General features: G+C 49.0%; 99 protein-coding genes and 4 tRNA genes (1 of these 103 running past the window's edge). 51 read left to right on the top strand and 52 right to left on the bottom strand.

Annotated features, from left to right (window positions below; genetic code table 11):
* Positions 1–181: 181 nt before the first annotated feature.
* Entirely contained in the window at positions 182–766 is a 585-nt protein-coding gene (locus KDM87_RS13435) for an acyl-CoA thioesterase (protein ID WP_230407787.1), read from the top strand.
* Positions 767–1,123: 357 nt separating this feature from the next.
* The gene (locus KDM87_RS13440; RefSeq protein WP_212679569.1) at positions 1,124–3,208 is read left to right on the top strand and encodes a sensor domain-containing diguanylate cyclase; all 2,085 of its coding nucleotides are present in this window, start codon (positions 1,124–1,126) and stop codon (positions 3,206–3,208) included.
* A 230-nt stretch (positions 3,209–3,438) separates the two neighbouring features.
* Here the strand turns inward: KDM87_RS13440 and KDM87_RS13445 are convergent, their stop codons facing one another.
* From KDM87_RS13445 to KDM87_RS13470, 6 genes are all read right to left on the bottom strand, one after another.
* A complete protein-coding gene (locus tag KDM87_RS13445; protein WP_212679570.1) occupies positions 3,439–6,384 on the bottom strand; it encodes a hybrid sensor histidine kinase/response regulator in 2,946 nt (981 codons plus the stop codon).
* Between the two features lie 239 nt (positions 6,385–6,623).
* Positions 6,624–8,189: a hypothetical protein gene (locus KDM87_RS13450; RefSeq protein WP_212679571.1), complete on the bottom strand. Its 1,566-nt coding sequence runs from the start codon at positions 8,187–8,189 to the stop codon at positions 6,624–6,626.
* Positions 8,186–9,442 (bottom strand): ATP-grasp domain-containing protein, encoded by a 1,257-nt coding sequence (locus KDM87_RS13455; RefSeq protein ID WP_212679572.1) that lies wholly within the window; start codon positions 9,440–9,442, stop codon positions 8,186–8,188. The genes KDM87_RS13450 and KDM87_RS13455 overlap by 4 nt, the downstream gene beginning before the upstream one ends.
* A gap of 14 nt (positions 9,443–9,456) precedes the next feature.
* On the bottom strand, positions 9,457–10,914 hold the full coding sequence (locus KDM87_RS13460) for a pyridoxal phosphate-dependent decarboxylase family protein (RefSeq protein ID WP_230407788.1): 1,458 nt from the start codon (positions 10,912–10,914) through the stop codon (positions 9,457–9,459).
* Between the two features lie 384 nt (positions 10,915–11,298).
* Positions 11,299–12,813 (bottom strand): KAP family P-loop NTPase fold protein, encoded by a 1,515-nt coding sequence (locus KDM87_RS13465; RefSeq protein ID WP_212679573.1) that lies wholly within the window; start codon positions 12,811–12,813, stop codon positions 11,299–11,301.
* A 266-nt stretch (positions 12,814–13,079) separates the two neighbouring features.
* Positions 13,080–13,169, bottom strand: a tRNA-Ser gene (locus tag KDM87_RS13470).
* A 346-nt stretch (positions 13,170–13,515) separates the two neighbouring features.
* Between KDM87_RS13470 and KDM87_RS13475 the strand changes: the two genes are divergently transcribed.
* Positions 13,516–15,276 (top strand): GGDEF domain-containing protein, encoded by a 1,761-nt coding sequence (locus KDM87_RS13475; RefSeq protein ID WP_230407803.1) that lies wholly within the window; start codon positions 13,516–13,518, stop codon positions 15,274–15,276.
* Between the two features lie 71 nt (positions 15,277–15,347).
* Here the strand turns inward: KDM87_RS13475 and serS are convergent, their stop codons facing one another.
* The 4 genes from serS to KDM87_RS17970 form a co-directional block, all read right to left on the bottom strand.
* A complete protein-coding gene (serS, locus tag KDM87_RS13480; protein ID WP_212679574.1) occupies positions 15,348–16,643 on the bottom strand; it encodes a serine--tRNA ligase in 1,296 nt (431 codons plus the stop codon).
* 327 nt (positions 16,644–16,970) lie between these two features.
* A complete protein-coding gene (locus tag KDM87_RS13485) occupies positions 16,971–18,275 on the bottom strand; it encodes a replication-associated recombination protein A (RefSeq protein WP_212679575.1) in 1,305 nt (434 codons plus the stop codon).
* Positions 18,276–18,303: 28 nt separating this feature from the next.
* Positions 18,304–18,987: an outer membrane lipoprotein chaperone LolA gene (lolA, locus tag KDM87_RS13490; RefSeq protein ID WP_212679576.1), complete on the bottom strand. Its 684-nt coding sequence runs from the start codon at positions 18,985–18,987 to the stop codon at positions 18,304–18,306.
* A 53-nt stretch (positions 18,988–19,040) separates the two neighbouring features.
* A complete protein-coding gene (locus KDM87_RS17970; protein WP_212679577.1) occupies positions 19,041–21,386 on the bottom strand; it encodes a DNA translocase FtsK in 2,346 nt (781 codons plus the stop codon).
* A 246-nt stretch (positions 21,387–21,632) separates the two neighbouring features.
* Here KDM87_RS17970 and trxB point away from each other — a divergent pair, with 246 nt between their 5' ends.
* Positions 21,633–22,580: a thioredoxin-disulfide reductase gene (gene trxB / locus KDM87_RS13500; protein WP_212679578.1), complete on the top strand. Its 948-nt coding sequence runs from the start codon at positions 21,633–21,635 to the stop codon at positions 22,578–22,580.
* Positions 22,581–22,594: 14 nt separating this feature from the next.
* Complete coding sequence (locus KDM87_RS13505; protein WP_212679579.1) at positions 22,595–23,230, top strand: Smr/MutS family protein; 636 nt, start codon at positions 22,595–22,597, stop codon at positions 23,228–23,230.
* A gap of 21 nt (positions 23,231–23,251) precedes the next feature.
* Here the strand turns inward: KDM87_RS13505 and KDM87_RS13510 are convergent, their stop codons facing one another.
* Genes KDM87_RS13510 through KDM87_RS13520 form a run of 3 tightly spaced genes read right to left on the bottom strand, consistent with a single transcriptional unit; the run spans position 23,252 to position 26,387 of the window.
* Entirely contained in the window at positions 23,252–24,391 is a 1,140-nt protein-coding gene (locus tag KDM87_RS13510; protein WP_230407789.1) for an ABC transporter substrate-binding protein, read from the bottom strand.
* Positions 24,392–24,419: 28 nt separating this feature from the next.
* Complete coding sequence (locus KDM87_RS13515) at positions 24,420–24,758, bottom strand: P-II family nitrogen regulator (RefSeq protein ID WP_186885856.1); 339 nt, start codon at positions 24,756–24,758, stop codon at positions 24,420–24,422.
* Between the two features lie 15 nt (positions 24,759–24,773).
* Positions 24,774–26,387: an NAD+ synthase gene (locus KDM87_RS13520; protein WP_212679580.1), complete on the bottom strand. Its 1,614-nt coding sequence runs from the start codon at positions 26,385–26,387 to the stop codon at positions 24,774–24,776.
* Between the two features lie 27 nt (positions 26,388–26,414).
* Here KDM87_RS13520 and KDM87_RS13525 point away from each other — a divergent pair, with 27 nt between their 5' ends.
* Together KDM87_RS13525 and KDM87_RS13530 are read left to right on the top strand one after the other, a co-directional pair.
* Positions 26,415–27,575, top strand: a complete 1,161-nt coding sequence (locus KDM87_RS13525) for a GNAT family N-acetyltransferase (protein WP_212679581.1) — start codon at positions 26,415–26,417, stop codon at positions 27,573–27,575.
* A gap of 31 nt (positions 27,576–27,606) precedes the next feature.
* Positions 27,607–28,644, top strand: coding sequence for a serine/threonine protein kinase (locus KDM87_RS13530; RefSeq protein WP_230407790.1), 1,038 nt, complete (start codon positions 27,607–27,609; stop codon positions 28,642–28,644).
* A gap of 108 nt (positions 28,645–28,752) precedes the next feature.
* Here KDM87_RS13530 and ppa read toward each other — a convergent pair whose 3' ends face one another.
* The 5 genes from ppa to hemC form a co-directional block, all read right to left on the bottom strand.
* Positions 28,753–29,283, bottom strand: coding sequence for an inorganic diphosphatase (gene ppa / locus KDM87_RS13535; RefSeq protein ID WP_212679582.1), 531 nt, complete (start codon positions 29,281–29,283; stop codon positions 28,753–28,755).
* A gap of 101 nt (positions 29,284–29,384) precedes the next feature.
* A complete protein-coding gene (locus tag KDM87_RS13540; protein WP_212679583.1) occupies positions 29,385–30,581 on the bottom strand; it encodes a heme biosynthesis protein HemY in 1,197 nt (398 codons plus the stop codon).
* 3 nt (positions 30,582–30,584) lie between these two features.
* Positions 30,585–31,748: a uroporphyrinogen-III C-methyltransferase gene (locus KDM87_RS13545; RefSeq protein ID WP_212679584.1), complete on the bottom strand. Its 1,164-nt coding sequence runs from the start codon at positions 31,746–31,748 to the stop codon at positions 30,585–30,587.
* Positions 31,749–31,750: 2 nt separating this feature from the next.
* Positions 31,751–32,503, bottom strand: coding sequence for a uroporphyrinogen-III synthase (locus KDM87_RS13550; RefSeq protein WP_329604941.1), 753 nt, complete (start codon positions 32,501–32,503; stop codon positions 31,751–31,753).
* A 22-nt stretch (positions 32,504–32,525) separates the two neighbouring features.
* The gene (gene hemC, locus KDM87_RS13555) at positions 32,526–33,473 is read right to left on the bottom strand and encodes a hydroxymethylbilane synthase (RefSeq protein ID WP_212679586.1); all 948 of its coding nucleotides are present in this window, start codon (positions 33,471–33,473) and stop codon (positions 32,526–32,528) included.
* 250 nt (positions 33,474–33,723) lie between these two features.
* On the opposite strand from hemC, the gene trpS reads away from it, so the two are divergent.
* The 8 genes from trpS (at position 33,724) to KDM87_RS13595 (ending at position 41,009) form a co-directional block, all read left to right on the top strand.
* Positions 33,724–34,746, top strand: coding sequence for a tryptophan--tRNA ligase (gene trpS, locus KDM87_RS13560; RefSeq protein WP_212679587.1), 1,023 nt, complete (start codon positions 33,724–33,726; stop codon positions 34,744–34,746).
* A 166-nt stretch (positions 34,747–34,912) separates the two neighbouring features.
* Positions 34,913–35,371, top strand: a complete 459-nt coding sequence (locus KDM87_RS13565; protein ID WP_329604942.1) for a universal stress protein — start codon at positions 34,913–34,915, stop codon at positions 35,369–35,371.
* Positions 35,372–35,477: 106 nt separating this feature from the next.
* The gene (locus KDM87_RS13570; RefSeq protein WP_212679588.1) at positions 35,478–36,119 is read left to right on the top strand and encodes a response regulator; all 642 of its coding nucleotides are present in this window, start codon (positions 35,478–35,480) and stop codon (positions 36,117–36,119) included.
* Between the two features lie 134 nt (positions 36,120–36,253).
* On the top strand, positions 36,254–36,658 hold the full coding sequence (locus KDM87_RS13575) for a response regulator (RefSeq protein ID WP_212679589.1): 405 nt from the start codon (positions 36,254–36,256) through the stop codon (positions 36,656–36,658).
* Between the two features lie 96 nt (positions 36,659–36,754).
* Positions 36,755–37,567 carry a helix-turn-helix domain-containing protein gene (locus KDM87_RS13580; RefSeq protein WP_408058746.1) on the top strand — a complete coding sequence of 271 codons (813 nt, stop codon included), beginning with the start codon at positions 36,755–36,757 and terminating at the stop codon, positions 37,565–37,567.
* 125 nt (positions 37,568–37,692) lie between these two features.
* The gene (locus tag KDM87_RS13585) at positions 37,693–38,532 is read left to right on the top strand and encodes a universal stress protein (protein WP_212679590.1); all 840 of its coding nucleotides are present in this window, start codon (positions 37,693–37,695) and stop codon (positions 38,530–38,532) included.
* Positions 38,533–38,669: 137 nt separating this feature from the next.
* The gene (locus KDM87_RS13590) at positions 38,670–40,610 is read left to right on the top strand and encodes an MASE3 domain-containing protein (RefSeq protein ID WP_212679591.1); all 1,941 of its coding nucleotides are present in this window, start codon (positions 38,670–38,672) and stop codon (positions 40,608–40,610) included.
* 75 nt (positions 40,611–40,685) lie between these two features.
* The gene (locus KDM87_RS13595; RefSeq protein ID WP_230407792.1) at positions 40,686–41,009 is read left to right on the top strand and encodes a flagellar basal body rod C-terminal domain-containing protein; all 324 of its coding nucleotides are present in this window, start codon (positions 40,686–40,688) and stop codon (positions 41,007–41,009) included.
* A 25-nt stretch (positions 41,010–41,034) separates the two neighbouring features.
* On the opposite strand, the gene KDM87_RS13600 is transcribed toward KDM87_RS13595, so the two are convergent.
* The 11 genes from KDM87_RS13600 to KDM87_RS13650 all read right to left on the bottom strand — a co-directional run bounded on the left by KDM87_RS13600 (position 41,035) and on the right by KDM87_RS13650 (position 50,240).
* Positions 41,035–41,796 (bottom strand): sulfite exporter TauE/SafE family protein, encoded by a 762-nt coding sequence (locus KDM87_RS13600; RefSeq protein WP_212679592.1) that lies wholly within the window; start codon positions 41,794–41,796, stop codon positions 41,035–41,037.
* Between the two features lie 458 nt (positions 41,797–42,254).
* Positions 42,255–42,794, bottom strand: coding sequence for a FixH family protein (locus KDM87_RS13605; RefSeq protein WP_212679593.1), 540 nt, complete (start codon positions 42,792–42,794; stop codon positions 42,255–42,257).
* A gap of 9 nt (positions 42,795–42,803) precedes the next feature.
* Complete coding sequence (gene ccoG / locus KDM87_RS13610; RefSeq protein ID WP_212679594.1) at positions 42,804–44,216, bottom strand: cytochrome c oxidase accessory protein CcoG; 1,413 nt, start codon at positions 44,214–44,216, stop codon at positions 42,804–42,806.
* 42 nt (positions 44,217–44,258) lie between these two features.
* Positions 44,259–45,266: a cytochrome-c oxidase, cbb3-type subunit III gene (gene ccoP / locus KDM87_RS13615; protein ID WP_212679595.1), complete on the bottom strand. Its 1,008-nt coding sequence runs from the start codon at positions 45,264–45,266 to the stop codon at positions 44,259–44,261.
* Positions 45,267–45,268: 2 nt separating this feature from the next.
* Positions 45,269–45,415 carry a cbb3-type cytochrome oxidase subunit 3 gene (locus KDM87_RS13620; RefSeq protein WP_186885838.1) on the bottom strand — a complete coding sequence of 49 codons (147 nt, stop codon included), beginning with the start codon at positions 45,413–45,415 and terminating at the stop codon, positions 45,269–45,271.
* A gap of 41 nt (positions 45,416–45,456) precedes the next feature.
* Positions 45,457–46,074 (bottom strand): cytochrome-c oxidase, cbb3-type subunit II, encoded by a 618-nt coding sequence (gene ccoO, locus KDM87_RS13625; RefSeq protein ID WP_186898113.1) that lies wholly within the window; start codon positions 46,072–46,074, stop codon positions 45,457–45,459.
* An 18-nt stretch (positions 46,075–46,092) separates the two neighbouring features.
* Positions 46,093–47,532: a cytochrome-c oxidase, cbb3-type subunit I gene (gene ccoN / locus KDM87_RS13630; RefSeq protein ID WP_186885836.1), complete on the bottom strand. Its 1,440-nt coding sequence runs from the start codon at positions 47,530–47,532 to the stop codon at positions 46,093–46,095.
* Positions 47,533–47,727: 195 nt separating this feature from the next.
* Positions 47,728–49,650: a SurA N-terminal domain-containing protein gene (locus KDM87_RS13635; RefSeq protein ID WP_212679596.1), complete on the bottom strand. Its 1,923-nt coding sequence runs from the start codon at positions 49,648–49,650 to the stop codon at positions 47,728–47,730.
* Positions 49,651–49,736: 86 nt separating this feature from the next.
* Positions 49,737–49,813: transfer RNA gene (locus KDM87_RS13640), tRNA-Asp, on the bottom strand.
* A 26-nt stretch (positions 49,814–49,839) separates the two neighbouring features.
* Positions 49,840–49,915: transfer RNA gene (locus KDM87_RS13645), tRNA-Val, on the bottom strand.
* Positions 49,916–49,967: 52 nt separating this feature from the next.
* Positions 49,968–50,240, bottom strand: coding sequence for an HU family DNA-binding protein (locus KDM87_RS13650; protein WP_186885834.1), 273 nt, complete (start codon positions 50,238–50,240; stop codon positions 49,968–49,970).
* A 313-nt stretch (positions 50,241–50,553) separates the two neighbouring features.
* Between KDM87_RS13650 and purT the strand changes: the two genes are divergently transcribed.
* The gene (gene purT, locus KDM87_RS13655; protein WP_212679597.1) at positions 50,554–51,765 is read left to right on the top strand and encodes a formate-dependent phosphoribosylglycinamide formyltransferase; all 1,212 of its coding nucleotides are present in this window, start codon (positions 50,554–50,556) and stop codon (positions 51,763–51,765) included.
* Positions 51,766–51,886: 121 nt separating this feature from the next.
* A complete protein-coding gene (nadB, locus tag KDM87_RS13660) occupies positions 51,887–53,494 on the top strand; it encodes an L-aspartate oxidase (RefSeq protein ID WP_212679598.1) in 1,608 nt (535 codons plus the stop codon).
* Between the two features lie 129 nt (positions 53,495–53,623).
* On the opposite strand, the gene nadC is transcribed toward nadB, so the two are convergent.
* The 4 genes from nadC to KDM87_RS13680 all read right to left on the bottom strand — a co-directional run bounded on the left by nadC (position 53,624) and on the right by KDM87_RS13680 (position 59,910).
* Positions 53,624–54,490 carry a carboxylating nicotinate-nucleotide diphosphorylase gene (nadC, locus tag KDM87_RS13665; protein WP_212679599.1) on the bottom strand — a complete coding sequence of 289 codons (867 nt, stop codon included), beginning with the start codon at positions 54,488–54,490 and terminating at the stop codon, positions 53,624–53,626.
* Between the two features lie 27 nt (positions 54,491–54,517).
* On the bottom strand, positions 54,518–55,654 hold the full coding sequence (nadA, locus tag KDM87_RS13670; RefSeq protein ID WP_408058737.1) for a quinolinate synthase NadA: 1,137 nt from the start codon (positions 55,652–55,654) through the stop codon (positions 54,518–54,520).
* 210 nt (positions 55,655–55,864) lie between these two features.
* Complete coding sequence (locus tag KDM87_RS13675) at positions 55,865–57,916, bottom strand: M13 family metallopeptidase (RefSeq protein ID WP_212679600.1); 2,052 nt, start codon at positions 57,914–57,916, stop codon at positions 55,865–55,867.
* 44 nt (positions 57,917–57,960) lie between these two features.
* On the bottom strand, positions 57,961–59,910 hold the full coding sequence (locus KDM87_RS13680) for a CocE/NonD family hydrolase (RefSeq protein ID WP_212679601.1): 1,950 nt from the start codon (positions 59,908–59,910) through the stop codon (positions 57,961–57,963).
* Between the two features lie 491 nt (positions 59,911–60,401).
* Here KDM87_RS13680 and KDM87_RS13685 point away from each other — a divergent pair, with 491 nt between their 5' ends.
* A complete protein-coding gene (locus KDM87_RS13685; RefSeq protein WP_212679602.1) occupies positions 60,402–60,662 on the top strand; it encodes a hypothetical protein in 261 nt (86 codons plus the stop codon).
* Between the two features lie 131 nt (positions 60,663–60,793).
* Here KDM87_RS13685 and KDM87_RS13690 read toward each other — a convergent pair whose 3' ends face one another.
* The gene (locus tag KDM87_RS13690; protein WP_212679603.1) at positions 60,794–61,750 is read right to left on the bottom strand and encodes a chemotaxis protein; all 957 of its coding nucleotides are present in this window, start codon (positions 61,748–61,750) and stop codon (positions 60,794–60,796) included.
* 160 nt (positions 61,751–61,910) lie between these two features.
* Entirely contained in the window at positions 61,911–63,305 is a 1,395-nt protein-coding gene (gene ppnN, locus KDM87_RS13695; protein WP_230407808.1) for a nucleotide 5'-monophosphate nucleosidase PpnN, read from the bottom strand.
* A gap of 237 nt (positions 63,306–63,542) precedes the next feature.
* On the opposite strand from ppnN, the gene KDM87_RS13700 reads away from it, so the two are divergent.
* Positions 63,543–63,619 (top strand) — tRNA-Met (locus tag KDM87_RS13700).
* Positions 63,620–63,851: 232 nt separating this feature from the next.
* Positions 63,852–64,079, top strand: coding sequence for a hypothetical protein (locus KDM87_RS13705; protein ID WP_212679604.1), 228 nt, complete (start codon positions 63,852–63,854; stop codon positions 64,077–64,079).
* Positions 64,080–64,085: 6 nt separating this feature from the next.
* Here KDM87_RS13705 and KDM87_RS13710 read toward each other — a convergent pair whose 3' ends face one another.
* A complete protein-coding gene (locus tag KDM87_RS13710) occupies positions 64,086–64,883 on the bottom strand; it encodes a LytR/AlgR family response regulator transcription factor (protein WP_329604943.1) in 798 nt (265 codons plus the stop codon).
* On the bottom strand, positions 64,880–65,917 hold the full coding sequence (locus tag KDM87_RS13715) for a sensor histidine kinase (RefSeq protein WP_212679605.1): 1,038 nt from the start codon (positions 65,915–65,917) through the stop codon (positions 64,880–64,882). The genes KDM87_RS13710 and KDM87_RS13715 overlap by 4 nt, the downstream gene beginning before the upstream one ends.
* An 89-nt stretch (positions 65,918–66,006) precedes the next feature.
* Between KDM87_RS13715 and argH the strand changes: the two genes are divergently transcribed.
* From argH to KDM87_RS13745, 6 genes are all read left to right on the top strand, one after another.
* A complete protein-coding gene (argH, locus tag KDM87_RS13720) occupies positions 66,007–67,401 on the top strand; it encodes an argininosuccinate lyase (protein ID WP_212679606.1) in 1,395 nt (464 codons plus the stop codon).
* Between the two features lie 332 nt (positions 67,402–67,733).
* Complete coding sequence (locus KDM87_RS13725) at positions 67,734–68,861, top strand: ABC transporter substrate-binding protein (protein WP_230407809.1); 1,128 nt, start codon at positions 67,734–67,736, stop codon at positions 68,859–68,861.
* Positions 68,862–69,082: 221 nt separating this feature from the next.
* Positions 69,083–69,964: a branched-chain amino acid ABC transporter permease gene (locus KDM87_RS13730; RefSeq protein ID WP_212679608.1), complete on the top strand. Its 882-nt coding sequence runs from the start codon at positions 69,083–69,085 to the stop codon at positions 69,962–69,964.
* A 4-nt stretch (positions 69,965–69,968) separates the two neighbouring features.
* Positions 69,969–70,847 carry a branched-chain amino acid ABC transporter permease gene (locus KDM87_RS13735; RefSeq protein WP_212679609.1) on the top strand — a complete coding sequence of 293 codons (879 nt, stop codon included), beginning with the start codon at positions 69,969–69,971 and terminating at the stop codon, positions 70,845–70,847.
* Positions 70,848–71,609, top strand: coding sequence for an ABC transporter ATP-binding protein (locus tag KDM87_RS13740; protein ID WP_212679610.1), 762 nt, complete (start codon positions 70,848–70,850; stop codon positions 71,607–71,609). It abuts the gene before it with no gap.
* Positions 71,606–72,319: an ABC transporter ATP-binding protein gene (locus tag KDM87_RS13745; protein WP_212679611.1), complete on the top strand. Its 714-nt coding sequence runs from the start codon at positions 71,606–71,608 to the stop codon at positions 72,317–72,319. Before KDM87_RS13740 ends, KDM87_RS13745 begins: the two co-directional genes overlap by 4 nt.
* Positions 72,320–72,420: 101 nt before the next feature.
* On the opposite strand, the gene pmbA is transcribed toward KDM87_RS13745, so the two are convergent.
* On the bottom strand, positions 72,421–73,773 hold the full coding sequence (pmbA, locus tag KDM87_RS13750; RefSeq protein WP_212679612.1) for a metalloprotease PmbA: 1,353 nt from the start codon (positions 73,771–73,773) through the stop codon (positions 72,421–72,423).
* Between the two features lie 81 nt (positions 73,774–73,854).
* Here pmbA and yjgA point away from each other — a divergent pair, with 81 nt between their 5' ends.
* The 4 genes from yjgA (at position 73,855) to cysK (ending at position 77,379) form a co-directional block, all read left to right on the top strand.
* The gene (gene yjgA / locus KDM87_RS13755; RefSeq protein WP_212679613.1) at positions 73,855–74,466 is read left to right on the top strand and encodes a ribosome biogenesis factor YjgA; all 612 of its coding nucleotides are present in this window, start codon (positions 73,855–73,857) and stop codon (positions 74,464–74,466) included.
* Positions 74,453–75,070, top strand: coding sequence for a molybdopterin adenylyltransferase (gene mog / locus KDM87_RS13760; RefSeq protein ID WP_212679614.1), 618 nt, complete (start codon positions 74,453–74,455; stop codon positions 75,068–75,070). The genes yjgA and mog overlap by 14 nt, the downstream gene beginning before the upstream one ends.
* 255 nt (positions 75,071–75,325) lie before the next feature.
* Positions 75,326–76,003, top strand: a complete 678-nt coding sequence (locus tag KDM87_RS13765) for an alpha/beta hydrolase (RefSeq protein WP_212679841.1) — start codon at positions 75,326–75,328, stop codon at positions 76,001–76,003.
* A gap of 401 nt (positions 76,004–76,404) precedes the next feature.
* Positions 76,405–77,379, top strand: a complete 975-nt coding sequence (gene cysK / locus KDM87_RS13770) for a cysteine synthase A (RefSeq protein WP_212679615.1) — start codon at positions 76,405–76,407, stop codon at positions 77,377–77,379.
* A gap of 98 nt (positions 77,380–77,477) precedes the next feature.
* Here cysK and KDM87_RS13775 read toward each other — a convergent pair whose 3' ends face one another.
* Together KDM87_RS13775 and purU are read right to left on the bottom strand one after the other, a co-directional pair.
* Positions 77,478–78,020, bottom strand: a complete 543-nt coding sequence (locus KDM87_RS13775) for a YaeQ family protein (protein ID WP_212679616.1) — start codon at positions 78,018–78,020, stop codon at positions 77,478–77,480.
* Positions 78,020–78,895: a formyltetrahydrofolate deformylase gene (purU, locus tag KDM87_RS13780; protein ID WP_408058738.1), complete on the bottom strand. Its 876-nt coding sequence runs from the start codon at positions 78,893–78,895 to the stop codon at positions 78,020–78,022. Before purU ends, KDM87_RS13775 begins: the two co-directional genes overlap by 1 nt.
* 294 nt (positions 78,896–79,189) lie before the next feature.
* Between purU and KDM87_RS13785 the strand changes: the two genes are divergently transcribed.
* On the top strand, positions 79,190–80,215 hold the full coding sequence (locus tag KDM87_RS13785; RefSeq protein WP_212679617.1) for an NADP-dependent oxidoreductase: 1,026 nt from the start codon (positions 79,190–79,192) through the stop codon (positions 80,213–80,215).
* A gap of 160 nt (positions 80,216–80,375) precedes the next feature.
* Here KDM87_RS13785 and otnI read toward each other — a convergent pair whose 3' ends face one another.
* Both otnI and KDM87_RS13795 read right to left on the bottom strand, forming a co-directional pair.
* Positions 80,376–81,173 (bottom strand): 2-oxo-tetronate isomerase, encoded by a 798-nt coding sequence (gene otnI, locus KDM87_RS13790; RefSeq protein ID WP_212679618.1) that lies wholly within the window; start codon positions 81,171–81,173, stop codon positions 80,376–80,378.
* Between the two features lie 64 nt (positions 81,174–81,237).
* Entirely contained in the window at positions 81,238–82,203 is a 966-nt protein-coding gene (locus tag KDM87_RS13795) for a bile acid:sodium symporter family protein (protein WP_212679619.1), read from the bottom strand.
* A 386-nt stretch (positions 82,204–82,589) separates the two neighbouring features.
* Between KDM87_RS13795 and pepF the strand changes: the two genes are divergently transcribed.
* Together pepF and KDM87_RS13805 are read left to right on the top strand one after the other, a co-directional pair.
* Entirely contained in the window at positions 82,590–84,452 is a 1,863-nt protein-coding gene (pepF, locus tag KDM87_RS13800; protein ID WP_212679620.1) for an oligoendopeptidase F, read from the top strand.
* Positions 84,453–84,717: 265 nt separating this feature from the next.
* A complete protein-coding gene (locus tag KDM87_RS13805) occupies positions 84,718–85,317 on the top strand; it encodes a hemerythrin domain-containing protein (RefSeq protein ID WP_212679621.1) in 600 nt (199 codons plus the stop codon).
* Positions 85,318–85,342: 25 nt separating this feature from the next.
* On the opposite strand, the gene KDM87_RS13810 is transcribed toward KDM87_RS13805, so the two are convergent.
* Positions 85,343–86,239: a DMT family transporter gene (locus tag KDM87_RS13810; RefSeq protein ID WP_212679622.1), complete on the bottom strand. Its 897-nt coding sequence runs from the start codon at positions 86,237–86,239 to the stop codon at positions 85,343–85,345.
* Here KDM87_RS13810 and KDM87_RS13815 point away from each other — a divergent pair.
* On the top strand, positions 86,231–87,022 hold the full coding sequence (locus KDM87_RS13815; protein WP_212679623.1) for an NAD(P)H-binding protein: 792 nt from the start codon (positions 86,231–86,233) through the stop codon (positions 87,020–87,022). The genes KDM87_RS13810 and KDM87_RS13815 overlap by 9 nt on opposite strands.
* Before the next feature lie 120 nt (positions 87,023–87,142).
* Here the strand turns inward: KDM87_RS13815 and hrpA are convergent, their stop codons facing one another.
* Positions 87,143–91,300, bottom strand: a complete 4,158-nt coding sequence (gene hrpA / locus KDM87_RS13820; RefSeq protein ID WP_212679624.1) for an ATP-dependent RNA helicase HrpA — start codon at positions 91,298–91,300, stop codon at positions 87,143–87,145.
* 24 nt (positions 91,301–91,324) lie between these two features.
* Between hrpA and argA the strand changes: the two genes are divergently transcribed.
* From argA to KDM87_RS13840, 4 genes are all read left to right on the top strand, one after another.
* Complete coding sequence (argA, locus tag KDM87_RS13825) at positions 91,325–92,635, top strand: amino-acid N-acetyltransferase (protein ID WP_212679625.1); 1,311 nt, start codon at positions 91,325–91,327, stop codon at positions 92,633–92,635.
* Positions 92,636–92,714: 79 nt separating this feature from the next.
* Positions 92,715–92,987 carry an oxidative damage protection protein gene (locus KDM87_RS13830; protein ID WP_186885801.1) on the top strand — a complete coding sequence of 91 codons (273 nt, stop codon included), beginning with the start codon at positions 92,715–92,717 and terminating at the stop codon, positions 92,985–92,987.
* Between the two features lie 265 nt (positions 92,988–93,252).
* On the top strand, positions 93,253–94,518 hold the full coding sequence (locus KDM87_RS13835) for an HD-GYP domain-containing protein (protein WP_212679626.1): 1,266 nt from the start codon (positions 93,253–93,255) through the stop codon (positions 94,516–94,518).
* Positions 94,519–94,723: 205 nt separating this feature from the next.
* Positions 94,724–96,529 (top strand): hypothetical protein, encoded by a 1,806-nt coding sequence (locus KDM87_RS13840; protein WP_212679627.1) that lies wholly within the window; start codon positions 94,724–94,726, stop codon positions 96,527–96,529.
* Positions 96,530–96,736: 207 nt separating this feature from the next.
* On the opposite strand, the gene rpiA is transcribed toward KDM87_RS13840, so the two are convergent.
* Both rpiA and KDM87_RS13850 read right to left on the bottom strand, forming a co-directional pair.
* Entirely contained in the window at positions 96,737–97,408 is a 672-nt protein-coding gene (gene rpiA / locus KDM87_RS13845) for a ribose-5-phosphate isomerase RpiA (RefSeq protein ID WP_212679628.1), read from the bottom strand.
* A gap of 98 nt (positions 97,409–97,506) precedes the next feature.
* Positions 97,507–98,526, bottom strand: a complete 1,020-nt coding sequence (locus KDM87_RS13850; protein ID WP_212679629.1) for a serine/threonine protein kinase — start codon at positions 98,524–98,526, stop codon at positions 97,507–97,509.
* 151 nt (positions 98,527–98,677) lie between these two features.
* Between KDM87_RS13850 and KDM87_RS13855 the strand changes: the two genes are divergently transcribed.
* From KDM87_RS13855 to KDM87_RS13865, 3 genes are all read left to right on the top strand, one after another.
* Positions 98,678–99,379 (top strand): UPF0149 family protein, encoded by a 702-nt coding sequence (locus KDM87_RS13855; protein ID WP_212679630.1) that lies wholly within the window; start codon positions 98,678–98,680, stop codon positions 99,377–99,379.
* Positions 99,380–99,531: 152 nt separating this feature from the next.
* Positions 99,532–99,810, top strand: coding sequence for a hypothetical protein (locus KDM87_RS13860; RefSeq protein WP_212679631.1), 279 nt, complete (start codon positions 99,532–99,534; stop codon positions 99,808–99,810).
* 161 nt (positions 99,811–99,971) lie between these two features.
* Positions 99,972–100,223, top strand: coding sequence for an acyl-CoA-binding protein (locus KDM87_RS13865; protein ID WP_212679632.1), 252 nt, complete (start codon positions 99,972–99,974; stop codon positions 100,221–100,223).
* A gap of 67 nt (positions 100,224–100,290) precedes the next feature.
* On the opposite strand, the gene KDM87_RS13870 is transcribed toward KDM87_RS13865, so the two are convergent.
* Positions 100,291–101,256, bottom strand: coding sequence for a 2-hydroxyacid dehydrogenase (locus tag KDM87_RS13870; RefSeq protein ID WP_212679633.1), 966 nt, complete (start codon positions 101,254–101,256; stop codon positions 100,291–100,293).
* A gap of 389 nt (positions 101,257–101,645) precedes the next feature.
* On the opposite strand from KDM87_RS13870, the gene fdxA reads away from it, so the two are divergent.
* The 5 genes from fdxA to nth all read left to right on the top strand — a co-directional run bounded on the left by fdxA (position 101,646) and on the right by nth (position 106,114).
* On the top strand, positions 101,646–101,969 hold the full coding sequence (fdxA, locus tag KDM87_RS13875; RefSeq protein WP_186885792.1) for a ferredoxin FdxA: 324 nt from the start codon (positions 101,646–101,648) through the stop codon (positions 101,967–101,969).
* 68 nt (positions 101,970–102,037) lie between these two features.
* Entirely contained in the window at positions 102,038–103,108 is a 1,071-nt protein-coding gene (locus tag KDM87_RS13880) for an NAD(P)/FAD-dependent oxidoreductase (protein ID WP_212679634.1), read from the top strand.
* A gap of 295 nt (positions 103,109–103,403) precedes the next feature.
* Complete coding sequence (locus tag KDM87_RS13885; RefSeq protein WP_212679635.1) at positions 103,404–104,639, top strand: polyhydroxyalkanoate depolymerase; 1,236 nt, start codon at positions 103,404–103,406, stop codon at positions 104,637–104,639.
* Positions 104,640–104,759: 120 nt separating this feature from the next.
* Positions 104,760–105,470 (top strand): electron transport complex subunit RsxB, encoded by a 711-nt coding sequence (gene rsxB, locus KDM87_RS13890; protein ID WP_408058747.1) that lies wholly within the window; start codon positions 104,760–104,762, stop codon positions 105,468–105,470.
* On the top strand, positions 105,467–106,114 hold the full coding sequence (gene nth, locus KDM87_RS13895; protein ID WP_212679636.1) for an endonuclease III: 648 nt from the start codon (positions 105,467–105,469) through the stop codon (positions 106,112–106,114). The genes rsxB and nth overlap by 4 nt, the downstream gene beginning before the upstream one ends.
* 36 nt (positions 106,115–106,150) lie before the next feature.
* Here nth and KDM87_RS13900 read toward each other — a convergent pair whose 3' ends face one another.
* Entirely contained in the window at positions 106,151–106,759 is a 609-nt protein-coding gene (locus KDM87_RS13900) for a malonic semialdehyde reductase (RefSeq protein WP_268977596.1), read from the bottom strand.
* Positions 106,760–106,856: 97 nt separating this feature from the next.
* On the opposite strand from KDM87_RS13900, the gene KDM87_RS13905 reads away from it, so the two are divergent.
* Positions 106,857–107,285 (top strand): DUF1841 family protein, encoded by a 429-nt coding sequence (locus tag KDM87_RS13905; RefSeq protein ID WP_212679638.1) that lies wholly within the window; start codon positions 106,857–106,859, stop codon positions 107,283–107,285.
* Positions 107,286–107,355: 70 nt separating this feature from the next.
* Here KDM87_RS13905 and KDM87_RS13910 read toward each other — a convergent pair whose 3' ends face one another.
* Entirely contained in the window at positions 107,356–107,703 is a 348-nt protein-coding gene (locus KDM87_RS13910; protein ID WP_212679639.1) for a c-type cytochrome, read from the bottom strand.
* A 15-nt stretch (positions 107,704–107,718) separates the two neighbouring features.
* Positions 107,719–108,042 carry a c-type cytochrome gene (locus KDM87_RS13915; protein WP_186885785.1) on the bottom strand — a complete coding sequence of 108 codons (324 nt, stop codon included), beginning with the start codon at positions 108,040–108,042 and terminating at the stop codon, positions 107,719–107,721.
* A 291-nt stretch (positions 108,043–108,333) separates the two neighbouring features.
* On the opposite strand from KDM87_RS13915, the gene KDM87_RS13920 reads away from it, so the two are divergent.
* On the top strand, positions 108,334–109,197 hold the full coding sequence (locus KDM87_RS13920; RefSeq protein ID WP_212679640.1) for an AAA family ATPase: 864 nt from the start codon (positions 108,334–108,336) through the stop codon (positions 109,195–109,197).
* Positions 109,198–109,433: 236 nt separating this feature from the next.
* On the opposite strand, the gene acs is transcribed toward KDM87_RS13920, so the two are convergent.
* A complete protein-coding gene (gene acs / locus KDM87_RS13925; RefSeq protein ID WP_212679641.1) occupies positions 109,434–111,437 on the bottom strand; it encodes an acetate--CoA ligase in 2,004 nt (667 codons plus the stop codon).
* 319 nt (positions 111,438–111,756) lie between these two features.
* On the opposite strand from acs, the gene KDM87_RS13930 reads away from it, so the two are divergent.
* The 3 genes from KDM87_RS13930 to murI all read left to right on the top strand — a co-directional run bounded on the left by KDM87_RS13930 (position 111,757) and on the right by murI (position 115,043).
* The gene (locus KDM87_RS13930) at positions 111,757–112,356 is read left to right on the top strand and encodes a TIGR00645 family protein (protein WP_212679642.1); all 600 of its coding nucleotides are present in this window, start codon (positions 111,757–111,759) and stop codon (positions 112,354–112,356) included.
* A gap of 214 nt (positions 112,357–112,570) precedes the next feature.
* Complete coding sequence (locus KDM87_RS13935) at positions 112,571–114,088, top strand: fumarate hydratase (protein WP_212679643.1); 1,518 nt, start codon at positions 112,571–112,573, stop codon at positions 114,086–114,088.
* A 103-nt stretch (positions 114,089–114,191) separates the two neighbouring features.
* Positions 114,192–115,043, top strand: a complete 852-nt coding sequence (gene murI / locus KDM87_RS13940; RefSeq protein WP_212679644.1) for a glutamate racemase — start codon at positions 114,192–114,194, stop codon at positions 115,041–115,043.
* A gap of 94 nt (positions 115,044–115,137) precedes the next feature.
* On the opposite strand, the gene KDM87_RS13945 is transcribed toward murI, so the two are convergent.
* Positions 115,138–115,343, bottom strand: the final stretch of a protein-coding gene (locus KDM87_RS13945; protein ID WP_212679645.1) for an amino acid aminotransferase. The gene runs 988 nt beyond the window's last position; the window shows 206 of its 1,194 coding nt (coding positions 989–1,194); its start codon lies beyond the right edge, outside the window; the stop codon is at positions 115,138–115,140.

Raw genomic sequence — 115,343 nt, forward strand, 5'->3', positions numbered from 1 at the left:
AATTGTTAAAGAACCGCGAATCCTAAAATTCTTTTCCGCTTCACTCTTCCGAGTTTCGCTTCGCATCGTTGTGTGCGTCAGCAGCAGAGAAACGAGATTATGAAGCACTTCGCATTCACTGTCAACTACCTTCATCCTTTCGCTTCGCTTTTCTTGCTTTCGCTAAAATAGCTGCCCAACTATGGGTAATTGGCTTGATATGGCAATTCCAGTTCTGGATAAGGCTTGCATGTTTGCCGCTTACAACTCAAAAATCTCGAGGCGGTCATTAATATTGAGAGTTCACACAGATGCAGTAAACTATTCAGCCTCTCCAAGCAAGACGGAAAACATGATGATTTGGGATTACCCGCAGCCTTTCACGCTCAAGCTCACGCCAACAAGCAGCGACATCGATGGCCTCCAACACACAAACAACGCCGTATATGTTCAATGGTGTGAAGTGATCGGTTGGGCGCACTCAGAACAACTGGGTCTCAGTCTCAACAACTATCAAGCACTGAATCGTGCGATGGCGATACGCCATGCCGCATACGATTATCTATTACCTTCAGTTATGGGCGACGAACTCATACTCGGCACCTGGATTGTTGCCAGCGACGGAAAGCTGAATATGGAAAGGCGTTTTCAATTGATCCGGGAAGCTGATGAGGCCGTAATTATGCGCGGTCAATGGAATCTGGTTTGCATAGAAATCAGTACTGGTAAAGCCAAAAGAATGCCCGCGGAATTTTGCGATATCTATCTGCCAGCAATTGCGAAATAATGCATTGAGCAGAGCAACGAGCACTAACCGAAAACTTATCAAGTTCACATAAATTTACTTTTTACAAAAGTATTCTATGTAATCCTAACAGGCAATTATTAATAAAAATCACTATTCACGTTTGCTTTTGATCAAAACAAATTCTGAGCGCAGTTGTTAGATTCAGTCGAGAGACGCCGAGATAACGACCAGGTGAAATAGTGATTAATTTAAATATGTTCGCCGAGTGATATCTTCGCCATCGCAACAAAAACAATAATAAATAATAGGGCTACTGAAAAACACAGATGTAAATCAGAAACAGAGAAGTAACTGAATCGGCGTACATACAGCAACAAACATTTTTTAAGGTTCTTTATGTTGATTCACACACCGACAATGTTTTTGGTGATCGTAACGACGAGCTTTACGCTGGCATTAGCAATTGCCTGGATTTCGTATCGTAAAAATAATTCGCTGTTTAATCCGCTTTTCATGTGGTCGCTGGCTCTGGCTCTTCATGGTGCAGCCTATTTGCTATTCAGCTTGCGAGGCAACATCAATGATGTAGTTTCGATCGTCGTCGGCAATTCATTTCTTTCCGCTGGCTTTGCCGTGTTTGGTGAAGCCATTTATCGATTTCATGATGAAAAACCAAACCGCTTAACTTTGTGGGTGCCAGTTGTATTTATCGCCCTCAGTTTTAGCATGCTGCTGGATAACCAACAAACTCGCCTGGTTATCAGCGCCCTGGTCTTTACTTTACAAAGTGCGGCCTTACTGGCATTTGCCATAAAGATGCGAAATAACACGATTGGACGCGGTCAATATATTATTGAAACAGGGCTGGTCTCAGTCATTGCAGCCATGGTCTTAAGAGTCGTCAGTTTTCTTATGGGGTCGATCAAATTAACATCGATCGCCGAATCCAATTCTATCCAGAGCTATACATTTATAACGGTGCTGATCAGCCTGCTGTTACTCTCGATTGGGTTTGTTCTCATGACGCACGAGCGGGCAGAAAAACGCGCATTGGATAATCAGGCATTCACAAAATTCAGCAATAAAATCCTTGATCTTCTTTCGCTTAACCGACCTCTCGAGGAAATTTTGAATGCCATCGTCAATGGCATTGAACGGCTTCATCCGGAAATGTTATGCAGTATCCTGTTACTTGATAAGCGCGGCAAATTCCTGAGCCGCATCTTTGCTCCCAGTCTGCCAGAGTTTTACAACAGCGCTATTCAAGGGGTTGAAATAGGTTTGGGCGTTGGCTCTTGTGGCACCGCTGCATATACAAAACAGCGGGTGATTGCAGAAAAAATTGCAACCCATCCTTACTGGGTCGCTTATAAAGAACTGGCACTACAAGCGGGGTTGGCATCATGCTGGTCACAGCCAGTGCTATCCTCCAACCAGAAAGTGCTTGGCACATTTGCCATTTATCACCACGATGAACACGCCCCCGAGAGTAACGATATTGAGCTTATCGAAGCAGTTGCAAAACTAGCCAGCGTTGCCATTGAACGCAGTTCTTCCGTAGAACAACTCAGAGAAAGTGAGAAACATTATCGCTTGCTGATCGAAACGGCGAACGAAGGTATTTGTGTCGTCAATGACGGTATTTTGCGTTACGCCAACCCGAAACTCTGTGAGTTGACCGGGTATGACGCAAATATACTGACCAACAAATCCATCATCGACCTCATCTATCACGAAGATCAGGCGATGGTGATAGAGAATCAGAAGAAATTACTCCAGACAACAGTCGACGATCTGAAATATGCTATCCGCATTTCGACCAGACACCGCGGCGTCCGCTGGTTTGAACTGAGCGGTGTCGCGTTCGAGTGGCACGGCGACAATGCCAGCCTGAATTTCCTGACAGACATACATGACCGCAAGCTGATGGACGAAAAAATCCAGCAACTCGCTTATCTCGATGCATTAACACAACTACCTAACCGGCGCTTACTGATAGAACATCTGAAGCAAGCATTAGCGCGGAATATACGCAATGCGAGTTATAGCGCACTGCTGTTTTTAGATCTGGATAATTTCAAGCCGCTGAACGACAAGCACGGTCACAACGTTGGCGATATGTTGCTGATTGAGGTCGCACGTCGTCTGCAATTGTGCGTGCGTCAAACCGATACCGTCGCCCGCTTTGGCGGTGATGAATTTGTGATACTGATTACCGACATGGATGCAGATGAATCAAGCGCGCACACACAGGCAGAAAATATCGCAAAAAAAATTCTATCTGCTGTGGCTGATCCTTATTTGCTACAGACTGACAACAACGGAACAACAATCACTGTCGAGCACCGATGCACAGCCAGTATCGGCGTCATCACCTTTAATAATGGCGATAGCAGCGGTGAGAAATTATTAGATCGGGCAGATGCCGCAATGTATCGGGCAAAACAGGAAGGTCGCAACACCATCCGTTTTTATGAATAAGCTGTGAGTGCGCTTGTCTGATTCAGAATTTCAGCTGGGGAAACGCCTAACTGCATGAGTCCGGGTTGAAATAAGCGTTCAGGCACAGGTCTTCTGATGCAGACACAATAAAATTTGTGCCAATTCAGCACCTGTGCAGCAATCACGATAGCCGCCTTTTTTCTGCATTTATTACCTCGGTAATTACATCAATACACGCAACAGATTAAAACCCTGCAAGTTCCCATCTTTCATCTGGAAAGCGTTTCGTTTTCAACAGAGTATGCCTTGTATTTATTCAGCACTTCAGCAATAACACTCATCAACTTTTCACCTCTCACCGGCTTGGATATGTACCCATCCATACCCGCATTCAGACATAATTCCTTATCCTCGCTCATGGCATTCGCCGTCATAGCAATAATCGGAATATGGCCGCCACTGACACGTTCCTTGTTTCGTATATTCACGGTCGCCTCAACCCCACCCATGACAGGCATTTGCATGTCCATCAAGATCAGATCAAATATCCGCTGATCAAGCAATTCCAGCGCGAGCGCACCGTTGCCACACACCTGTATCTGATGTCCGGCCTTTTCCAGAATAACGGTTGCAATGCGCTGATTTATTTCGTTATCTTCAACCAACAAAATGCTCAGGTGGCTTTGTTGTTGCAACTGATCTTCCGCGGAATTTTCAGCAGAAGATAAGGCTCGTACATCACGATCAATCAATAACTGACCGATAGCCGCTTTTAACTCCATCATTGAAAACGGCTTATTCAGATAAGCTAAATTCATCGACTGGCAAATATCAATGTCCTGAGGCGTCAACGCCGACGTCAGCAGCAATATTTTCGGCATTTTTTTCGGCTGCGCCTTATCGCCAACCGCGTTGCATGTCTTGATCAGCTCAAAGCTGTTCCTATCGGACATGTGTGCATCCAACACCAGTAAATCAATTTCTCGCCCGGCATCAGCGAGTTTGACAAACGCATCCAAAAACGTCTGACCATTGCAAGCCTGTGTGACTTGCATCCCAGATTGACGCAAAGCATCTGCCATCAGATTCAAGTGGGTTTGATTGTCATCCGCAACCAGTACCTGCAAATCTTGGAACAAGGTTTGGGGTAGTAAGCGGCTGGCGTCGGGCGCGGATTGGAATGGCAAAGTAAAACTAAATTTACTACCAATGCCAACTTTACTTTCAACAGACAAGGTTCCGCCCATCAGCTCGACCAGACGGGAAGAAATAGACAGTCCCAAACCTGTTCCACCATATTTACGGGTGATCGAATTATCCGCCTGGGAAAATAAATCAAAGATACTTCTGATTTTGTCTTCAGCAATACCTATGCCGGTGTCGATAATATTGAAATACAAATCAGCCTGTCGCCGCTCATGCTGCGTATATCGCACCTGAACGATGATCTCACCTTTCGTGGTGAATTTAATCGCATTGCCAAGGATATTGAGTAAGATTTGTTTCAGTCTGCCAGCATCACCGATCACAAACCGGCAGATATCTGGCTGAATATCCAGAATCAATTCAACGCCTTTTTTTTCTGCCTGCAAACCAAGCGGCTTAATCACCTCATCCAGTACCCGGAATAAATCGAAATTCAGGCTTTCAAGATCAATCTTACCTGCATCAATTTTCGATGAATCGAGAATATCGTTGATCAGCACCAGCAAAGAATCTGCCGATGCTTTGATCATATTCACATATTCTCTTTGCTGCGGATTTAATTCCGTCTCCAGAACCAGCTCTGTCATTCCAATCACGCCATTCATCGGGGTGCGGATCTCATGCGACATTGAGGCAAGGAACAAGCTTTTAGCAACATTGGCTGCCTCAGCCAATTCCTTCGCTTTCATTAATTCTGCTTCATGTTGCTTTTGCTCTGTAATATCCTGAACGATCCCCATCACTCTCATGGGCTGTTGTTCATCCGGCTTGTTCATTTTTCCGATTGCCAGTATCCATCTTTCTGCACCGTCTGTCGGTCTGATGATTCTGTATTCCCTTCGGAAAGTACCACTATTGAGCCGGACTTCGCGCATCGTCTTACGTTCATCTTCAAGGTCAGATGGATGAAGCAGCTTCAACCAGGCATCATAGGTTTTATCCGTATCGGGAGTAAGGCCAAATATCTCATCCATATTTGGCGAACTCTCAAAACGAAAAGTATTCAGATCAAAAGAGTAACTGCCAATACGCCCGACTTCTTGCGATTGCCGCAAAATTTCTTCCCGCTCTTCCAGCTTCAACTGTGCAGTATTTTTTTCGTTAAACGCCCGAAATAACATGAAAAACAGCAAAGCGCTGATCAGGCTGAAGACGCTCGCAATAACCAGAACATTTCTCTTTGTGACCTGATACGGTACCAAGATGCCAGCGACAGATTCTCCGGTGATAAAGATCATCTGATATTCAGGCAAGCGCTGGTAACCGTAGATACGCTCTACGCCGTCTATTCTGGAGATAAGCTGAAAATTTCCCTGAGAAGGAATCCGGTCGTCTACAAACCGACTGACATCAATCATTATTCCTTTGCTCAGATCAATATCCGGTGAGCGAGCCACTACAAAGCCATTTTCTCTCGCCACAGTAATAGTAGCGTTGGAATTAATTTTTTCTGCAAATTTAGTGAACATATCGGGGCTGACAGAAATCACCAGAACACCGTTGAACTGTCCATCTTTGAAGATAGGCCGCGTAAACTGTATCGACCATTTTCCCGAAATTTTCCCCTTCAATGGCTTGCTGATAAAAAAATTGTCTTTATCCGGTGCAAGTTGATGAACACGAAAATGTTCACGCTCGCTCAGATCGACACGCTCAGTTGGTTTGGCCAGATTCGAAAACTGCATAATGCCATCTTTATCAATGACGGCGACCTGAAAAGAAATGTCGTGAATAATGTCCTGCCGATGCTGAACCAATTCGGCGAACTCCTTCCAATCGCCCCGCCACGCTCTGCGAAGATCCAGCAGCGCCTCATTGAGACGCTTGATATTGGATGAAGAGTATTCCGCAAAAATCTGTGCTTCCTCGGTGTTACGTATCTTTGCCTCGTTGAATACTGATTGATAACTGCGATTCATCTCATAAAAAGCAACAACCCACACCAATATCAACATCAGAACGAATAACAAAAAAAGTTGTAGCCGCAAACGCTTTTTTGCCGTTTTCATGATGAGTGATAACCGTATGATATTGAGGTAAGAGTGGTTGAAATGACGTCAGAAGGCGATGCTCAATGCAGATGAAATTCTGTATAACTAAGCGATCCAACAAAACTAAAAGAGAACTCAAAAGAGAATAATGAGCGCCTGATTACTGCCGCAGGTTAGCATGAAATTTCGACCTGAAAATGGTGCTTAATCATTATTTACATTCCTGATAGCAACACATTCAGTATGCAGATACAAGCTTAAGAATCAAGCTGCAAGCTGATCTGGCGCGCTGCATCCAATACCGCTATCGCTTTGGCAATAATTTCGTCTGCTTTATTGCCGCCACCATTAATTTCATTCACATCGCTCAATGCCGCCGTGATGAGGCGTGCACTCAGGCACAGGCGCAAGGCACTGACAGGAATCTGCTGCTGGACGCCACAAGTCACGGGTTGCCCCACTTGCATTTGCTTTTCATTTTGTAAGCGACGGTACACCGACATGGTCTGCTCACGACTTAATGGCACACCGGATGCGTGATGTAATACAAACGGAAAAATCGTCGGCCATTGATCCCAGCCAGGCGTTGCCGCTAACACTTGTCTGTCGGGCATAGGAACCGGTAACAACGTCAGACCGGGATGCGCATCAAAATACGTCAATACCGCATGGCGGAAGGCTTGCACAAACTGATTGATCGCGTCGTCAGACAAACTGCGGAATGCCCGCAATTCTGCCATCGCGGCCACCCAGCGTACCAGTAATCCGACATTCGCCTTCTTTTGCAAATCTTCCATCCCAGTCCAGGATGCAGGCCAGTCGGCACGACTGGAATACGCATACAAACCTGCCGGCGCGGTTTGTTGCCGGTATCTGATTACCGCATCCGAAGGGAAAAATAAGGCACCTGAAAAACTGGGGCCAGAGATAAATTTTGATCCGGTCACCGCAACTAAAAACTGCTGTTCCAGATAAGCGTTCAGCGTCGCATTGGTCAGCCTGAACTGGCAGGCATCAACCAGCACCTCAAGCTGATCGGGAAATTGATTCCGTAAGGTCAATGCACATTGCACAGACGGCCCTATCATGCCGGTTTTGGTCACGTCAGCCAACACCAGCAACACGCGCTTATTCTGACCACACGCGGTGGTGATCAGCAACTCGATTTCTTTGTCAATCTCATCGGCAGTGCGCGGCTCTCCATCTGCGTCGCGCAACGCGACGTTGACCAATTCAGAGGCTACAGCCTGTCCCACTTGCTGCCCGGGATTCACGGGCTCACCCAGCGCTGCACAATCGCTGAAATGCAAACCCTGCAACGCCGCTGGCACCGAACTTCCGGTCTCACCCGGCTCCACCATCACTATCAGCGAAGGGGTGGACGATGCACCAGCAAATAACTGTGAAGCGATTAAATGCAAATCGGTGCCGGAGGCGGCAAATACGACATCCACCGCATCGCCGGTCTGACACAACTGCTTTAATTCCTGACGCAGGTTCTGCATTTCTTGTTCATACACGGAATACAGCGAAGACTGCGAGGACTCCATTTCGTCGCGATACGCTTGCACGATCTTCTGATAGACATCATCTGCCGCAGCAAAACCGTGTTGAGAAATCGTTGATGCAGTTGCCGAGCCAAATGCAAACAAGCTCTCTTCGGCACTTTGCGGCGCGACGCTACAGCCGTACTTATTTACACCATGCGTATCCAGCGCGATGCGCGAATCACCGCCATTCACCAGCAATTGCGCCAGCGACGGAATCTTCGTGCCAGACGCGCATGCAGGTCTCACAGCAGATGACATAGCATCGTTGCTCATGCGTCGTCTGAAGACTGCAGACCCAATGCCGCGGTGGATGCACGCTTGATTAACAAATCTCTGAATGCCGCAAACAGTTTTTTCATCGTCGCCTGTTTATAGGGAAACATCTCCACCGGATCCATTGCATGCACTATCATGTCGCTATCCACTTCAAATATCAGCAGCTTACCGTCCGGCGTTTCGCCACAATCAATGCCGACATAATCCAAGCCCAATTTATCGTAAATTTCTTGCAGCGCCAGTGTATGACGCGGCACAAATTCCGTATCAAAACTTGCCATAAAGCGCTGTTCTTCCGCGCGCTTTTCAGCACTTTCTGCCATACCGGCATTCAGATAATGAATCATCCAATGCTGAGAAATACCCATGTGCGCAATATACGGTTTGCCGTCAATCAGCATGACACGGTATTTTCTGAACTGGCCATCGGCGCTGCGATAGTCAACAAAGCGGGCGATGTAGAATTCGTCACTCTGTATTTCCTGCAGATACGCTGCGATTTCTGCTGGTGACACCAGCTTCTCAAGACCATGACCCGCATGTGAATCGAGTGGCCGCACGATGATGGGAAAATCATCACCGGGCAATAAATCGCTGACAGATAATTCACCACGCCCGATTTGCTCCAGCATCTGACGGCTGATCCGGCGTGACATCGGCATTTCAACACCACGCGCCGCTTGCAATTGCAGATACGCGCGGTCACGTCCCAGATGGGCAATACGTTCCGGCTGATTGATCACAGGGCGCGGCCATTGTGAGATGATTTCCTGCAAATCGAGCAGCAGAGCATGCTTGGCGTCGGCCTCGCCAATCGCCACAAACATCACATCATGTTCAGGCAATTGCTCCAGCGCAGGAATGCCCTGCCCCACGTACAACAAATCCAGATCGATATCCGAATCCTCCACCAGAAAATCGACTGGCGTATTCGCCATCAGATCACCGTCAGTCAACAGCGCCAGCAATTTGATTTTTGCCGGATGCGCCGCGGGTACCGAATACAAAGGCTGCTTTTTTAACGCTTCCATTTGTGTGGTTGCTGCCAACTCAGCGTGGCCGAGCAAGAGCAGCACCGTCGATAAATCCAGCATCGCGTTCGCATCGTCTGGATACTGCTGCGCCCGCGCAATCAAACTGTTTGCCAGCGGTTTTAAATCTTCCCCGGCAAATGCCCGCCGCATCAAAGGTGCGAGGCCGGTGTACGAACTATGTTGAGAACTTTGCTGCGCTTCGTTAAGAGTCGTCATATCTGAAACCAGGTTTATTGAGCGGTTTGCGCCAGCAGGTCGCCCTGCGCAATGGCGGCATTAATCAGAGCATCGATATCTTCGACCCGGGTGCGGTGATTTACGATCGCCGCGCGAATTGCCAGTTGCCCGCGAATGTATGTCGTTGATGGCGCGCAGATGCCGCCCTCATGCAAGGCGACAACGATATCGCCGTTCAGTGCATCCAGATCTGCGCTACGCTCGCTGAGGTAACGGAAGCAAACGATATTGAGATTCACCGGTGCAAGTAATTCCAGCTTGGGATGTGCCTCCACCTGTTGCTTCAGGTATTGTGCCAGTTCGCAGGTGTGCGCAATCATTTTCCCCAGACGTTCTGTGCCATAGACCTGCAAAGTGAACCATGTTTTCAGTGCGCGGAAACCACGCGACAAATCCGGCCCGAAATCGCAAGGCCACGGCGAGCCGCCAGCCAGCCCTCTGGTTTCCCGCCGCAAATAGCCGACCGGCGTGGCAAACGTCGCCAAATGCGCCTCGCGATCCCTGATCAGAATAAAGCCGGCATCGTAAGGCACCTGCATCCATTTATGAAAATCAAACGCGACTGAATCTGCGCGTTCCATGCCCGCCAGCCGCGGTGCCAGCACTGGCGACAACATTGCCAGCGCACCGAAAGCGCCATCAATATGGAACCAGATTTTTTCTTCCGCAGCGATATCAGCAAGCGTAGTCAGATCATCTATCGCGCCGACATCGACCGACCCTGCAGTGCCTGCGATGAAAAATGGTGTCAGCCCGGCTGCCCGATCTGCCGCCATCGTCTCGCGCAAAACAGCGGTATCCATTTCAAATGCGCTGGTCATGGGAATCATGCGCAAAGCATCTCTGCCTATGCCGGAAATATCCATCGCCTGCGCGATACAGCCATGCGCACCCGCCGAAGCGTAGGCAACCAGACGCTGCTCGCACGAAGCCAAGCCTGTTTTCCGCACCGCTGTTCCCAGTGCCACCGAACGCGCCACCAGCACGGCGATGAAATTCGCCATCGATGTGCCCGTTACAAATAAGCCACTCGCGCTTTCTGGAAAACCCAGCAAGGTACTGACCCAGCGACAGACCTGACGCTCGACTTCAATCGGAATATGATTGCGCCCACCCAGATTCGCATTCAAGCCAGCTGCCAGCATCTCCGCCAGCGTGCCGACAGGATTACCGCCGCCCTGCACCCAGCCCATGAAACCGGGATGACTGTTTCCCACCGAGTACGGCAAAATATCCTGCATAAACTGCTGATGCACCGCCGCCAGATCGCCCTCGCCCTGCGGCAAGTCCTGCTGAAATTTCGCCCGCACCTCATCCGGAATCGGCTGCCATACTGGCCGCTCGCGAATATGCTCTGCGTAATCAAGAATATCGTCCAGCATGCGATGCCCCTGGGCGCGCAGCGCGCTCCAGTCAGCCGGGTCCAGCGTAGTTGAAGTTGGTGTTGCCATTATCTGTTCATCATAGATTGTTCTGATGAACGCATTATCTCTGAGACTCGGCGAATTTAAGCCAGAAACAAGCGATCTTTTGCGGTCTTTATTCAAATTACGGCCAATTCCCGCCGAATCCCGTCGCTACACGCAAGCAACTTGCGCCGCAACATCAGACAGGCACCAACGTCAGACACATCGCGCACCGCTTCAGAATGCCTGTTTTTGCCTGTCAATAATGAAAATATACTAGGGGGGAGTATTTTTAAACGCCCTTATTTTCTGCTGAGAATAAGGCATTTTTGACGCATACTCCCCGATTTTTGCAGAAAATGACGTTTTTGGATGTGCTCAAAGGTGAAAAGTAGTCGAGAGATGCTGGGATGCCCAATCATTTTTCGCTTAATTAAATCCCCCTGAAAATCTTACGATGTCTACGTACTTGTCAATGTTTTGCTTCCATATGCTCTCACTACCAGCAGTAGCGCCGTGGAATAAGCATCGTATTAAATTTTTGGGGAAATCATCGCTTCTTATATTATTCAGACCCAAGGCCTCTTCGGTCGTTTCATCTTTAACTCCTAAAAAAATAGTCGCAATTTCAGGAATAGAAACATATTTTTTTGCTGGGGAAAATCCCCTGCCTAAGTGAGAGTCATACATCTCAATGCTAAAACTACCGATTGCGGGGTTAAGTTTTAGCGTCTGAAAACCTGTTCTATCGGATAGATTTCCGTACTCAGTAACCGAGTTAAAAATTGTTGATGACCTGTGATACAGCATTGCAAAAAATAACAATAAATGAATGTTTATCTGGTTGTGCTGTAAATAGATAAATGCTGATTCAATAATTTTTATTATTTGAATTTGATCCCTCAGTCCGCATTCGAAATAGTCAGAATAGTGCTTAAACAACATAGGGAGAATATCATTGCTATCGACTGATAAACTTTGTGAGTTTAATCCTGTATACAACAAGCTACTTTCCGGGCATTGAATACCGCTAAAGAGATGCTTTGCAAAGGCAAAACGATCTGGCTCTGGCAAAGTATATTCAAGATCAAAAAACCGCTTCAAATATCTCGCGCCATCAAACCCCGCACCGTAGACAGCTTTGACCGATTCTGAAAGTTGATCAATATTAGTAGCAACTACAAAATATATGCCTTTGACACCAAATAGATGTTTTATACCCTCCAGTAACTCTATGGCGTAATCTGGACGACATCTATCTAATTCATCCACCAAGATAAATATTGGCAGTTCAACCCCAGTACTCTTCTCAAGTGCGTCAATCAGCAGTGTGAGTTTTCCTTTGAATTCCTCAATAGCTGCTTTTGTCGTCTTATGTTCTTTCAGTGACTCGGCAACCATTTTTTCTAACGCTTTCGTGGTGCTCTCTAACGAAGCGTGTTTGGTGCTACTGTCTGTTTCTATATCGACCTCATCAGCGTCACCATCTGAAAATAAGTCGTGTATTTTCTCAGCGCTTAAACCGGCAATTTGTTTAAGTAATGCCATTCCAATGATTTGGATCGAAGGTTTAATTAATTTTTTTACTTTCCCCATCGCACCGTTGAGAGCTCTTTTTGCTGCGGGAATTTTAGTAAATGAGGGCTTTAATCCATTGTCAATTTCGGAAATAAACGCAATAAGAGGCTCTGGAGTGAAATCATTTTTCCAAGCATCAAAATATACTACTGGATAATTTTTTGACTCTAATTCGTCCCTCCAACACTGAAGCATGAAGGTTTTACCGAAGCCCCACTCTGCATTAACAGCAAGAACAAATCCGCTTTCCGTAGGCTTGGCGTGATATCGATTAGTGAGATACTTCTCAAGATTTGCAGCAACCTGCTTTCTACCTAGTTGATCACCTTCCCAGTGTTCAGACAATTTTTTGACTTGCGTTTGCATAGGTCAACTCAACAGAGTTATTTTCAATGTTTTATTTTAAGTAATTATTAAACATTCGGGAATGTATCTTTTATCAATACGACCATGAATTAATAAAACACTAAAGATAACTTTCTCACCATACCAATTTGGATGCACTGCCGTCTGAGTAAAGTAACAAAAGTTATTTATAAAATCAGATGACGAATGACAAATTTCGACCACCACAAAAGAAAAAAGACCGCATTTAGCGGTCTTTTCAAATCTGCGGAAACCCGCGTGAATGCTGGCGGAGAGGGGGGGATTCGAACCCCCGATACCTGTTACAGTACGCCTGATTTCGAGTCAGGTACATTCAACCACTCTGCCACCTCTCCGGCTTTGGTTGTTCGTTATAAAACGAAGCCGCTGATTATAGCAAAGAAATCTATGCTTTCCTAGCAAAGTGCGATTCGATCACGCATCCATTCGATGGTGCGGATGTTAATTTATTCCCATAAAGCAATAATGACACGCGCTTGTCATATCAACTATTTATATTGTTGCTATTGATTGTTTTTGCGTCTGCAGCCTGAAAAGCCAGCGGCGCGTTTTTGGGAAAGCCGCCGAATGAACAGCGCAGCGTCTGAGGAAAGAATGGCCATCGTGCATCAGCACCTGGCAAACGCCAATATTCCGGCCAATATTGCAGCCGGTGTGGCGGCGGCGGATGATGCCGATGCGATGACGCTGGCGCATCTACAGCGCATCATCGAACAACGCTCGCTGACGGCGCGTTTTCAACCTATCGTTGAAATGCAGAATGGCGATATTCTGGGCTATGAGGGATTGATACGCGGCCCTTCTGACAGCCCGCTGCATTCGCCGATTAATTTATTTAAAGCCGCATCGGCGCACAATTTAACGGTCGTGGTTGAACATCTGTGCCGCAAAATCGTGCTGGAAGAATTTTTCGTACAAAATCTGCCGGGCAAGCTGTTTCTGAATGTCAGCCCTGAATGCCTGATCCAGCGCGATGTGCGCTATGGTGAAACGCTGGATTACATTCATCAGTTGGGCGTAAATCCAGACCGCGTCATCATCGAGCTGACCGAATATCAGCCGACGCATGATTACGCTTTGCTGTCGGAGGCGGTGATTCATTATCGCAGCATGGGTTTTGAAATTGCGATTGATGATCTGGGCGAGGGATTTTCGAGTCTGCGCTTATGGTCAGAATTAAAGCCGGATTACGTAAAAATCGACATGCACTTTATCCAGGGCATCGATCATGATCCGGTGAAGGCGCAGTTTGTCCGCTCGATACAAAGCATTGCAGAGAAATCAGCAACGCGGGTCATTGCCGAGGGCATAGAAACGCATGCAGAATTGCTGATGGTGCGCGATATCGGCGTGGCTTGCGGTCAGGGCTATCATATCGCCCGCCCCCACCCGACGCCGAGCAAGGCGATTCCGGCGGAGGTGGCAAAGGCGCTGGTATCGCATCATCAGCATCCGTCACGCCGGGCCTCGGGTTTCTTTGAGCAAACCGCAGCCGTTGAAAAAATTCTGAAAGAAGCGCCATCAATACCATCAAGTATGCTGAATAATCAGGTCGATGATATTTTTCTGCAGAACCCGAAATTGCAAATGATACCGGTGGTCGATCACGGCACGCCTATCGGCATCATCAACCGCTATCACATGATTGATCGCTTCGCGCGCCCATATCAGCGCGAGTTGTACGGCAAAAAATCCTGCAAGGTGTTTATGGACCCGCATCCGGTGGTGGTCGATAAAAATACCAGCATGCAGGATGTCAGCCACATCATTGTGGAAGCAAATCCTGAGCATCTGATCAACGGCATTATCATTACCGATCAGGGACAATATCTGGGTATTTGCACCGGGCCTGATCTGATGCGCGAAATCACACAAATGCAGATCACTGCCGCGCGCTATGCGAATCCGCTGACGCAGTTACCGGGCAATGTGCCGATCAACGAACACATTGATCAGTTACTGCAAAAGCAGCAGAGGTTCAGCGCCTGTTATTGCGATCTCGATCATTTCAAGCCGTTTAATGACGTATATGGTTACCGGCGCGGCGACGATATTATTCAGATGACGGGCGATGTGCTGAAACGGCATTGTGATTCGCAGATGGATTTTATCGGTCACATCGGCGGCGATGATTTTATTATTCTGTTTCGCAGCGATGACTGGGAGCAGCGTTGCAGCGATATTCTGGAAAGCTTTGCAACCGAGATTCAGGATTTTTATAACAATGAAGATCGCGAACGCGGCGGTTATCTGAGTGAAGACCGGCAAGGTAAAAAAGTGTTTTATCCGTTGGTGAGTCTGTCGCTGGGTGTGGTGAAATCGAGCCCGAATCAGTTTTATTCGCACCATCAGATTTCGATTGCGGCCTCCGAAGCAAAAAAACAGGCGAAGAAAATTCACGGCAACAGCTTGTTTGTGGATCGCCGCGCCGAAGTGAAATAGAGATAAAAAAATCCCGCGTCGTTAAATATGACGCGGGATTTTTTTTGATCAGGTCAGCGCTACAAACTTAATTACGCTGCTGGCACTAACTTTTCCATGCCGCCCATGTAAGGGCGCAGCGCTTCCGGAATCACGACAGAGCCATCTGCCTGCTGGTAATTTTCCAGCACCGCCACCAGCGTGCGTCCCACCGCCAGGCCAGAGCCATTCAGCGTATGCACAGCTTCTGGTTTGCCCTGCGCATTGCGGAAACGTGCCTGCATACGACGCGCCTGGAAGGCTTCCATATTCGATACCGATGAAATTTCGCGGTAAGTATTTTGTGCTGGCAACCAGACTTCCAGATCGAAAGTTTTGGTCGCGCCAAAGCCCATGTCGCCGGTACACAAACTGACGACGCGATATGGCAAGCCCAATTTTTTCAGAATCGCTTCGGCATGACCGACCATTTCATCCAACGCTTCCATGGATTTTTCCGGATGCACAATCTGCACCATTTCCACTTTGTCGAACTGATGCTGACGTATCATGCCGCGTGTATCACGGCCATAGCTGCCTGCTTCAGAACGGAAGCAAGGTGTATGCGCAGTCATTTTGATCGGCAATGCCTCTGCCGGAATGATTACATCACGTACAGTGTTGGTTAATGTCACTTCGGATGTCGGGATCAGATACAGGGTTTCGCCCTCGCCGTCTTGTCCGCCTTTTTTAACGGCAAACAAATCTTCTTCAAATTTCGGCAACTGGCCGGTACCGCGCATAGAATCAGCATTCACCATGTATGGCGTGTACATTTCTGTGTAGCCATGTTCGACGGTTTGTGTATCGAGCATGAATTGCGCCAGCGCACGGTGCAGACGCGCCATGCCGCCTTTCATCACCGAGAAACGTGAACCGGTTAATTTGACTGCGGTATCAAAATCCAGACCCAGTGCAGAGCCGATATCAACGTGATCTTTGATCTCGAAATCAAACACTGGCGGTGTGCCGACTTTACGGATTTCGACGTTCGCGGTTTCGTCCTGCCCCACCACCACAGATTCGTGCGGCAGATTCGGTATCGTTTGCAAGAAGGCCGTCATGGCTGTCTGCACTTCTGACAGACGCACTTCAGAGGCTTTCAATTCGTCGCCAATGCCGCCGACTTCGGCCATCACTGCGGAAGCATCTTCGCCTTTGCCTTTGAGCATACCGATTTGTTTAGACAAGCTGTTGCGCTTGGCTTGCAATTCTTCAGTACGGGACTGGATCTGCTTACGTTCACCTTCGAGTGCGTTAAACGCATCGACATCGAGTTTGAATTTACGGGTGGCGAGACGCGCAGCAACAGCGGCGATATCTTTACGCAGGAGTTGAATATCTATCATAGTGATCTGATACGAATAAGTGGAATGAGCTAATCGGCTATTGTAGCAAGGGCGGGCGAATTTCCCTAAACTTATAGCATGCGACCGCGACTGAATTTCAGCGCCAGCCAGCATAATTAAATACAAATAATGGGGAGTATATGAGCAAAATCAGCTTATCTCTATACAAACAAAGGGGGATAGACGGACAAAAACAGATACTCCAGGGAGTATATTTCAGGCATTTTTCTGCTTTTTAAGCGATTTCTGAACGTTTTTTTACTGCGTTTTGACGTTTGCAAATGCGCTCAAACCTGATCAAGCGCATCAGCAAATCGACGGGCGCGGTTAAACGCCGTCCGCCTCGTCATCCAACCGCCGTAAATACGCCAGCTTTTCTGCAATTTTGATTTCCAGTCCGCGCGGCACGGGGTGATACCAGGATTCGCCTTCCAAGCCTTCCGGCAAATAAGTTTCGCCAGCCGCATACGCATCCGGCTCGTCGTGCGCGTAGCGATACAGTTTGCCATAGCCGAGTTGCTTCATTAACTTGGTCGGCGCATTACGCAAATGTTCAGGCACAACACGCGATTTATCTTTCGCCACCAGCGCCCTGACCGCGTTATAGGCTTTATAAACAGCGTTCGATTTCGCCGCACACGCAAGGTAAATCACTGCCTCTGCCAGCGCTAACTCGCCTTCCGGCGAGCCCAGACGCTCATAGGTTTCAGCTGCATCCAGACAAATACGCAAAGCCCGCGGATCAGCCAGACCAATATCCTCCGACGCCATACGAACGATGCGGCGCGCCATATAGCGTGGATCAGCGCCACCATCGATCATGCGCACCAGCCAGTACAGCGCCGCATCAGGATTCGACCCACGCACCGATTTATGCAAGGCGGAAATCTGATCATAAAACGCATCACCGCCTTTATCAAAGCGTCGCAAAGCATCACCTAGACATTCGCTGAGCAAGGCTGGATCAACAACAGTCAGATTTTTAGCGATCGCAGCATGTGCCACGATATCGAGGTTATTTAATAATTTGCGACCATCACCATCGGCGCTCGATACCAGACTGGCTTTGGCTTCGGGCAGCATCTGCAAACCATCGAGCTGACGCTCGCAGGCACGATCGACCATCAGCGCAAGATCATCATCCGTCAGTGATTTCAACACATAAACAGCAGCCCGCGACAGCAAGGCGCTGTTGACTTCAAACGAGGGGTTTTCGGTCGTTGCGCCGATGAAGGTAAACAAACCACTTTCCACATGCGGCAAAAAAGCGTCTTGCTGACTCTTATTGAAACGATGTACTTCATCAACAAACAGAATGGTGCGGCGTTGCGAAGTGGCCTGCAGAATCTGTGCGCGCTCAACCGCTTCGCGGATATCTTTAATGCCCGACAAAACGGCGGACAAGGCAATAAATTCGCAATGGAAAGCATCTGCCATCAGGCGCGCCAGCGTGGTTTTCCCCACACCCGGCGGACCCCACAAGATCATCGAATGCGGCTCGCCAGACTGAAACGCAACCCGTAGCGGTTTGCCCTCACCCAGAATATGCTGCTGCCCAATCACATCATCCAGCGTCGCCGGACGCATGCGCTCGGCCAGCGGCGCAAGCTTCTTACGTGGTGCGTTCATCATGCAATCTCATTTATCAAGACTACTGGCATTACTGACGGAACACATCTGCCCCGGCGGGGACGACGAACTTAAACTGATCTGCTTTCAAAGCGGGATTTTTTTCCATGCTTTTGAGCGTCACCAGCGACACCTGACCAAACTGGTCGCGCAGTTCCAAGGCATAAGGAACGCCGTCTTTCATACCGATGCCGATATGATCAAACTGGCTGCCTTTGGCTTTCGCGGTTGCTTCCAGCCATTCCATGCCCTGCTTCGATGACACATCTTTGAGGACGAAATTTTTATCCAGATCGGCAGCACCAGCGCTGCCAAACAAAATCGCTGCCGGGCTGGAACCCAAAGCATTGCCTAGTTCTTTGATCGTTACCTGGTTTAAATCTTTATCAAAGATGAAGAGCTTCTCACCATCGGCCTGCAATACTTGTTCGTAGGGTTTTTGGTAGGTCCAGATGAATTTACCCGGACGGGCGAAGACGAATGCGCCGCTGAAGGTTTTGGAGACTTTGGGGTTGCCATCCACCATTTTGATCTGCTGCTGAACGAATTCACCTTTGGCACTTTTGGTGTTCGAGACAAAGGATTTAAATTGATCGACCGCAGACGCCATCGCGATTGCGGGTAACAGCGTGGTGGCAACAACACATGCCAGCAGACCACTTACTACTTTAACTACTTTACTTTGCTTCTTCACTGATTTTCCTTGATTGCTCATCCGTGCTACTTATCATAACGACCGCTTGATCCGCCTGTGGCGGCTATCCATGGCTACTCAGCATTTCCAACCGGAACCAGAATTTCACGGTTACCGTTCGACTGCATCGTCGATACGACACCGCTTTGTTCCATTTGTTCCAGCAAGCGGGCAGCGCGATTGTAACCAATACGCAAATGCCGCTGTACCAGCGAAATCGAAGCGCGGCGGTTTTTCAGCACGATCGCCACAGCCTGATCGTACAAGGCATCGGCCTCGCCACCACCGGCAATCTCGCCCGCAGCGCCGCCTTCGCCCCCCTCTTCCAGCGTTCCGCCTTCGAGTATGCCTTCGATATAGTTAGGCTCACCCTGGGCTTTCAAATGCTCGACCACACGATGCACTTCTTCATCCGACACAAACGCACCGTGTACCCGCACCGGCAAACCGGTTCCGGGCGGCATGTACAACATATCGCCCATACCGAGCAGCGTTTCCGCGCCCATCTGATCGAGAATCGTGCGCGAGTCAATTTTACTGCTGACCTGAAACGCGATACGGGTAGGAATATTCGCTTTGATCAGGCCGGTAATCACGTCCACCGATGGTCGCTGCGTCGCCAGAATCAAATGTATACCCGCCGCGCGCGCTTTTTGCGCAATGCGGGCGATTAACTCTTCGACTTTTTTACCGACCACCATCATCAGGTCGGCCAGCTCATCGATGATGATGACGATGGTCGGCAATTTGTCGAGCGGCTCCGGCGCATCCGGCGTGAGACTGAATGGATTCGGAATATGCTGTTCTTTCTTTGCCGCCTCAGCAATTTTGACGTTATAACCAGCCAGATTACGCACACCCAGTTTCGACATCAGCTTATAGCGGCGTTCCATTTCGGCCACCGCCCAGTTCAATGCATGCCCAGCCTGGCGCATATCGGTCACCACCGGTGCCAGCAAATGCGGAATGCCTTCATAGACCGACATTTCCAGCATCTTAGGATCGATCAATATCATGCGCACGTCGTTAGGATCAGACTTGTACAGCAGCGACAATATCGTTGCATTAATGCCGACAGACTTACCGGAACCGGTCGTACCGGCCACCAGTAAATGCGGCATTTTTGCCAGATCGGCACAAATCGGGTTACCGGCAATATCTTTGCCAAGCGCCACGGTCAGGCTGGAAGCGCTGTCGTGATATATCTTAGAGCCGAGAATTTCGGTCAGGCGGACAATCTGCCTTTTAGGATTCGGTAATTCCAACCCCATGTAATTTTTACCGGGAATGGTTTCCACCACGCGTATCGAGGTCAGCGACAATGAGCGCGCCAGATCGCGCGCCAGATTGACGATCTGACTACCCTTCACACCGGTTGCAGGTTCAATTTCATAACGGGTAATCACCGGCCCCGGATAAGCGGCCACGACCTTGGCATCGACCCCGAAATCGGAGAGTTTTTTCTCTATCAGACGGCTGGTAAATTCCAACGTCTGCACACTGACGGTTTCTTGCACCGGCGGCGCATCATCGAGCAAAGAAAGCGGTGGCAAATTCGTGTCTGGCAGTTCATTGAACAGAGAAACCTGTTTCTCTTTTTCCACGCGCTCAGAACGCTGCACGGCAACCACCTGAGGCTCGATACGTATCGGTGATGCTTCCACAATCTTCGCACGTTCCTGCACGACCACTTCTTCGCGCTTGACTGCGGCTGTCTGACCAACACGGCGGTCTTCTGCTGCTGAATATTTATTTTGTATGAACACAAAAACGGTTTCTATCGCCGCACCGGTTTTTTCTGCAATCGTCAGCCAAGACACTTGAAAATACAAGCTGATACCTAAGGCCATCGCCATCAGTAACACCAGTGTCGCGCCAGTAAAACCCATGGCGCTGTATGCGGCAGAACCAATTACATTGCCGAGTACACCGCCGGGAGCCAATGGTAATGGCAGGCTCAGCGTGTGCATGCGCAAAAACTCCAGCCCCATGCTGCCGCAAATCAACAGGGCAAATCCGGTGATGCGCGCCAGCAGGTAAGGCAAGCCTTCCTCTTCACCAGTTTTCGTTTCGACTTGCATCGATAGCCGATCAGCCAGACGCCGATAAGATTTCACGACCTGACGCAAGCAAACGACGCTCCACCACCAGGCAGAAAAACCGAACACGTACAAAACGACATCGGCCAGCCAGGCACCGAATCTTCCGCCCACGTTATGGATTTTAGGAACGATGCTCGACTGTGACCAGCCTGGGTCCGCTTTTGAATAGCTGGCGAGTATCAATATCAGGCAAACGCTTAAAGCAGCGAAAACGAGCCAGCGCGCCTCCATCAGCAACACCACCATTTTATTTGGCAGTGGCGGGGGCGGCGGGCTTTTACTGCTACGGGTGTAGGCTTCGCTGTTACTTGTAGTCATAAATCAGGAAAATGTTCATCCAGACAACCAAAGACTGACAAGATAGCATGTTAGAGGCCGCTCGCCAAACACTGGGCGCCTCACGCAGCGCCAGAGGATAGACTATAATTTGCGCTGATCTGCAGATGGAAATGAAATAAGCCCACCGTCGCTTGCTTTTTGCTGCGACAGCACCATCTGCAAGCAAATAAGGCATCGATTATCCCGTCTGGCCTCCCCTTCAACTCTTTTTATGCAGGTCTGCTCATGTCTACATCTAAAAAACACGCTCGCGTATTGATTCTCGGCTCAGGTCCAGCGGGTTATTCCGCCGCTATTTATGCCGCCCGCGCCAATCTTAATCCGGTATTGATCACTGGCGTAGAACAAGGTGGGCAGCTCATGACGACAACGGACGTCGAAAACTGGCCAGCAGATCCGCTGGGTGTGCAGGGCCCCGAACTGATGCAGCGTTTTCTGCAACATGCAGAACGCTTTAACACTGAAATTATTTTCGATTACATCCACACCACCAAGCTCGATGAAAAGCCTATCCGTCTGATCGGCGATCAGGGCGAATACACCTGTGATTCACTGATTATCGCCACTGGTGCTTCAGCACAATATCTGGGTTTACCTTCGGAACAAGCCTTTATGGGTAAAGGTGTTTCAGCCTGCGCCACTTGCGATGGGTTCTTCTATCGCGGCAAAGATGTGGCGGTTGTCGGTGGCGGCAATACCGCTGTCGAAGAGGCGTTGTATTTGTCAAATATCGCCAGCAAAGTCACAGTGATTCACCGTCGCGACAAATTCCGCGCTGAAGCCATTCTGATCGACCGCCTGATGGCAAAGGTTGCTGAAGGCAAAGTAGAAGTCAAATGGAATCACACGCTGGACGAAGTCACCGGGGATAATTCTGGTGTCACCGGCGTAAATATCAAATCGGCGGATGACGTCATCACACAAGTGCCTGTCCATGGTGTGTTTGTCGCGATTGGCCACAAACCGAATACCGGCATTTTTGAAGGTCAGTTGGAAATGCACAACGGCTATATCAAAACCCGCACCGGCACCGAAGGTATGGCAACCGCGACCAATATTCCCGGCGTATTTGCGGCTGGTGACGTGCAGGATCATGTTTACCGTCAGGCGATTACCAGTGCAGGTACAGGCTGTATGGCAGCACTGGATGCACAGCGTTATCTGGAAGAATAATCAGGACGAAAGCCATGTCGTCGCTGAAAAATTTTGCTGACCTAAAATCTCTGGGTCAGCAACTCAAAACACAACAGGAAGCCAAACTGCGCGCTGAAGCAGAACGTCTGGAGCAGGAAAAGAAAACAAAAGCAGAAGCGAATATTTTCCGCTCCAGCATAGGTTCGGTTGAGCCATTGAAAGTGGCGGTCAAGCATCAGGCAACTCCAGTACGCCCGGCACCAATACCATTTCAATACATCGCCGATGAGAAAGCAGCATTACAAGAATCGCTTTCTGATGAATTCGATGCGGATTCATTACTGGAAACCGATGAAAATTTGAGCTACACCCGTCCCGGAGTTGGGGTCGATGTCGTCAGAAAATTACGCAAGGGGCACTGGGTGATCCAGGCGCAATTAGATTTGCATGGTCTGCGCCGCGATCAGGCCAGAGACAGTCTGGGTGACTTTCTGCGGCGATGCGGTAGAAATGGAGTCCGTTGCGTACGAATCATTCATGGAAAAGGCCTGGGTTCTGTCAATAAAGAACCCGTACTGAAACATAAAGTACGGAACTGGCTGATTCAGAAGGATGAGGTGCTGGCGTTTAGTCAGGCGACTGCAGCAGATGGTGGATCAGGTGCTCTGATCGTATTATTAAAGGCCTGAGTTTCCTCAGGCCTTTTTTTATCAGTTCTTGAATTTTCCGTCTTTGCCTATCATGGTCATATCAACAAATTTTGAACCATTGTGATTCGACGATGAAAAGTTAATATCAAAACCACCTGCATCGTAACTCTTAGTGTTCAACGACTCTAAAGAGGAAATCAATTTTTCGCGGGTCAAATTCTGGCCAGAACGACGCAAACCTTCTACAAATACCTTTGCCGCAATAAAACCTTCCAGACTGGAAAAATTCAGGTCTTTAATGCCGGCTTTATTCATGATTTTCGTGTATTCACCTACGACAGTTGCGTTCGCTGCAGACCAAGGGAAAGGCACGACCTGCGATACAACAACACCGGAACCATCTTTACCCAACGCATCCGACAATGCCTGACTACCGACAAAAGAGACGTTATAAAACTGACCGGTATAACCCAATCGGCGCATCTCTTTAATTAACGCTGCAGAAGAAGAATAGGCACTGATCTGGATGATAACGTCGGGACGTTTTGCCATCATTTTTTCAACTGCTTTGGCAACATCAAGACTATTCCTCTCTACCGTTGCAGTATCAACAATAGGAAGATTTTTTTTCTTCAGCGCACGCTCTACACCGGTTAATCCTGCTTTGCCGTAGGCATCATTTTGATAGAACACAGCGATATTTTTAAGCCCGGTATTCACCAGACGATCAACCAGATGTTCGGTTTCGTCAAAATAGCTGGCTCGGACATTGAAGATCAACTTATTGAAAGGTTCACGCAAAGACTGAGCACCAGTATAAGGTGCAAAGAATGGCACTTTAGCTTGTGTGAATATCGGCGTTGCGGCGTTGCTGGTTGCCGTGCCGACATAGCCAAACAAGGCAAATACATCGTCAGTGTCTATCAGTGCCTTCGTGTTGGCAGCAGCAATGTCGGCCTCGTATTTATCGTCACGTTTAATGACTTCGATCTTACGACCAAATACGCCGCCAGTGCTATTCACGTGATCAAAATAGGCTTTCGCCCCTGCGTGCAACTGTATTCCCAGTTGCGCTGCAGGTCCCGAAAAAGCAGCAGACTGGCCGATAATAATTTTGTGCTCACTAACGCCATTTTCCGCGACAGCTGGCATAGCCAACAGCGCTGCGAATACAGCCGTGAGTAATTTGGATGCCATCATATTGCTTGCACTCAGTTTAAGTAATAAATCAGACCGCTTCAGAACCAGTTTCACCGGTACGAATGCGAATCACCTGCTCAACGTTCTGCACAAAAATTTTGCCATCACCTATTTTTCCAGTATGCGCCGCTTTAATAATGGCATCAACAACGTTATCGCAAATGTTGTCGTCTACAACAACTTCCACTTTAATTTTCGGCAAAAAATCCACAACATATTCGGCACCGCGATACAGCTCAGTATGACCCTTTTGACGACCAAAGCCTTTTACTTCGGTCACAGTCAGACCTGTTACGCCGACATCAGCCAAGGCTTCGCGGACTTCGTCCAACTTAAATGGTTTAATGACTGCTGTAATTTGTTTCATAATAAATTTCCTTTTTTAGTCTCTGAATTTTGAGGTGATCGGGTAGCGCCAGTCACGACCAAAAGCACGGTGAGTAATCCGCACACCGATGGGCGCCTGACGACGTTTGTATTCGTTAATTTTAATCAAACGCGTAATTCGTTCAACATCCTCTTCGCGATATCCTGCTGCGATAATATCGGCACGGGATTTATTTTGTTCCATGTACAACTGCATGATGCCGTCGAGTATTTCATAGGGCGGCAAAGAATCCTGATCGGTTTGATCTGGGCGCAGTTCGGCAGATGGCGGGCGCGTCAGAATCCGCTCAGGAATAATTTCTGTAATGCTGTTTCTGTACGCACACAAACGGTATACCAGTGTTTTAGGAATATCCTTGATCACGGCGAAACCACCAGCCATATCCCCATACAAGGTGCAATAACCAACGGCCATTTCACTTTTATTGCCGGTCGTCAGCACGATGGAACCATACTTATTGGACAAGGCCATCAGTATCGTGCCGCGGATCCGCGCTTGAATATTTTCTTCTGTCGTATCTTCTTTTAAGCCAGCAAACTCTGCGCTCAGGGTGCTTCTGAATGCGTCAAAACAAGCTCCGATTGAAATTTCATCGTAACGTACAGCAAGACGCTCAACCATATCACGGGAGTCAAACAGAGAGATGTCTGCGGTGTACGGTGAAGGCATCATGATCGCCCTGACTTTTTCTGCACCTAATGCATCGACCGCAATCGCCAGGGTTAACGCAGAATCAACGCCACCGGACAACCCCAGCAAAACGCCGGGAAATCCATTTTTTGTCACATAGTCGCGCACGCCAAGTACCAGCGCATGATAAACCTGCGATTCTGTTGAACCCAATTCAGGCAGTTGCTGAGGCACAGGCTGCGCACTGTCAAATTCTATGATTTGCAAAGCCGTTTCGCAGTGCGCCAACTGCGCGACGAGTTCCCCTTGCGAATTTAAAACAAAGGAATTTCCATCAAAAATCAGTTCATCCTGGCCGCCCAATAAATTTGCATAAACAAGTGACATGCCTGTAGTGCTGACATTCGCGCGCATCACATCAAGACGTTGCTGCTGCTTATCTATGTGAAATGGCGAGCCATTTGGCACCAACAATACCTGCGCCCCGGCATTCCTGGCCGCCAGAGGAGCGTCTTTAAACCAGGTATCTTCACAAATATTGATACCAAAACGCACGCTTTTAACATCGAACACGCAAGCATCAGAACCCGCAGAAAAATATCTGACTTCATCGAATACCATGTCATTCGGCAGATTGCGCTTAAAGTAACATCCAATGACACTGCCATTAAGCAAAACGGAAACCGCATTAAAATGACGTCCATCTCTGGCTTCAGGATGCCCGACCAACACATAAATATCTTTGAATGCAGCAAGCTGCGCAGTCACATCAGATAACACCTGCTGTGTTTGCAAATAAAACCCGGCTCTTAACAGTAAATCCTCCGGAGGATAACCAACCAAAGACAGCTCAGGTGTAACAACAATATCGGCTCCCTGCTCAGCTGCCTGGCGGACATAATTTACTATTTTCGCGGCATTTCCGGCCAGATCACCGACCGTACTATTCATCTGAGCAATGGCAACTTTAAGCGTCATAATTGTGCAATTTGAAAAAATCAAAAAATGGAATTAGTTTCTATCGACCAGTATTATCGCATGGGCTTCGCAAGTTCTCTCTCTGATATTGGACAAGAACAATGGGACAATTTGCTGAAATCCGATCCGTCCGCCAATCCCTTTCTTTCGTATGCTTTTTTGCACGCCTTACACTCATCCGGATCGGCCTCGGCAAAAACTGGCTGGTATCCATATTATTTAACGATATGGCAAGATAAAACCTTGGTTGGCGCTTGCCCGCTTTATCAGAAAACACACTCTTATGGTGAATATGTGTTTGACTGGTCATGGGCACAGGCATATCAACAGCATGGGTTGCCGTACTACCCCAAGCTACTGTCTGCGATACCATTCACTCCTGTGACTGGCAGCAGAATTATTGCGAGCGATAGTACGGTCAGAAACTTGTTGCTGGAAAGTCTGAAAAATCTCACTCTGTCAGGGGACTTTTCCTCGTGTCATATTCTGTTTCCTGATGAAAATCAAATAACACCGCTGAAAAACGCAGGTTTTTTGATCAGAGCGGGAGTACAATTTCATTGGCAAAATGCTCAGCATTCTGACTTCGACAGCTTTCTGAATACGCTGAGTAAGAAAAAACGCAAAAATATCCGCGCCGAGCGAAAAAAAGTACAAGAACTCGGAATTGTTTTCTCGCATATTCAAGGCCTGGATGCGAACGAGGAAGACTGGCTTTTTTTCAAACGCTGTTACGATGCCACGTATGAAAATCATCACTCAAAACCTTACCTGAATCTTGAGTTTTTCACACAAATTGGCCGCACAATGCCGCAGCACATTCATCTTATTTTTGCGATTAAAGATGGAAAGAAAATTGCAGCGTCGTTGTTAATATTCAATCAGAGCAAAGTTTATGGTCGTTACTGGGGTTGTATTGAGCATTATCCTTGCCTGCATTTCGAGACGGCTTATTATCAGGCAATAGAATTTTGCATTCAAAAGCATATCCAGACCTTTGAAGGCGGAGCCCAGGGGGAACACAAGATGGCCAGAGGATTTCTGCCGCAAAAGACTGCATCGGCGCATTTTCTGAAACACCCCGAGTTCAGCAACGCTGTAGCAAATTTTCTGCAAAGAGAAACAAACGGCATAGAACTCTATCTGGATGATTTAAATGAACATAATCCGTATAAACAATCCACTTGAAATTTAAGAGGCATCAAGGCATCCTGCTGGCATGCAAAAAAATAAAACAACATCCGATAATCCGAGTAACGCAATGAATATGCACAAACGCGCTGGTCGCTTTTACCTGACTGAAAAGCTAGGCACAGGATCGAATGGCACCGTCTTTCGGGGTCATGATCCCGTCATCGACCGGGATGTTGCCATCAAAATACTGAACGCGACCGGGAACGCGGCGGACAAGAAACAGCGCGAACAACAGTTCATCAACGAAGCGCGGGCAGCCGGCAGGCTTTCCCATCCGAATATTGTAACAATCTTCGATGCTTCCAGCGAAGGAGGTACGACATTTATCGCGATGGAATTCCTTGGTGGACAAGATTTAAAAATGATGCTGGCTGCGGGACGCACTTTCGACTCCATTGAAACTACAGATATCATTCAAAGAATTGCGGATGCGCTTGCCTATGCCCATGAAAAAGCAGTTATTCACAGAGATATCAAACCTGGCAATATTTTTATTCTGACGAATAATCAACCGAAAGTAGTCGACTTTGGTATCGCCCGCGCACCGAATCGCTTGCTGGATGAAAACCAACCAGCAAATGTAACGCTGTTCAATAATAATATTCTCGGTACACCTAACTACATGTCTCCGGAACAGGCCTTGGGAAAACAGGTGAATGCGCAGACAGATATATACTCCCTCGGCGCAGTCATGTACGAAATGCTGACCTTGCAAAAACCATTTCAAAGTAACGACATAGATAAACTGCTAAATCAGATCGCGTATAAAACACCGAAGGCACCGTCAGAAATCAATCCAGCGATACCTGAATCACTCTCAAGAATCGTAATGAAAGCAATGCAAAAAGAGCTGAGTGATCGCTACCAGACCGCACGCGAGATGGCTGATGATTTACAAAAAGTACTGGATCGGGATAAAAGACTGAAACGCAAGAGAGGGAAAATCAGTCCTGACGGTGTAGAGAACAACACCAGCGCGGAGAGCAATACTCTTCTCTGGCTTAGTCTGGCTGCGATACTGATTGCAATTGCCTTTGCGGTCATACTAAACCTGCCACGCTAAGGTCTTGTCAGTGTTGGTTTTGTATGCAATTGCAAACAAAACCCTATTGATTCTGAATAAAAAACGCGGCCAGAATAACCGCGTTTTTTGAGGGTAACTTAATTATTTCTATAGCTTTTTGAAATTTTCAACGCCGTCAAGAATCTCTTTTTTCGCCGCTTCCGGGCCGCCCCAACCTTCGACTTTCACCCATTTGCCTTTTTCCAAATCTTTGTAGTGTTCAAAGAAATGTTGAATCTGTTTCAGGCGCAGCTCATTCATATCTTCAGGTTTTTGCCAATGTGTGTAAATCGGCAAAATTTTATCGACAGGAACTGCCAATACTTTCGCATCCTCACCACCTTCGTCCGTCATTTGCAATACGCCAATGGCGCGGCAACGAACAACAACCCCTGGAATCAAAGGAAATGGTGTAATCACCAATACGTCAACCGGATCGCCATCACCAGCAATCGTCTGCGGAACATAACCATAATTACATGGGTAGTGCATTGCAGTACCCATGAAACGATCAACAAAAATGGCGCCAGTTTCTTTATCGACCTCGTATTTGATCGGATCTGCATTCATTGGAATTTCAATGACGACGTTAAAGTCATTTGGCAGATCACGACCTGCTGGTACGTTATTCAAGCTCATGTCACTCTTTCTTAATAGATATCAATAAATTCAATTTACCGGGCAAAATTATATCGGGTTTATCGCTATATTTGTGCGGCGCAAAAGATAAGCCAGCCAAATTACAGCGTCGTAGCTATTGCACATTGCCGGTAATGGTAGGCAGCCTCTTCATCTTGTCCAAGCGCCTCGTGCAACTGTGCCAATTTCAGATTCGATTCTGTCACCGTCCGGGCTGAAACCGCGTCAGACAAGGCTTGCTCCATGTGTCGTTGTGCCTTGCCCCATAATTTTTGACGCAAGCAAAGCACACCCAGCGTTAACGCCAGTTCAGGATCAGTCGGGTGATTCAGTGACCATTTTTCGCAATGTTCAATCTGAGATAACAATGCGGCCGAACCCTCTGCAGCGGCGGCATCGCGATAAGCCCGCAACAGGCGCTCATCCCAATCCTCTGTCAGCGCTTTCTCAACGATAGAACGTGCCTCATCAAACAAACCTCTGGCATTAAAAGCGTTCGCTGCCTGATATGCGATAAAGGCTGATTTTCTGTCATTTGCAGGGATTTCAAACCAGACGCGCCGCAGAGACTCAGCGTCATGGTCATGTCCCTTTAACAAATCCTCGTAGGCTAATTCCTTCAGCCGTTTCGAGAGCGCCGGATGCAGGGCATGATGTTTGTCGAGAGTACGAACCAGTTTCAGTACATCTCCCCACTTCTTCGCCTGCTGATTTGCTTTCAACGCCCAACGCAGCACCTGGATATGGCGACTACCATTGGCATGTAGCTCTTTAACTGCTTCAAGCGCCTTATCTGACTGATGCTGATCAACCAACAGCTCAGTCGCACTGACCAGTCTGGCGACTTTATAGTTGTTGTCAGCTTCAATTCCCGCCAGCCACAGATCTCTGCGCTCAAATTGCCCCATGTGATGCGCCGCACGCGCACCAATCAGTGCGGCCACCCCAGCATTGTCTTGTAGTTCAGCTGCACGGATCGCCGCTTTCTCAGCATATCCAAAACGTCCTTCAAACAAAGTCTTGAGCGACTCACGCAAAGCCTTGTTGCCATCACGTTCACGCTTCTGCTGGCGGTAAGCTGCCACTTTCTTTGGCATCTTACGAGTGGTGACGATTGCTCCAAAAATCGCATAGACAATCAGAAACAGCACTGCCACCAAAAAGAGAAATAAATTTAAAGATAAATCGATTCTGTAAGGCGGATAAAACAATACGACGTTTCCTGGATTGAAACGCGCACCTATCGCCAGACCAACGGCAAGAGAAAACAGAATCAGAAGCCGGATAAAAATTCGCATACGTTAAGGCTTCACTTTGTAGTTGCGTACTGCATTTAAACTTTCTGACAGATTCGGCATTTCTATCGACAGATTGCTACCCTGAACCTGGCGCAATAAGGCTTGTGCATTCTGCGTCTGCTTCGCTCTGGTATCGAAATACTTTGAAATCGCATCTTGCGCAGAGACTAAGTCACTACGGAAAACGCTCTCATTTCTGGCCAGCAAGGCAAGTCTGGCATTCAGCAAACGCAATTTAAGATTCTCCCGCGCAAAATAGGATTGCGTCGGCGTCAACAGCAAAGCATCAGGCGTTTCCACACTACGGACACGAATCAGTTGCTTAACCTCACCCCACATCTCACTGGAAAAACTCTGCCATGCATCTTGTAAACGCATAGAGAAAGTACTCTCCTCAACCTCGGCCACTTTCTTGTCCTGCTTATCCTGCTTCGATACACGCTGAGTTTTTGGAATAATTCTCAATGGTGCTTTTGGCGGCGTTGGAGAAACCACTGACTTCTCATCTGCCCACAAAGGAATATGATCAACCTGTGTAATGACGCTGTCGAGGCGTAACGCAATACCTGGCAAATCAAGTGCCGGCAAAGACTTCAGACGATCAATGTCTTTCGCGATTGCTCTTCTGATCGTAATGAACTGAGGCTTGTCAGATTTAGCCAGACGCCCGTCTGCATTCTGCAATGCAATCAACGCACCCTGAACATTACCTGCCAACTGCAATTGCTGACTGGCTGTCGCCAATACCTGTTCAATTTCTGCCAATGCCCACTCGTCGCGATTTTTTGACAGATCCTGATACAACTGCTCCAAAGCCAGTTGCTGGCTTTGGGATTCAATTTGTTTGCTTTCAATCAAAAGAACTTTGGCCTGAATTTCTTTTGTCGTTTCCTGCACATTTTTAGCCAGCAACTTCGTTTCATTGCTTGCCGTGTCAGTACTCAGCAAACGTCGCGCAACCTCCTCTTTCAGAGCACTGATCTGATTTTGAGAAGACCACCATTGCGCAGCCAACAATACGGCTAAGACGCCTGAAATCAGAAAGGCAGGATGAGTCCAACTGCTTGACGAAGAAGCCGGAAGTGAATTGGCCGCAGTTGCGACCGCGGATTGATCAGGGCTTTGAGAAGGCAAAGAACCCCCTGTGTTTGTTTGCTGTTCATTCATACTCAGGATTGTAACGCGACAAGTACCTGTTCGTCGCCTGATGCGGTTAAAGTGATGAAATGAAACCCCAGCGCCTGCGCCGTTTCGGCAATACGGACGTGGGGAACGATAATGTGTTGATGTTGGATTTTTGCCACGGCATTGTCTAGGGGCAATTGCTCACACCAGAAAATGAGCGTTCGCAATGCCTCAGAACTGGTAATCACCCAATCATTATCAGACTGAAGTAACACTTCTAACTGCTTCTTCACAGAAATACTGAATTCGGGAGCAGAACGCCGGTAAGCAGCCAGTTGCGTCACATGAATGCCACGGGAACGAAATGTTTCAGCCAAAAATTCCCGACCTGTTGTTCCTCGCACGATCAACACCTGCTGATCAGCCAGTGCCGCAAAATCGATCTCTGCCGCCAGCGCCTCAGAATCCGTTTTCAGTTTATTCGAGGGACTGATGATCGTCGCATTATCAGAATGAAGACCGTAGCGCGCCAAAGCAAGCCTACTCCCCTCTCCGACAACACCAATCGGAATCTGTGTCGGCCATTGCCTGATATGCGAAAAAAAAGCATCAATCGCATTCGGACTGACAAAAACAACTAACCCGTAACTATTGAGATTAGCCACTTTGTCGCTAATCTCAGTCTGATTCTCTAAGTGATGTATTTCGATCAAGGGAAACAATTGGCACGGACGCGAAAGAGCCTGAAGTTGAGCTGCAAAATCTTGAGCCTGTGCCAGTGGGCGCGTGATAATCACATTCCTGCGCGACATAAGAGAATTACTCGACAATCTGTGCTTTACACAAAGCCAGTATGCCCTCAGCATCCTGGGCAGACAAGGCCTGCGCCAGTTGCAAACCCAGTGTTCCAGGCTCAGACGCATCGCCGAAAACCTCGGCACTCGCTACTCGCTGTCCATCCGGGGTAGCCACCATCCCGCGTAAATGCATTTTTTGATCAGCTACGGTCGCGAACGCCGCCAGTGGTATCTGACAACTGCCACCAAAAACCTTGGACACCGTCCGCTCCGCAATAACAGACTGTGACGTCGCCAGGTGATTTAACGGCGCAAGTAAGGCAAGTAAATCAGGACGCGAATCCGATACTTCTATCGCCATCGCCCCCTGTCCGGCTGCAGGCAAGCTTGCTTCAGGCTCTAAAAATCCGCGTATACGCTGAGGTAATCCGAGACGTTTTAATCCTGCTGCTGCAAGAATAATCGCAGCGTATTCACCTTCGTCCAGCTTACGCAAACGGGTATCAAGATTACCCCGCAAAGGACGAATTACCAGATGCGGGAAACGGGCTGAAATAAAGGCCTGACGCCGCAGACTACTGGTACCAACGACGGCGCCATCAGGCAAGCTGTGAAGCGATTCATAATCATTGGAAACAAAAGCATCCCGCGGATCTTCACGTTCTAAAATCGCGGCCAAAGTGAAACCTTCGGGCAGTTCCATCGGAACATCTTTAAGAGAATGCACAGCCAGATCAGCACGACCTTCAGCCATCGCCACTTCCAACTCTTTAACGAATAAACCTTTCCCGCCGACTTTAGATAAAGCACGGTCTAAAATCTGATCGCCGCGCGTAGTCATTCCAAGAATATCGACCTGGCAATCGGGATATAAGGATAACAAGCGGTCACGAACATGCTCAGCCTGCCACATTGCCAACCGGCTTTCCCTGGAAGCAATAACCAATTTTTTTGGAGAAACTGCAGTCAAAATAATTTTCTTTCTAAGTATTCAGGCAATCAGATGTCATCTGGTAAATCGAGTGTGCCGAATTTTACCATTCAGAAATCATGATTTCGTCGGTTAAACTATTGAAAATTTGCAGACATTTTGATCAATCTAAGCAAACTTGACACATAATCGGCGGTGACGGCATCATAACGTCTTGATTAGACGCACATATTCAAAATGCCGCCACAATTGAGCGGCATTTTTTACGCACGTAAACAACGGAATTTTTATGCAAGCAAGTACAACTGAAAATAAAAACCACACTATTCTGACTGGCGATCGCCCTACTGGCCCTCTTCATCTGGGACATTTTGTTGGCAGTCTGCGCAACCGCGTCAAATATCAACATCAATATCAGCAGTACATCATGCTCGCCGATGCACAGGCATTGACCGACAATATGGACAATCCGGCCAAAGTTCATGACAACGTACTTGAGGTTGCACTGGATTACCTTGCCGTTGGCATTGACCCCACTAAATCCACGATCTTTATTCAGTCGCAAATTCCTGAACTGACAGAATTAACGTTCTACTATCTGAATCTGGTTTCGGTTGCCCGCCTGGAACGCAATCCGACGATCAAACAAGAGATTATTCTGCGTAATTTTGAGCGCGACATTCCTGCTGGCTTTCTGACATACCCGGTCAGTCAGGCTGCTGACATTACTGCATTCAAAGCAAGTCTGGTACCAGTAGGCGAAGACCAGATCCCTATGATTGAACAGACAAACGAAATCGTTCGCCGATTCAATCGTCTGGCAAAGAAAGATATTCTGGTTGAGTGTCAGGCATTGGTGCCAGAGATCGGTCGTTTGCCGGGTATCGACGGAAAAGCCAAAATGAGTAAATCCCTCGGGAACACGATCAACCTCGGCGCCAGCCCCGCAGAGATAAAAGCGGCAGTACGCAATGTCTATACAGATCCATTGCATCTGCGCGTCAGCGATCCTGGCCATCTGGAAGATAACGTCGCCTTTATTTATCTGGATGCGTTCGATGAAGACAAAATTGGATTGCAAACAATGAAAGACCACTACACACGCGGCGGTTTGGGCGACAGCGTAGTCAAGGCACGCCTTGAGGGAATATTGCAGGATTTGCTTGCACCAATTCGTGAGCGTCGCGAGGAATACGCCAAAGATCGCGGCCAGGTTCTGCAAATGCTCAAAGAGGGAACCCAAAAAGCGCGGGAAATTGCAGCGAAAACAACCGATGAAGTGAAAGCGGCGATAGGATTAAAGCATTTCTGAAAAAGATGCTGCACATCATTACCCCCTCACTCCTCACTCAAGAGGGGGAACTATCTGCAGAATGGATCAACGCGTGATTAACCACCTGAAAACTTGTTATTAATCAAACGCACATTCCTCAGATAATCCATCATGAAGGTTCGATCTGTCATCACTGAAAGGAAGAATGATGTATAGCAAAATTCTTATGCCGACCGATGGGTCTGAGCTAGCCAATGCCAGCATTCAAGCGGGTATTGAGTTTGCAAAAAAAGTAAATGCCAAGGTAGTGGGAATTTTTGTAGCTGCGAATTATCAGTATCCTATTTACATAGACATCATTCCACCAAACACCCCGACTGAAGAAGAATACCAGGCGGCGATGCGTGCCTTTGGCGAGTCTTACCTTGAGCCAGCAAGAGTCGCTGCGCATAAGGAGGGCCTTGAGTTTGAAAGTGTTGTCAAGTTTAGCGATGCTCCTGCAAAGGAAATCGTCTATACAGCACAGCAATATGCTTGCGACCTGATCTTTATCGCTTCACACGGACGCAGTGGTGTCGGCCAATTACTGCTGGGTAGCACGACAAGCAAAGTTTTATCGATGTGTGATATTCCAGTTCTGGTGCACAGAGTCAAAAAACACTGAGCTGTTAGCCTCTAACATAGGCAATAAGCAACTAATCGGGTTGTACAGTACAATAGTGCATGCCTTGCGACTCAGCTTGCACAAAATCTAACTGCACCACTGATCAATGATTAGAATTCTTATTGCCGATGACCACACTATCATGCGTGAAGGACTCAAGCGCATACTTGATGGAAATGACGACATACGTGTGGTTGCAGAAGCTGTCGATGGCTTTGACACGTTGGAAAAAGTGAGAAGCACACAGTTTGATGTTCTGTTAATGGATCTGTCCATGCCAGGGCGGAGCGGCGTTGACCTGATACGTCAGATCAAAGATGAATTCCCCAAGCTCCCCATCCTGATTCTCACCATGCATGAAGAAGAGCAATACGCTGTGCGTGCGATCAGAGCAGGCGCAAGAGGGTATCTGACAAAAGAAAGTGCGGGTACACAACTGGTAACTGCACTGCGCAAAGTAGCGTCGGGGCGTCCTTATATCAGTATAGAAGTGGCAGAGCAGTTAGCCATGAATGCGATGCCTGCCGACGATAACCTTCCGCATACCAGCCTTTCCGACAGGGAATTTGAGGTTTTCAGCCATATCGTCAAGGGAAAAACGATTACAGAAATCGGCGATCTGCTACATCTCAGTGTCAAAACAGTCAGCACACATAAGATGCGGATTATGCAAAAAATGAATATGAGCAACATTTCTGACCTAGTTCAGTACGCTGTCGCCCATAATCTTCTCGTTCCTAACGCCTGACTACGCACTTCCATCATCACTATCTTGTAGGAATATTCCTATAAGATCAGCCTCAAATCTGACAATTCAAATCAGCATTACCTGATTTAAATCAAAAAGCGAAGCCGTGATAATAGACATCAAGCAAACAAGCGATGTCTTACATCACGCGCACCATGAATTTATTTATCGTTGAAGATTCGGTTTTAATTCAAAACCGACTCGTTCGTTTCATAGAAGAAATACCAGGAATGCACGTTATCGGTGTTTCTGGCGACATCGATACCGCCTACGACAGTGTTATCAATAGCGACACTGACGCAATGATTCTCGACTTGCAATTAGGTGACAAAAATGGCTTGCAACTTTTGAAAGATGTGAAGCAAAATAAACCAGAGGTCAAGATTGTCATTCTCACGAATCACTCAACTGAGGACAATCGCGTGCATGCTATGCGCGCTGGTGCAGACGGTTTTCTCGACAAATCTACTGACTTCGACCAGATACAGAATTTTCTGTACAACTGGGAAAGTCCAAATGCGTCGAAACAAGTTAATTAATTTTCGTTTATCCAGGAGACTCACATGACAACAGTTGCCCAATCATCCCGCCCAGTCAGCCAACATATTGCAGCAAACAAAGCGATGCTTCCAGTGATGTCAAACGAGGCAGGATGGCGTTGCCACGGTAATTTGTGGTCAGACTTGAGTCAGGTCTGTGATCTGTTAAATATTCCTACGCCTATCAACTCAACGGATGAAGAAGCCTTATTTCAGCATGTTCGCTTTAAAGCTGGTCAGCGCATCCATACGATAGGACAGAATTTTGAAGCACTGTATGTTGTCAACTCGGGATTCCTGAAAACTGTATTGATTGATGAATACGGCAACGAACAAGTACTGAGCTTTCCGATGAAAGGTGATCTGCTCGGAATCGATGGTATCCATAATCAACAACACGCCTCAGAAGCTGTTGCCCTGTCAGATTGCGACATCATTATTCTGCCTTACAAGGCTTTTGCAAATCTTGGTCGCAGCTATGTTGAATTAGAACATGCAATGTTCAGCGTCATGAGCCGCGAACTGGTTCGTGAACAATTAATGATAGGCATGCTCAGCGCACTTAGCGCAGAAGCCAAAGTTGCCCGTTTTCTGACAACACTGGGCGAACGCTTCAGCCAGTTAGGTTATTCTGGTAAGTCGTTTAACCTGCGTATGACTCGCCACGAAATCGGCAGCTACCTTGGCTTAACATTAGAAACCGTTAGCCGGACGCTGTCTGCATTTAACGAAATGGGATTAATCAGTGTCGATCAACGTGAAATATGCTTACTTGATACGACTGCGTTGAAAACTCTGCGTCGTCTGCCACCAGCAAAAACCCGAAATAAAGTCAGCGAAAAAGTATCTGTAATAGTTGGAAAAAAACTACTTCCACAATGGGGAAGTGAAACAGCGATTGCCGTATAAAATATTTAAGCTAGAATCTGGCAACTTATACAAAAATTGGCGTCGCCGATTTTGATTCATTACCGATTTTTCTCTCAGAGTTTTTTAAGCTCTGACGCGAAGATAAAATTAACAGGAGCAATGACATGACATATAAAACCATACTTGTGCACGTTGATGAATCAGAGCGATCCAATTTAAGAGTCAAATTTGCAGCGGAAATTGCTAAAGCTGAAGATGCGCATTTAATCGGGACAGCAGTCACCGGCGTTTCACGTTTTATCTATCAGGACGGAAACATCAGTGCCAGCGATCCGAATTTGACGATCCATCTCAATTTCCTCAGAGAACGCGCTGAAAAAGCCGTCGCCAATTTCAATCGCGAAGTAGAAACGATTGGGGTTTCATCACATGAAAGTATGGTTGCAAATGATGAGGCTGGTGGTGGAATTGGACTTCAAGCCAGATATAGTGACCTGGTGGTCATAGGACAAACCAATCACGATGAGCCCTCGCCTTCTGTATTACCAGATTTTCCTGAATATATTGTGATGAACTCCGGGCGCCCGGTACTCATCATTCCATATGCAGGAGATTTTAATACGATCGCAAAACGTCCCTTAATCTCTTGGGATGCAAGCCGTGAATCGACCCGTGCAGTTACTGATGCACTGCCCTTATTAAAAAAGGCAGATGTAGTTCAGGTTGCCATTTTTAATCCAAAATCCACGCCTGATGCTCACGGCGAGCAACCCGGCGCGGATATCGCTCTATACTTGGCAAGACACGGCGTTAAAGTCGAGGTTTCAGTGCACAAAACTTCCACTGACATCGGTAACGCATTGCTCTCATTAGCACATGACCTCGATAGCGATATGATAGTGATGGGTGGTTACGGACATTCCCGCTTCAGGGAAATGATCATGGGTGGCGTAACTAAGACCATTCTTGAAAGTATGACTGTCCCTGTATTTATGTCTCATTGATCATTTCTGGCTTCAGGTTCACCACCTTAGCAATAATGGCACCCTTGAATGGGTGCCATTTTTTTTACCAAAACATCAGTACCAGCTGATTTCAGCCCTTAAAATACACAGATATCATCTCACTGTCATTTAGTCACATGTCATCAAACCCAATCTCGTTAACATCAAGACTATCCGAAGCGCGTTGGATCGCAGGGCTCCTGTTTGTACTTTCCTGTTTTTTATGGATAGACCAGGAGCGCCTCTCCGTCTTCGTTGTACCAGCGCCTCTCCCAGTACATACTTTTCTGGAGACAGTGACCATCGTTATTTTTGCATCGGTGTTTATCGTTTGCTGGAATGCATTTGGTGAAGTACGTAAAAAAAGTAGTGTGATACTGGCAGTCGCATTTCTCTGCACAGCAATATTGGGATTTTTTCATACCCTCACATTTCAAGGTATGCCTGGATTCGAAGCCGCAGGAGACATGCATAAATCAATGAGTTTCTGGCTTATTTCGAGATCAATAATCGCAACAACTTTGCTAGGGCTTGCGTTTGATCCGGAAGATTCAGAAATAAGTCAGATGCAATCATATGGGGTTTTGAGCGCCGGCTTACTGGCTACATTAGGCTGGGGCATTCTGGTTTTTGCATTTCCCAATTTAATTCCCCTGACGTTCATTCAGGGAGCGGGTCAGACATCTTTCAAAGTCGCCTGCGAAACCTCATTAATTGCAGCACATGTCTTAGCTGCGGTTTTATTTTACAGACACGCGCTACGCTTCCAGATCGATAAGTCTGCGGAGCATTTACATATCGACAGAGTGCCATTGTTTCTGGCCACCGTATTGATGGCAATGTCTGAAGTCTACTTCTCCATCTATGCAGAAACCAGTGACGTCAATGTCGTCATCGGACATACGTTTCTACTATTTTCCGCGATCGCGATTTACCGCAGCATGGTCGCGCTCAACATCCATACACCTTATGCAAGTCTCGCTGCTTCTACTAATAATCTGGCAAAGTCTGCTGAAGAATTAAAACTGGAACGCCAACGTCTGAGTCGCATGATCGATACTGCAATTGATGGCATCATCACTGTTGACGATAAGCAGGAAATCATTTTGGTCAATCCCGCCGCTGCGTTAATTTTCGGCTATGACGTCAATGAATTAGTCGGAACATCCCTTAACCGTTTAATTCCTGCACGCCATCGCGAGACACATAAAAGTCATGTGCAGCAATTTGGTGAGGCCGGTATCACCCGTCGCAAGATGGGTACCCATTTTGAAGATTTTTATGTCACTGGATGTCGCGCATCTGGTGAAGAGTTTCCGATTGAGGCTTCGATCGCTCACCAGCTGGAAAATGGAAAACGCTACTACACGGTCATCTTCAGGGACATCACTGACCGTAAAGTGGCAAAAGAGAAAATGGCAAAGTATCACGAGCAACTTAGCCAGCTCTCGGCCACCCTGCAATCAATCCGCGAAGAAGAGCGTAAGCATATTGCGCGTGAACTTCATGACGATCTGGGCCAACTACTTGCAGCACTGAGAATGGATTTATCTTTACTTCAACGAGACCCTTCTTTTTTAGAAAGAAACAAACCCACCATCAACAGCATGGATCAATTGATATTGACTGCGATTACTACGCTCCGGCGTATCGCCACGGATCTGCGTCCACGGGCACTGGATGAGGGTGGACTGTTCTTTGCGCTACAGACATTACAGAGAGATTTCTCTCACCGACACCGCATTAATTGCGAATTGATTGCTGACGAAGATCAACTGATATTAGACGATGCGCGAAGCACGGCCATTTTCCGCATTATTCAGGAGTCATTGACCAATGTCGCCCGTCACGCTGAAGCCAGCGATGTGCAGATAGAATTTCAACGCTCTCACACAGAACTTAAATTGAATATAAACGACAATGGAAAAGGAATTGTTGAAGAAGACATGGGTAAAACCAGCTCATTCGGCTTGGTAGGTATGCGGGAAAGAATTAAAGCAATGGACGGAGAATTTCAGGTTCTGAGCACACCTGGAGAAGGTACTACTCTGGAAATAAGATTACCGCTGGCAGATTAAATATTGTAAAACACGTCGTGATGCAAAAAATACGGGATACACTTTGCATATGGCAATATTTTCAAAGGAAAGCTGATGCTATCTTCTATTTTGAGCAATGGGCTGTCAGGTATGCGCGCAAATCAGACAGCCTTAGATGTTTCCAGTCACAATGTGGCGAATGCGGAAACACAAGGCTTTATACCTCAGCAAGCTGAGTTTCAAGAGGCAAGCAATGGTGGTGTGACTGTCAGCGTCAGCCAGCAGGGCTTCAAGATGGCAGCACAAGAGGCAAGTGGCACTGATCTTACGAAAGAGATAGTGCAGTCCATTCAGTACCAAGCTGGATTTGACATTAACGCAAAAATGGTAAAAACCGCTGATGAATTATTAGGAACGCTGATCAATACCAAGGCGTAGTCGCCACGCTGACACCTATAGAACGCTATCGATCAGGCAAGACGCAAAGAAAACCGGGCATCTGCTGCATATCTGAATACCAGAGTCCGATCAATCCTATTCCTATGAGTACGAACGCGCCGGCGTATTTCAATGTCGCAGGCACTCTCACCTTACTGACAGCATTAAATATGCCCTGACTTAGCAACAGATGTGGCATCGCACTCAAGCCGAATAACAACATCAGTATTGCACCCGAAAATGCATCTCCGGACAGCAAAGCAAAAGGTGCCATCCCCCAAAGCAGGCCACAAGGCAGACATCCCCAAGCCATACCGATAAAGAATGGATAATCAATACTTTGTTTTAGCGGCGGTGCAAAAAAAAACAATGCTTGCTGCAGGCGCGAAAAATAAGGACTCAGGGAATTTATGTGAAAACGAAACCCGATGACTTTGAGACCCAAAATAACCAGCGCAAGATTACCCATGACAAACAAAACCTGATGAACCGGAAAGTATGGCTTTAAAATCATACCTGCACTTCCCAAACCACCAAACACTGCGCCAATCATCATGTATGTGGAAAGTCTGCCGGCCTGTAGCAAAGCCTGAAAACGAATACCACTATTTATCGAGACTTGCGACTGGTTTTCAGTATCATCACTCCGACTGATAGGAATCACTTTTCGTCCGGTGCTCCCGGCACGACTAAGCATCGAAGATATGCCCCCGCACATCCCGACACAATGCACCCCTCCCGCGATACCGGCGGTGACAGCAGCAAGTATCAGGGGCAGAGTCAGCATAGCAATAATACAAATAGGAATGAAAGCGAGATAATAAATAAATCTCGCTTAAGAGATGAAACTGAAACGCATTGCGCAGCAGAGTATTCAAGCGCTACACACCTTTGAATACAGATGTATAGCAGACGGGTCTGAAACGTAGTTAATGAGCTTTCTGTACCAGTAAAGCAGTCAAACCGCTGGAGAGAATGCCTAACAGCCAGAACATGAAGAAACCGATTGTGTACACGCCCGTAAGATGCAACTGCAAACGCTGATCAAATATAATCAACTCCATAGGATCAACGAGACTAAAAAACAATCCTGTTGCAGCACATGCCATTAGAAATGCGGGCCACAACACTATCATCAACATTGGCCGTAAATAAGCTTTGCTGTGAGCTGAATTCTGATGTTCCAATCTCGTCCCCTTTAGTGATTATTCAACTGATCAGTCAACAAATCATAGGGATGCGCAATTATTTTGCCATACCTAATTGCGCGACCTTTTGCTCTGGTTCAAACCAATCCCCGGTCAGTCGCCAATCAGTCGTTTCTAATTTAATATGAAACAATTTAACAGAGCTTGAGAAAATACTCGAGACTAACTTTAAGTCCCCCTCATAAATCCCAGGGCTAACTTGTACCATTGGCAACCGATGAACAACTTCGCTGACAGATGTCGCACCTTCAGCGGCATTAGCAAGACTGAGCTTCACAGTGTCAGGCAACAAACCGTCACCTTTCAACTGCATACGAAGTTTTCCAGAGGGCGCGTCGAGACTCAGCGTTGCACCTAAATGCAATTCCCTTGATTTCGCATCACGCTGAATATCTTTATTGATCATTAGGCCTTGCTTGTAATAATCTTCAGCAACAACCTTATCCGCCCCACGGAATGCAATAGCCCCCGTAAAAATACTCGCGCAAACAACGATTGCAGGTCCACCCGCAACCAACAAAAGCCAAGGTTCTTTAAACCATTTATCTCTTTTTTTTGAAATCAGGATTGCATCCATAACCACTCCTTACCGGGGAACAATAAACACAGCTTTTTCAGTGACGGAAACATCAGGTGCATCGAGATCTTTAACGACAAAACGAATTCGATTAGAACCTGTCTGAAGCACATTCGCCGGAACTCGTACACGCACCGGAAAAGCTTTTGCTGCGGCAGATTTAACGTCGATATCCACATTATTCAAAATTGTTGCGCCCTGAACACCCTGAATTTCTACCGAATACCTGCGAGCAGATTCCTGCGTATTCATGACTTGCAGGCGGTAAACATTTTCTATCTCGCCATTTTCGGTAATTTTCGGCATACCGCGATCCCGAATTACATCCACTTTTAATGGTACGTGATAGACCAGAGAAACTGCTGCGACTAAGATAATCAATCCCAAAATACCGCTGTAAACCAAGGTACGTAAGCGGAATACCCGCTTCCACATTGCCTTGTTATCTAATTTACCTGTCAGTGCATGTTCAGTTGTATAGCGGATCAATCCACGTTCATAACCCATTTTATCCATGACCTGATCACAACCATCAATACACAAACCACAAGCAATACACTCGTATTGCAAGCCGTTACGAATATCAATTCCAGTCGGGCAAACCTGAACACAGATACCACAATCAACGCAGGAGCCCAGACCCGCAGCTTTAAAATCAACCTTCTTGTTGCGCGAACCACGTGGTTCACCGCGCTCGGTATCGTAAGTCACAATCAATGTGTCTTTATCGAACATTGCGCTTTGGAAGCGTGCGTAAGGGCACATATATTTGCAGACCTGCTCGCGCATCCAGCCTGCGTTGCCATAGGTGGCAAAACCATAGAAAAGGAACCAGAATGTTTCCCATGGACCCAAGGTGAAGGAGCCAACAGAGATAGCTAATTCACGTATAGGCGTGAAATAGCCAACAAAGGTAAAACCCGTCCACAAGCTTAAAATCAGCCATAAAAAGTGTTTAACGAATTTTAAAGAGAATTTGCGAGCAGTTAATGAACCTGTATCGAGTTTGATACGCGCATTACGGTCACCTTCTACCTTGCGCTCTATCCATAAAAAGATTTCGGTGTATACCGTTTGCGGGCAGGCGTAGCCACAGAATAAACGTCCCGCAACTGCAGTAAATAAAAACAAGGACAACGCTGAAATTACCAGCAACACCGCGAGATAAATAAAATCCTGCGGCCAGAAAACAATTCCAAATATATAAAACTTACGTGCAACCAGATCAAACAATACCGCTTGTCTGTCATTCCAGTTGAGCCAGGCAGTGCCGTAAAACAGTAACTGCGTAAAAGCCACCATTACCCAGCGCCAGGATGCAAACCAGCCCTTTTGTGTACGAGGATAAACTTTCTTACGTTCCTCAAATAGAGCCAGTTCTACTTCATCCATCGGCACCGGAGTAATGGGGATATGCTTCATTTTAAAACTTCGTCTTTCTTATTTAAACAAATGCTCTTACGCTTATTTTACGGCGTTATCCGCAGCTGGTACAACAGCGGTAGCAATTTGCTTGATGCTCTTAGCTTCAGAATCAGATACTTTCCCTGCCTCTGTATTGTTTGACAAACCCCAGACATACGCTGCTAACAGATGAATTTTTCCTTCTGTCAGTATAGTCTTATGTGCAGGCATCTGGTTAGTGCGGCCTTTATTGATCGTTTCCATTATGGTATCGATACTGCCACCATACAACCAGGTTTTATCTGTCAGATTCGGAGCACCCAAAGCCTGATTTCCCTTACCATCAGCACCATGACATGCGGCGCAAGCAGCGAACTTTGGCTTACCTATCGCTGCTTTGATAGGATCGTGTGCAGAATTAGACAAACTCAATACATAGTTAGCCACGTTACGAACATCATCATCGCTACCAATTGCAGCACCCATTGGTGGCATCATACCGTTACGACCATGAGTGATGGTAGTCTTGATGACTTCAGGATCACCACCATACAGCCAGTCGCTATCTGTAAGGTTTGGATAACCTTTACCGCCTTGGGCATCAGATCCATGGCATTGAGCACAAGTATTCAGGAAAAGGCGCTGACCGATTTCACGTGCTTGCGGGTCTTTCGCTACATCCTTGATATCCATTGCCAGGTACTTATTGAAAATCGGGCCGTATTGCGCCTCACCATCTTTCATTTCTTTTTCATAAGCACCGACCTGGCTCCAGCCGAACGACCCTTGATTTCCACCAAAACCTGGGTAGACAATCAAATAACCCACACTGAAGACGATCGTCAGATAGAACAACCATTTCCACCACTGTGGAAGCGGGTTATTTTGCTCCATCAAAGTACCATCCCATACGTGACCAGTGGTTTCTGCTGGCAAAGGCTTACCATCAGCACCAACCTTCACCTTCACTTTCGACTGCGACCACAACAGCACAACGCAAAAGACCATGCCGAGAGCCACGATGGTGGCGATACCTATGCCCCACCATTCATTAAAAAAATCTGCCATGACTATTTTCCATTCTCATTATCAATTGGCAAGCGAGCCAGTTTTTCGAAGCGCTCCTTGTTACCGGAACTAAACGCCCAGTAGACGATGCCCAGAAATACAAACAGGCTAATCAACGTCACCACACTGCTCAGGATCGTGAAATTCATAATTTACCCTTTCAAAAAGTGATAACCCAAGGAGCCACTCTTTAGTTTTTATTTTTAATCGCTGTTCCAAGAACCTGCAGATAGGCAATCAAAGCATCTTGCTCGGATTTATTTGCCAGTTCTGCCGGACCTGCTTTGATTTGCTCGTCAGTGTATGGAACACCTAAAGTTTTCATTGCATTCAGTTTTGGAACGATGCTATTTGGATCCAGCGGAGTTTTTGCCAACCATGGATAAGCAGGCATATTCGACTCAACAACAACTGAGCGTGGATCATTTAAGTGATCACGATGCCAGTTATCACTGTAACGACCGCCGACACGTGCCAGATCAGGACCAGTACGTTTACTACCCCATTGGAAAGGATGGTCATAGACAGACTCACCCGCTACAGAATAGTGACCATAGCGCTCAGTTTCAGCACGGAAAGGGCGAATCATCTGTGAATGGCAGCCGTAGCAACCTTCACGCAGATAAATATCACGCCCCGCCAATTGCAATGGCGTATAAGGCTGCATTCCCTGAACAGGTTGCGTTGTCGATTTCTGAAAAAACAGCGGAACAATTTCAACCAGACCACCGAAGCTGATCGTCAGAATGGTCAGCACCAGCAGCAAGCCTACGTTACGCTCAATCAGATCATGAGTAAAATTACGCATCAAATTTCTCCTGTTGATTTAAGCATGAGCGGAATTAGCAGACAACGCAGGTATCGCGTTATTCACTGGTTTCGCGGCCATCAATGTTTTCGCAACGTTGTATGCCATGATAATCATGCCACTCAGATACATTGCACCACCTGTTAAACGGATGACGTAGTAAGGGAATGTCGCTTTAACAGACTCAACGAAAGAATAAGTCAAAGTACCGTCTTCATTCACAGCACGCCACATCAGACCTTGCATCACACCTGCGATCCACATAGAAGCGATGTACAAAACAACGCCGATAGTCGCAACCCAGAAATGAATCTCGATCAGACGCTTGCTGTACATTTGTGTCTGTCCAAACAAACGTGGAATCAGGTAATACAAACTACCGATGGAAATAAAGCCAACCCAACCCAAAGCACCGGAGTGAACGTGACCAACAGTCCAGTCAGTGTAGTGTGACAAGGCATTCACGGTTTTGATCGCCATCATAGGACCTTCAAATGTCGACATACCGTAGAAGGACAGAGACACAATCAGGAAGCGCAGGATAGGATCTGAACGCAATTTACTCCAGGCACCAGACAAAGTCATAATACCGTTGACCATACCACCCCATGATGGAGCCAGCAGAATCAGGGAGAACACCATACCGATGGACTGCGCCCAGTCAGGCAATGCTGTGTAGTGCAAATGATGCGGACCCGCCCACATGTAGGTAAAAATCAATGCCCAGAAGTGAACGATCGACAAACGATAGGAGTACACAGGACGCTCGATTTGCTTAGGAACGAAGTAATACATCATTCCCAGAAAACCGGCAGTCAGGAAGAAACCAACCGCATTATGACCGTACCACCACTGAACCATCGCATCCTGCACACCAGCATAAGCTGAGTAGGACTTAGTCAGCGAAACTGGCAATGCAGCACTATTTACGATATGCAACACTGCAACGGCGAGAATAAACGCGCCGTAAAACCAGTTTGCAACATAAATATGTTCTACCTTACGTTTAGCCAGCGTACCGAAAAATACAATCGCGTAAGCAACCCAAACGACCGCAATCAGCAAATCAATTGGCCATTCCAGTTCAGCGTATTCTTTACCCTGAGTAAAACCCAGAGGCAGAGAAACGGCTGCAGCAACGATCACCAGTTGCCAACCCCAGAAAGTAAACTCAGCCAAACCATCAGAAAACAAACGTACGTTGGAAGTACGCTGAACTACATAATAAGATGTCGCCATCAGCGCACATCCACCAAACGCAAAAATTACTGCATTAGTATGCAAGGGTCGCAAGCGCCCATAGCTAAGCCAAGGTATCCCTGTTAAAAATTCTGGAAAGGCCAGTTGAGTAGCAATCACCACGCCCACAAGCATGCCGACTATTCCCCAAACTACAGCCATGACAGAAAATTGGCGTACAACCCGATAGTTGTATGAGTTTTCTTTAGTTATCGTCATGATCTCACTCTGTTGTAAAAATACACTGAAAGAATAACAACCGCACTGCACAACTACATTGATACATATCAAATATTACCGGAATCTGCGCCTGCTTCATGCTATTCGCAACAGCCTCAAGAATAACGCCGATTAACGGTTTGCGCAAAAAAAAACGGCACCGTTCCGGCACCGTTTTATGGTCATCTTTTTTGATTACTGAACTGCTTGAACCGGAGCTACCAAAGCCGATTTATTGACGCTGACTTTCGCCTTTTTCTTCAACAATTCTATGTAAGTCAAAAGATCCTGCTGCGACTGCATACTGGCAATTTGCTGTGCGTCTGACGCACGTTTTGCCGTATCTGGAACACCAGCACTTACCTTGGAAATACGGAAGATACTATAACCACCGCCGCCGAGCGCCACACCAACATAAGCTGGCAATTTTTGCGTATCCGCCTTCATTACCTGCACAAATGCTGCAGCCGGAATATCTTGCGGCTTCGCACGGGAAATCACTTTCACATCCGAGAATCCGGCAACAGAATCCGCCGTTTTCAACGCAGCCAGTTTAGCCTTACCTTCTTTTTCAGCCAGAGCCTCAGCTTCAGACTGCGTAAGCTTCGCAACGATCGTCGGTTTTACTTCTTCCAACGGACGCTTGCTAGCCGCTTTGTATTCCAGAATGCGACCTGCAATCAGCGTATTTGGCGCGACCTCAACCGCTTCTGTGTTGTGTTTTTTCTTCACAGCACCATCAGCAAAAATAGCCGTCAGAAATTTAGCATTATTCGTCAACACAGAAGCCGGCAAAGCCTTATTCGGTTCGCGCATCAAACCATCAGCGACTTCTATTTTAAGTTTCAGCTTATCCGCAACCGGTTTCAGACTGTCCGCCTGCTCATAAACTGTATTACCGAAAGTTTCCGCTGCCTCAGCATACGCCTTTGCTGCCTTTTGCTTTTTAATATCCGCAGTAATCTGCGCCCTCACCTCATCCAAAGGCTTAACCATGGCAGGCTTTATTTCAGTCAATTGAATGATATGAAAACCAAAATCTGATTGCACAACATCGCTGACTTCACCTTGCTTAAGCTTGTAAGCAGCATCCTCAAAAGGCTTCACCATCGCGCCTTTACCGAAGAAGTCAAGATCACCACCACGCTCTGCTGAGCCGGGATCCTGAGAATTCTCTTTCGCCAGCTTTGCGAATGAAGCAGGATTTTTACGTACTTCCGCCAACAATGTTTCAGCTTTCGCTTTTGCCTTCGCTTTTTCGGCATCACTGGCGTCTTTTTTCGCTGCGATCAGAATATGACTGGCACGGCGCTGCTCATCAATACTGTAGGCTTTCGCATTGTTTTTATAAAACTCCTGCACTTCTGCATCAGAAACAGTAACCTGCGCCTGCAATACATCATTATTCAAGACAACATATTCGGCCTTGATTGACTCAGGAATTTCGAATTGTGCCGCATTTTTATCGTAATAAGCTTTCACCATTTCATCAGTGACTCTTACCTGCGAGGTAAAATCAGCCGTTTTAAAGTTCAACATCTGAACTTCACGCTCCTGCTCACTGATCAACGCAATACGATCCACGACCGTTTTTGGAATAAAACTCGTGTTCTGCACAGCACCAGCCAATTGCTCTACCGTCAGATCCTGGCGCATACGCTGATCGAAAATCGCCTGCGTCATCCCTTGCGACGCAAGATAATTCAGATAGCGCTCTTTGTCGAAACTACCGTCTGCCTTCAGCAGACCAGGCAAAGCCAGAATCTGTTGCTGCAAAGTCTGATCAGTCACCGTCAGTTTGCTATTTTTAATTTCAGCAGCAACAGCTTTACGCGCAATCAACTCATCCAGAACATTTTTCTTCATTTCCGGCGTGTTCATCGCTTTAGAATCAAACTGCGGACCGTAGCTCTGGCGGAACTTATCCAACTGTTCGCGCAACGCGGCATCCAGTTCCTGCTGAGTGACCGCCTGACCTGCAACAGTTGCAACGGTCGCACCGGCAGTCGCTTGAGATCGGGTATAACTCTCGATACCAAAAAAGGCGAACGAAGGAAAAATAATCAGCAACAATAAAAATTGCATTAAGCGCTGATGGGTACGAATAAATTCAAACATGTTCAACCTATCGTATGACGAAGAATAACAATCACAAAATTGCAAATATAAAAAAAGGCGAACTTTCGTTCGCCTTTTCAGTTTTCTGGCGGAGCGGACGGGGCTCGAACCCGCGACCCCCGGCGTGACAGGCCGGTATTCTAACCAACTGAACTACCACTCCTTTTTTACTACTATTTATAAATTAACTGGTGGGCGCTGAGAGGCTCGAACTCCCGACCTAAGCCTTGTAAGGGCTCCGCTCTACCAACTGAGCTAAGCGCCCGCACCTGCAATTTACACTCGCGTCACCATTGTCACGGCGCCGCGAAAGATCATTAGTTTACAGCATCTTTCAATGCTTTGCCAGGTTTAAATTTAGGAACCTTAGCCGCTTTGATTTTAATTGCTTCTCCGGTGCGTGGATTACGGCCAGTTCTTGCTGCACGTTTACCGACGGAGAAAGTACCAAAACCAACCAGTGTGACTGTACCGTTTTTCTTCAGCGTTGTTTTTACCGCACCGATCAAAGCGTCCAGAGCGCGGGAAGAAGCCGCTTTTGAAATATCCGCTGTTTTCGCAATATGATCGATCAACTCAGTTTTATTCACTTAAAGCCCCCTCACAAAAATTTGAATTTCGCGACGATGTATTCGATTGTTTCTCAGTCTCGCATCTATCACGGCAAGCAGGAAATCTGCATCCGGTATTAAAACAAGCCGGAAAGCCTTGTGTCAAGCGGTTTTACAAGCTTTCATTGCAATCTTAAAGATTAAGTTTGACTTTACTCAGTATAATTTCACCTTGATATCGTTGCTGGCTTTCTGTTAACGGTAAATCGACTCAACCGCGCATTACTGAAATAAGCGAAAGCCACATGCTGGTGGCGACGACAAAATTACACAAAAACTATCAGACATAAATATGAAACCGATTCAAATTTTAGGCACACCACTCTCCGCTTCCGCAACCAAAGTTATGCTGCTGGGCTCAGGTGAACTGGGAAAAGAAGTCATCATTTCACTGCAGCGACTGGGAGTCGAAGTGATTGCTGTGGATCGCTATGAAAATGCGCCGGGTCATCAGGTCGCACATCGCGCTTACGTTATCGATATGACAGATGGCGCAGCATTGGCAGCCCTGATTGAAGTCGAGCAGCCGGATCTGGTTGTTCCTGAAATCGAAGCCATCGCTACTCCAACGTTGGTCGAACTCGAAAACGCTGGCAAGGTGCAAGTGATTCCAACGGCGCGTGCAGCATGGCTGACGATGAATCGCGAAGGCATACGCCGCCTTGCCGCAGAAACATTAGGTCTGGCGACATCGCCGTATCGTTTTGCCGACAGTCTGGAAGAGTTGCGCGTTGCATGCACCGAAATTGGTTTTCCCTGCATCGTTAAACCAGTTATGTCATCGTCCGGCAAAGGACAATCCAAACTCGACAGCGCCGCCGACGTAGAAACCGCATGGAACTACGCTGCGGCGGGCGGGCGCGTGAATGCCGGTCGCGTCATCGTTGAGGGTTTCATCGATTTCGACTACGAGATTACACAACTGACCGTGCGTGTGATCGGCAAGAATGGCGAAATTCAGACGCATTTCTGCGAGCCTATCGGTCACGTTCAAGTGCAAGGCGACTATGTCGAATCCTGGCAACCACAGGCCATGCACCCGCAGGCGCTGCAACGTGCACGTGATATCGCCAAGAAAATTACCGATAATCTCGGCGGTCTAGGTTTGTTTGGGGTGGAGTTATTCGTCAAAAACGAGATGGTCTGGTTCTCCGAAGTCAGCCCGCGTCCACACGACACAGGCATGGTCACCATGTCGAGTCAGGTCCAGAATGAATTCGAGTTGCATGCCAAAGCCATACTGGCCTTGCCGGTAGATGTTTCATTGCGCACACCCGCAGCATCTGCAGTGATTTACGGTCAGCACGAAGCAAAAGGCATCGCATTTGAAGGCGTGGCAGATGCTTTGCAAGTACCGGGAATAGATATCCGCCTGTTCGGCAAACCCGAATCTTTCGCGCGCCGACGCATGGGAGTAGCTTTAGCGACAGCGGGCGATACCGACACAGCGCGCCGTCTGGCCAAAGAAGCCGCCGCTAAAGTGAAACCTGTCGTCTTAAAATAACTAATTTAATAGATCATTTCAATAAACGCTGACCTATCAGCACATCTGCCGCGACTGAAAAATCGCGGCCATTCAACAACAAGATGGCGCAACAAGACAGCGCGTTTTTATAAAGCACCTTATGAAGAATTTCGATGTAGTCATCGTTGGCAGCGGTCTGGCGGGCTTATCCGTCGCCTTGCATCTGGCACAAACACGCAAGGTCGCCATCATCTCCAAACGCGAGTTACTGGACGGTGCCAGCAATTGGGCTCAGGGTGGCATTGCAGCAGTTCTGGATTCGCATGACAGCCATGATCAGCATATTTCAGACACACTGATCGCGGGTGGCGGCCTGTGCGATGAAGGAGCCACCCGTTATATTGTTGAGCATGGGCGTGAAGCGATCGATTGGCTGATAGAACAAGGCGTGCCTTTCACAAGGGACGAGGAAGCGGAGCTCGGCTTTCATCTGACGCGCGAAGGCGGTCATAGTCAGCGTCGCATTATCCACGCGGCCGATGCGACCGGACATGCGGTGCAGGTCACGCTGGAACAAAAGGTGCGCAATCACCCCAACATCGCACTGTTTGAACATCATTACGCGATTGACGTCATCACCTCCGCCAAGCTTGGCGACACCTCGCCAACACCACGCTGCCTCGGCTTGTATGTGCAAGACGTTAAAACCGGCAAAGTCGATACCTTCGCGGCCCAGCATACCGTGATGGCAACCGGTGGCGCAGGCAAGGTTTATCTGTACACCACGAATCCGGATACAGCGACAGGCGATGGGATAGCGATGGCATGGCGCGCAGGCTGCCGCGTCGGCAATATGGAATTCATACAGTTTCACCCGACCTGCCTGTATCACCCGTTTGCCAAATCTTTCCTGATCACGGAAGCAGTGCGTGGCGAAGGTGGGATTTTAAAATTGCCCGCCGAAGCAGGTGCCTCGGCTGGCAAGCGTTTCATGGCCGATCATGATGAGCGTCTGGAACTGGCTCCACGTGATGTCGTGGCGCGCGCGATCGACTTTGAAATGAAAAAACGCGGCCTCGATTATGTAGAGCTAGACATCAGCCATCAATCACCAGAATTTCTGCAAGAGCATTTCCCGACGATTTATGCGCGCTGTCTGGAACTCGGCATCGACATTACCAAGCAAGGCATTCCGGTCGTGCCGGCGGTACATTTCACCTGTGGTGGCATTGTCACCGACACCGATGGCAGAACCGATCTGCACGGTTTGTATGCGGTCGGCGAAACAGCTTACACTGGCTTGCATGGAGCAAATCGCCTTGCCAGCAATTCCCTGCTTGAATGTCTGGTCGTTGGTCGCGCTGCGGCAAAACACATAGAAAGTCAGGAAAGAATCACACCGATCGCCTTACCAGACTGGGATGAAAGCCGCGTTTCTGACGCCGATGAAGAAGTCGTGATCGCCCACAACTGGGATGAATTACGCCGCTTTATGTGGAATTACGTCGGCATCGTACGCACTACCAAACGGCTGGAGCGCGCGAAGCACAGGATACGTTTATTGAAAGAGGAAATCGACGAGTATTACGCCAACTTCCGCATTTCCAATCACTTACTGGAATTGCGCAACCTGGTTGAAGTCGCGTCGCTCATCGTCAACAGTGCCTTGTCACGCCGCGAAAGTCGTGGCCTGCATTTCAGTCGCGATTATCCCGACACTTTGCCAAAAGCGTTGCCAACAGTGCTGACGCCTAAGCGCAAAAAATAAGCTGCATGTGAATTAACTTTGCCTGGACATCAGGCAAATCACAAAAAACTATGCCGCCACAGCCCAATATCCATGCGGGCTCTGGCGGCATTGCTTTATACGGAAAAGGAACGAAAAACCTGTCCGCGCTCAGATAATCCGTAAGGAATAATCCGTCGCCTTGATATCTTTGGTCAGACTGCCGATGGAAATACGGTCAACACCGGTTTCGGCAATCGCACGAACGGTAACATGATCGATGCCGCCGGATGCTTCCAGTAAAGCACGTCCAGCATTGATCGCCACCGCTTCGCGCATCATTGCGGTATCGAAGTTATCCAGCAAAATCGATGTCGCACCGGCTTGCAATGCAGTCTGCAATTGCTCCAGCGTTTCCACTTCTATCTGTATGCTGACGCCGGCATTCAGGCTCAGCGCCTGCTGCATGGCGGCGGCAACACCACCGGCAGCCGCAATATGATTTTCCTTAATCAGGATGCCGTCATACAAAGCCAGACGCTGGTTTTTTCCACCGCCGACCCGCACTGCGTATTTTTGCGCCAGACGCAATCCTGGCAAGGTTTTGCGCGTATCGAGGATCGCCGCTTTCGTGCCGGCAATAATGGCGACATACTTGCTGGTCGCCGTTGCCACTGCGGACAACAACTGCAGGAAATTCAGTGCAGAACGTTCCGCCGTCAGCAAAGCGCGGGCTGGAGCCTTGATTTTGCAAACCACCGTGTTAGCTTTCATCGCGTCGCCTTCAGCGTATTGCCAATCCACTTCGATAGAGGCATCCAGCGTCATCATCACGGCATCGAACCACGGCGCGCCGCACAGAATGGCATCTTCGCGCACGATGACCTGCGCCTGTACGATTTCATCGGCAGGCACCAGCAAACCAGTCAGGTCAGCGGCACCGACATCTTCCGCCAGCGCATCGCGGATATTGCGTTCAAACGCCTTTTGCAGATCGGCATCAAAAGGCAAGTGAGAATTTTTTAAATTACTAGGCATGAGTACACAATCCTGAGCAGAGTTCAGTTAAGCCGGACCAATACCGGAAAATAAGCTGGCTTCTTTTGCCAGATCAGATGACGGGCGCACATTGGCTTTTTTCGCTGCCGCGAAATCCAGCATGCGATCAATACAGACCCGCGCTTTTTGCCCGACCACAGGATCAACATGAATTTCGTGATCGCCGTTTTCCAGCACGTGCAGCAGATTACGCAAGCCATTCATCGCCATCCACGGGCAATGCGCGCAGCTCTTGCAAGTGGCACTATTGCCGGCAGTCGGCGCAACGATAAAGCGTTTGCCCGGCGCAGCCATTTGCATTTTGTGCAGAATGCCGTTGTCGGTGGCGACGATGAATTCCTGCGCATCCATGGTTTGCGCTGCATGAATCAGTTGCGAGGTGGAACCGACCACATCGGCCTGCACCACTACAGACGCCGGCGATTCCGGATGCACCAGAACTTTGGCGTTCGGATATTCAGCCTTCATCACATCCAGTTCCACGCCTTTGAATTCATCATGCACCAGACAGGAACCCTGCCACAGCAGCATGTCGGCGCCGGTTTCTTTCTGGATGTAGCTGCCCAGATGTTTATCCGGTGCCCACAGAATTTTTTTGCCTTGTGCATGCAGGTGGCGCACGATGTCCAGACCGATGCTGGAAGTCACCATCCAGTCGGCACGCGCTTTGACGGCGGCGCTGGTATTGGCGTAGACGACCACAGTACGATCAGGATGGGCGTCGCAAAATGCCGCAAACTCATCGACAGGACACCCGAGATCGAGCGAGCAGGTCGCATCCAGATCCGGCATCAGTATCGTTTTTTCAGGGCTAAGAATTTTGGCGGTTTCGCCCATGAATTTCACACCCGCGACGATCAGTGTTTTGGCTGCGTGATCACGCCCGAAACGCGCCATTTCCAATGAATCCGACACACAACCACCGGTTTCCTCGGCCAGATCCTGCAAGTCTGCATCGACATAGTAATGCGCGACCAGCACCGCCTGCTTTTCTTTCAGCAAAGCGCGGATACGGTTTTTCAGGGCGATTTTTTCTTCCGGTGTCGGCATATCCGGCACTTTGGCCCAGGCATTGGCGACACAACTGCTGCCTTCTTCCATTAAAGGACGTTCAAATTCAACGACTTTGGTAGCTTCCATCATTCTCTGCCTATCGCCGGAAGCACGCTGGAAGGCGTTCCGGCATCAAAATATACTCCCCGGGGTATATAAAAAGGCCCATTGTTTATGCTGACAATAGGCCGATTTTGGCATATACCCCCTGTTTTTCAGGGAAATTGAGGATAAAAAACGTCGGTTGCGCTGTGGGCGAAACCGACGTTGGGATCACAGCAAAGGCGACAGTATACGCTGTTACCAGATGTTCACGCGCTTCGCGCCCTGACGCAATGGCGAACGATCGCCCTTGCATTGGAATGCCTCCGCAAATTCCGGCATGTTTGCCAGTGGTGCAATGACACGGTATTTGTCCGGTGCATGCGGGTCTGTGGCTAGTTTCATGCGCAACATTTCATCACGAATCAGGCTGCGGAAACTTTGTGCATTCGCTACAAAAAAACGCTGATCCGGCGTCAGACCATCAATTTCTGCGGCCTGTGGTTTGGTCTTCAGCGATTGACGTAAGGCTTGTAACGCGATTTTCAAACCGCCCAGATCGGCGATATTTTCACCGGCCGTCAGCTTGCCGTTAATGTGCAACTGATCGATAGGATTAAATTCATCGAACTGACGCTCAATCGCCTTGGCGCGCAACAGGAATTTTTTCTCATCCTGCGGCGTCCACCAGCTTTTCAGATTGCCCTGTGCGTCGAACTGCCGCCCTTCATCATCAAAACCATGCGTGAGTTCATGCCCTATCGTCGCGCCGGTATTGCCGTAATTCGCTGCCGGATCGGCATTCACATGGTACAGCGGCGGTTGCAATATCCCAGCCGGAAAGACCATTTCATTCATGGTCGGGTTGTAATAGGCGTTCACCGTTTGCGGCGTCATACCCCATTCGTTACGGTCAATAGGCTTACCCAATTTTGCCAGCACACGCTTGAATTCGAATTCAGAAGCGCGTGCGATATTGTCCACATACGAGCCTTTGTCAATCTGCATGCCAGAGTAATCGCGCCAGACATCGGGGTAGCCGATTTTCACCATCACCGTATCGAGTTTTTTATACGATTGCTGCTTGGTCACATCCGACATCCACTCCAGCTTACTGATACTGTCGCGCATCGCTGCTTTGATATTTACCACCATTTCCTGTACTCCGGCTTTTGCTTCCGGCCCGAAGAACTGCGCCACATACAGCTCACCCATGGCCTCGCCAGCATGGGCATCGATGCTTGCCAGCACCCGCTTCCAGCGCGGTTGCAGCTCTTTCGTCCCGGCCAGAGTTTTACCGTAAAAATCAAAATGCGCATTGACCAGCACAGAGTTGAGTGCCGATGCCCGCGTATTCAGCAATTCCCAGCGCAGATAGGTTTTCCATTGTTCGAGAGGTACACGATCAAGCAGGCGATCCGCTTCTGCGAAAAATTTTGGATGGGCGATATTGATCTGCCCCGGCTGCGTTAAACCCACACCTGAAAAATAGCTGGTCCATGGCGTGGCTTTCGCCACCTTCTGCAGCCCAGCGAGGTCGGACAAATGATAGCTGGCCTGCGGATCACGTAACTCAACCTTGGTCAGAGATACCTTGGCGAGACGGGTTTCCAGCGCCAGCACATCCGCTGCATTTTTGGCTGCAACATCAGGTTTATCGCCGAGAAAACCAAACATCTGCGTCATGTAAGACAGGTATTTAGCGCGAATCTCTTTGGTTTTTGCATCGTTTTTCAGATAGTAATCACGATCCGGCAAACCCAGACCACCTTGCATCAGTTGTGGAATATAACGGCTCGCATTTTTCGCATCCTGATCGATCGTAAAGCCAAATAAGGGGTTGATGCCTTGTTTATGCAATACAGCAATCATGGAAATCAACTGCTGTTTATCACCGATAGCCTTAATTGGCGCCAGCGTCGCATCCAGTGGATGAACACCCTCTTTTTCGATCTGCGCTTCATTCATACCGCTGGCGTAAAACGCACCAACCAGTTGCGCTGCGCGGTTTTGATCGTGACCCGCTGCAGCTGTTTCCGCGATCTTTTTCAAGGCAATCATATTGCGCTCAGTCACCTCGTCGAACGCGCTGTAACGCGAGCGGTCTGCCGGAATGGGATTATTTTTCAACCATTCACCATTTGCGTATTCATAAAATTGTGTGCACGGATCTGCTTTCAAATCCATCGTTGCTGATTCAAGTACCAATTGGTTAGACGTGGCCGTTTGTGCCTGCAACGGCGCAGAGATACAAGCAAGGCTCACCAGCGTAGCGAGGGCGCTGCGTTTGAAGAATTGAGGTGTGGACATAATTTTTCGTTTTATTGAAATAGAAGTGAATGTGATGCCAGCGCTTATTTCACCAACACTGGTACGGAGATACCGGAATACTGCCCAGGCGAGCGATAAACGCGTTGCGTCGCCTTTTGGAAATCGTCAGGATTTGCCTTAGGAATATCCATAAATTTTTGCGGATTTAAGTCGATCAACGGGAACCATGAGCTTTGTACCTGCACCATGATTCTGTGCCCACGGCGAAACGTGTGATTGATATCCGGCATACGGTAGCTCACCGTATCGACTTTGCCCGGCGCAAACGGCATAGGTTTGTCAAAACCATGGCGGAACTTCCCACGCAAAGGTTCGCCACGGATTAATTGCTGATAACCAGCCATTTTTATCGCCGGAGGTGGCACATCACTACCCCGGTCACGCGGTGCTTGTCGCTCAGGATAATCGTCAGGATAAACGTCGATCAGTTTCACAACCCAGTCAGCATCGGTACCGGATGTCGAAACAAATAGACGGGGACTGACGGGCCCCGCAATCGTCACATCGTCTTCCAGTACATCCGTCTGATACACCAGCACATCGGGACGGGTAGAAGCAAAACGCTGATCTAACACCATGTACTCGCGCGGTACGCCCGTTGCCACATACGAGATAAACGGCACAGGTTTTTTCGGATCGCTGATATATTCGTCAAAGGTGTTGAATTCTTCCTGCGGTTCTCTCCAGCTCAGCTTCCCATTCGCAGAGAAATACAAGGTACGGTTTTGTGCCTGCTGTGGTGGCCAGCTGGCGTATTCACGCCAGACATTGGTTCCGGTTTCAAAAACAGTCGCTTCTGCCAGCGCCTTCCCTTTTGCGTCTTTCAGATGCTGCTCAAAAAACGGAAACAGAATATTTTTACGGTAATACTCACCCGTTTTCACATCAAAGCTGACATTCCCTAATGACTTACCCTCAGCGCCAGCCCAGCCACCATGCGCCCACGGCCCCATCACGATGCCATTAAAACTGCCTTTATTATTCGCTTTGATGGCCTGATAGGTTGTGAACGGCCCCTGCGCATCCTCGGCGTCATACCAACCGCCAACCGTCAGCACAGGCGTTTTAACGTTTTTCAGATGCGCCGCAATATTGCGCGACTTCCAGAAATCATCGTAACTGGTATGCGCAATGGTCGGCATCAGTAATTCGCGCTGTTTATCACTGAGTTGTGCCGTGATATTCCCCAGCGTCAGATGCTGCAAAAAATACTGATAACTATCCTGCGTTCCATAGTCAAACTGCCCCCAGCTTTTCGGCAAACGGGTAGGATTTTTTTCTGCTGTGAAATTGGAATAAAAATCAAAATTTGCCGACAACATGAAGGCGCCACCATGATAGGAATCATCGCCCATATACAAATCCGTTACTGGCGCCTGCGGTGACGCCGCCTTGATTGCCGGATGCGAATCGATGATGCTGGCGGAAGTATAAAACCCAGGATAAGAAATACCCCAGATGCCGACTTTACCGTTATTACCCCGCACGTTTTTTAACAGCCATTCCACTGTGTCATACATATCCTGGCTTTCATTCCCTTCTCCGGGAGTGCGGTCAGATTTCGCATGGGGCGTCATTTCCTGCCACTTACCTTCTGACATATAGCGTCCGCGCACATCCTGATTCACGAAAATATAGCCGCTGTTTTCAAACTCTTTTGATGGGCCGACAGAACGCGGATAAAAATCCACACCATAATGCGACTCTTCACCATCATGCACACCGCTACCGTAAGGCGTTCTGACCATCAGAAACGGATAAGTTTTAGACGTATCTTTGGGAACATAGACCACCGTGAATAGACGCACACCATCACGCATAGGAATCTGATACTCATATTTGGTGTACAGCTCACGCACCGAGGGCTTGCTTTCAGCTTTTTCCGTTGCATCAGCGGCAGCCAGCGCAGAGCTAAGCGGATTAAACGTCAGCAGCGACGCACATAACAACGCTGAAAGTTTCAAACGAGTCATCACAGATCCTTTTTCTTATCGGATTTTCACGGAACATCATTTCTTTTGACAACTACTTACACGCATATTCATCTATTTACTAATTAAAAATCACGCTTCATCGTGCAACATAAGGAAACAATAGATTTTCAGAATGCTGCTAATATGCAGTACATGAACATGATGGATCATCGCCATCTGTTACTGAGTGTTTTTTTTGCATTAAGTTTCGGAATTTTACTGAAACAGTCATTTATATGCTGAAGGTTGACATCATGAAGGTACTCAAGCTGCTTTGCATGACCGGATTTACTCTTTGTTTTTCCGCCAATGTGCTGGCGCAATCACACTCAAGCCCGGTCAGCTCTGTTCGTCACGGCTACTATGCCGGACGCCCATTCCCCGGATACTCCTATTACAGTCCCCGCCCGTATTACGGCAACCACGGCTATTACCGAGGGCATTACTCTTATTTTCCAGAGGTTCTTCTGGGATCAGTCGTCGTAGGCGCCATGCTCAGCGCGCCATCGGTCGTGTATAGCAACCAGACCTACACAACGTATGCGCCCTACCCAGCGTACGCAACGACCTATAGCACCTATTCCAGCCCAACGTATAGTAGCGAACCGGTGACCAGTTATACCTATTCCGACCCCATCCCGGTAACAAGCAATAACGGCGACTGGCTGTACTGCAATCAACCAGATGGTTTTTACCCTGCCATTAAAGATTGCCCCGGTGGCTGGAGAAAAGTGCCCGCACAAGGACGCTAACATCGCCATCCATGTTCAATCCAAGGTGGCGACATCCGTCGCGCTGTAAATGAAGATATAAAAAAAGGACGCCAATACGGCGTCCTTTTTACATAGCAAACTACTTCGCAACCAACAGCTGATTCACTATTTTATTTTTTCAAAATTTTCCTGATTGCTGCAGCCAGCTCTTCTGCCACAAACTTGGCGACGTAGGCGTCTGCACCAACACTCTTAATATGCTCCTCGTTCGTAGAACCGGAAAGAGATGAGTGGATAATCACGGGTAAATTTTTATAGCGATCATCCTGCTTGATCTTACGTGTCAGGGTAAAACCATCCATTTCAGGCATTTCCAGATCGGTAAGTATCATTGCCACTTTGTCGCTGGCAGGCTTCCCATCTGCAAGAGAGGCTGCCGTCATTGACTGCAATTTATCCCAGGCCTCTTTACCCGTTTTAGTCATGATAAACGGCGCACCTATCGCATTCAGCGCCTGTTCGATCAAGCTACGAGCCACGCCAGAATCATCCGCCGCCAGAATGACAGCGCCTTCTTTCATGAGCAACTTGTCGCCTATCGTATCCGGGTCAACATCTTTCGTGTCGGATGGCGTAATCTCACGCAGGATCTGCTCCACATCGAGCACCTGAGCCAGACGGGTATTCTCAACATCACCATCCAGACGTGCAATACTGGTTACCATGCCACCTACAGCACTGTTTTCTGCTGACAGGACCTGACTCCAGTCAAGCCGGACGATTTCCTCAACAGATTCGACCGCAAAACCCTGGGTGGTACGCGCATATTCAGTGACCAGCATAATATTCAGGCCTGTTTTCGGCGTACATCCGACAACCGCAGGCAAATCAATCACTGGAATTATTTGCCCGCGCAAGTTCACCACACCCAGCATATGGGGAAGAGAGCCAGCAACAGCAGTAATCGCAGGCATCGCAACGATTTCACGCACTTTAAACACGTTGATACCAAACAATTCAGAGCGATCGCCATTTGTATCGCCACCTAATCGGAACAGCAGCAATTCAAATTTATTCGAACCTGTGAGATTGGTACGCTCGTCCACTTCCTGCTGTACTGTACTCATAAATATTTCCTTCTAAATTAAAGAGAACTGGTTCGATGGTATGTTACCAATTTCAACGGATAAGCCAAACAAATTTATCTTTCAATACAGGGAATTCACATCTTTTTGCAGTTCCTGAACAAAAATAAGACGATCAAAGCGCAAGTTCCCCGCATCTGTTTTATTTAATAATCCGATAACAAGGAGTGTACGCTTTCCCCGGCAATTTCATACGATTTTGTGCAACAAAAGAGCTTAATAAAGCATCCATGGATTCCATGATGGCGGGGTCGCCACAGATTTCAAAATTTCCGTATTGTTCTATCGCCCTGATCCCCTGATTCTTCACATTGCCGGCAACCACTCCGGAAAACGCACGTCGCAGGTTGGCGGCCAGTATGTGCTGCGGCTGATTTTTATGAATTGCCAGATTGCGCATATTTTCATGACTGGGTTCAAATGGTCGCTGAAACTCTTCATCGATCTTCAGCATCCAGTTGAAATAATAAGCGTCGCCCTTTTGTTTTCTGAATTCCCTGACCTGTTTTATCCCCTGCTCAACTGCGCTGGCAACCGCGACGGGATCATTCACAATAATCTGATAGTGCTGCTGCGCCTGAGTGCCCAAAGTGCTGGCGATAAACTGATCAATCTGATGAAAATATTCCGCGGCACCTTCCGGGCCTGTAAAAATCAAAGGAAACGGAATTCCCTCATTTTCTGGATGCAGCAAAATACCAAGCAAATACAGAATCTCTTCAGCCGTGCCAGCACCACCCGGAAAAACAATGACAGCATGCCCGATACGGACAAAAGCTTCGAGCCGTTTCTCAATATCGGGCAAAATGACCAGATCATTGACGATGGGATTCGGCGCCTCGGCAGCGATAATTCCCGGTTCGGTCAAACCTATGTAGCGGCTATGCGCAATACGTTGCTTGGCATGACCTATCGTCGCCCCTTTCATCGGCCCTTTCATCGCTCCCGGGCCGCAACCGGTGCAAATATCCAGGTTACGCAAGCCAAGCTGATAACCGACTTGCTTGGTGTAGTCATATTCATGGCCAGAAATAGAGTGCCCACCCCAGCACACCACCAGATTCGGATTCACCTGAGGGCGTAACAAATTCGCGTTACGCAAAATATGGAACACCGCGTCAGTGATTCCCTCGCTGGAGTTCAGATTGAATTTATTTCTGTCTGCAATTCCCGTCGCGACACTGTTTTCCATTTCGGCATTCATAAACAAAATGTCGCGCAATACGGCGAACAGATGCTCTTGAATTCCTTTGATCATGACCCCGTTGACAAAAGCCAGAGCAGGTGCGCCCTTGATATCCAGTTTAATTCCACGCTCACGCTGAACAATGCTGATATCAAAATTCTTATAACGCTCCAGCAATTCTTTGCCATCATCCAAACCGCTACCGCAATTCAATACCGCTAACGCACAGCTACGGAACACCTGATACAAACCACCATGACTGTTATCGAGCAACTTACTGACTTCCGCTTTAGACAATACTTCCATGCGACCTTCCGGTGCAATCTGACTATCAATCACTTCATATTCCATCACTGCTTTTCTCCGATCAATCAAATTAATCCCGCACCTCAAACTCTCGACACCATGCTATTTCAGCACTGGCCTTCATACGTTGCCCATTATGCCTCGCAGCAAACCATTTATATCTTGCACATGATTTTAATCATTGAATTTCGATCAGAAACAACTTTACGGCGCTCGCGGAATTTATTTTCGTTGCGCACTTGTATATGGGCCGCTTGCCATGTATCATTCGCCCTCTTCAGACGCGGGGTGGAGCAGTCTGGCAGCTCGTCGGGCTCATAACCCGAAGGTCGTAGGTTCAAATCCTGCCCCCGCAACCAATCAGCCTATCTCAGACCTGTCATGCCGACAGCGACTCGATTCAATCGAAAATCCCGGTGCAATCTTAGTCTGAGACATTCGGCACGCAACAGAATTGTTCTGGTGTATCACTTGTTTTATCAATATCCCATTAAAAAATCAGGGCAGTCATTCGTTTATGAATGTGGCATTCCTTGGTAAAGCTGATTATTTTTTTAAAAAAACTGACGCTACTGATTCAGACGAAGTCCGATGAAAGATTACAAAGATAACGCGACAATGGAGTTACCCGGATTCGGTGAGCCTGCGTTTGAGGTTCCAGAGGTCAGAAAGGGCAATACCAAACCCCGACAGGGAAAAACCATCAGGCAAGAGCAACTTGATTTGCTTGCTGCACTGGGTCCGACAGATATCAGCGGACTGCCAGCCTGGGTTAACGATGAAAATACCGATCTGACGGGACTTCCTATCTGGCGCTGAAGACAGTCAACGAACCAACGCCTTGATCAACGGCCATTGGCGTCTTGAAATAGGCAGGCGTTCAACAGAACCAGCGACGATTACCTGCCAATTTTCACTGACCTTTTCGTTCTCGCCATCCATATCGACAATGTGCGTCGCGCGCTCGACCCCTGCAATCGCTGCTTTCGCAACCAATGCATTTCTGTGGATGCGTATAAATTTATCTTTCAACTCTGTTTCTAATGAAGTCAGAGATTCCTCCAGCAAAAACTCTTTTTGCGACGTATATAAAGTCACGTATTTCTGCTCCGCCTTCAGAAATAAAACATCACGAACCGGAACCAGCAAAATACGCCCGCGCTCAGGAACAGAAAAATTCTCGCGGCAAACAAGCGCGGGTATCTGCTCATGGGTCGCGTTCGCAGACACTGTCACCGGAAGGCGATTCGCTACCCGGGTAATTGCATCAGCCAGACGATTCGCCCTCACCGGTTTCAGGAGATAATCTGCGGCTTGCACACCGAACGCCGGAAATGCAAATTCATCATAGGCCGTGATAAAAATAATCGCCGGAACACCGGAGACGGCCGCGTGGTCGCGCAAATACTGCGCCATTTCCATTCCACTCATTTCCGGCATCTGTACATCGAGCAAAATAATGTCAGGCTGCAATTCTGCAATTTTTTCAAGGGCAGACTTTGCATTGGATGCCTCACCGATCAACAGATGCGGACATTCAGCCTGAATATCAGACAATAATGCCGTCATCCGCTCTCTTGCAGGAGCCTCATCATCAACAATAAGAATGGTAGGAGTCATCATCTTTGCGCAGGAAAATGTAATATCACTTCAAAACTATCATCTGATTTTCTGATACTCAATTGCGCCTCAACGTCATACAACAATTTTAAGCGTTGCCGGATGTTGTCGAGCGCCATTTGATTTCCGGAAGATAATCTGGCGTCCTGATGCACAGGATTCCGCACACGGATTTCGATTTTATCCAATCCTTTCTGAATATCGATGAAAATCGTTGCTGCTCCCGAAGATGGCTCGACACCATAGTGAACCGCATTTTCCAATATCGGTTGCAATAACAACGCGGGGATTTGTATCTGGCGCATGTCTTCGTCCGTCAACTGTTCTGTATTCCAGGCTAACTGCAGACGCTCCCCAAGCCGCAAAGATTCTATCGCGAGATATTGCCTGCAAAGGTGTAACTCGTCATGCAAACTCGTCATAGTACGGGTGTCACGCATCAGCACCCGAAACAAATCAGATAAATCCTCGATCACCGACTCGGCCCGACGCGGGTCTTTCCGTATCAGCGACAATGCAGTATTCAAACTGTTAAACAAAAAATGTGGTCGTATTCTGGCCTGTAACGCCTGTAAGCGCGCCTCACCTAACGCAGGCGAAAAAGCGCGGGTACGCAGCTCAAAATACTGTTGCAGGCAGAATCCTGAAACACCAGTGAAAATAAGAATAAATCCTGCGTTCAAGCGAGGGAAAGCAAGTGAAAACCATTCAAACTGACCAAAGAAGGTGAGCAGAAAAATACTGACTGCAGTTGGAATCAATACACAGGCCAGTCGCTGTAACCAAGCTGGGGAGGCATGTGAATAGACATAGCGGCGACAAGCACACAACAGGAAAAGCGAAAGCAGGCAAATCGCTTCTATCAGCATCGACGCTTCAATGAAATTCTCCAAAATCAGCGCCCAGCCGTCGCCACGCGAGGCCAATCCCAGCAAAACAACCATACTGACACCCGCCAGCACGCGGAAAATCACGCCGATATTGCAGCAATCGGGAATCACAGGTTCATTCTTTGGGACAGATAAAACAGTCGTCATCGTGGTTTTGCTCGGGGAAAAGTGGTGCGGTGTTTTATAATCGGGGAATATTTATCGCTAACCGCAGCCAAAACGGCAATCAATCCATTATGACATCACAATTCAATAAAAAAAGCGAGGCATGGTCTGCCCGTTTCTCCGAGCCAGTTTCCGATCTCGTCAAGCGCTACACCGCTTCGGTATTTTTTGACAATCGCATGGCGGCGGTGGACATTCAGGGTTCTCTCGCGCATGCGGAAATGCTGAGTGCGCAAAATATCATCAGCGCTCAGGATTACGCCGATATTCAACGCGGTATGGCACAAATTCAGTCAGAAATTGAATCGGGCAAATTTGAATGGTTGCTGGATCTGGAAGACGTGCATCTGAACATAGAAAAACGCCTGACCGAACTGGTCGGTGACGCAGGTAAACGACTGCATACCGGCCGTTCACGTAACGACCAGGTCGCTACCGACATCCGCCTTTACATGCGCTCTGCGATTGATAATATCGTCGCCCTGTTGCGCGCACTGCGCAGCGCATTGATTGATCTGGCAGAAAAAAATGCCGCTACGATTTTGCCGGGTTTTACGCACATGCAAGTCGCACAACCGATCACGTTCGGACATCATATTCTGGCGTATGTTGAAATGTTCGGACGTGATACAGAACGCATGCTGGACTGCCGCAAACGCGTCAATCGCCTGCCACTGGGCGCTGCAGCACTGGCAGGTACCACCTTCCCGATTGACCGTGAACGTGTTGCTAAAACATTGGGCTTCGATGAGGTATGCTACAACTCACTGGATGCCGTTTCCGACCGCGACTTCGCGATTGAATTTTGCGCCGCTGCCGCGTTGGTAATGACGCATATCTCACGCATGTCTGAAGAACTGGTGATCTGGATGAGCCCACGGGTTGGCTTTATCGATATTGCCGACCGTTTCTGTACCGGCTCTTCGATCATGCCGCAAAAGAAAAATCCTGACGTACCAGAACTTGCCCGTGGCAAGACAGGTCGCGTCAACGGACACCTGATCGCGCTACTGACACTGATGAAGGGTCAGCCACTGGCGTACAACAAAGACAATCAAGAAGACAAAGAGCCGCTGTTTGATACGGTCGATACCCTGGTTGATACCTTGCGTATTTTCGCTGATATGGCAACAGGTATCAGCGTCAAACCTGAAGCCATGCGTGCGGCTGCCTTGCAAGGTTATGCAACTGCAACCGATCTGGCCGATTATCTGGTGAAAAAAGGTTTGCCGTTCCGTGATGCACATGAAGCCGTTGCACATGCCGTCAAAACTTGTGTAGAAAAAGGCTGTGATCTAAGCGAAATGTCGCTCGAAGAATTACGCGGCTACTCAACATTGATAGAACAGGATATTTTCCAGGTACTGACTTTGGAAGGCTCGGTCGCTGCTCGCGATCATATCGGCGGCACAGCGCCAAATCAGGTAAGGGCAGCAATTGCACGTGCACGCCAGTCACTCGCATAAACTCTCGTATTAACTACAAGTATCAGGTGCAGCCCGTCTCAGGGCTGCACCTTCCCGCCTCAAGACCCGCTCCCACCCCAACTCTTCCGACGCTATAAGTAATTCTACTTAAACAGCGGATATTGCACCGCAACACCATGTTATATTGCCCTTCTGGTTGGCAGCCAATACAATATTTGGCGAAAATAAATTTTTATCTAATAAAAATTCTACGGCGATTATTCTGGGCCGTCAGTTAATAGAGACGCTTGCTATTTCACACTGTCGGTGACCAGTCGATCCTTTTCATCACATTCTTTCAGGAACCCTTTATGTCACACCAACTAAAACTGATGGTTGCAAGTGCCTTGCTCGGATGGACTGTCATTGGCAATGCTGCCGATATTAAAGTCGGAGTTGCCGAAGCACTGACCGGTCCGGCAGCAAAATACGGCGTTGCAATTAAAAATGGTTTTACTCTGGCAGCCGATGGCATCAACGCAAAAGGTGGCGTCAACGGAAACAAAATCGCCCTGGTTGTCGAAGACGAACAAGGTAAGAAAGAAGAAGCGATCAATGTTTTCAAGAAACTGATCTTTCAGGAAAAGGTTTTACTGATCTTCGGCCCAACTTTATCCAATTCCGCGTTTGCCGCTGATCCTATCGCCAACGCGACGAAGACCGTGGTTTTTGGCACCAGCAATACTGCGGATGGCATCACCAACATGGGGCCATTCACTTTCCGCAACTCAGTGATGGAAGCGGACGTTTTACCAGTCACCACTCGTGCGGCGGTGAAAAAATTCAATATCAAAAAAGTGGCGGTGTTGTATGGTAACGATGATGCCTTTACCAAGAGCGGTTACGACGTATTCAAGTCAGCGCTCGCAGATCAGAAAATCAGTGTCACCGATACCGAAACCTATGCGAAAGGCGACGTTGATTTCAAGGCACAACTGACCAAAATCAAAGCGTCGAATCCTGACGCGATCGTCTGTTCCTGCCTCGCTGAAGAAGCCGCCAATATTATTTTACAAACCCGCTCGCTCGGTATGAAGCAACCCTTTATCGGCGGTAACGGGTTCAACTCACCAAAACTGTTTGAAATCGCAAAAGACGCGGCTGACGACACCTTGATGGGCAGCCCATGGTCGATAGAGAATACATCTGCCGCAAACAAAAAATTTATCGCCGATTACAAAGCGAAATTTGGCGGCGAACCTGATCAATTTGCAGCACAGGCTTTTGATGCACTGAATATCGTTGCAGAAGCGTTGAAAACCGTAAAACTGACTGGCAGCATTGATAAAGACCGTATTGCATTGCGTAATGCCCTGCCTGCAATTAAATTTGAAGGCGCTACCGGCAAATTTGCGTTCCGCCGGGCTGCTGCAAAGGATGGTAAAGAAGCAGGTTACGATGCGCAGCAAGAAGCCATTGTGAATATTGCGAAAGGCGGTAAATTTATACTGCTGAAATAATATTCATCTTTAAAACACAGCGGTTCCGCCACCGATAGCGCGAACCGCTGCTGTGTTTCTAAGGTATGGATTTTTACTCTGCGTGAGTTGATATTTTGCCGCAGACTTTTTTCGGCGTTTCTGATCTGAACTTCTTTCATTTCCTTAAAACGCTTTTCTGACAAAACTGATCAGCAACTCAACCTCGGTAAGAGTCGCCACAGTTTTTCGCCTGGATCATCATGTTTGAACAACAACTTATCAATGCCCTTTCGCTCGGTAGCGTGTATGCATTGTTTGCCCTCGGTTTTACTCTCGTTTTTGGTGTGCTGGGTGTCATCAATCTCGCACATGGCGCGATATTCATGCTGGGCAGCTATATCGCTCTATTACTGGTCAATCAATTCCAGATGTCCTTGTGGCTGGCAATGCTGATCGCGATGCTGACGTGCGGTGTGATCGGCGTGATCGTCGATTTTCTGGTATTGCGACCTTTGCGCAAACGGAATGCGCCTCATCTGGCACCGATGATCGCCACCATCGGCGTCGCCATCATGATTACGAATGTGGCACAGGGGTTCTTTGGCGCAGAAAACAAACGCTTTCCGTTCGGCACGATACCGGAAGAGAGTTTTACCGTCGGTAATCTGCACCTGACCGCCGTGCAATTAGCCATCGTCCTGATTTCATTTGCGCTGATGGTCGTGCTGCTCATTATTATGCGCCGCACGCAACTGGGCAGAGCCTTACGGGCAATTGCAGAATCACCTAAAGCTGCGTATCTGCTCGGCATCAATGTTGAAGGCCTGTTTCTGTTCACTTCTTTTGCGGCGGCAGCGCTCGGCGGTGCAGCAGGTGTGCTGGTCGGCCTGTCTTTCAATGCAATCTCACCATTCATGGGACAACCGATGCTGCACAAAGGTATTGCGGTGATTATTCTGGGTGGCATGGGCGATATCCGCGGTGCCTTGATTGGTGGTTTATTTCTTGGCTTTGCCGAAGTCATGAGCGTCGCTTATCTTTCCAGCGACTTCCGTGATGCCGTGGCATTTGGTTTATTGTTTGTGATCTTGTTGGTTCGTCCTTCCGGCATGTTTGGCAAGATTTTAGAAAGAAAGGCATAAGATCATGCTCGAATGGTGGGATGGTTTCTGGGCTATATACAGCACTGTTATTTTTGGTATTGGCATCAATGCGATGCTGGCACTCTCGATTTATCTGACCTTGTCGTGCGGCTTGCTGTCACTCGCCAACGCCGCATTTATGGGCATAGGTGCATATGCGGCGTCCATGATCAGCATGCAGACAGAGCTTGCATTCCCGGTCGCATTGCTTGCTGCGGGCATTGCGCCTGCACTTGTCGCTCTCGCTGTCGGTATTCCAACTTTGCGTCTGTCAGGTGTTTATCTGGCAATGGCGACGCTTGGCTTCGGCGAAGTGGTACGCGTCGTTGTTCTGAACATGGAAATCACTGGTGGTCCCATGGGTCTGAACGGCATTCCGCTCAAAACCGAATGGTGGCACATCGTTTTTATTTTAGGCGCCACCTTGTTTATCCTGGCGAGATTACGTCGCTCGAAAACCGGGCGCGCATTTGAAGCGATTAAAGAAGACGAAATCGCCGCACGCTTAATGGGTGTCAACGTGGCAGGGTATAAACTGCTGGCGTTTGTGCTTGGTGCAGTCATCGCAGGTATTGCTGGCGGTCTGAATGCGCACTACACCTTCACCATAGGCCCGGGGAATTACGCATTCGAAAATGCTGTCGACATTCTCACGATGGCGGTCTTCGGTGGCACCAGTAATCTGATTGGCCCGGTGATAGGCAGCACGATCCTGACATTGCTGCCTGAAGTGATGCGTTCGCTGAAGGATTACCGACTCGCCGCCAATGGCCTGATTCTGATCATCGTGATTCTGTACCTGCCTAAGGGCATCTGGGACCCGGCTAAAATCCGCGCGCTGCGCCGCAAATTCACTTCCCGCAAGTCTGAAGAGGTCGCTTAAATGTTGCAGTTACAAGCTATCAGTAAAAATTTCGGCGGTTTGCAGGTCTTGCAGGACGTCAGCTTCACCATGCCTCAAGGCAGTATTTTCGGCCTGATCGGTCCTAACGGCGCAGGTAAAACCACTATCGTGAATCTGATCACTGGTCTGTTACGTCCATCGAGCGGAGAGATACGTTTTAACGATCAGGATCTGAGCGTGGTCGAACCCCACAAAATCACGCAACTCGGCATCGCCCGCACGTTTCAGAATATCCGCATTTTCAAGGAAATGAGTTTGCTGGAAAACGTCGTCGTTGGTATGCATGAGCACCTCAATTACAGCGTCGGCAGCATGTTGTTTAATCTCACCGCATATAGAAATGCAGAAGCGAAAGCACGTGAACGTGCCCATGAATTGCTGACCTGGGTAAGACTCGATCACAAAGCACACATGCTGGCTGACAATTTATCGTATGGCGAACAACGTAAGCTGGAATTCGCGCGGGCACTTGCAACGCAACCGAAATTATTGCTGCTCGACGAGCCGGTCGCTGGCATGAATCCCGCAGAAAAAACCGAGCTGATGGCGGAAATTAACAATATCCGCCAACGTGGTTTTTCGATTTTCATGATAGAACACGACATGCGCTTTGTAATGGAGCTCTGCGACCGCGTCGCAGTACTCAATTTCGGCAAAATCATTGCAGAAGGCACACCAGACGAAGTGCGCGCCAATCCGGATGTGATCGAAGCTTATCTCGGCAAGGAGGACGCAACATGAGCCCTATATTAAGCATCCAGAACCTCAGCGTATCGTATGGCCACATCCGTGCCGTCAAAAATATACAACTGGAACTCAACGCAGGCGAAATCACGGCCCTCGTCGGTGCCAATGGCGCGGGCAAGAGCACATCATTACTCGCCGTCTCCGGTCTGATCAAAGCAAATGCCGGAAAAATTCTGTTTGACGGCGAAGATCTGACGACACTCTCGCCGCATCAGATCGTGCAAAAAGGCGTGGTGCAAGTTGCCGAGGGGCGCGCGATTCTGACCACATTAACGGTACAGGAAAATCTCGATCTCGGCGCCTATACACGCAAAGATAAAGCACAGATCAGCAAGGATCTGGACTATATATTTCATCTGTTTCCGGTGCTAAAAAACCGCGCTTCCGGACTCGCAGGCAATTTATCCGGTGGCGAACAACAAATGCTGGCGATAGGCCGCGCGCTCATGGCCAAGCCTAAAGTGCTGTTACTCGACGAGCCATCGATGGGTCTTGCACCGTTGATGGTGCAGGAAATTTTCCGCGTACTGAAAGAAATCAACCAGACCGGGCTGACGATTTTACTGGTCGAACAAAACGTCAGACAAGCACTGAAAATCGCCCAAAGCGGCTATGTTCTTGAAAATGGCGAAATTGTGTTGCAAGACAGCGGTCAGAACCTGCTGAACAACCCGAGAGTGATCGAGGCATATCTGGGTGCATAACGATTATTGCGACACCTAACCCGAACTAAGCACTAGAAATTCAATCCATAAAAAAACGACCATCGAGATGGTCGTTTTTATTTGCTTAGCGCGTGAACGGATCAATTGCCCGCAACCGTCATGCTCTCTATCAGTATCGAGCCAGTCTGCTTGGTACCGCGCACCAGCGTATCCGCACCAACCGCCACGATTTGCATGAACATGTCGCGCATATTGCCTGCAATCGTGATTTCTTCGACCGGATATTGAATCACGCCGTTTTCCACCCAGTAGCCGGAAGCGCCGCGCGAATAGTCGCCAGTAACGTAATTCACGCCCTGCCCCATCAACTCGGTCACCAGCAAGCCAGTGCCCATTTTTTTGAGCATGGCAGCAAATTGATCACTCTTTTTTGTATTCGAAGACAGCAGACTCAGATTATGCGAACCGCCCGCGTTGCCGGTTGTTTGCATCCCCAGCTTACGCGCCGAATAGGTGGATAAAAAATAGCCCTGCAAGACACCATTGCTGACCACGTCGCGGCGCTGAGTGCGGACACCTTCATCATCGAATGGCGATGAACCAACTGCGCCTGGCACATGCGGATCTTCAAGCACCTGAATATGTTCTGGAAAAATCTGCGTCCCCAGCGAATCGAGTAAAAACGAAGATTTACGATACAAGGCGCCACCCGAAACTGCCTGCACAAACGAACCGAGCAAGCCTGCCGCCAATGGTGCTTCAAACAGAACCGGGCATTTACGGGTCGTCAGTTTGCGAGCATTCAGGCGCGCCAGCGCACGTTCAGCAGCATAGCGGCCGATCGCTTCGGGCTGCGCCAGTTTTTTCGGATTGCGTTGCGATGAATACCAGTCGTCACGCTGCATCTTGGCGCCCTTACCTGCGATCGGTGCTACTGCAATCGTATGACGCGAAAGCGGGTAACCACCGATAAAGCCGCGTGAATTTGCAGAAACGAAATGCGATTGCTGCACATGGACGCTGGCACCTTCACTATTCGTAATACGCTTATCGACCGCAAATGCTGCCGCTTCGGTGCGCTTGGCGATATCGATCGCCTCTTCCGCGCTGATTTGCCACGGATAGCACAGCTTCAGATCGCGCGGTGCCATTTCAAACAATTCCGCATCGGCCAGGCCCGCGCAATCATCTTCCGCCGTAAACCGGGCGATGTTGTACGCTGCATCAACCGTATCTTTCAGCGCCTGACGGGAAAAATCAGAGGTGCTGGCATTACCGCGTTTTTGTCCGATATAAACAGTAATACCAATACCTTTATCGCGGTTCTGCTCTATTGTTTCCACCTTACCTTTGCGCACGCTGATCGATAAACCTTCGCCTTCACTGATTTCGACAGCGGCATCGGAAGCGCCTTTTTCCTTAGCAAAAAGCAACATATCCTGTGCAATTTGTTTCAACTGATCCTGGGTATGGGTAAAAACTGGCTTGCTCATAGATGAGGTTTCTTTGGAGACTGAACTAAAACGGGTATCATAGCAGCCGTTTCATTAAGTTTATAGTAAAGGCGCAGAATTATGCCAAATCCAAACCGGGGCTCATGTGGCTACCAATCCAGCGAATTTGAAGAGGAATATGACCGTCCTTCAAAATCTCAGCTCAAACGCGAAATGACCGCGTTGCAAAAACTGGGACAAGAACTGGTCGAACAGGCGCGTGACCGCGTCAAACGCGTTCCTATGCCTGAAGATGTGCGTGATGCGATTCTCGCATGTCAGCAAATCACGAACCATGAAGGCCGTCGTCGTCAGATGCAATTTGTCGGCAAAAAAATGCGTACGCTGGATGAGGCAGAAGTTGCTCTGATCCAGAAAACCATCGACAGCTGGAAAGGCTCGTCGAAAGCAGAAACAGCCGCGATGCATGCGATGGAGCGCCGTCGTGACAAACTGCTGACAGACGACAACGCGCTGACAGAATTATTGTCCGAACATCCGCATCTCGACGTACAACAATTGCGCACACTGATCCGCAACGCGCGTAAGGAACAGGCAGAAAACAAACCGCCGAAAGCCTACCGCGAGATTTTCCAGATTCTGAAGCAATTGCAGAAAGCGCCTGCGGGCGATGACGCATTGGATGATGCAGACGCTGAAGATCAAGAGGATGAGGATCATGAGCAATACTGATGCCGCCGACCGCGCATTGCGCATAGGCCTGGTCTCAATCTCTGACCGCGCATCTGCCGGCGTCTATCAGGATCAGGGTTTGCCCGCTTTACAGGAATGGTTCAGTAACGCCTTGGCGAGTAACTGGGTCATGGAAACCCGCCTGATTCCCGATGAACGTCAGGCAATTGAACAGGCTCTGGCTGAGCTGGTCGATGTGGCGCGCTGCGATCTGGTCATCACCACTGGTGGCACCGGCCCTGCTCGGCGCGATGTGACACCGGAAGCCACGCTGGCGGTCGCCACCAAAGAAATGCCGGGGTTCGGCGAGCAAATGCGTCAGATCAGTCTGCAATTTGTACCAACCGCGATCTTGTCGCGGCAGGTGGCGGTGATACGCGAAACTGCTGATCATGCCGCACTGATTCTGAATTTGCCAGGGCAACCGAAGTCGATTAAAGAAACGCTGGAAGGCTTGAAAGATGCGGATGGCAAGCAAATTGTCTCTGGCATTTTTGCAGCAATTCCTTATTGCATCGACCTCATCGGCGGGCCTTACATAGAAACGCACGAATCGGTCTGCAAAGTTTTCCGCCCTAAATCGGCGTTACGACAAAAATCCTGATTGCCTCCGTTAAATCGGGTTATCCGCAATGTACGCAAACAAATGAACAAAGCAGATGTTCCGCCATCAGCAAGACGATTATGGATCACTGCTTTGCTCGGCACCTGTGCGCTGGGTTTGTTTGCTAAGGTCTTTACTGCAAAAGTAAATGCAGAAACTATGGCGGAAACACTCGCGACCAACACGACAGGCCAACAACAAAAATCAGGCAAACTCAGCACATCCCCTTCAACCCAAAAAAATTCCACTTCAGCTATGAGTAATTACCTCGAGACAGTAGAAATTGAAAGCGCCACCAATCCCAGCGTCGCTATTATCTGGATGCATGGTCTGGGCGCAGATGCCAATGATTTCGTCCCTATCGTTCAGGAGCTTGATCTGAGTGGCATGCCCGGCATACGCTTTGTATTCCCGAATGCGCCAACGATGCCAGTGACGATCAACGGCGGCTATGTAATGCGCGCCTGGTATGACATTCTGGGTACAGACATTGCGCGCCGCGAAGATGAAAAAGGCTTGCGTGCATCGCAGGCAGAAATTGAAAAACTGATTGCACGTGAAGTGGCTCGCGGCATTCCTGTCAATAAAATTTTCCTCGCCGGCTTTTCACAAGGTTGCGCCATGACCTTGCAAACCGGTTTGCGCTATCCACAAAAACTGGCGGGCTTGCTGTGTTTATCCGGCTATGTACCCTTGCGTGATGTGGTCGCTGCTGAGCGCAGTGCAGCGAATCAGCACACACCGGTATTTCTGGTACATGGTCGCGCCGATCCTGTGATTCACATTCAACGCGCAGAGCAATCACGTGACTTGCTGAAAGAGCTGGGCTATCAGATCGAATGGCATGAGTACATGATGCCGCATTCAGTTTGTGCCGAAGAAATCCGCGACATCGGGCTGTGGCTGAAAAAGGTACTAACTACGTCAGCCTGAGCAAACTGAGCGCTGCAAGCGTCTCAGCAGCATAAATATACTCCCCCCAGTATTTTAAAACGTCCTTATTTTCTGCTGAGAATAAGGCGTTTTTTGCATATACTCCCCGTTTTTCTGCATTTTTTATAGAATCGGGGCGCAGAATGGAGCACAGTCTGAATGCCGCCGCAGCGGTGATACGCGCAGGGGACCGATGGCGGCATCACCATGCTCAGCATTTGCGATGTATAGTACTCGCGCATCCTGAACAGGAAAAAAGTATGATGACCTGCAATGCAGCTGCTCTCCTTTTTTTCATATCGATATGCTTAAAAAATGTAAGGAAGCGTGCTTGATAAAGATCAATCACGCGGCCTCACCTGACTCGTAGTATCCATACACCCAACTTCTGAAAGACCATCATGGCACTTTATCTGAACAACGCAGACTCCATCGGACGCACACCATTGATTCGCCTCAACCGCATCACCGCCGGTGCGGGCGCAACGGTACTGGTCAAAGTCGAAGGCCGCAATCCCGCCTACTCCGTCAAATGCCGTATTGGTGCAGCGATGATTGCAGATGCCGAAGAACGCGGACTGCTGGGCGCTGGCAAAGAACTGATAGAACCTACCAGCGGCAACACTGGTATCGCGCTCGCGTTTGTCGCCGCAGCTAAAGGCATACCACTGACATTGACAATGCCGGAAACCATGAGCATAGAACGCAGAAAATTACTCGCTGCCTTCGGTGCCAAACTGGTACTGACCGAAGGTGCCAAAGGCATGAATGGGGCGATTGCAAAAGCCGAAGAAATCCGTGCCAGCGACCCGGACCGCTATGTCTTGCTGCAACAGTTTAAAAACCCGGCGAATCCGGCAGTACATGAACGCACAACCGGCCCGGAAATCTGGGAAGACACCAAGGGCAACATCGATATTTTTGTCGCTGGCGTTGGCACCGGCGGCACCATTACCGGCGTCTCACGCTATCTGAAAAAGACACAGGGCAAAGCGCTGCATACCGTGGCGGTCGAACCGACGACCAGCCCGATACTGACGCAACAACGCGCTGGCCAGCCTTTGCAGCCTGGGCCACATAAAATTCAGGGTATCGGTGCTGGTTTTGTGCCGGACGTGCTGGATTTATCGCTGATCGATCAGGTCGAACAAGTCAGCAACGAAGATGCCGTGTTGTTTGCGCAGCGGCTCGCCAAAGAAGAAGGCATACTCGCCGGCATTTCGTGTGGTGCAGCGGTCGCCGCAGCGACCCGACTCGCATTTTTACCTGAAAATGCAGGCAAAACCATCCTCGCTATTTTACCGGATTCCGGCGAGCGTTATTTAAGCTCAGTGTTATTTGAAGGGTACTTTGACGCGACAGGCGTCGCTGTATAAACAAAGTCGTCATGTCTATGTAAAACGGCTTGCGGAAAAACAGCGTTATCTCTGCTGTTATCTGCAAGCCGTTTTTTTATGCAAACAATCTGAACAGATCAGCCAAAATCCTTCAGCAGTTCCAGATCGATCTGTATCGAGGCGTCGCCTGCCGACATCCAGATTTGCCCGTCCTGTATCGTGCATTGCAATTGCATAGACCGTTGTGCGAGTTTTTCCAGTGCCTGACTCTGTGTCGATGGCACATTCATCACCTTCAGATTTTTTGCGCGATCAAGGCGACTGTTCATCTGCTTCCACCAGATATCGCTGGCACTGGCAAAGCTGTAGACAATCACTTTTTCTGAGCGGCCGCAGGCTTTCAGCAAGCGGCGATCATCGGGTTGACCAACTTCTACCCACAGTTGTATCGCATCGGTATAGTCTTTTTCCCACAGATCAGGCTCTTCCGTATCGGAAATGCCTTTGCCGAATTCCAGTCGCTCAGCAGCGTGAATCGCAAATGCCAGCACGCGTATCATCATGCGTTCATCGGTTTCCGACGGATGACGGGCAATCGTCAGACTATGATCGGCGTAATAGCCGCGATCCATATCAGAAATATTCAGATCGGCTTTGTAAATAATCGATTTCAACGCCATTATTTGAACACCACTGTCTTGTGACCATTCAGCAGAATACGGTGTTCAACAAACCATTTCACCGCCCGCGCCAGCACCACGCACTCAACATCGCGCCCGATGGCGGTCAGTGTTTCTGGTTCCATTGCATGATCAACGCGCTCAACATCTTGCTCAATGATCGGGCCTTCATCCAGATCACCGGTCACAAAATGCGCGGTCGCACCGATCAGTTTCACGCCACGTTCATGCGCCTGATAATAAGGTTTCGCACCTTTAAAACTAGGCAGGAAAGAGTGATGGATATTGATTGCTTTGCCTTTGAGTGCATCACACATCTGCGGCGACAATATCTGCATGTAGCGCGCCAGCACTACCAGATCAGCCTGATTGGCCGCGACGATTTCCAGTACTTTTTCTTCCTGCGCACGCTTGGCCTCAGCCGAAGCACCTGCCGCTAACGGTAAGTGGTGGAATGGAATATTGTAGCTGGCAGCAAGCTGATAAAAATCGGTGTGATTAGAAACAATGGCCTTGATTTCTACCGGCAATAAACCGCTCTTGTACCGGAACAGCAAATCATTCAGGCAATGACCGATTTTAGAAACCATCAGTATCACGGCTGGCTTGTGATGCGCATCATTGAGCTTCCAGCTCATTTGCATGCCACGAGCGAGTTCCGCAAATTCTTCGCGTAATGCTGCTTCTTTGACGCCAGCATCTTCAACAGCGAAATGCACACGCATAAAAAACGTGGCAGATTGTTCATCACCAAACTGCGCAGAATCGATGATATTGCAGCCATGATTGGCTAAAAATCCTGAAACGCTGTGTACGATACCGCGTTGATCAGGACAAGAAAGAGTAAGAATATATTCTGGTCGTATGGTCATCATGTTATTTTTTCGCCCGAATACACATGACATTCGGGGGTAAGGCAAATTTAATTTGGAATAATCCGCAATTTTAAAGCAAAACAAAGCTAAAAACCGTAACCGCCTATTGTCGCACGTTCATTGCAGACGCGTCGCGCGTCGGGGCCAGATTAGCGAGAATCAGCTCTGAATTTCACGGCGATTTAAAAAGCGGCAACAAAAAGCACGTACGTTCTATTTCGTGTATATTAAGGCTGGCGCAAAAACTGCGATGCCAACGTCCGTAAGGACATCACCAAAAACACAGGAGACACTATGAGCAGCTTCAGCAATCAGCAATACCGCCTCGCCGCCCGCCCGGTTGGCACACCAAAACACAGCGACTGGAAATTCACCACCGAACAAGTCAGAGAGATTAACGATGGTGAAATCATCGTTCAAACGATCTACATTTCGCTTGACCCGGCGATGCGTGGCTGGATGAATGAAGGCAAATCCTATATCCGCCCGGTAGCGATTGATGAAGTGATGCGCGCCGGCGGTGTTGGCAAAGTGGTGGCATCGAAATCGCCTTTATTTGCGGTCGGCGATTATGTTTCCGGCGGCACTGGCGTACAGCAATACTGGGTCGGTGCGGCGAATGATAAAACAGCGGCCTTCTACAAAATTAATCCGGCACTCGCACCTTTACCAAAATTCCTGAATGCGCTCGGCATGCCTGGTATGACCGCTTACTTTGGTTTGCTGGATGTCGGCCAGCCGAAAACGGGTGAAACCGTCGTCGTTTCCGGCGCAGCGGGTGCAGTAGGTCAGACTGTCGGTCAGGTTGCAAAACAAAAAGGCTGCCGCGTCGTCGGTATCGCCGGTGGCAAAGATAAATGTGATTTCGTAGTGAATGAACTCGGTTTTGATGCCTGTATCGATTACAAAACCGGCTCGGTACGTGACGGCCTGAAGGAACATTGCCCGAACGGCGTAGACGTGTATTTTGATAATGTCGGCGGCGATATTCTCGATACCGTGCTGACCCGCATCAACATGAAGGCACGCATCATCATCTGCGGAGCAATCTCCCAATACAACAACACAACACCGGTAAAAGGCCCTGCCAACTATTTATCGCTGCTGGTCAATCGTGCGCGCATGGAAGGTATCGTCGTTTTTGATTATGCCGCACGTTATGGCGAAGCGGTCGCAGAAATGAGTAAATGGATGGCAGAAGGTAAATTCCACACCCGCGAAGATATAGTCAAAGGCATAGAAACCTTCCCGGACACGCTGATGATGCTGTTCGATGGCAAAAATTTTGGCAAGCTGATTTTGCAAGTGTCAGACGAATAATGTCGTTGGTCTGACGGTTTTATCTGATCAAAAAAAGCGGCCTGAAAAAAAATTCAGGCCGCTTTTTTATTTTTGTACCGATGATGAAATGCCGAGATCGGCAACCGACAATGAACATAGGCAGGCGATACTGACTATCTCCTTTTCAGTACCGCGTAATTTACTTTGCTGCCTGCCAAGGTCTGATCCACGCCACCCCTTCTGAGGTTCCTGCCCGTGGCCGGTATTCGCAACCGATCCAGCCTGCATAGCCCAAATCATCGAGCAACTGAAACAGATACGGGTAATTTAGTTCACCATCGGACGGTTCATGGCGATCCGGTACACCGGCGATCTGTATATGGCCTATGCCGGCCTGTGGCCTGTGCATATCCCGCTGCAGCTTGCGCGTGATATCACCCTCCATAATCTGGCAGTGGTATATATCGAACTGTACTTGCAAATGACTGACGCCGATTTCTTCGCAGATTTCCTGCGCCGTATTTTGCTCAGATAAAAAATACCCCGGCATATCTCGGGTATTGATAGGTTCAATTAACACCGTCACATTTTCGCGCGAGGCCAGCAATGCTGCATACGCCAGATTACCCAGATAAACCGCTCGATGGCGCGCGCTATCCTGCTCAGGCTGTATCAGCCCTGCCATCACATGAATATGGCGATTTCCAAGTACACGGGCATACTCAAGCGCTTGATCAAAGCCACGCTTAAATTCGTCTTCCCGACCTGGCAACGACGCCAAGCCACGTTCACCGGCAGCCCAGTTCCCCGGCGGCGCATTGAACAATACTTGTTGCAAATTATCCGCGTCCAGCAATTCACGTAACTGGAGTGCCGGATAATCATATGGAAATAAATATTCCACACCGGTGAAACCATCTTTTGCCGCAGCAGCAAAACGTGCAGGAAAATCGACTTCGGTATACATCATGCTGAGATTGGCAGCAAAACGAGGCATGTATTTCTCCTTAAAAAAACCCGGCATTCAGGCAGGCCTGATATTTGCCGGATTCTGTTGATTTCTATTTTGGTCTGTTTGCGTAGCGTTGCGCCAATACAGCGCAGACCATCAGTTGCAACTGATGGAACAGCATCACGGGTAACAACACCATGCCGACGGAACCGCTGGAAAATAAAACTTTTGCCATCGGCACACCGCTTGCCAGACTCTTTTTAGAGCCACAAAAAACAATGGTGATTTCATCTTCCTTACTAAACCCCAGACGACGGCTGATCAGGGTTGTGAACCCCATCACCAAAGCCAGTATAACCGCACTGATCAGCAGCAGCCCCAGCAACATCAACGTTGGCACCTGATGCCATAATCCTTGCACGACCGCTTCACTGAATGCCACGAAGACCACCAGCAGAATCGAGCTCTGATCGACCATTTTTAATACGCTCGCATGTTTGGTGATCCATGCCTGTAAATACGGACGCATGATCTGTCCAGCGACAAATGGCAACAGGAGTTGATAAACAATCTTCAGCATCGCATCGGCCGACGAATGTCCATCGCTGTTGGCTTTAATCAGCAGGCTGACCAACAAAGGCGTGATGAAGATGCCGAGCAGATTACTCGCAGAAGCACTGCAGACGGCAGCCGGCACATTACCACGCGCAACCGAAGTGAACGCAATCGATGATTGCACAGTCGATGGCAACAGACACAAATACAAAATTCCCAGATACAAATCCGGCGTCAATACCGTCAGCAAAGCTGGCTTGAGCAATATTCCCAGCAAAGGAAATAAGGCAAATGTCACGCCCAGCACCAGCAAATGCAAACGCCAGTGCGTCATTCCCGCTACCACCGCCTCACGCGATAATTTGGCGCCGTGCATAAAGAACAGCAAAGCAATCATCAGTGTCGACAGATGATCAACGCTGACTGCAAGTTCTCCTTTTACCGGAAAAAAACTGGCGATCAGAATCACGCCCAGCAAAAGTAAAGTCATGTTGTCAGGTAAAAAGCGGGGGCGTTTCATAGGCGGAATCAGAAATAAAAACGAGCTTCATTGTACTTGAATCATCTGAAAAAATTCCCATCATCAAAATACAACACAGCTATTCGCAAAACTGCGGCAATCAAACCAACCTCACACACAACGCGGGGAATAAATATTTACGTTTGCGAATCAAAAAAGAGAAATGTAAATCGTATAAAAAATAGTCAAACGGAACAAAGCCAGAAGATTCTCCGGAATTGCACGGTTTTTATCAAATCTGTGATTCATCTGCCTGCTACTTGAATTCATACGGTCAATTTAGCTGTATATTTTTGCCTTTATCACATCATCTGTCACACTGTTCTTCACATTGTTCGTGATGACCATCACCGGCTTGGCCGGTAATACTCAACCCCGGAGACTCTATGCAAAAACATCTGATCGCCAGCTTGCTGGTACTCGCATTTGCCTTTCCTGCCAGCGGCTTTGCAGCGCACAGCAACGATAATGAAGCTCAACGCTGGAATCTTACCGATCTGTATGCGAATCGCGCTGCATGGAATGCCGATGCAAAAAATCTGGAAACGCAGTTAGTCCAGCTGCAAAAATGCAGCGGTCATCTGGGCGATAAGGTCAGCAGCTTTAAATCCTGTCTCGATCTGAATGCGGATATCCTGAAACGTTATGCACGTCTGGCAACCTATGCATCCCAATTCCGCGATCAGGATACCGGCGACAACGAAGGGCAAGACATTGCGCAAAATGCAGATATTCTCGGCAGCAAGCTCGAAGAAGCAAATTCTTTCTTTCGTCCTGAGATACTCAAGCTGGGGCAAAAGAAAATCGATGCGTATCTGAATCAGGACAAATCGCTCGCCTCCTACCGCTTTGGCCTGCACGACATCTTGCGCGGCGCACAACACACGCTGGATAAAAAAGGCGAAGAACTAATCGCAACATTTGGCATGGCAATGAATGCCCCTGCTGCTGTGTACTCCACATTGTCGAATGCAGAAATGCCGTGGCCAAAAGTCACACTGTCGGATGGTCAGCAAGTCACCATCGATCAGGCCGCCTACACCAAATACCGCGCGTCACCGAATCGCGCTGACCGCAAGCTGGTGTTTGATGCATTCTGGGGCAAATGGAAAGAATTTGAACGCAGCTACGGCGTCACGTTTTACGAGCAGCTCAAACGCGATGCCGTGTATGCCAAAGTGCGTAACTATCCTGATTCGCTGACTCATGCGCTGGATGGCAACAATATACCGCGCGCGGTATATGACACGCTGGTCGATCAGACCCGCGCCAATCTGCCAACGCTGCACCGTTATTTCAAATTGCGCGCGAAGATGCTGGGCGTACAAGACTTGCGCTATTTCGATATTTACCCGCAGCTGGTTTCCGGCAATTTCACTTACAGCATCGATGATGGTGTGAAACTGATGCTGAGTTCAGTCAAACCACTTGGCGACGACTACGTCAATGCCATCACCAAAGCGAGCACAGCGCGCTGGATGGACGTCTACCCTCGCCCACGCAAGCGTTCAGGTGCCTATATGTCCGGCGTGGCGTATGACGTGCACCCATACATACTGCTGAATTACAACGACGATTACGAGTCAGTCTCCACACTCACGCATGAGTGGGGACATGCGATGCATTCGTATCTGGCGAATAAAAATCAAGCGTTCAGCACCGCTGACTACCCTATTTTTACGGCTGAAATTGCATCGACTACCAACGAAGTGTTATTGCTCGATCACATGCTGAAAATCGCGAAGAGCGACGATGAACGCCTGCTGTATCTGGGTTCCGCACTGGAAAACTTACGTGGCACCTTCTTCCGTCAGGCCATGTTTGCAGACTTTGAACGCGAAGTGCATGCGCGCGTGGACAAAGGTGAATCGCTGACCGGTGAAGGCCTGACTAAAATCTACGGTGATACGCTGAAACGCTATCACGGCGATAAAGAAGGCGTCATGAAAATCGATGATGTCTATGCCACAGAATGGGCTTACATCCCGCATTTCTATAATCGCTTTTATGTCTTCCAGTATGCGACCTCGATTGCTGCCGGTTCTATGTTTGCTGATGAAATTCTGAAATCGCAAGCAGGTGCGCGCGACAATTATCTGAATATCCTGAAAGCTGGCGGTTCTGCTTATCCTTACGATCTGGTAAAAAAAGCCGGGGTCGATCTGGCATCGCCAGCCCCCTATCAGGCCGTGTTTAAACGTATGAACAGCATCATGGATCAGATTGAAGCCATCGTTGCAAAGCGCTGAAACACTGATAACTGATGTACCCAATCAACCTCGCCCCAGTTACTGGGGCGAGGTTTTTTTATATCAACAAGACGATAGAAAAAATTCCTCAGACAAGCGTAAGCAGGAAGTAAAACAAGAGCGGAATGCGGATGCAGGCAACGATCAACCTAAAAATCAGCGGAAGTCAACGAAATCCGTTGATGCGTCTCGTTTTATTTGATCGGCATCAAACAGCAAATATGGCGCACGGAGTACAGTATAAAAAAATTCTGCGGAGACCGTTATGTGCGCCAGAAACTTCCATCCAATATCCGTCGATATCATTCAGCAAGAACATCAGCATTTGTCTGCCGTCATACAGACTATGCTGGATTTTGTGCGCTCGATAGATAAAGGCGAAGCGCCACCGGATCTCAAAGTATTCCGCGCGATTCTTTTTTACATCAGCGAATATCCGGAAAAAGTACATCATCCTAAAGAAGACAAATTTCTGTTTTCCAAGATTAAAGAGCGCACACACCAACTCGACAATGTGCTGGATGCGTTAATCGAACAGCATGGAAAAGGCGAATGTCTGGTGCGCAATCTGCACAATGCGTTGTTGAAATTCGAGTTTTGCGGTGCCCCGGCTTTTCCGCATTTCAGAGATCTTGCGGAACAATATGCCCTTTTCTATTATGCGCACATGCATGCTGAGGAAAATGATGTGTTACCGGTCGCCAAACTGGTATTAAATGTCACCGATTGGCAGGAAGTCGATGAAGCATTTATGGAAAACCGCCATCAGCTTGATGACACAGGCGAACGTTATCGCTACGAACAACTGTTTTCCTACATCATCAGTAACAGCGCTACCGCTGCGGGTGCGCCTGATCCACTGTAAAGCACTGCGAACCGGCAAGAAGACGTCAACGCCTTGAAGATAAAACGATACCGGCAACAATCAGCAAAAACGCCACCGCATGAAACAGCTGTGGCGTTTCACCTAAAAATAACGACGACAGCAAAGCAGCAAACAAGGGCGTCAGATTACTGAAAAACGCCGCGATACTCGGCCCAACCCTTTGCACGCCCATGCCCCAGCAGCGAAAGGCTATCAGTGCTGGCCCGATGGCGACAAACATGATCGCCGCAATCAGCGTACCGCTCCAGTGAATGACTGGCGCAGCAAGCATCCATTCACCTGCCGCAAACAAACCCGACCATACCAGCCCGAAGCTGACCTGTGCCAATAAAAAATGTGACCAGTGATCGCGTAATTCGCCGTCACCGCCACGGGTCAGCAGCCAGCTGTAAAGTGACCAGCAAATCGCCGCCAGCAACATCAATATATCGCCCGGAACCAGACGCAGCGCCATCAGATGCTGAAGCTCACCGCGACTCAGCACCAGCAATACTCCTGCGATCGAGACGACCACGCCTGCTACCGCAGAGCGCGAAATCGGTGCCTGGAAAAATAAGCGCCCGATTAATAACATCCAGACTGGCATGCTCGCTGCCACCAGCGTCACATTGATGGGCGTTGAACTTTGCAAGGCCAGATATTGCAGGGCGTTATACATCCCCACACCAAGCAGGCCGAGAATTGCGTAGCGATACCAGCGAAACCAGAATATGCTGCCACGTTTAAAAATACCGGCAGCCATCGGTAACAAAATCAGAAAAGCAATTGCCCAGCGAAAGAAATTCAAGCTTACTGGCGGCACCATCGTATGTATCATACGTCCAACAACTGCATTCCCAGCCCAAAGCAGCGGTGCAAATACCAGTAAAAAAATAGTGCCGGGAGTCAGTTGATGATTCATACAAAATCGGAACAGGAAAGAAATGGCGGTCAGCAAAGTCCGACAGCATACCACCCGGATACAGGTGACGACACAGCAGAAAGAGAGAAGGTCAAAGTGAAACTATTAATTCTGGGCGGGACTGGCTTAGTAGGTCAGCAATTGCTTGCGCAAGCCCTCGCACACAAGGATGTCACGCAAGTGATCGCGCCGACGCGTACCGCCTTAGCGCCGCATTCGCAATTACGCAATCCCATCGTTGACTATGCCAGCTTGCCGCCGGATGCAGACTGGTGGCAAGCAGATGCGGTCTTATGTGCGCTCGGCACGACGATCAGGATCGCCGGCTCGCAAGCAGCATTTATCCGTATCGACCACGACTATGTCATCGCCGCTGCCCGCCTCGCCAAAGCCGCAGGGACAAAGCAGTTTGTATATAACTCGGCGCTTGGTGCAAAAGCAGAAGCCGGCTCCTTTTATTTACAGGTGAAAGGCCAGGTGGAAGATGATTTGCGTGCTTTGGAATTTTCAGCACTGACTATCGTTCGTCCATCGCTGCTCAGCGGCGGCAACAGAAAAGATAAACGCCCGGCCGAAGCCATCGCGATCGTCTTATCCAGCCTATTCGGCAAACTGATACCACGACGCTACCGTGCGGTGAATGTCGCCGATGTGGCAGCAGCGATGCTGCAGGCAGTCGTCACCGCGAGTGTTACTGCAGCCGATAACGTCGTCATTCTGGAATCGGATCAATTGCAGGGTGCAATGGCTCGCATGACAGACAAATCAAGGCAAGTCCAATAAAAATCTGCCTCTCCAGCCAAAAAGCGCTGGAAAGGCAGGTATTTATTCAGACGTTCTCAGCTATTTTTACGATTTTCAACGCAACTGATGTTTCAACGAATGTTGCGACGAATGCCGCAATTAACGCTGCATGCTTTCCCAGACTTTCTGCAAACGCTTCACGGACACCGGCATCGGCGTCCGCAATTCCTGCGCAAACAACGAAACCCGCAACTCTTCCAGCAGCCAGCGGAATTCGAGTAACTTAGGATCGGCATCAGCACCTGTTTTGCGCGGCGTTCTTTGCCATGGTTGCGCGACACTGTTCCACTCTGCCATCAATTTAGCGTCACGCGCCGGGTCAGCACGCAGCTTATCCATCCGTATCGTGATCGCTTTCAGATAACGTGGAAAATGTGCCAGTTGGCTGAAATCCGTCTCTGCAATAAAGCGTTTGGTAATCAGCATCTGCAACTGATTCTGAATATCCGCCGCCGCTTGCGCATGCGCTTTGATGCCCTGAATTTTCTTCGGCAGACTGTGATACTCCGCCAGTATCTGCCCCGCCATACGGGCGATTTCATTCGCCAGCAAATTCAGGCGCGCCTTACCTTCTTCGCGACGGGTATTAAATTCACCCGAATTGCTTGGCAATGGCTGCTGCAAACATGCACGTTCAATCGCCGTCTGAATAATCTGTTCGCGCAATTCTTCCTGTGAGCCCAGCGCCATAAACTGCATGCCCATCTGCTGCAGACCTGGAATATTTTTCTCCAGGAACTTCACCTGCTCCTTGAGCTGCAACGCAAACAGGCGGCGCAAGCCTATTCTGTGCACCCGCGCTGCTTCATCCGGGTCGTCAAACACCTCGATATGGCAATGCGTGAGCTTATCCACCAGCGCCGGATAACCGATCAGGGTTTGCTTACCTTGCTGTACTTCCAGCAATTCCGGCAGGCTGTCGAAAGTCCAGCCTGTGAAATTTTCCTGCTTCAGGACCGGCGTTGGCACGACGCCAGATGAAACGTTCTGATGCGTTTTATTGCCGCTGCCTGTGCGTGGTGCTGCGCTGGCAGCAATTGTCTGCGTATCCAACAGCGCCAGCTTTTCTGCACTCGCAATTTTTTGAAAGCTTTCACGTGCCTGCCCGCCAAATTCTGCACGCAGATTCGCCAGATTCCGCCCCATTTCCAACTGGCGGCCATGTTCATCGACAACTTTAAAATTCATCGTCAGATGCACCGGCAGAGTTTCAAATTTAAAGTCCGTGGTTTTGCACAGCAAGCCTTTTTGCTCGCGGATATCGGCAATCACGGCATCGAGGAAATTACCTTTACCGAAGTCATTGCGCTCACAAAATCCTGCCGCATATTCCGGTAAAGGTACGCAATGACGGCGTATTTTTTGCGGCAAGGATTTGATCAGCAAATGTACTTTTTCCTTCAGCATACCGGGCACCAGCCACTCACTGCGCTCTGCTGACACCTGATTCAGTGAAAACAAGGGCACCGTCAGCGTCACACCATCACGCGGGCTGCCGGGTTCAAAATGGTAACTGAGTTGCAGCGCTACGCCAGATACCTGCATGGTTTTGGGAAATAAATCCGTCGTCACGCCAGCAGCCTCGTGACGCATCAGATCGTCTTTATTCAGATGCAACAGTTTGGGATTGGCTTTGATCGCCTCTTTATGCCATTCCTCAAACAAGACTGCGTTATACACGTCCGATGGAATCAGTTTGTCGTAAAACGCGACGATCAGCTCAGCATCGACCAACACATCGAGGCGGCGTGATTTGTGTTCCAGATTTTCAATTTCCCGCACCAGTTTCTGGTTGTGGACAAAGAACGGCGCGCGTGTCTCGAACTCGCCTTCCACCAATGCTTCGCGGATAAAAATCTCACGCGCTTCGACCGGGTGATACAAACCATACTGAATCCGGCGCTGACTGTAGACGACCAATCCATACAAGGTGGCTCGTTCAAACGCCGACACCTGACCCGTACGCTTTTCCCAGCGAGGCTCACCGTAGGATTTTTTCAGTAAATGACCGCCGATCTTTTCCAGCCATTCCGGCTGTATCTGGGCAATACAACGCCCGTACAAACGTGTCGTATCGACCAGCTCTGCCGCCATAATCCAGCGTCCGGCTTTCTTTGCCAGACTGGAGCCGGGCCAGATATAAAATTTGATGCTGCGGGCACCAAGGTAATGCGCATCTTCCTCGGATTTATAGCCGATATTTCCGAGTAAGCCAGTCAGCAAAGACAGGTGCAGTTGCTCATAAGTAGCGGCGCTCTCGTTCAGGCGCCAGCCCTGCTCTTTCACGATGGTCAGTAATTGCGAATGCACCTCACGCCATTCGCGCAAGCGCATTTGGCTCAGGAAATTGCTACGGCAATTGTCTTGCAACTGACGGTTTGTCTTTTTGTGTTCGATTGCATCTTCAAACCACTTCCAGATTTTCAAATACGAGATGAATTCAGATTTTTCATCCGCAAATTTCTTATGTGCCTGATCGGCTGCTGCCTGCGCATCCATAGGACGGTCGCGCGGGTCCTGCACCGATAAAGCGGCAGCGATGATCAACACTTCCTGCAAGGCCTGATTGTCGCGCGCAGCAAGGATCATGCGCCCGACTCGCGGGTCTAACGGCAATTTCGCGAGCTGACGACCAACGGCAGTTAATTGATTGCTGTCATCCATCGCCCCCAGCTCCTGCAAGAGCTGATAGCCATCGGCAATCGCTCTGCCCGGCGGCGGCTCGATAAAGGGGAAACTTTCTACATCGGTGAGTCGTAAGGACTTCATCCGCAAAATAACGGCGGCCAGCGAAGAACGCAAAATTTCCGGTTCAGTGAAACGGATGCGCTGATTAAATTCCTGCTCGTCGAACAGTCGTATACAAACACCGGCGGAGACACGTCCGCAACGGCCAGCACGCTGATTCGCTGCCGATTGCGCAATCGACTCAACCTGTAATTGTTCTACCTTGTTCCGGTAACTGTAACGCTTGACGCGCGCCAAACCGGTATCGACGACAAAACGGATGCCAGGCACCGTTAACGAGGTTTCTGCGACGTTGGTCGCGAGAACAATGCGACGCGCATTCGATACTTTAAACACCCGCTCCTGCTCTTGCGCTGATAAACGGGCAAATAAGGGCAATATCTCGACGTGCGGCGGATGATGCTTGCGCAAGGCTTCTGCAGCGTCACGAATCTCGCGCTCGCCAGGCAGAAACACCAGCACATCACCGGAACCGATACGGCATAACTCATCGACCGCATCGGTAATCGCGGTCATCAGATCACGTTCTTTATCTTTCTCGGTATCCTGCACCGGGCGATAACGTACCTCCACCGGATACAAGCGCCCCGATACTTCGATGACTGGCGCAGGCTTGGGTTCTGCGCCATGTGGTTTAGCGGAATCGTCGGCAAAATGATTGGCAAAACGTTGCGCATCAATCGTCGCAGACGTGATGATAATCTTCAGATCACGGCGCTTCGGCAGCAATTGCTTCAGATAGCCGAGCAGAAAATCAATGTTCAGGCTGCGCTCATGCGCCTCATCGATGATGATGGTGTCGTATTGACGCAGCAAAGGATCGGTCTGCGTTTCAGCCAGCAAAATACCGTCAGTCATCAGTTTGACCGATGCGCCTTTACTCAGCGTGTCAGTAAAACGCACTTTAAAACCGACATGTTCACCGAGTGGCGAATTTAATTCCTGCGCAATCCGCTTGGCGGTCGATGAGGCCGCAATCCGGCGCGGCTGGGTATGACCGATCAGGCCTTTGCGCCCACGCCCGAGTTCCAGACATATTTTTGGCAACTGCGTGGTTTTACCCGAACCGGTCTCGCCGCAGACGATGATGACCTGATGCTTTTGCAGGGCTTCCGCAATCTCGGCACGCTTGCCGGATACGGGTAATTCTTCCGGAAATGTGATGACAGGCAGTGGATTGCGGAACGGCAGATTGCTCTCATTGGCCGCCACAGAAGCAACCGCAGCAGAAGGCTTCGTACCACCGCGCACCGGTGACTGGCCAGCAGGCTTAGCCGGAGCGCGCTCAGAACGCCCGCGCTGAGCTTGCGAGGTCGCTGACGATGCAGCTGGTGACGCATATTGACGCACCTGATCGAGCGGCAATTTCGCGGCAGGCGTTGCCGGCTTTTCTGCCACTGGCGCAGCTTGCCGCAATTGTTGACGTAGCTCGCGCAACCCCGACAAACCATCGATCGTGGTGGGCGTTGCTTTTTTTTGGGAATTTTTAGGAGAATGATTAGAAGACATAGCGACGCGCATTATAATCTGCGGATGGAAAATCCTGTTCAATTCGTTCAATGGCTGCGCTCAGTCGCACCTTATATTCACGCCTTTCGTGGCAAAACCTTTGTGGTCGCCTTTCCCGGCGAACTGGTCATGGCAGGTGCGCTGCCGGTGCTGGCACAGGATTTGTCTTTATTGCATGCACTTGGCATCAAAATTGTCATCGTCCACGGCTCACGTCCGCAGGTCGCTGAACAACTCGCCCTGCGTAATGTAGAGGGTCGTTTTCACAATGGCATCCGGATTACCGATATCGCCGCACTCGAATGTTCGAAAGAAGCGGCCGGTGAATTACGTCTTGATATCGAAGCGGCATTCAGCCAGGGCTTGCCTAACACCCCGATGGCTCATGCTGCGATACGTTTGATTTCCGGCAATTTCGTCACCGCCAAGCCAATCGGCATTGTCGATGGCATCGATTTCGGTCTGACCGGCACCACGCGGAAAGTCGCTTACGACACCATAGGCCGTATTCTGGATGGTGGCAGCCTGGTCTTGCTGGGGCCACTCGGTTTTTCGCCGACGGGTGAGGCATTCAACCTGACGATGGAAGATGTTGCCGTCTCCACCGCGAGCGCCCTGCGCGCCGATAAGCTGATTTTTATTTCAGAGACACCGATGATGATCGATCGCGAAGGCGATGAAATCCGCGAGCTTTCCTTCATTCAGGCAGAAAAAGAACTGGCAGCGAATTATCTGCCACCCGATTCTGCTTTTTATCTGGAACATGCAGTCAAAGCCTCGCGCGGCGGTGTGCCGCGTATTCATATCGTGCCGTATGAAATGGACGGTTCCGCGTTGCTGGAATTGTTTACGCATGATGGCGTCGGTACGATGGTTTCGTCAGAAAATCTCGAAAGCCTGCGTGAAGCGACGATCGAGGATGTTGGCGGCATTATTAAACTGATCGAACCACTGGAAGCCGACGGCACGCTGGTGAAACGTGGCCGCGAACTGATAGAACGTGAAATCAATTACTTCTCGGTGATTGAACATGATGGCGTGATCTTCGGCTGCGCCGCCCTGTATCCGTTCCCGTTTGAAAAAATGGGCGAAATGGCCTGTCTGACGGTTAACCCTGATGTGCAGAGTCAGGGCGATGGCGAACGTATTCTGAAACACATAGAAAAACGCGCACGCCGCGCCGGCTTTCATTCACTGTTTGTGCTGACAACCCGCACCGAACACTGGTTCCTGAAACGCGGCTTTGTTAAAGCGACCGTCGATGATTTACCGAAAGACCGGCAAAAAATGTACAACTGGCAGCGCAAGTCATTGGTGCTGATCAAGCAGCTCTGATCACTTGCCTTTATAATCCACGGCGATTGAATTACTGTGATGTCCGCTGTGTTTTGACGTATTACTAAGGAGTATTACTATGGCCCGTATGGTCCACTGCATCAAACTGAACAAAGAAGCTGAAGGTCTGGATTTTCCGCCATATCCGGGTGAGCTGGGTAAAAAGATCTATGAAAGCGTATCCAAAGAAGCCTGGGCTGGCTGGATGAAACATCAGACCATGCTGGTCAATGAAAACCGCCTGAACCTTGCCGACACCCGCGCCCGCAAATATCTGGCGACGCAGATGGAAAAACATTTCTTTGGTGACGGTGCCGACGCCGCTGCCGGTTACGTACCGCCAACAGAATAATCAGATTTATCTTTTTAAAAAAGCCCGCAGCCTGCGGGCTTTTTTCTTGGCAACATGTCAAAAAATCGCAAACCAGAGCATCCGGATAACGGCATATTCTCATCCTCAGAAAGCCATCGTTATTTAAAACGTCAGTTTTTGCTGTTTTTATGAAAAACCCGTGTGTTTTTTGTGTTTTCTTAAGAATTTGTTCAGAAATGCCATATATGCTGAACGTTCTCAATGACATTTCTATTCCAAGATGCACCTCACCCTGGGTTCAACGATGAACATCTACAAAAAACGGGCAGCACTCAGGATAGGACTAGTCAGCCTGCTGCTGGCGATACTTGGCAGCCCTCTGGCCTGGCTGATCTCACGCGAAAATGCCGAAGAAGAAGTCGTTTCGTTTGCCATCGAAGAAAGTCGCCGTCCACTGGCGTTTCTGAACGACGCAAGTAAGTCTGCTACCGATAACGCCAGGCAAGCACAACATGGCGCCAACATTCTGACCAGCGGCATATTCGATATTGCCGAAGTCTACGATGCGCAAGGCAAAAAATTGGCTGAACAAATGACGCCGACCGGAAGTCTGGTTGAAAACCAGTTGCCACATCATGCACGCCCCGACTATCAGGATACGCACTACGAAAATAATGCGATCAGTCTGGAAGGAGACAAAAGAACGGCCATCCGTGTGTTCGTTCCACTGTTTGATAAGCAAAAGAAACTGAGCGGCTATTTTGAAGGTGTGCGCGTGATACCCGAATGGCAAATGCAGCAAATTTCTGCCGATGCCAGTATCGCTGCGCTGATGGTGGCGATTGCGTCTTTACTGTGTGGGATGACGATTTATCCGGTGGTCACCTACCTCGCAAAAGAGAACGAACGCAAAACACTGCAGATTTATGAATCGCACATTTCGATGATGGAAGCACTCGGGCGCGCCATCGCCAAACGCGATTCAGATACCGGCGCACACAATTATCGTGTCGCCTGGATGGCAGCGCTGATGGGCGAGAAACGTGGCTTGAGCGGCGAACACATGCAAGGACTGATCATCGGTAGTTTTTTGCACGATGTCGGCAAAATTGGTATTCCGGATGCGATTCTGTTAAAGCCGGGAAAACATACGCCGGAAGAAATGCAGATGATGCGTACCCATGTTGAGCATGGCGAACAGATCGTCAAAGGCGCGGGCTGGTTGCCCAGCGTTGCCGCCGTGGTCGCAGCCCACCATGAAAAATGGGATGGCCAGGGCTATCCACGAGGGCTACAGGGTGAAGCCATTCCTTTGGAAGCCAGGATATTTGCGATTGTGGATGTATTTGATGCTTTGTGCTCAAAGCGTCCATACAAAGAACCGTTCAGCTACGAGCAAGCGATCGCGATTTTACGAGAAGGCGCAGGCAGCCATTTTGACCCGGATCTGCTGGCACAATTTCTGGAGATCGCCAGTTCTGTCTACGACAAGATCTCGTCCATGAACGAAGAGCAAATACATGCATTACTCAGAGAGACCATGACTCGCCACTTCGTCATCCCCGCGTGAGCATTGTCGCTACTTGTATTGCAACAAGCAGCAAAACAGGAAACTGCGTCATAGATGCTATATCGGCAACGTGGTGCCAGAACTCTGCTTAATTTTCCCAATCCTGTGAGTGTCGTATCAGTGCAACCTCCGCCAGCATTTCACTGTCAGCACAATCGAGAATGCTAAGATATTAAGCACAATTTGTTCTGACAAGGTTGACATCATGAACCGGACTATCCTCACCGCACTCAGCCGCTTGTTCAGCATTTTCATTTTACTGGCACTCGTTTCCTGTGGATCAGGCGACACCTCTGCAAATAAAGAAACGGTCGCACCAGTTGCCAGCATTCGTGCCACCACGGCAGGCGGTGCTGCCAGCGACACAATCTATGTTTTACCCGAAACAGGCTGGTACTGGAACCCGGCGGAAGGCGGTCGTGGCTTTGCGATTGAACGTCAGGGGGACAAGATATTTTTGTCTGGCTTTCTGTACGAAAGCAATGGTCATCCGACCTGGTATGTCACCACACTGGAAATGCAGTCGAACAAACAATTTATAGGATCGCTGGCGCGTTTTGCCGGTGGCCAGAGTCTGACTGGTGACTATAAAGGCGCGACGCAGAGTCAGGTTGGTTATGCACTGCTCTCGTTTACATCCGCGACTGAAGGTACGCTGTACGTCACGCCGGATACCGGCGAAAACGCGATTACGGTCAAACTGCAGCGGTTTCCGATTTCCACTCCGGCGCCGTTTCAGGCTTCAGCCGCCAGTTTTCAAAACGGCTGGTGGTGGAGCGACAAAGAAGGTGGACGCGGCTATTTTATTGAAGTACAGGGCAATCAGGCCTTTATCGGCAGCTTCATGTACGACAGCGCTGGCGAACCAACCTGGTACGTCAGCTCCGCCACCTTATCCGCACCGAACAAGCTTAGCGGATCACTACAGGAATACGCTGGCGGTCAGACCTTGATCGGCGGCTACAAATCAGCGGCACTAAAAGCCAATGCAGGTGATATGAGTTTCAACTTCACCGCCGCCGACGCCGCGACGATGACACTGCCGAACGGGAAAGCTGTACAACTCAGCCGTTTTGGATTCAGCACCTCGACCAGTTCTACGCCGCCGTCAAACAGCTGTACCGCTCCACAGATACTGCAAAATGGCAGTTGCGTTACTCCTGCTGCATCAGCCCCAGTTCGGCCGGTATTGTATTTTGATATAGCACCAGTTCCGAGCGGAAATTATTACAGCGTTCTACTCTGTTATTCAGGCTCATACGGCTGCGACACACTGGTCGATTCTATTTTTGTCAGCAACGAAGAATTACAAGACCCGGATACCGCCGAAGCTTTAATTTATGCAAAAAGCGTCGCCGAGGAATTCCGGCAAATCATCGACCGGCTGTGGCGTGCAAAAACCTATCCCAGCCGTTCTGCGCTGGCCACAGCGTTCCGTACTGCTATCGAAAATAATCTGGCAAATCAAGGAAAAACTGCCGTCAACGATGCGACCAACTATCTGATCACTGCAGGCTATCCGGCAGCATCCACGACAGCGCCGGTCACACCGACCTGTTATGCGCCGCAAGTGCCGCAAAATGGTATTTGTGTCACGCCACCAGTACCCGTCACGTGCAAAGCACCGCAGATACTCTCTAACGGTTCCTGCGTCACGCCTTTGCCTTTGGATGTGAAACCAATATACGGTGCCTACGGCATCGCTACGCCCCAAAGCCATAAACAGTTTTCAGATGTCATCTGTGATAGCTGGCAAGTCATCGGCGCGCCGGTTGTGCTGAGTACCTGTACAACAAAATCGGGATACTGGGGCTACGAAGTTATCGAAAACCGCAGTGCCACAAGAGCCAGAATTTGCTACAAAGCCTATTTTCACAGCGGCGCAGCACCGGATAAAGGCTGTTATTCATATATGAAATCGATGGAAATAATGACGCCATATTGCACTGACTGCGCCAGCAGAAAAGGGGGAGCCCGGCAAATAGACTTAATCGAATTCACACCGCAGTAACATGATCTGCCGGACTTCATGCCTGCTGCATGCCAAAAGGATGCCTGAGAGCATAAAATATACTCCCCCCAGTATATAAAACAGCCCTTTATTTATAAGGAGATGAAGGTGGTTTTATTAAATCAGTGGGGGAGTATGCAAAAATGGCTGTCAATGACAGCCATTTTTTATGTCTGCTGAACGCCGACAAATCAGCGCATGACAAGCTCAGAATTTCAGCGTCTTTACGCCTTCTGCTGTTCCCAGCAGGCAGACATTTGCACCTTGCTGCGCGAACAAACCGACGGTCACGACGCCCACGATATTGTTGATCGTCGCTTCCAGTGCTACCGGATCAGCGATTTGCAGGTCGTACACATCGAGGATCATATTGCCGTTATCCGTCAACAAAGGTTTGCCGTCTTTCAGACGCAAACGCGCCTCGCCACCCAGCGCATTGAGCTTACGCGTCACCACCGCATGCGACATCGGAATCACCTCCACTGGCAACGGAAACTTACCCAGTTGATCAACGAGTTTAGAGCCATCGGCGATACAGACAAATTGATCAGCCACGGAAGCGACAATTTTTTCACGGGTCAGCGCAGCACCACCGCCTTTAATCATCGCGCCTTGTGGCGTGATCTCGTCGGCACCGTCGATATATACGGGCATCGATGTCACCTCATTCAGATCGAGCACAGTAATGCCGTGATCGCGCAGGCGTTGTGCAGTCGCTTCCGACGAAGCAACCGCCGCCTTGATTTTATGCTTCATCTTGGCCAGTTCGTCGATAAAGAAATTGGCGGTCGAGCCTGTGCCGACGCCGACAATCTCATTTTCAACAACATAAGCAATCGCCGCCTGAGCAACAGCGCGTTTCAATTCATCCTGAGTCATGTGATTTCCAATCATGCGTGGACCTGAATAGTACAGTCCGAAAGTTCAAAAAAAATTTGCGCTATTTTACCGGACAGCAGAGCAGCACACAGTAAAGCTCAGACCGGCCACAACGGTGCTTCATCCATCAGCGCAATCTGCTCGCGCAATTCGAGTATGCGATCCTGCCAGTAACGCTGGCTGTTAAACCAAGGGAACGCCGCCGGAAACGCCGGATCATCCCAGCGTTGCGCCAGCCACGCCGAATAATGCAGCAGACGCAGGGTGCGCAATGCCTCAATCAGATGCAACTGGCGCGGTTCAAAGTCGAAAAAGTCTTCATAGCCAACCAGAATATCGGTCAGCTGACTCTGCATCTCGGCGCGGTTACCGGACAACAGCATCCACAAATCCTGTATGCCCGGCCCCATGCGGCTATCGTCAAAATCGACAAAATGCGGCCCAGCCTGCTCGCCAGATTCCAGCCACAACACATTCCCCATGTGGCAGTCGCCATGCAAACGCAGCATAGCCACATCGCCTGCCCGCTCGTAACAGCGCGCAATGCCATCGAGCGCCTGTTGCAATACCGAGGTGTACGCCTGCAGCAAATCCGGCGGAATGAAATCATGCTCCAGCAACCACTGGCGCGGCGCGATACCAAAGGTGTGCTGATCAATTGCGGGTCGGTGATGATAGGTCTGCGTTGCGCCAACGGCGTGTATGCGTCCAATGAAACGCCCCAGCCATTCCAGTGTGGCGGCATCGCCGATTTCAGGTGCCCGCCCGCTCTGCCGCGGGAACAAGGCAAAACGATAGCCGTGATACTGATGCAGACTGTCGCCAGTCGCATTCACCAGCGCCGGTACAACCGGAATCTCCTGCGCCACCAGCTCGCGCACAAACTGATGTTCCTCAAGAATCGCCGCGTCAGTCCAGCGCTGTGGCCGGTAAAACTTGGCGATCACCGGTGGCGCATCGTCCAGCGCAAGCTGATACACGCGATTTTCATAACTGTTCAGCGCCAGCAAACGACCATCGCAATGCATGCCGCAACTATCAACAGCATCAAGCACGAGATCGGGCGTTAAGTCGGCGAAAGAAACGGCCAAAGTTTCGGGGAGAATTTGTTCTGTCATAGCCGAATTGTACGTGCTTATCCGGCGTCCGCTTTGATTTACGTACCTCTGAGAACGATTTAATTCCACGGAAAAACGCAGAATACCCCTGCACAGCCTGACGACAAAGCGCTACACTTCCGGTATTTTCATCACACCAACAGGTAACACCATGCATCTCGACGAACCGCTCAGCGACAAAGAATTCAATGAACTCGATAAATTTCTCATGTCCGATAAGGTAGGCGATGAAGGTATGACGATGGACGCCCTGCACGGCTATCTGACAGCGATTGCATTGGGGCCTGAAATGATACCAATGGCAGAATGGCTGCCGAAAGTCTGGGGTCTGCCGGAACAGGGCGAACCTAAATTCAAAAACGAAAAAGAAATGCAGCGCATCACACAACTGATCGCGCGCTTCATGAATGAAATACAGATCACGTTTGAAGTCGCACCACAGGAATATGAACCTTTATTCTGCGTGATGGAACAAAACGGAAAAGAACTCATCGACGGCGAAACCTGGGCCTGGGGCTTCTGGGAAGGCATGCAATTACGTGAAGAAGCCTGGGAAGCCGCCTGGGAATCCGAAGAAATCGGTCCTTTGCTGCAACCTATCTATTTGCTGGGTGCGGAAGAAATCGAAGAAGAAGAAATGCGCTTCGTCGATACACCGGAAAAATGCCACGAACTGGCGCTGACGCTGGAATCGTCGATTCCCGCGATACGCCGTTTCTGGGTGCCTTTGCGCAAATCCGGCGTGACAACCGTAAAACGCGAAGCACCGAAAGTCGGTCGCAACGACCCCTGCCCTTGTGGCAGCGGCAAAAAATATAAAGCCTGCTGCGGTGCTGAACCAACGATCCATTAATTCAGGTTCACGATAGCAAGCAGCAATCAGGAAGAAAATATTGTGTGTGTTGTGTTTGTTTTCTTCCTGATGGCGACCAGACCGCCAGCCAATACTGACCCCAGCTTCACGCATAACGCAGCAACGACAAAGCAAATACCTGAAAGGCCGCCATGGGCATAGAATATTCGATAGAATTTTCCTTTACGGATGCACATCGCGTCGCCAGTTTATTCGCTGCTATCGGCGCGCTAGCCGTTGCATTGCCGACCGGCGCACGCTACGACTTTCAGTCTGAAGTCTCAGGGAGAATGCCGGATGGCACTGCAAAAATCACTGAGTCAGGTGTGATTTTTTATTCGCACGGTGGACAAGGCGAGGAATATTTGGGCAAAGTTATCGCCTCACTGGTCAGAGAATTCGGTAGCGTCAACGTCCGCAAAACCTCATAAATTTTCACCCGCAATTCAAGCATTACTCATACGTCATTCACGCGTCACTCATGCATCGCAGCGCCTTCCTGCTGGAATAAAGCCTCTAGCAGTAATGCTGGCGAACGCATCTTCAGCATGCTATTTTTTGCGTTTTCGATGACAGACCGCCGGAGACCCTCATGAGCTTGCAAGAACAATTCACCCAGGCATTGGCAGATTCTAAAAATTTGCCAGAACGCCCTGATAATATGACGCTGTTAAAAATCTATGCTTTGTATAAACAAGGCAGCACCGGCGACGCAACTGGCGACCGTCCGGGCATGACGGACTTTGTCGGTCGCGCCAAATTTGATGCATGGGCAGGAATGAAAGGCACCACGCAAGAAGCCGCGATGCAGCAATACATTGATCTGATTAATTCACTGAAATAAACAAAAAATTCCAATCAAGAAAGCCCTGATCAGGGCTTTTTTTTCGTGCAAATTTCAATCTTCAGCATCAGAGTTTCAGTAAGTTCGGCGGCACCTGCCCGCTCAGACCAGCAATCAGATTATCGGCGGCACAATTCGCCATTGCCAGACGTGTTTTTTCTGAAGCACTGGCGATATGCGGAGTCAGTACGACATTATCCAGTGTCAGAAAATCAGGATGAAACTTCGGTTCGTTTTCAAATACATCCAGCCCGGCGGCAGCGATACGTTTTTCACGCAATGCTGCAATCAGCGCCACATCATCCACAATGCCACCGCGTGCCAGATTGGTCAGGGTTGCCGTCGGCTTCATCAGCGCTAATTCAGCCGTCGCAATCGTGTGACGGGACGCTGGCGAATACGGCAACACCAGCATCACATGATCTGCCTGACGTAAAAGCTCTTCTTTGCTGACGTAGCTGGCGTTATTCGCCTGCGCTTCCAGTTCTGGCGTAATCCGCGAACGATTGTGATAAATCACCCGCATATTAAATCCAGTGGAACGGCGCGCAATCGCCTGCCCGATACGTCCCATACCGATAATTCCCAGAGTGGAACCATGCAGATCTGGCCCAAGGAAATAGTCGTAACGCCATTTATTCCATTTTCCGGCCCGCAGCCAGTGTTCTGATTCGGTAATACGCCGCGCCGTCGCCATCATCAGCGCCCAACCAAAATCGGCTGTCGTTTCATTCAACACATCCGGTGTATTACTCGCCATCACGCCATGCGCAGAGCAGGCCGACAAATCAATGTTGTCGTAACCGACCGCCATATTCGCGACCATTTTCAACTCCGGCACTTGCTGCAACAAAGCCGCGTCGATGCGCGCGCTTCCGGTCGCCAGTATCCCGGCTTTGCCAGCCAGGCGCTGCGCCAGCTCTGCAGGCGTAAAAATCACATCATCCTGATTCGATTCAACCTCAAAATGCTGATGCAAACGGCTCACTACTTCTGGAAATATCGCTCTGGCAACCAAAATCGCTGGTTTCATAGTTAAAGACTTTCTTTACATTAAATTTACATTAAGGGCTGATGGTTGCTTATCTTAACCGCGAAAAAGAAGTTTTTCCGGGTTCGGCTGCGCCCTTAAAAACTTTCATCTCGGCAATGAATGAGATAGGCGATTTTCATCGATAGTGACCCATATCAATAACTGTGCCGATGAATCCAATTAAAATAGGATTTTTGCGTTTCCGCTGACAAAAGCGTACTACCAGCATCGCTTTTAATCCCTGTTCGCATTTGCTTATGCGCAAACGATATAAGTGCAGTTTGTGAGAACTCTTAAATTGCCTTAAAATACAAGGCTTTGCAGCCTAAGCATGTGTTTTTCTGCGATCTGGCTGCGCCAACATCCCGAATTTTTTAGATTGGACTGTTATGACCCACGTTGTGACCGAATCCTGCATCCGCTGCCGTTATACCGATTGCGTGGATGTCTGCCCAGTGGACTGCTTCCGTGCTGGCCCGAATTTCCTGGTTATTGATCCGGATGAATGCATCGATTGCGCTGTCTGCGTTGCAGAATGCCCGGCAAATGCAATTTATGCTGAAGAAGACGTACCGTCCGACCAGCAACAATTCATCAAGATCAATGCAGATCTGACACGCAACTGGCCTTCCATCACCAAAACAGTGGCTCCACTCGCTGATGCGGATGACTGGAAAGATGTCAAAGACAAACTGCAATATCTGGAGCGCTAATCTGGCGCGGATAACTCCGCCCAGCTTATCCACGTAATTTTAAGCAATATCAGGAACTATCTAGTCGTATGGAAAACAAACAAACTACCCAGGCAAATGGCGTTATTGAAGCAGATGCCGTCATCGTTGGCGCAGGTCCGGTTGGCCTGTTTCAGGTGTTCGAATTAGGCCTGCTCGAAATCAAAGCCCACGTCATTGATTCTCTGCCAGTAGTTGGCGGTCAATGCGTAGAGTTGTATCCTGATAAACCGATTTATGACATCCCTGCAGTTCCGGTCTGCACAGGCCAGGAATTAACTGACAATCTGCTCAAGCAAATCGAACCGTTTGAACCAACCTTCCATCTGGGTCAGGAAGTCACTCTGGTCGCACGTCGTGAAGATGGTCGTTTCGATCTCGAAACATCGACAGGCACCCGCTTTATCACCAAAACGATTTTCATCGCAGCAGGCGTTGGCTCATTCCAGCCCCGCACATTAAAAGTCGATGGCATTGAAGCGTTTGAAGGCAAACAGGTGTTCTACCGCGTCAAAGATCCTAGCCAGTTCCACGGCAAAAATCTGGTCATCTGCGGCGGCGGCGATTCCGCGCTCGACTGGGCATTGAATCTGGTCGGCAAAGCAGAATCCATCGTGCTTCTGCATCGTCGCGACGACTTCCGCGCAGCGCCAGCCTCTGTCGCCAAAATGAAAGAGCTGTGCGACAACTATGAAATGCAACTGACTATCGGTCAGGTGACCGGCATTGAAACCAAAGATGACGTGCTGTCTGAAATTAAGGTTACTGGTGCTGATGGCGTAACACGCCGCATGCCGCTGGATAATCTGCTGGTGTTCTTCGGTCTCTCACCAAAACTCGGCCCTATCGCTGAGTGGGGTCTGGAAATCGAACGCAAGCAATTAAAAGTCATGGACACTGAGAAGTTTGAAACCAATGTTCCGGGTATTTTCGCGGTGGGTGATATCAACACTTATCCAGGTAAGAAAAAACTGATTTTGTCTGGCTTCCATGAAGCGGCGCTGGCGGCTTTCGGTGCAGCACCGTATATTTTCCCTGAAAAGAAAATTCACATGCAATACACGACAACATCACCAAAACTGCATAAGATTCTGGGTGTGGATACACCGACATTCGACTAAGTCGTATCGTTTCTAAAAAAAAGCGCAAAGGTAAAAACTTTGCGCTTTTTTATTGGAAAAAAATGTTCGAATCCTATTTATTCGACAATAAATTTATATCCTGATCACGTTTGTAACATTAATTTGCATCCGAACGATCGGTAACAACACCAGAAAAACCAAAAAATTCAAAACTGGTTTATGATGCAATGCAATATCCCTATAAAAATACTGCCATAAGCAGAGAGAACTTTCCCTAAAATCCAATCAGTTGTAAGAAAACGGACTATCCGTCTTTGACCAGAAAGATGTCATCATGCTCTATCAACTCCACGAACTTAATCGCGCTTTCCTGACCCCGCTCACTCAATGGGCTGAAGCATCCTCCAAGCTATTCACCAACCCGGTTTCCCCCCTTGCGCATACGCCTTACGCACAAAGAGTTGCCGCTGGTTACGAATTAATGTTTCGCTTAGGAAAAGATTACGAGAAACCAGAGTTTGGCATCACATCAACGACCATCAACAAACAAGTCGTTGAAATTACTCAGGAAACGGCGGTCATTAAACCTTTCTGCAAGCTGCTGCATTTCAAAAAAGTATTACCAACAAAAGAGCTGCAAAAATTAAAGCAGCCAACAGTATTGCTGGTTGCGCCACTCTCCGGGCACCATTCAACCCTGTTGCGCGATACGGTTCGCGGCTTATTGCCGCTTCATGATGTCTACATCACCGACTGGACAGACGCCCGCATGGTGCCACTGTCAGAAGGCCGCTTCCATTTGCATGACTACATCTACTACGTGCAGGAATTTATCCGCACTTTAGGCCCTGATGTGCACGTTATTTCGGTCTGCCAGCCTACTGTGCCGGTACTGGCGGCGATTTCCCTGATGGCGACGGATAACGATCCACATTTACCGAAAACAATGACGATGATGGGTGGGCCGATAGATCCGCGCAAATCACCGACACAAGTCAATAACCTCGCCACCGAAAAGAAATTCTCGTGGTTCGAGAACACCGTGATTTACAGCGTGCCGGCAAACTATCCGGGCTATGGTCGCAAAGTCTATCCGGGCTTTTTGCAGCATACGGGCTTTGTCGCCATGAATCCGGATCGCCACGCCCAAAGTCACTGGGACTTTTATCAGCATCTGGTCAAAGGTGACGACGAATCTGCCGAACAGCATCGCAAGTTTTACGATGAATACAATGCGGTGTTGGATATGCCGGCTGATTACTATCTCGAGACGATTAAAACTGTGTTCCAGGAATTTCATTTACCGAAAGGCACCTGGGAAGTCGAAGGTAAACTGGTACGCCCGCAGGACATCAAAACAGTCGCCTTATTCACTGTTGAAGGTGAACTCGACGATATTTCCGGCGCAGGTCAAACGCAAGCCGCACACGAGCTTTGCAGCAGCATTCCGGCAAACATGAAACAGGATTTTGTGGCGCCCGGCTGCGGTCACTACGGCATTTTTTCCGGTCGCCGCTGGCGCGAAATCATCGCGCCGAAGATTGCTGAATTTATTCAAAAACACGCCTGATCTCATTGCCACCCACAAGAGTTCAGTACGGCAAATCAGCAGCCACTATTCTCACGGATAGTGGCTTTTTTCATTGTTGTTCCTGAAATTTGCGTAGATAATCTCGGCTTCGCACAACGCATTTATTTGTTTACTTCATTTCCCGTGTCCACTTCCATCGCCGCACAAATCGAAGATCTGCTCCCACAGACGCAATGTACCAAATGTGGCTATCCGTCCTGCCACCTTTACGCTAACGCCATTGCCTCTGGTGAAGCCAGCCACAATCAATGCCCTCCCGGCGGTCAGCAAGGCGTGGAGCGGCTGGCGCAGTTACTGAATCTGCCGGTGATCGCACTCGATAGCAGTCGCGGCGCAGAGCGCGAACGCCCGCTTGCCATCATTGATGAAGCCTTTTGCATCGGCTGCACGCTTTGCATACAAGCCTGCCCTGTCGATGCCATTATTGGTGCGCCAAAGCAGATGCATACGGTAATTGCAGAGTTATGCACAGGCTGCGATCTCTGCGTTGCTCCCTGCCCTGTCGATTGCATCGCCATGCTGCCGGTAACTGAGGGTGAAACTGGCTGGGATGCGTGGAGTCAGAAACAGGCAAATAGCGCCCGCCAACAATTCGAATTCAGAACCATGCGTTTAGCGCGTGAAAAGCGTGAAAATGACGAAAGACTTGCCGCCAAAGCTGCTGCAAAACTGAAAGCGCTGGAATTGGAACCGGCGCTGAGCGAGGAAGAAATACGCAGCAAAGAACGTAAAAAGGCAGTGATTGCTGCTGCAATGGAACGCGCCAGATTAAAGAAAATTGCAGCAGAAGCGGAGCAAAATCAATCATGAATGCAGAAAAAAGACATGCCATTTTTACTCGCCTGCAAAAAGAAAATCCGCATCCGACAACAGAACTTGAATACAAAACACCTTTCGAGTTACTGATCGCGGTCTTATTGTCCGCTCAGGCAACCGACGTCTCGGTCAACAAGGCGACGCGCTTGCTGTATGCGGTTGCCAACACACCTGAAGCGATTTATGCGCTCGGCGTTGATGGATTAATTCCTTACATTCAGACGATAGGCTTGTTCAGGACCAAAGCAAAAAATGTGATAGCGACCTGTCATCTGCTGATGACTGAGCACCATAGCGAAGTGCCGCGCAGCCGCGAAGCATTGGAAGCTTTACCCGGTGTCGGTAGAAAAACCGCCAACGTGGTGATGAATACGGCGTTTGGCGAGCCAACCATCGCGGTCGACACGCACATTTTCAGAGTATCAAATCGTACCGGCATCGCCCCCGGCAAAAATGTTGATATTGTCGAACAAAAACTGATGAAATTCGTACCAAAAGAATTCCGTCAGGACGCACACCACTGGCTGATCCTGCACGGACGTTATACCTGCATCGCCAGAAAGCCGAAATGCTGGAATTGCATGATCGCTGACCTGTGCGAATACAAACAAAAAACGCCTTTACCCGATAAGGTGTAAAGGCGTAATCGCATCGTGCATCACCAGCTAAGCACGTTATACGATTTTGCAGGCTTCTTCAAAACTGAGGCGTGGCGAACGAGGAAATAATTTCTCAGTATCGCCATAACCCAGATTGCAGATGAAATTGACTTTCACTTCCGTTCCAGCAAAAAAGTGTTGATTGATCTTCTCGGCATCAAAACCAGACATCGGGCCGCAATCCAGACCAATCGCTCGCGCCGCCAGCATCAGGTAAGCGCCCTGCAATGATGAATTACGAAAAGCCGTCGATTCAATCGCCGCCTGATTTCCGGCAAACCATGAACGCGCATCGGTATGCGGGAAGAGTTTAGGTAATTGTTCATAGAACGCCATATCCATACCAATAATGGCAGTCACCGGCGCAGTTTTCACTTTATCGACATTTCCCGCCGATACGCAGGCCGCTAACTTTTCCTTTTCAGCGTCCGATTTCACAAAAACGATACGCGCTGGCGTTGAATTCGCCGCTGTCGCGCCCCACTTCATCAATTCATAAATCTGATACAACTGCGCGTCGCTGACGGGCTTGTCGAGCCAGACATTATGCGTACGGGCACGAGTGAATAAAGTATCGAGAGCATCCTGATTCAGCATTGTTTTTTCCTTTTGACAGTGGCACATGAATAAATGAAGCCTGAAAATCTTCGGGCTTCAAAGCGATAAACGAAAATTCCCCCTACAATAGCAAACTTCAAATTCACGCTTCGGTATCAATGTTATGTTTAACCCCAGCCAGCAAGATGTCAGACGTTTTTTTTGCGAAACCTACAGAAAAAGCCAGGCACGTGAGATTCTGACACCACTGGAAGCGATTGCTTCTGACTGGATCAGGCTGCACCCTGAATACGATGAGACTTTACACGATGCAGAAGAAGCACTGCAGGCGAATTACAGCGTCGATCAGGGACAAACCAATCCTTTCCTGCATTTGTCGATGCATCTGTCGATTTCAGAGCAAATCTCGGTCGATCAGCCACGCGGCGTCAAAGCCGCATTTCAGACTCTTGCCAACAAATACAACTCAGAACACGAAGCGCATCACCAGATCATGGAATGTCTGGGTGAGATGATCTGGAATTCCCAGCGAACCGGGTTACCACCGGATGGTCAGGCCTATATCGAAGCTTTACAACAACGATGCCGATAAAAAAAGCCACGGTCAACGTGGCTTTTTCTCTTTATACGCTTAGCGCTCGATGAACGCGGGTGAATCTGACTTATTTTTTCAGTACCAGACTACCTGGCAAGCTGTGCAGGTAAGCGGCAATATTTTGAATATCAGAATTCGATAAGGCTTTTGCCTGTCCGCCCATAATCGCATTCCCACGGCCGTTCGGGCCATCCGCACCGCGCTGATACGCTTTCAATGCCTGCGCCAGATAATCCACATGTTGCCCGGCCAGCTTAGGGTAAGCAGGATCAATCGGTGAGTTGTAATCTTTACCGTGGCAAGACGCGCAGTTATTTTTTTCAGTGGCAGCTTTGCCCGCTTCAATATTGCCGGCAGCAAAAGCAGAAACCGAACAGAGTGAAAGCAGCAACGCCAGTAATTTAACTTTTTTCATCTTGATCTCCGACTCTTATTTTTGTTGTGAATAGTAAGCAGCTAAATCAGCGATATCCTGATCCGTCAGGCTGCCGGCAATACCGCGCATAGACGGATGTTTGCGTTCACCCTTTTGGTATGCTTTCAGCGCACTTTCTATATATTTTGCAGACTGTCCGCCGATCATCGGGACTTGAAAAACTTCAGGATAGGTTGCCTTGTATCCGGGGATAGCATGACAGCCAATGCACATGGCGATTTTTTTATCAGCAGCATCTTTAGCATTGCCAACAACTTCAGCCGCTGCTGCAGCTTGAGCGAGACTCGTGAAAACGAGGAGTGCGAACAGTTTTTTCATATGAGCTTTAATAAGAATTATACAAACTGAAAAATGAAGACAACACCTTGATGTAGCTCAGCATTCTATATGATCAAAATCAATTTTGCGTAAAAAAAAGTCAGCAAAAACCCACAATTTGCACAACTATGCAGCAGTTTGTTGTTCTGAGGTTTTGCTCCGCGTTGTGTCCGTACACAAAACTATTATTGTCGATTCTGAAAAACGCACATCCGTTCACAAAATTACAGATTCTCGCTTATACTCGACAAGCTTATTTAACTCTACTGACTTAACTCTTCTGATACCACCATGACGCTGGAAACCACGACTCTCCGTTTTGATGGTGCCGACAACTACGTCGCCACCGATGATTTAAAACTTGCCGTCAACGCTGCGTTAAAACTGCAACGTCCGTTACTGATCAAAGGCGAACCCGGCACTGGTAAAACCATGCTGGCAGAAGAAGTCGCAGCAGCGCTGAATATGCCCTTACTGCAGTGGCACATTAAATCCACCACCAAAGCGCAGCAAGGTCTGTATGAATACGACGCCGTGTCCCGCCTGCGTGATTCCCAGCTTGGCGATGAACGCGTCAAAGACATTCATAACTACATCGTCAAAGGCGTTTTGTGGCAAGCGTTTACCGCCGATCAGCCGGTCGTATTGCTGATCGATGAAATTGATAAAGCCGATATCGAATTCCCGAATGATTTGTTACGCGAACTCGATCGCATGGAATTCTACGTCTACGAAACACGCGAAATGGTGCGCGCAAAACATCGGCCGCTGGTCATCATTACATCAAACAATGAAAAAGAATTGCCGGATGCATTTTTGCGCCGCTGCTTTTTTCATTACATTAAATTCCCGGACAAAGAAACAATGCAAAAAATTGTCGATGTTCATTTCCCGAAACTGAAAGCAGATTTGCTGACGCACGCATTACAAACATTTTACGAAGTGCGTGATGTGGCAGGCCTGAAGAAGAAACCTTCCACATCCGAATTTATCGACTGGCTGAAACTCTTGCTGGCAGAAGACATTCCAGCCGAGGCCCTGCGCAGCAAAGACAATAAAGCCATCGTGCCACCGCTGCATGGCGCCCTGCTGAAAAACGAGCAAGATGTACACTTATTTGAACGCCTGATCTTCATGTCCCGCAACAACCGCTAAATCGGTAAGTAATTCCACATCACCGCGCAGATGCTTGAACCCATCAAGCTCTGCGCAAATCTGTAAGAAAATCCCACATCAAAAACTACTTTGACGATGAATGAAACCGCGTAAATAGTGCCAAAAGCATGCAGTTTCGGGGTTGCTGTGCACATCAATAAAAAACGGCATCACCGTTCAGGTAATGCCGTTTTTGCTGAGTAGAAAAACCGTCGTTTATTCAACGACGTCGCAAATTACTGCGCTTCTTTCAACTGATCGAGAATCGCTGGATTTTCCAGTGTTGATACATCTTGCGTGATAGTTTCGCCTTTTGCCAGAACACGCAATAAGCGGCGCATGATTTTGCCGGAGCGGGTTTTCGGCAGATTGTCGCCAAAACGAATTTCTTTTGGTTTGGCGATCGGGCCGATTTCTTTGGCAACCCAGTTACGCAATTCTGTCGCAATTTGTTTCGCTTCATCACCAATCGGACGGCTGCGTTTCAGCACCACGAATGCGCAAATCGCTTCACCTGTGGTGTCATCAGGCTTACCAACCACGGCAGCTTCTGCCACCAGCGGATGTGCAACCAGTGCCGATTCAATTTCCATCGTGCCCATGCGGTGACCAGACACATTCAACACATCATCGATACGACCGGTAATCGTGAAGTAGCCGGTATCTTTATTGCGTATCGCACCGTCACCTGCAAGATAAATTTTGCCGCCGAATTCCTCTGGGAAATAGCCTTTTTTGAAGCGCTCTGGGTCACCCCAGATGGTGCGTATCATCGCAGGCCAGGGGCGCTTCACAACCAGAATACCACCCTGCCCGTTTGGTAAATCATGGCCGGTTTCATCCACGATGGCCGACATAATTCCAGGCAAAGGCAAGGTGCAGGAACCCGGCACCAGTGGTGTCGCGCCTGGCAATGGGGTCATCATGTGACCACCGGTTTCTGTCTGCCAGAAAGTATCAACAATAGGGCAATTACCACGTCCGATATTGTTGTAGTACCACATCCACGCTTCCGGATTAATCGGCTCGCCCACCGATCCCAGCAAGCGCAGGGATGACAGATCAAATTTCGCCGGATGCACATTCGCATCCGCATCCGCAGCTTTGATCAGTGAACGGATTGCAGTTGGAGCAGTATAGAAAATTGTTGCCTTATGTTTTTCTACCATGTTCCAGAAACGTCCTGCATTCGGGAAGGTTGGAATGCCTTCGAACACGATTTCTGTCGCACCGACGGCCAGCGGGCCATAGGTAATGTAGGTATGGCCGGTGACCCAGCCGATATCAGCGGTACACCAGAATACATCCGATGGTTTGATATCAAAGGTCCACTTCATTGTGAGAATCGCCCACAGCAGATAACCGCCGGAAGAATGCTGCACGCCTTTAGGTTTGCCGGTGGAGCCGGAAGTGTAAAGAATAAACAGCGGATGCTCGGCACTGACCCATTCTGGTTCGCAAACATCAGACTGATTGGCAACCAGATCATGCATCCACAGATCGCGTCCGGCAGTCAGGTTAATTGCACCGCCAGTACGTTTGTAGATCACCACATTTTTAACTTTTTCGCAGTCGCCTAATGTCAGCGCTTCATCCACAATCACTTTCAGTGGCAAATGTTTGCCGCCGCGTACCTGTTCGTCTGCGGTGATAACAGCAACTGCGCCGACGTCAACGATACGTTCATGCAAGGATTTTGCTGAAAAGCCGCCGAACACGACGGAATGTGTTGCGCCGATACGGGCGCAGGCTTGCATAGCGACGACGCCTTCCACTGACATCGGCATGTAGATCACAACGCGGTCACCTTTAGTGATACCGAGAGATTTCAAGCCATTCGCAAACTGGCAGACTTTGTGATGCAGTTCTTTGTAGGTAACCTTGGTGACTTCACCGCCATCGGCCTCGAAAATCACGGCAACTTTATCGCCATTGCCTTTTTGCAGGTTCACGTCCAGACAGTTGTAGGACACATTCATCAGTCCATCTTCAAACCATTTGTAAAACGGTGCGTCCGTTTCATCCAGCACTGTTTCAAACGGTTTGTGCCAATGCAGATTTTCACGCGCAAGCTTGGCCCAGAAACCTTCGTAATCGGTTTCTGCTTCTTTACACATCGCGTGGTAAGCATCCATGCCGGAAATCGTTGCATTCGCAGCGAAAGCGGCTGGCGGAGGGAAAATCCGGGATTCGGCTTTGACATCTGACGCTGAATTCTGGGCGGTATTAAGGTCTGACATACGTGTCTCCAATTTTTATAGTTTGATTGAAATCATCAGCGAAGTAATAGGCAAACCTTAAACTTGGAGACTTACTCAAGCCTTACGGTTTGTCTGCACAAGCAATACCAAAACAATACCAATTTACCGCAACAGGTCGATAACAAATTCCTGTCACTCATACAATACAACAATGCCGCCGCGCTCTGTTGCCGCGCAAAAGAATAAACCGCTTTAACAAATCTGCCGTTCTCACACGATCAGGCGGTGCCCATGTAAAATACCGCCTGCATTCATGTCAACCTGGCAGATAAAGACAAAGAGACGAAGAGAACACCACATGTCAACACCAGAAACCCATAACAAACTATCGCCACTCGCAAGCCTGATATTTTTCAGCCGCTGGCTGCAACTGCCGCTTTACCTGGGGCTGATCCTGGCGCAATGCGTTTATGTCTTTCATTTCTGGGTAGAACTGGTTGATCTGATCGGTGCTGCGCTTGGCAATCAGGCTGCGCTGCAACATATTCTTGATGCGGTTTCGACTGGCGGTGATCGTCCGACCAAACTGACAGAAACCACGATCATGCTGGTGGTATTGGGGCTGATCGACGTGGTGATGATTTCCAATCTCTTAATCATGGTGATTATCGGTGGCTACGAAACATTTGTTTCCCGTCTCGGACTTGATGGTCACCCGGATCAGCCTGAATGGCTGTCACACGTTAATGCTTCGGTACTCAAAGTGAAGCTGGCGATGGCGATTATCGGTATTTCATCTATCCACTTGCTGAAAACATTTATCAATGCCGGCAATTACAAATCAGAAGTAATCATCGCGCAGACGGCCATACACATTGCGTTTCTGCTGTCGGCGATGGCAATCGCCTACTGCGATCAGATTATGACCAAGACGCAGCAAGCTGCTGCTAAACATTAAGAACAACGCACAAACTCAAACCAACCATGTGCCCTGCCTCCCAATATTCATGCGGTCTTCCAGAGCAGTCGTCCGGACACCCGCATGTTTATTGGGGCTCCGCCACATCGCTGGTTGACAACCGCGCTAATATTCGTTGTGCCGATTTCGGCACTGCAACGATACAGCGCAAAGAACCTCCGCTTTTTTCATTCACCTAGCCAAGAGCCACATCATGACAGTCATTAAACAAGACGACCTGATCGAATCCGTTGCTGCAGCCCTGCAATTCATCAGTTACTACCATCCTGCTGATTACATTGCCCATCTGGCGCGTGCTTATGAAGCAGAACAAAGCCCTGCCGCGAAAGATGCGATTGCCCAGATTCTGACGAACTCGCGCATGTGCGCTGAAGGCCACCGCCCTATCTGCCAGGATACCGGCATCGTTAACGTCTTCCTGAAAATCGGTATGGGCGTGCGTTTTGAAGGTTTTTCCGGCTCAATTATCGACGCCGTCAACGAAGGTGTGCGTCAGGGTTACAACCTGGCTGAAAACAAGCTGCGCGCTTCTATCGTGGCTGATCCACAGTTTGAACGCAAAAATACCAAAGACAACACACCAGCCGTCGTTCACATGGAACTGGTTCCGGGCAATACCGTTGACGTGAAAGTTGCAGCGAAAGGCGGCGGCTCTGAAAACAAAACGAAATTCGTGATGCTGAATCCTTCTGATTCGCTGGTGGACTGGGTCATGAAAACTGTGCCTACGATGGGCGCAGGCTGGTGCCCGCCGGGCATGCTGGGCATCGGTATCGGCGGTACCGCAGAAAAAGCGATGCTGATGGCGAAAGAATCCCTGATGGATGACATCGACATGTACGAACTCAAACAACGCGGCCCGCAAAACAAACTGGAAGAACTGCGTATCGAACTGTGCGACAAAATCAATGCGCTCGGTATCGGCGCGCAGGGTCTGGGCGGCCTGACGACCGTGCTCGACGTGAAGATCAATATGTACCCGACGCATGCTGCATCGAAGCCAGTTGCGATGATCCCTAACTGCGCAGCAACCCGTCACGCTCACTTCGTACTCGACGGTTCCGGCCCGAGCTATATCGAACCACCGAAACTGTCTGACTGGCCAGAAGTCCACTGGACACCGGATACAGAAAAATCCAAACGTATCGACTTGAACACCTTGACCAAAGAAGAAGTCGCTTCCTGGAAACCAGGCCAGACCTTGCTGCTGAACGGCAAAATGCTGACTGGCCGCGATGCAGCGCATAAGCGTATTCAGGACATGCTGGCGAAAGGCGAATCCCTGCCAGTTGATTTCACTAACCGCGTCATCTACTACGTTGGCCCGGTTGATCCTGTGCGTGATGAAGCAGTCGGACCAGCAGGCCCGACCACGGCAACCCGCATGGATAAATTCACCGACATGATGCTGGAAAAAACCGGTCTGATCTCGATGATCGGTAAAGCAGAACGTGGCCCGGTAGCGATCGAATCGATCAAGAAACATCAATCTGCATATCTGATGGCAGTGGGTGGTGCGGCTTATCTGGTCTCGAAAGCGATCAAATCTGCGACAGTCGTTGGCTTCGCCGATCTGGGCATGGAAGCGATCTATGAATTCGATGTCGTCGATATGCCAGTGACCGTTGCGGTTGATTCGAGCGGTACCTCGGTACACAATACCGGCCCGAAAGAATGGCAGGCAAAAATCGGTATCATTCCGGTTCAGTAATACCCGCCTTTTTCCCGGCTCATCACCACGGAAAGAGGCAGCGCAAAGCCGATATTTTTTGTCCGGCATTGTGCTGCCTCTTTCCTCTCCTCATAAAATGACGATGCGATTTTCCCCTGATGCACCGATAGGCGTGTTTGATTCCGGTGTTGGCGGTTTATCGGTGTTACAGCACATTCGTCAGACGCTGCCGCACGAATCCCTGATTTATTTTGCCGATTCGGGCTTTGCTCCTTACGGCGAAAAACTCGAATCAGTGATTATTGAGCGTAGTTTTGTGATCACTGATTTTCTCTTGCAGCATCACATCAAAGCACTGGTAGTCGCCTGCAACACAGCGACTGCGGCGGCGATACAATTACTGCGTCAGCGCCACCCCGATCTGATCATCGTCGGCATTGAACCCGGCTTGAAGCCCGCGGCAACACTGAGTCAATCCGGCATCATCGGTGTCCTCGCGACGCAAAGCACCTTACACAGTAAAAAATTTCAGGATCTGCGCGATCATCTGACGCAAACGACCAGCGTCAAAGTAGAGCAACAAGCCTGCATAGGACTGGCCAGTCAGATAGAAAAAGGCGAACTGCATTCTGGTGCCACCTACTCACTGGTACAGAAATACGTCACACCAATATTGAATGCCGGTGCAGATGCCATTGTGCTCGGCTGCACGCATTACCCGTTCGTTATTCCACTCATCAACGATGTAATTGCACAAACCGCAGCACCGGGCAGGCAAATACACATCATCGATACGGGATTGGCCGTTGCGCAGCAATTAAAACGGCGGCTCATCAAAACGGATTTGCTGATGCATAACAATGACACCGCCGATGTCACCGCATGGACTACGGGCAGCCAGTCCAGCCTGAATATGGCGTTCACGCAGTTATTGAAAATGCCAGCGACGGCGATACACACTTTAGCCACGCAACACAGACCGGCAGACAAATAAAAACGGCGCTCAACGGCGCCGTTTTTATTTACACATATCGCTGAATAATCGGTGTTCAGCGAAACCGGGCTGCACCCGGCGTGACATCGCGTGATTAACTCAGCACTGCCGCAATCGCATTCGCTGTTGCTTCCACATTGCCCGTATTCAGACCAGCGACGCACATACGGCCCGAACGCACCAGATACACACCGAACTCGTCTTTCAGACGATCACATTGTTCCGCAGTCAGGCCGGTGTAGCTGAACATACCGCGTTGCGTCAGGAAGTAACTGAAATCACGGCCCGGCAATTTCGCAC

Origin of the sequence: Cognatundibacterium rivi (assembly GCF_018139565.1) — a bacterium.
Taxonomy (GTDB): domain Bacteria; phylum Pseudomonadota; class Gammaproteobacteria; order Burkholderiales; family Burkholderiaceae_D; genus Undibacterium; species Undibacterium rivi.

Excerpts from the sequence above, each read along its gene's own strand:
- KDM87_RS13435 (WP_230407787.1), top strand. The coding sequence starts at position 182 with ATGGGTAATTGGCTTGATATGGCAATTCCAGTTCTGGATAAGGCTTGC.
- KDM87_RS13440 (WP_212679569.1), top strand. The coding sequence starts at position 1,124 with ATGTTGATTCACACACCGACAATGTTTTTGGTGATCGTAACGACGAGC.
- KDM87_RS13445 (WP_212679570.1), bottom strand. The coding sequence starts at position 6,384 with ATGAAAACGGCAAAAAAGCGTTTGCGGCTACAACTTTTTTTGTTATTC.
- KDM87_RS13450 (WP_212679571.1), bottom strand. The coding sequence starts at position 8,189 with ATGAGCAACGATGCTATGTCATCTGCTGTGAGACCTGCATGCGCGTCT.
- KDM87_RS13455 (WP_212679572.1), bottom strand. The coding sequence starts at position 9,442 with ATGACGACTCTTAACGAAGCGCAGCAAAGTTCTCAACATAGTTCGTAC.
- KDM87_RS13460 (WP_230407788.1), bottom strand. The coding sequence starts at position 10,914 with ATGGCAACACCAACTTCAACTACGCTGGACCCGGCTGACTGGAGCGCG.
- KDM87_RS13465 (WP_212679573.1), bottom strand. The coding sequence starts at position 12,813 with ATGCAAACGCAAGTCAAAAAATTGTCTGAACACTGGGAAGGTGATCAA.
- KDM87_RS13475 (WP_230407803.1), top strand. The coding sequence starts at position 13,516 with ATGACGCTGGCGCATCTACAGCGCATCATCGAACAACGCTCGCTGACG.
- serS (WP_212679574.1), bottom strand. The coding sequence starts at position 16,643 with ATGATAGATATTCAACTCCTGCGTAAAGATATCGCCGCTGTTGCTGCG.
- KDM87_RS13485 (WP_212679575.1), bottom strand. The coding sequence starts at position 18,275 with ATGATGAACGCACCACGTAAGAAGCTTGCGCCGCTGGCCGAGCGCATG.
- lolA (WP_212679576.1), bottom strand. The coding sequence starts at position 18,987 with ATGAGCAATCAAGGAAAATCAGTGAAGAAGCAAAGTAAAGTAGTTAAA.
- KDM87_RS17970 (WP_212679577.1), bottom strand. The coding sequence starts at position 21,386 with ATGACTACAAGTAACAGCGAAGCCTACACCCGTAGCAGTAAAAGCCCG.
- trxB (WP_212679578.1), top strand. The coding sequence starts at position 21,633 with ATGTCTACATCTAAAAAACACGCTCGCGTATTGATTCTCGGCTCAGGT.
- KDM87_RS13505 (WP_212679579.1), top strand. The coding sequence starts at position 22,595 with ATGTCGTCGCTGAAAAATTTTGCTGACCTAAAATCTCTGGGTCAGCAA.
- KDM87_RS13510 (WP_230407789.1), bottom strand. The coding sequence starts at position 24,391 with ATGATGGCATCCAAATTACTCACGGCTGTATTCGCAGCGCTGTTGGCT.
- KDM87_RS13515 (WP_186885856.1), bottom strand. The coding sequence starts at position 24,758 with ATGAAACAAATTACAGCAGTCATTAAACCATTTAAGTTGGACGAAGTC.
- KDM87_RS13520 (WP_212679580.1), bottom strand. The coding sequence starts at position 26,387 with ATGACGCTTAAAGTTGCCATTGCTCAGATGAATAGTACGGTCGGTGAT.
- KDM87_RS13525 (WP_212679581.1), top strand. The coding sequence starts at position 26,415 with ATGGAATTAGTTTCTATCGACCAGTATTATCGCATGGGCTTCGCAAGT.
- KDM87_RS13530 (WP_230407790.1), top strand. The coding sequence starts at position 27,607 with ATGCAAAAAAATAAAACAACATCCGATAATCCGAGTAACGCAATGAAT.
- ppa (WP_212679582.1), bottom strand. The coding sequence starts at position 29,283 with ATGAGCTTGAATAACGTACCAGCAGGTCGTGATCTGCCAAATGACTTT.
- KDM87_RS13540 (WP_212679583.1), bottom strand. The coding sequence starts at position 30,581 with ATGCGAATTTTTATCCGGCTTCTGATTCTGTTTTCTCTTGCCGTTGGT.
- KDM87_RS13545 (WP_212679584.1), bottom strand. The coding sequence starts at position 31,748 with ATGAATGAACAGCAAACAAACACAGGGGGTTCTTTGCCTTCTCAAAGC.
- trpS (WP_212679587.1), top strand. The coding sequence starts at position 33,724 with ATGCAAGCAAGTACAACTGAAAATAAAAACCACACTATTCTGACTGGC.
- KDM87_RS13565 (WP_329604942.1), top strand. The coding sequence starts at position 34,913 with ATGATGTATAGCAAAATTCTTATGCCGACCGATGGGTCTGAGCTAGCC.
- KDM87_RS13570 (WP_212679588.1), top strand. The coding sequence starts at position 35,478 with ATGATTAGAATTCTTATTGCCGATGACCACACTATCATGCGTGAAGGA.
- KDM87_RS13575 (WP_212679589.1), top strand. The coding sequence starts at position 36,254 with ATGTCTTACATCACGCGCACCATGAATTTATTTATCGTTGAAGATTCG.
- KDM87_RS13580 (WP_408058746.1), top strand. The coding sequence starts at position 36,755 with ATGTCAAACGAGGCAGGATGGCGTTGCCACGGTAATTTGTGGTCAGAC.
- KDM87_RS13585 (WP_212679590.1), top strand. The coding sequence starts at position 37,693 with ATGACATATAAAACCATACTTGTGCACGTTGATGAATCAGAGCGATCC.
- KDM87_RS13590 (WP_212679591.1), top strand. The coding sequence starts at position 38,670 with ATGTCATCAAACCCAATCTCGTTAACATCAAGACTATCCGAAGCGCGT.
- KDM87_RS13595 (WP_230407792.1), top strand. The coding sequence starts at position 40,686 with ATGCTATCTTCTATTTTGAGCAATGGGCTGTCAGGTATGCGCGCAAAT.
- KDM87_RS13600 (WP_212679592.1), bottom strand. The coding sequence starts at position 41,796 with ATGCTGACTCTGCCCCTGATACTTGCTGCTGTCACCGCCGGTATCGCG.
- KDM87_RS13605 (WP_212679593.1), bottom strand. The coding sequence starts at position 42,794 with ATGGATGCAATCCTGATTTCAAAAAAAAGAGATAAATGGTTTAAAGAA.
- ccoG (WP_212679594.1), bottom strand. The coding sequence starts at position 44,216 with ATGAAGCATATCCCCATTACTCCGGTGCCGATGGATGAAGTAGAACTG.
- ccoP (WP_212679595.1), bottom strand. The coding sequence starts at position 45,266 with ATGGCAGATTTTTTTAATGAATGGTGGGGCATAGGTATCGCCACCATC.
- KDM87_RS13620 (WP_186885838.1), bottom strand. The coding sequence starts at position 45,415 with ATGAATTTCACGATCCTGAGCAGTGTGGTGACGTTGATTAGCCTGTTT.
- ccoO (WP_186898113.1), bottom strand. The coding sequence starts at position 46,074 with ATGCGTAATTTTACTCATGATCTGATTGAGCGTAACGTAGGCTTGCTG.
- ccoN (WP_186885836.1), bottom strand. The coding sequence starts at position 47,532 with ATGACGATAACTAAAGAAAACTCATACAACTATCGGGTTGTACGCCAA.
- KDM87_RS13635 (WP_212679596.1), bottom strand. The coding sequence starts at position 49,650 with ATGTTTGAATTTATTCGTACCCATCAGCGCTTAATGCAATTTTTATTG.
- purT (WP_212679597.1), top strand. The coding sequence starts at position 50,554 with ATGAAACCGATTCAAATTTTAGGCACACCACTCTCCGCTTCCGCAACC.
- nadB (WP_212679598.1), top strand. The coding sequence starts at position 51,887 with ATGAAGAATTTCGATGTAGTCATCGTTGGCAGCGGTCTGGCGGGCTTA.
- nadC (WP_212679599.1), bottom strand. The coding sequence starts at position 54,490 with ATGCCTAGTAATTTAAAAAATTCTCACTTGCCTTTTGATGCCGATCTG.
- nadA (WP_408058737.1), bottom strand. The coding sequence starts at position 55,654 with ATGATGGAAGCTACCAAAGTCGTTGAATTTGAACGTCCTTTAATGGAA.
- KDM87_RS13675 (WP_212679600.1), bottom strand. The coding sequence starts at position 57,916 with ATGTCCACACCTCAATTCTTCAAACGCAGCGCCCTCGCTACGCTGGTG.
- KDM87_RS13680 (WP_212679601.1), bottom strand. The coding sequence starts at position 59,910 with ATGACTCGTTTGAAACTTTCAGCGTTGTTATGTGCGTCGCTGCTGACG.
- KDM87_RS13685 (WP_212679602.1), top strand. The coding sequence starts at position 60,402 with ATGCTCAGCGCGCCATCGGTCGTGTATAGCAACCAGACCTACACAACG.
- KDM87_RS13690 (WP_212679603.1), bottom strand. The coding sequence starts at position 61,750 with ATGAGTACAGTACAGCAGGAAGTGGACGAGCGTACCAATCTCACAGGT.
- ppnN (WP_230407808.1), bottom strand. The coding sequence starts at position 63,305 with ATGGAATATGAAGTGATTGATAGTCAGATTGCACCGGAAGGTCGCATG.
- KDM87_RS13705 (WP_212679604.1), top strand. The coding sequence starts at position 63,852 with ATGAAAGATTACAAAGATAACGCGACAATGGAGTTACCCGGATTCGGT.
- KDM87_RS13710 (WP_329604943.1), bottom strand. The coding sequence starts at position 64,883 with ATGATGACTCCTACCATTCTTATTGTTGATGATGAGGCTCCTGCAAGA.
- KDM87_RS13715 (WP_212679605.1), bottom strand. The coding sequence starts at position 65,917 with ATGACGACTGTTTTATCTGTCCCAAAGAATGAACCTGTGATTCCCGAT.
- argH (WP_212679606.1), top strand. The coding sequence starts at position 66,007 with ATGACATCACAATTCAATAAAAAAAGCGAGGCATGGTCTGCCCGTTTC.
- KDM87_RS13725 (WP_230407809.1), top strand. The coding sequence starts at position 67,734 with ATGGTTGCAAGTGCCTTGCTCGGATGGACTGTCATTGGCAATGCTGCC.
- KDM87_RS13730 (WP_212679608.1), top strand. The coding sequence starts at position 69,083 with ATGTTTGAACAACAACTTATCAATGCCCTTTCGCTCGGTAGCGTGTAT.
- KDM87_RS13735 (WP_212679609.1), top strand. The coding sequence starts at position 69,969 with ATGCTCGAATGGTGGGATGGTTTCTGGGCTATATACAGCACTGTTATT.
- KDM87_RS13740 (WP_212679610.1), top strand. The coding sequence starts at position 70,848 with ATGTTGCAGTTACAAGCTATCAGTAAAAATTTCGGCGGTTTGCAGGTC.
- KDM87_RS13745 (WP_212679611.1), top strand. The coding sequence starts at position 71,606 with ATGAGCCCTATATTAAGCATCCAGAACCTCAGCGTATCGTATGGCCAC.
- pmbA (WP_212679612.1), bottom strand. The coding sequence starts at position 73,773 with ATGAGCAAGCCAGTTTTTACCCATACCCAGGATCAGTTGAAACAAATT.
- yjgA (WP_212679613.1), top strand. The coding sequence starts at position 73,855 with ATGCCAAATCCAAACCGGGGCTCATGTGGCTACCAATCCAGCGAATTT.
- mog (WP_212679614.1), top strand. The coding sequence starts at position 74,453 with ATGAGCAATACTGATGCCGCCGACCGCGCATTGCGCATAGGCCTGGTC.
- KDM87_RS13765 (WP_212679841.1), top strand. The coding sequence starts at position 75,326 with ATGAGTAATTACCTCGAGACAGTAGAAATTGAAAGCGCCACCAATCCC.
- cysK (WP_212679615.1), top strand. The coding sequence starts at position 76,405 with ATGGCACTTTATCTGAACAACGCAGACTCCATCGGACGCACACCATTG.
- KDM87_RS13775 (WP_212679616.1), bottom strand. The coding sequence starts at position 78,020 with ATGGCGTTGAAATCGATTATTTACAAAGCCGATCTGAATATTTCTGAT.
- purU (WP_408058738.1), bottom strand. The coding sequence starts at position 78,895 with ATGATGACCATACGACCAGAATATATTCTTACTCTTTCTTGTCCTGAT.
- KDM87_RS13785 (WP_212679617.1), top strand. The coding sequence starts at position 79,190 with ATGAGCAGCTTCAGCAATCAGCAATACCGCCTCGCCGCCCGCCCGGTT.
- otnI (WP_212679618.1), bottom strand. The coding sequence starts at position 81,173 with ATGCCTCGTTTTGCTGCCAATCTCAGCATGATGTATACCGAAGTCGAT.
- KDM87_RS13795 (WP_212679619.1), bottom strand. The coding sequence starts at position 82,203 with ATGAAACGCCCCCGCTTTTTACCTGACAACATGACTTTACTTTTGCTG.
- pepF (WP_212679620.1), top strand. The coding sequence starts at position 82,590 with ATGCAAAAACATCTGATCGCCAGCTTGCTGGTACTCGCATTTGCCTTT.
- KDM87_RS13805 (WP_212679621.1), top strand. The coding sequence starts at position 84,718 with ATGTGCGCCAGAAACTTCCATCCAATATCCGTCGATATCATTCAGCAA.
- KDM87_RS13815 (WP_212679623.1), top strand. The coding sequence starts at position 86,231 with ATGATTCATACAAAATCGGAACAGGAAAGAAATGGCGGTCAGCAAAGT.
- KDM87_RS13810 (WP_212679622.1), bottom strand. The coding sequence starts at position 86,239 with ATGAATCATCAACTGACTCCCGGCACTATTTTTTTACTGGTATTTGCA.
- hrpA (WP_212679624.1), bottom strand. The coding sequence starts at position 91,300 with ATGTCTTCTAATCATTCTCCTAAAAATTCCCAAAAAAAAGCAACGCCC.
- argA (WP_212679625.1), top strand. The coding sequence starts at position 91,325 with ATGGAAAATCCTGTTCAATTCGTTCAATGGCTGCGCTCAGTCGCACCT.
- KDM87_RS13830 (WP_186885801.1), top strand. The coding sequence starts at position 92,715 with ATGGCCCGTATGGTCCACTGCATCAAACTGAACAAAGAAGCTGAAGGT.
- KDM87_RS13835 (WP_212679626.1), top strand. The coding sequence starts at position 93,253 with ATGAACATCTACAAAAAACGGGCAGCACTCAGGATAGGACTAGTCAGC.
- KDM87_RS13840 (WP_212679627.1), top strand. The coding sequence starts at position 94,724 with ATGAACCGGACTATCCTCACCGCACTCAGCCGCTTGTTCAGCATTTTC.
- rpiA (WP_212679628.1), bottom strand. The coding sequence starts at position 97,408 with ATGACTCAGGATGAATTGAAACGCGCTGTTGCTCAGGCGGCGATTGCT.
- KDM87_RS13850 (WP_212679629.1), bottom strand. The coding sequence starts at position 98,526 with ATGACAGAACAAATTCTCCCCGAAACTTTGGCCGTTTCTTTCGCCGAC.
- KDM87_RS13855 (WP_212679630.1), top strand. The coding sequence starts at position 98,678 with ATGCATCTCGACGAACCGCTCAGCGACAAAGAATTCAATGAACTCGAT.
- KDM87_RS13860 (WP_212679631.1), top strand. The coding sequence starts at position 99,532 with ATGGGCATAGAATATTCGATAGAATTTTCCTTTACGGATGCACATCGC.
- KDM87_RS13865 (WP_212679632.1), top strand. The coding sequence starts at position 99,972 with ATGAGCTTGCAAGAACAATTCACCCAGGCATTGGCAGATTCTAAAAAT.
- KDM87_RS13870 (WP_212679633.1), bottom strand. The coding sequence starts at position 101,256 with ATGAAACCAGCGATTTTGGTTGCCAGAGCGATATTTCCAGAAGTAGTG.
- fdxA (WP_186885792.1), top strand. The coding sequence starts at position 101,646 with ATGACCCACGTTGTGACCGAATCCTGCATCCGCTGCCGTTATACCGAT.
- KDM87_RS13880 (WP_212679634.1), top strand. The coding sequence starts at position 102,038 with ATGGAAAACAAACAAACTACCCAGGCAAATGGCGTTATTGAAGCAGAT.
- KDM87_RS13885 (WP_212679635.1), top strand. The coding sequence starts at position 103,404 with ATGCTCTATCAACTCCACGAACTTAATCGCGCTTTCCTGACCCCGCTC.
- nth (WP_212679636.1), top strand. The coding sequence starts at position 105,467 with ATGAATGCAGAAAAAAGACATGCCATTTTTACTCGCCTGCAAAAAGAA.
- KDM87_RS13900 (WP_268977596.1), bottom strand. The coding sequence starts at position 106,759 with ATGTGCCACTGTCAAAAGGAAAAAACAATGCTGAATCAGGATGCTCTC.
- KDM87_RS13905 (WP_212679638.1), top strand. The coding sequence starts at position 106,857 with ATGTTTAACCCCAGCCAGCAAGATGTCAGACGTTTTTTTTGCGAAACC.
- KDM87_RS13910 (WP_212679639.1), bottom strand. The coding sequence starts at position 107,703 with ATGAAAAAAGTTAAATTACTGGCGTTGCTGCTTTCACTCTGTTCGGTT.
- KDM87_RS13915 (WP_186885785.1), bottom strand. The coding sequence starts at position 108,042 with ATGAAAAAACTGTTCGCACTCCTCGTTTTCACGAGTCTCGCTCAAGCT.
- KDM87_RS13920 (WP_212679640.1), top strand. The coding sequence starts at position 108,334 with ATGACGCTGGAAACCACGACTCTCCGTTTTGATGGTGCCGACAACTAC.
- acs (WP_212679641.1), bottom strand. The coding sequence starts at position 111,437 with ATGTCAGACCTTAATACCGCCCAGAATTCAGCGTCAGATGTCAAAGCC.
- KDM87_RS13930 (WP_212679642.1), top strand. The coding sequence starts at position 111,757 with ATGTCAACACCAGAAACCCATAACAAACTATCGCCACTCGCAAGCCTG.
- KDM87_RS13935 (WP_212679643.1), top strand. The coding sequence starts at position 112,571 with ATGACAGTCATTAAACAAGACGACCTGATCGAATCCGTTGCTGCAGCC.
- murI (WP_212679644.1), top strand. The coding sequence starts at position 114,192 with ATGCGATTTTCCCCTGATGCACCGATAGGCGTGTTTGATTCCGGTGTT.